The sequence below is a fragment of the Rhodococcus sp. MH15 genome (genome assembly GCF_019266045.1).
GTDB lineage: Bacteria > Actinomycetota > Actinomycetes > Mycobacteriales > Mycobacteriaceae > Rhodococcus_F > Rhodococcus_F qingshengii.
On sequence record NZ_LPNP01000081.1, the window covers coordinates 1 to 96,064 of the forward strand.

Here is a 96,064-nt window from a genome sequence, read left to right on the forward strand (position 1 = left end):
AGGTCAATGCCGATGTGGTCGGTGGGGTTTTCGTGAACAACTTCGTTGTTCCGGGGACGACTCCGCCGGTTGATCCTCCGGAGGTGTGTGATCCGGTGACGCAGCTGTGCACGACGCATCCGGTGAAGGTTCCGGGGTTCACGGTCGCGAAGGCTGCGGATCCGGTGTCGGGTACCAATGTTGCTGCGGGTCAGACGATCACGTATACGGTGACGGGTGCGAATACGGGTAACACGACTCTTGATCCGGTGGTGTTGACCGATGATCTGTCGAAGGTTCTCGACAACGCGACGTTGGTGGACGGTTCGCTGAAGGCGACTGTTGACGGTGTCGACGGTGCTGCTCCGACCCTGTCGGGCACCACGCTCACCTGGACCGGTGCATTGGAAGCCGGTAAGTCGGTTGTCCTGACCTACCAGGTGAAGATCAACGATGGTGTCGCCGGCGGGGTTCTGATCAACAACAAGGTCACCGGTACTGCGAAGCCGCCGACGGGTCCGGAGATCACTCCTCCGCCGGTGACGACCGAGCATCCGGTGGATGGCACACCCGCGATCGAGGTACTGAAGTCCTCTGTTCCGTCCACCACGAACCGTGTGGTTGGCGGCCAGGAGATCACGTACACGCTCACGTTCAAGAATGTGGGCACCGCGGATGGTGAGATCAGTTTCTACGACGATCTGACCGATGTTCTCGACGATGCAGTAATGACGAAGGATCCGGCTACCACTTCCACGCTGGTTGTTTCGGGTGTCGTCGACAACGTCTTCACGGTCACCGGCAAGCTGGCCAAGGGTGAGAGCGCGACCGTGACGTACACCGTCAAGGTCAATCCTGAGATCGGAACGTTGTCAGGTCCCGGATTCACTCCGGGTGTCCTGAACAACTACCTGGTGGTTGGTGGCGAGAACCCGCCAGTGGACTGTGTCCCGGGCGACGCTCTCTGCACCGAACACCCGATAGACCCGCCGGAGACCACCACTACGGTGCCGCCGACGACCACCACGACGCCGCCGGTCACGACGGAGCCCTGTGTTCCTCCGACGACGACCACGCGGATGGTTCCGACGACAACGGTTGCGACGACGACGGCTAGCGCGATCACTGCCGGTGACGCTGATGTGACCGGTACGGAGGAATCCACCACCACGGAGGAGACCACCACAGAGGAGACCACGACAGAAGAAGTTGTCGCGGAGGAGATTGTGGATCCGTGTGGCGTGACGACAACGACGCCGCCGACGACAACGCTGCCGGTCACGACAGTTCCGCCGACCACGACGGTTCCGAACACGACGGTGCCGGTTACACCGACGATCATCATTCCCCCGATCGTCGTTGTGCCTCCGATCGTCGTACCGCCGACGGTTCCGGGTCAGCCGGTTCCGAGCACGGTTCCGGGACAGCCGAAGCCGCCGACAGCAAACCCGGGTCAGCCGGGTCAGCCGAAGCCGTCTGCTCCTCAGGGCGGGACGATCAACTCGGGTGGTGGCGCTGGTGAGAGTGGCGTGAACACCGGGTTGCTCGCAGCAGGTGGATTGGTTCTGCTGCTGGCGCTGGGAACGGGTGTTGTTCTCCTGACGCGTAAGCGTCGCGAGGACGGTGACAACTGATTCTCTTGAGAATCTGAGGTAAACGACGTGGGGCAGATCGCAGAGTATGCGATCTGCCCCACGTCGTTTTCATGTGTGTTACGAGCCGAGCCGAGATCCGTCCTTCTTCCAGGCTGCAACTACCGACGGGCGAGGCTGGGAAGAACCACCGTCTGGCCAATGGGATGCGGGGCTTTCGATGCTGGCGTCGTCGGTCTCGCCGGGGTGCTGGACGCAGACGATGACGCGCTTCTCGTCCACGATGGGGCCGCAGGTTTCGGCGCCGACGGGAACGGTGAGGAACTGCTTTGTCTCACCGCGGTTTTCGCCTTCGAGGACAACGCTGAACAGCCCGTCGTTGGACTTGAGTGCGTTGCCGTCGGTGGAGATCCACAGATTGCCGTGCGGGTCGAAGGCAAGGTTGTCCGGGCATGAGATGGGGCTGACCTTGCCCTTGTCGAACCCGCCGAAGTAAGTATCGGCTGTGGCCGGATCTCCGCAGACGAGAAGAAGATTCCAGCCGAAGGTGGTGCCGGCGTGGTCGTCGGTGATTTCGAGGACCTGGCCGTTCTTGTTGTTGTTCCTCGGGTTCGCCTCGTCGGCCGCGGCGCCGCCGTCGACTCCGCGCTTGGTGTTGTTGGTCAGCGCGACGTAAACCTTGCCGCTCTTCGGGTTTGCCTCGAAGTCCTCGGGGCGGTCCATCTTCGTTGCCCCGACCTTGTCGCCGGCCTGGCGGGTGAAGACAGCTACCTCTTCGGCACTCATGCCGTCGACCAGCGATTCGCCCTTGCCGTCTTCGCCGGTGCGCAGGATGGCTACCCACTCGCCGGTTCCGTCGAACTTGCCGTCCGACGGAAGTTTGCCGCTGCCGTCGATCTCGCCGGCGGAGTTTCCGCTGAGCTTTGCGACGTACAGTGTTCCGGCGTCGAGCAGAGTCATGTTGTGGCGCATGGCTGCTTGACTCTTGCCGTCCTGCATCTTTCGGCTGGAGACGAACTTGTACATGTAGTCGAAGCGCTCGTCGTCGCCGCTGTAGGCGACGACGGTGCCGTCCGACGTGATGTAAATGGTGGCGGCTTCGTGCTTGAAACGTCCGAGCGCTGTGTGCTTGATCGGAGTCGACGACGGATCCCAGGGATCGATCTCGACGACGTATCCGAATCGGTTGACCTCGTTGGGTTCTGCGACCAGATCGAACCGCTTGTCGAAGCGTTCCCACTTGCGCTCGGAAGCGGCACCGGCAAGACCGTAGCGCTTCAGCCGTGCTGCCACCGTGGGATCGGTGACACCCTCGGCGTTCGCGAAGTACTGGTTGAAGTTCTCTTCGCCGGAAAGCACTGTGCCCCAGGGGGTGACGCCGCCGGCGCAATTGTTGAGGGTGCCGAGCACTTTGGTTCCCGTGGGATCGGCACTCGTCTTGAGGAAGTCGCTACCTGCAGCGGGGCCGGTCACGACAAATTCCGTGGTTCCGGTGATGCGGCGGTTGTTCGATCCGATCTCCGGTACGAGCTTGCCGTTGTCGGATTCGCCCTTGACCTGGACGACCGACAGTCCGTGGCTGGCGAGGCCGATCTTGAACTGCTCCTCGGTCGGGTTCTCCGCATCGTAGCCGCGGAACATCGCCGGCTCGGTGGAGTATTCGTGATTGACCACGAGTAGGTAGGTGTTGGGCTGCCCGTCGACCGGGAGCAATCCGGCGAAGTCGTTGTTGAATCCGAACTGCAGTTCCTGCGCTGCCGCAGTCTGCTTGTCGAAGTCGAAAGCCGGGGCGCCGGCGAGAACGGCGTCACCCCAGCGAATCACGACGGCTTGATCGTATCCGTCAGGGACGGTGACCTTGTCTTCCTTGTTGGGCGCGACAGCGCTGAAGTTCGTCCCCGTTGGTGTCGATCCGCCGCTGCTGCCGCTCGTCGAACCGGTTCCCGGTTCCGCACTTGCGGATTCGTCCGAACACGCGACGAGGGCGCTGCCCGCTCCCACCGCGAGGACTGCCATGCCGCTGCCCCGGAGCAAGCCGCGACGACTCAGCGCTGTGCGTGCGATGTCGCGGAAGTACTCGCCGCCCGAGGTGTTGGGGACCTCGTGAGAGCACGCGTTTCCGCACTTGTACTGGCAGGTGATCGACGCGCGTGCAGACACGCCGTCGTGTTTGACGAACAAGGCCAAAGGCTTGATAGCCACCGTGAACTCCCGAGATTCGATGTACGGACTTCGGGAACCGTAGAAGCTCTAAGCAAGGGTAAAGGAACGTAAAAATGAACGGCAAAACAACGAGGTGACCCTTACCCGCGGTTTACGACGCGTCCCCGCGGGGACGTCGCATGACATTTGTCATCGCCGATCCGTGACGGTGTCACCGCAGGTGATGACGCTGTGCACTGTTTTCGGCTCTGACTTCCCGCGAAGCTTGGATGCATGAGAGAACCACATGAGGGAAGCCTCCTGACGGACCTGATGGACATCGGACCCGCACCCACGATGGGCCGCGAACTTGTTGTGATCGTCGTGAATATCGCGATCATCGGAGTGCTGTTCGTGATCATCGGCTCCAATCCCGTGTTCTGGATTCTTGTTGCCGCTCTCGCTGTCTATGCGGGTATCCGATTCGTGATCGGACTGCGCGGCTGGAACCGAGCGGAGGCGCAGCGATGAAGGGCGATCCCGTGATCGACGTAGTCGGAATGTCGCGGCGTTACGGCTCCGGTAAGGAGGCGTTCGATGCTGTTCGCAATCTGGATCTGAGTGTTCAGGAAGGCGAGCTGTTCGGCCTCCTCGGAACCAATGGTGCCGGCAAGACATCCACCCTCGAAGTGATTCAGGGTCTTTCACGAGCCAGTGCCGGAACGGTGCGCGTTCTGGGCATGGATCCGGTGCGCAACCGCAAGCAGATTCGCCCGTCGCTTGGCATCATGCTTCAGAAGGGTGGCTTGCCCCAAGACCTGACTGCTCGTGAGAGTTTGGCGATGTGGGCCGGAACCTGCTCGAATCCGCTGCCCGTGGACGAGGTGCTCAAGCGCGTGGACATGCGTGACCGTGGTGATACCCGCGTGAAGTTCCTCTCGGGAGGTGAGGCGCGGCGACTGGATCTGGCGTGCGCGATCATCGGCCGGCCACTCGTCCTGTTTCTCGACGAGCCGACTACTGGTTTGGATCCCGAAAGTCGACGTAACACTTGGCAATTGATCGCTGACTTGAAAGCGTCGGGCGTCACCATCATGTTGACGACGCATTACCTGGACGAAGCCGAGTCCCTGTGCGACCAGTTGGCGATCATGCACCGAGGATCGGTGGTGCGCAGCGGAACCGTGGCGGACGTCGTCGCGGATCATCCTGCCCAGATCAAACTGCACCGTCCCGGTCTTCCGCTCCCGGCCCTGGCCGGCGCGGAGGTACGCGTCGAAAACGATCTGGTGGTGATCACCACTCGCACAGTGCAGGAGACGCTGACGGAACTGCTGCTGTGGGCACAGCACAACAACATCCTGCTGACCGGCCTGGATGCCCGCGCGGCATCCCTGGAGACCGTATTCCTCTCCATTGCAGACCAATTCGATCATCACGCAACTCTCGAAGGAGCGTCAGCATGAACCGCATAGCAACCCTGTCTCGTTCGGAGTTCACGCTCCTGGGACGAAATCGACTGTTGCTCTTCAACGCAATCGTCCTCCCGTTGATCTTTCCCGTGGGGATGCTGTACCTGTCGCGCGATGGCGGGTTGTCCGACAAGTCGGTGTCGGCAGGCCTCGAGGTGTTTGCACTCTTCCTGCTCGTGTTCGTGGTCTTCTACAACCTCCTGTCGGTGTACGCGACGCGTCGTGACGAGTTGGTTCTCAAGCGACTACGGACAGGGGAATGCAGCGACGCCGAGATCCTCGCGGGCCCGGCAGTGCCGTCGTGGGTTCTCACCGGCCTGTTGACGGTGGTGATCGGAATCGCCGTGATGGTTCTGGGCGGTAGTGCTCCGGTCAATCCGGTCCTGGTGCTGGTCGCGGTGATCGGCGGCGCCGCGCTCTTCACGGCGCTGGCGTTGATCACTTCGGCTGTCACGCGAAATGCAGAGGCGGCGCAGATCACCTGCATGCCGATTCTGATTCTGGCGACGGCAGGTATGTCCTCGATCAGGAATGTCGTGCCGGACAACGTTGCTCGCATTCTCGATTTCACTCCGCTGGCCGCAGTAGTGGACCTTCTCAATCTCGGATGGCTGGGGCGGACCACTGGCGAACTGGCTGATCTGGGCGATGCGCCCGGTGCGGCAGCGGGATTTGTCGACACCTTCGGTTCGGCTGCGCAACCGCTGTTGGTCATGCTGGCGTGGATCGTCGGTTCGGTTCTGATCGCGAACGTCCACTTCCGCTGGGAACCGCGTTCGTAGAACTCTGAGAAGGTAGTGGGCATGATCGCGCAGAACTTCGGACGCTGGAATCCGAGACGGACGTGGCGAACCGCGTCGAACGTCGACAAGGTTCGCCTCTACACGCGGCAATCGTTCATCATGGTCGCAGTGGTTTTCGGGGGCTTCGGTGCGGTCACCGAGATAGTTGCGGATCGGTACCTGTCGGGTGTCTTCCTCGGAATCAGTGCCGTTGCGTGCGTCATCGCCGTGTCTCGGATGCCTGATCTGGGCGGAGTCGTGGCCAAGCCCGTCCAGATTCCTCTTGCCGTGATGACGTTGTCGGCGTTCTGCTCGGCGGGAATTGCCTTGGGAAGCAATGGCGAGAACGGCCCGTACTTCTGGCTGGCGGCAATCCTTGTCGTGCCACTTGCGGGGTTGACGTCGTTGCGCTGGCTGATCGTGGGCTCGGTGGCCGCCGGGGTTGTACTGGGACTGCTTGCGGGTCCGGAAAGCGGCGTGTCCGTCGGAATCGTCGCCGCCTTCATGGGGCTGACCGTCTACATGTCGGTGTGGCTGCTGCGGATGGTCACCGAATTGGACGAGGCACGCGGAGCCGCTGCCGCTCTGTCCGTCGCCGAGGAACGGTTGCGATTTTCACGCGACCTCCATGACGTCGTCGGGCGGGCACTGTCTGCAATTGCGGTGAAAAGTGAACTTGCAGCTACTCTTTCACGACGCGGCGACGATCGTGCCGCCGCGCAGATGGACGAAGTACGCGAACTTGCGCAAGATTCACTCGACGAAGCGCGCGAGTTGGTTCGGGGATACCGGTCCATCGCCTTGGCATCGGAGCTGGCCGGTGCGCAGTCTCTGCTCGAGGCCGCCGGAATCTCCACTGCGATACGTGGATCGGCAGATCAGCTGCCGGTGGAACTGGCCGAAGCTGCCGCCTGGGTCGTCCGTGAAGGCGTCACCAACATTCTCCGGCACTCCAGTGCCGAGAATTGCAGCATCGAAGTGTTCGCGGACGGCGTCGTGATCGCCAACGACGGCGCACGGATCGCAGAGCCGAACAACGGAACCGGCCTGAACGGATTGCGCGAGCGCGTCGGCGCCGTCGGAGGAACTGTCGAAACCGTGCAGGACGAAGATCGCTTCACCCTCACCGCCCACTTTCCGTCCCGAACGAAGGAGTCTCGGTGACCGAGCCGATCAAGGTACTGCTGGCCGACGACGAGAACCTGATCCGCTCGGCTCTGGCCATGATGTTGTCGCTCGAGGACGACATCGTTGTCGTCGCGGAAGCCGAATCCGGCGAGGATGCCGTGGTCGCTGCTGCAAAACATCAACCTGACGTAGCCGTGCTCGACCTTCAAATGGCAGGTATCGACGGCATCGAGACGGCGCAACAGATTGCGCAGACGGTCTCGGGGTGCGTCTCGATCATCGTGACGAGCCACGGGCGTCCCGGGTATCTGAAGAAGGCACTGTCAGCAGGCGTCCGAGGATTTCTGCCGAAGACGACGCCTGCGGCGACGCTCGCCGAGGTGGTCCGCAGCGTCCATGCCGGCGGGAGGTACGTCGACCCGTCGTTGGCTGCCGAGGCAATCGGCGCCGGCGACTCACCGCTTACTCCGCGCGAAGCGGACGTACTCGAGTACGCGGCCGACGGAGCATCCATCGAGCAGATCGCTTCCCGGGCACACCTCTCGGCAGGAACCACCCGGAACTATCTGTCGTCAGCTGTCACCAAACTCGGTGCTGCCAACCGGCACGAAGCTGCGGTGATCGCCCGCCGGCAGGGGTGGATTTAGGGCCTCCGGCCCCCGTGCGCCTTTCTGGTTGCGGGCACTACCAAAAAGGCGCACAGGGCCGAAGGCCCCGCGATGTCGAGAATCCCCGACTTGCTTCGTCCCTGTAGTGAAGTGCGACCAGAATGGGTGGCACCGACACAGAGGAGATTCACGATGGCCAAGTACTTGCTGCTCAAGCACTACCGCGGCGCTCCGGCTGCAGTCAACGACGTGCCGATGGACCAGTGGACGCCGGACGAGATCACTGCCCACGTGAAGTACATGCAGGACTTCGCGGATCGGCTCGAGAAGGCGGGCGAGTTCGTCGACGGTCAGGCTCTCGCTCCTGAGGGCACCTTTGTCCGGTACGACGGTGAGGGTCGCCCGCCGGTCACCGACGGTCCGTTCGCGGAAACCAAGGACCTCATTGCCGGCTGGATGGTGATCGACGTCGACAACTACGACCGTGCCGTCCAATTGGCCGGCGAGCTCTCGGCCGCGCCCGGCGCAGGCGGGAAGCCGATTCACGAATGGCTCGAACTGCGCCCGTTCCTGACCGAGCCGCCGACCATCACGGACTGAACCTGTCATGGACGACGCCCTGCTTCGGAGTCTGACGCCGTGCAAGACGCTCTGCTCGAGGCGGTCAGGGTCTGGCCGGACAACCCGCCGCGGGACCCGAAGGGCTGGCTGGTCACGGTGGCCTGGCGGCGGTTCCTCGACGGGATCCGGTCGGATGCGGCTCGCCGTAAGCGGGAGTTTCTGGCTGACGAGCAGCCAGGCGAGCGGCCGGTCAGCGGGCGGTGCCGGGCGTGGACGACACACTCCAGCTCTACTTTCTGTGCGCGCACCCGTCGTTGACGCCGTCGTCCGCCGTCGCACTCACGCTGCGCGCTGTCGGCGGGCTGACCACCCGCCAGATTGCGCAGGCCTACCTGGTGCCCGAGGCGACTATGGCTCAGCGCATCAGCCGAGCCAAGCGCACGGTCTCCGGCGTCCGGTTCGAGCAACCCGGCGATGTCGCCACCGTCCTGCGTGTCCTCTACCTGGTCTTCAACGAGGGGTACTCCGGCGACGTCGACCTGGCTGCCGAGGCCATCCGGCTCACCCGGCAGTTGGCGGCCGCGATCGATCACCCCGAAGTCGCAGGGTTGCTCGCACTGATGCTGCTCCATCACGCTCGTCGAGCCGCGCGAACTGCCGCGGACGGCAGTCTGGTTCCGCTAGCCGAGCAGGATCGCAGCCGGTGGGACACCGATTCGATTGCCGAAGGAGTCGCAATCCTCCAGTCAGCTCTCGCCCGCGACCGGCTCGGTGAGTTCCAGGCCCAGGCCGCCATTGCCGCACTCCATGCCGACGCTTTCACAGCAGACGAGACCGATTGGGTGCAGATCGTGGAGTGGTACGACGAACTCGCAGCCTTGACCGACAGCCCGATCGTCCGGCTCAACCGAGCGGTGGCGGTCGGCGAGGCAGACGGACCACGCGCCGGATTGGCAGCTCTTGCAGCGCTGGACGATTCACTTCCACGCCATGCCGCAGTCGAGGCCTATCTGCGTGAACGCGACGGAGACCTGGAGTCGGCGGCGAGGTTGTATGCCGATGCAGCGCACAAGGCATCCAACCTCGCCGAACGCGACCATCTGATGCTTCAGGCGTCCAGGATCAACGCCCGTCGATCTCCTGCAAGCGCCCCTGAGTCAGAGAACCTGTGAGAGGAACGCTTGCAGTCGATCTGTTTCGGGATCGTCGAAAAGCTGTTCCGGAGTACCGGTTTCGACAACGGCACCGCGATCCATGAACAGCACCTTGTCGGAAACGGAACGCGCGAAACCCATTTCGTGCGTCACGACGACCATGGTCATGCCGGACTTCGCGAGATCGGCCATCAATGCCAGAACACCCTTGACCAGTTCGGGGTCGAGAGCTGACGTCGCCTCGTCGAAGAACATGACCTCGGGCTTCATCGCCAGGGCGCGGGCAATGGCGACGCGCTGCTGCTGACCGCCGGAAAGGTTGCCGGGCCGCGAGTCGGCCTTCTCCCTGAGCCCCACCAGATCCAGCTGCTCGAGCGCGAGCGCCCGAGCTTGCTCCTTCGACAAACCCTTGAGCTTGTTCGGCCCGAGTGCGATGTTCTCGGCGACGGTCTTGTGTGGGAACAGGTTGAAGTGCTGGAACACCATGCCGATCCGCTGGCGTAGCTCGTCGGGGTTGTCCTTCAGGACGGACTTCCCGTCGAGCAGCACGTCACCCTGCTCGGGCTCGTGCAGACGGTTCAGCACGCGCAGGAGCGTCGACTTGCCCGAACCGGAGGGCCCGATGACGGTGACGGTGTTTCCGGCGTCGACGTGCAGGTTGACGCCGCGAAGCACCTTGTTGGTACCGAAGGACAGATGCAGGTCCTTGCCGGTGAGCGATACGGACTTCAGTTCAGAGCTGGTGGTCATGTCCTCAGCCCCTTTCCACGACGATGGCCTGCTCGAGCGGATCCAACGTGCCTGAAGTGTCGGCGCGTCCGGTCCGGAGTCGGTTGTCGATGTAGTTGACGAGGTGCGTCAGCGGGATGGTCAGAGCAAGGTAGAACAAGCCTGCCGCAACGAGCGGGGACAGGCTGCCGGTCTGGGCGTTGAGATCACGTCCGACGGCAAAGAGTTCCCGCTGGGTGACGAGCAGACCGAGGAAGTAGATCAGCGACGAGTCCTTGATCAGCGAGATGAACTGGTTCATCAACGCCGGCAGAACGCGTCGTACACCCTGCGGGATGACGACCAGCGACATGGACTTTCGGTAGCTGAAACCGAGGGCACGTGAAGCCTCGAGCTGCCCGGACTCGACGCTCTGGATTCCGGATCTGAAGATCTCACCGATGTATGCCGACGCGAGCAGTGACAGCGCCGCGACACCGAGCCAGTACGGATTGCTACCGGTGATTCCCTTGACGATCGGTCCGACGCCGAGCCCGATGATCAAGATGATGACGACTGCGGGTAGGCCACGGAAGATGTCGGTGTAGACGCGGGCCGGCCAGCGCAGCCAACGGGTGCGCGAGATACCGGCGACAGCGAGCAGCATGCCGAGGATCGTGCCGATGATGCCGGACGCGAGCGCAAGGATCAGGGTGTTGGGAAGACCGGTCTTGAGGAGATCGGGGAATGCCTTCTTGTACAGATCCCAGTCGAAGAACGTGTCCTTGAGCTGTTCGAGCGTCGACTTCGGTTGGTACGACGCGGTATCGCCACCGTCGCCGTTCGCTGCGTTTTCCGCGGCAATGGCTGCGAAGTCGGGCAGTTCCGGAGTGGCCGCGGCCTTGGATCCGGGCTTCCAGCCTTCAGGGAGTTGGCGCGGTACCCAGTCGGCGTACAGCTGAGACCAGGTTCCGTCGTCGATGACTGCGTCGAGGCCGGAGTTGAGGGCGTCGATCAGCGGCTGGTTTTCCTTGTTCACCGCCCAGCCGACGAAGTTGTTGACCGAGAAGGTGTTCTGGATGATCGAGGTCGGATCACCGGGAGCGATTGCACCTTCGGCCTGCTGAGACGGAGCTACCCAGGCGTCGATCTGTCCGGACTTGAGGTTCGCGTACGCCGTGGCGTAGTCGGGAAACTTCACGGGATCGAGCTTGAGCGTGTTCACGACGTAGTCGTCCTGCACGGTTCCCTGTACGACGCCGATGCGCTTTGATGCGTCCAGGTCTCCGAAGCCGGTGATCGGGCTGCCGTTAGGCACGACGAGGGAGAAGTATCCGAAGTCGTAACCGTTGGTGAAGCCGACGGTGTTGCGACGGTCGTCCGTGGTGGTGATGGACGACGAGCCGACGTCGAAGCGTCGACCGGCAACCTGGGCGAGAAGCCCGGCGAACTCGGTGCCGACGAACTCGACCTTCAGGCCCAGCTTGTCCGCGACGGCCTTCAGCAGCTCGTTGTCGTATCCGGTGTACTGATTCTCGGAGTTGACGCAGATGCTCGGGGGCGCGTCACCGAGCGTGCCGACCGTGATGACCCCGGGTTTGATCAGATTCAGCTTCGAGGTGTCGATCTGATCGACAGGGGTGACGGTGGCCGTGGTGTAGCGGTCTTCGGCGCCCGCACCCGCTGCCGCGTCCAGATTGGTGGGCGCCGCGGTTGCAGCTCCCACTCCTGGAGGTGCACACAGGTCTGTGGGGGCTGCCGACGAATCCGAGCCACTCGAGCACGATGACAGAGTCAGCGCCAGGAGGGCAGTGAGGAGCAGTGCCACCACCAGGCGGATCTTCGCTGCGACGGAAGAAAACATGCGTGCAGCGTAAGCCTAAGGGTAGCCATTTCTCCGTGTAGAACTGTTGACAGTTTTCGGACAAGGGGCCGTTGCGCTGCGGGCATGCCTTCAAATCAGCGTGATTTTAAGTATCGCCAGGTCGGGGAATCTCGTGCCGTAGAGATCGGCGTCAGCGGACGGGTGCGAGTTCGACGCCCGACGGAGGTACCAGGCGACGCAGCGTTCCGTCGAAGCCGGTGACGTAGAGCGCCCAGCCGTCGCCGTCCTGTCCTATACGCACTGAACTCGGCCCGTTCCACCCATTCGACAGACCCGAAGCGACGACGCAGGAAGTGCCGGTTTCAGGGTGTACGCGATAGATCGAGCCTTCGACGTGAGCAGCGGCGTAGAGCATTCCATCCTGCGACATGGTCAGATCGTCGAGTCCGGGTATCAGGCTCGGGACCGTCGCTACAACTGTCCACGCGTCAGGGGTATCCAAGGGCACTCGAATGATCTGACCGGTGAACAGGTCATCGGTGTACACGGCTCGATGATCCGGACTGAGCGCGAGTCCCTCCGAACGCGGCACTGTCGACCAATTGGGAACGACGGCTCCGGAGTCGTGCAGATAGCGCGAGACGCCCTTTGGCGGACCTCCTTCTGTTCCGACCCACGTGGTCAGCAGATCGCCGTCGGGAAGCCGGAGCAGGCCGTTGCCCGCGAAGTCGACGGGTGCGGACAGCTGATCCGTCGAGGTGTCCAGGTGCCACAGCTTGCCGTCCTGTCTGGTGAGGAAGGACAGCCTCGAACCGTCGAGTTGCAAACCGCCAGGGGCAGCCATGTCGTCGAGGACAGTTCGTACCTGTCCTGCGGCGTCGACGTGATAGATCTTCGACTCGCCGGAGAGGTAGAACCCGCCGTTGTCATCGGGCTCGAGGTTTTCGAGCTGTTCCAACCCTTGCGCTACGGTTTCGACCCGCCACTCGCCGCACATCGGCGCGACTGTCCAGGTGGCCCCCGCCGGCGTAGCTGCGGCCACGGTCCCGGCTGCGATCGCCGCGACGATCAACAACGCCCGAGTTCGGTTGCGTGATACCCCCATTGCGCACAACTTACGGCAAACCGGACCAATATCAAACGGTCTGGTCGGTATAGCCGACGCCCAGGGGGTCGCTCCAGGTGGTCCACACGTCTGGCCCGAGTTCGATCTCGGCTGTGGTGAGTAGACACGCGTCGAGTTCTCGGTGCAGTCGAGACGGGTCGATGGATTGGCCGATGAAGACGAGTTCTTGTCGGCAGTCTCCGACGGGTTCTTCCCACTTGTCGAGGATTCCGTCACGACGGTAATCGTCGGCCGGCCACTCGTCACGGGGTAGAAACTTCCACCAACGGCCGACGTATCCGTGGCGAATGAGATGACCGGCCTGAGAAATACTCCCGATCTCGGTGAACCGACCGGCATTCCAGTAGTAGCCCTTGGCTCGAAGCAACTTTCCGTTGGTCCACTCGCTGCTGAGGAAATCATGCAGGCGTTGGGGGTGGAAGGGCGCGCGCTCGCGGTACACCACCGAACCGATTCCGTACTCTTCGGTTTCGGGGGTGTGTTCACCTTGGAGTTCTTGTAACCATCCGGGGGCCTGTGCAGCCTTTTCGAGCGAGAACAAACCGGTGTCGAGAATCGTGTCGAGTGGGATGCGACCGAGCGTCATCGGAACTATCGCAGCGGATGCGTTCAAAGAGCGCAGGACTGCGGTCAATTCGACCAGGTGCTGGTGCGAGACGAGATCGGCCTTGCTCACCAGGATGACGTCGGCAAATTCGATCTGATCGACAAGCAGATCCGCGATGTCTCGTTCGTCTTCCGGGGCATCGGCTTCGACGCGGCCCCCAGCCGTGTAGTCGCGCAGAAAACTGTGGCCGTCGACGACGGTGACCATGGTGTCGAGTCGGGCGACGTCGGCGAGGGCGTGGCCGTCGGTATCGATGAATGTGAACGTCTCTGCGACGGGAAGCGGTTCGGAGATGCCGGAAGATTCGATGAGTAGGTAGTCGAATCGGCCATCGGCGGCCAAGGCACTGATCTCGGAGAGAAGATCCTCTCGCAGAGTGCAGCAGATGCAGCCGTTCGTCATCTCGACCAGTTTCTCCTCGGAGCGACTGAGCGAGATCTCACGCTCGACTTCTGCACTGTCGATGTTGATTTCGCTCATGTCGTTGACGATCACCGCGACCCGCCGACCCTCTCGATTTCGCAGGATCTCGTTGAGTAGTGTCGTCTTCCCGGCGCCCAGGAAACCTGACAGCACCGTGACCGGAAGTCGTGTGTCGACCATGATTTCCAGTGTCCTTCCGAATGAGAGAATTGCTGTGATCAGGCGGCGGTCACGCGAAACGCTGTGATCGCGTGACCGCCGCCCGGAATGTTGGACGATCAGGCCGCAGGCTCGAGGTAACCCTCGAAAAGGTCGACTACGACGCTGCCGCCGTCGGTGTCGCTACCGAACAATTCCTCGGCGGCGAACTTCACGTGGTACGTCGGTTCTTCGCCGGCGTCGTTGCGCCCGTGGCCGATTGCGTCGGGAAACGGCCACTTCTCGCTAGTCCGATGAGAGATGGTTCCCACTCGTCCGCGGCAGTACGCAGGCATTCGAATATGCCCCGGAACGTACTCGTCGCGCACGCGTACTCGCTGACCGATTTCGAAGGTGGTCGTCTCGGCGGGTGCCGGCCGCCCTTCGGATTCGCTGGGCCGCGACAGTGGGAACGGTCCCCCTGCAAGGCTTTCGAGTTCTTCCTGCGTCAGGATTCCCTTTTCGACCATCAGTGTCGCGACGCCGATGACGTACCTCTCGTAGTACGGGGTCATCATGTAGTGGCGTGGTTCCATCCGCTCGACGACGTATCGAACTTCGTCGACGCTGAATGCCCCGAGTTCGGCGACACCGGCGAACATCAGGCTGTACGGCAGGTGTTCCCACTCGGCGTGGAAGGTGGGGCCGATGTCGGCGTTGACGGTATGCGGGACTTTGCCGAAGCCTTGAACTCCGGCAAGATCGTGTACTCCATCCATGGTGTGCTTCTTTCTTGTCGGGGTGATCAGACGGTGGGGACCTGCGGGACTGCGACGCCGATCAGGCAGTCCTTGGTGACGATCTCTTGAAGCTGTTCCTGGCTCCAGCCTTCGGTGCCTGCGGGACGTTGCGGGAGAACCATGTAGCGAGTTTCGGCGGTGGTGTCGTAGACGCGGATCTCGACGTCCGACGCGATCTCGGTTCCCATCTCGGAGAGAACCTTCCGTGGCTCACGTACCACTCGCGCACGGTATTCGAAACTCTTGTACCAGGTAGGGGGCAGGCCGAGAATGGGCCACGCGGTGCATGAACACAGCGAGCACACGATCACGTTCTTGAGGGTCGGGGTGTCTTCGACTGCCACGATGTATTCGCCCTGGGGGCCCAGATATCCGTACTGGGCAACCGCGGCGGTACCGTCGGTGAGAAGCAACTGCCGGAACTCGGGGTCGGTCCACGCCCGCGCGACCAATTCCGCTCCGCGCCTTGGACTGAAGTCCTCCTCGAAGGTTTTCTTCCATCCTTCGACGTAACCGTCGGGTACCAATCCCTTACCGTCGAGTGCGCGGAACAGTGCCCACGCCCGGTCGGAGACCGGCGCCTGGGCCGGTGCGGCGTTCTCCGTTGTGTGGTCGATCGTTACTGACATCTGGTTCACCTTTTCTATGCGGGCTGATCATGTGTGAATCGGTGGAATTTGTTGTGCAAGTGCGGATACAGAACTAGGTGAGGCTGAGTTGTGGTGCAGAGTCGGAGATGTGGTCGGCAGGCGTCGGAAACGCGCCGCGAAGCTTTTCGAATGCGCGCCCGACCCGGAGGACCGTCGCATCGTCGAAGGTCTTGCCGGTGATCATCATTCCGACCGGAAGCCCGTTCACCAGGCCGGCGGGAACGGACAGGGACGGATGTCCGGTCACGTCGAACGGTGCTGTGTTGGCGATCATCCCGAGAGCCTTCGTGATGAAGGTTGCACGATCCACGTCCTTCGCCGGTAGTTCGGATGCGACGTAGGGCAGTGTGGGCATCACCAGGACGTCGAATTGTCTCAAGGCAGTGTCGTAGGCGGCGCGGGCGAGCGGTACGAGGTTCCGGGCTTTGCCGTAGCTCGCGCCGCCGAGGGTGGTGATGCCGTGGTGGCCGGTCAGAGCCACCAGTTTGACGGTTTCGGACAGAGCGTCGGCGTGCTGAAGGCGTCGAGAAGCAAAGTGTGCCATCAGTTCCGGATCGTACAAACCTTCGGCGTTCATGCCGTATCCGTTGCCGTCCAACATCTGGTAGGCACCACCGTCCGTGGCGATCACGTTCCAGATGTGGAAAGCATGTAGGTGCCACGGGATGTTTACTTCCTCTACCGTGCAACCGATTTCGGCCAGACTGTGTGCCGCTGCGCGGACTGCGTCGTCGACCTCGGGCTGTGAGACCGCGTGCCCGAAACCTTCTCGAACGATCCCGATTCGCAGACCATCCACATCGGAGTCGAGGGTGGACAGATAGTCACCTGCTTCGACGCTGTCGGCTTGGCGTGGGTCGTTACCGTCGCGACCGGCGATGACCGAGAGCATCAGTGCGGCATCGTGGACCGTGCGTGTGATCGGGCCGAGATGGTCGATTGTTCGCTCGATGGGAAATGCACCGGTATACGGGACGAGCCCGAACGTCGGCTTGTGTCCGACGACGCCGCAGAATGCCGCCGGGATCCGGATCGATCCACCCTGATCCCCGCCGATGGCAAAATCGACGTCACCGTTTGCGACGAGAGCCGCACTGCCACCGGATGATCCACCTGCTTCACGCTGTGGGGCCCATGGATTGCGGACCGGTCCGCTTGCCGGTGTGAAGCTCGAACCGGAGAAACACAGGTCCTCACACACAGCTTTGCCCGCGACGGTTGCACCGGCCGCCAGTAGTCGAGTGACCACAGTCGCGTCGCGAGACGGAGTGAACCCCTCTACTGTCCGAGACCCGTTCATCATCGGAATTCCGGCCACGGTCACGTTGTCCTTGATCGCCACGCGTCGGCCGGTCAGGACGCCGTCCGACGTCGGCGGGATGCTTGTGGTCACATACCAAGCGCTCAAAGGATTTTCGCTCGCTGTTGGCACCGTGTGCTCACGTGACGTGGTCGGCGGGGTTGCCTCGTCGGCGTACAACTGGTCGACGACGTCGTAGGAGCCCAGTGCTCCGTCGATCAGTGCCGGCCACTCGAGCCGGGCTGATTGGTCGAGAGTGATGCCGTAATGCTTTGCGGCGGTGTCTATTGCATTGTCGTCAGGTCGGATTGTCGCCATGAGAAGTGTGCTCCTGATGTGATCGGCTTCACTTGTCTTTCAGACTAGGGCCGGATCCATAATTGCGTCAATAGGTATCGACATATCGACTCGTTAAGTTCGGGTTACGCGCGCTCAGAGAGAACGGGGGTACAGGCGCCCACGGCGTGATTCAGCGAGCAGAATCGGTCGATGCAGTGGAACGCCGTTGTTCGTAGAGCTTTTCGACGTCGTGACAAGCTGCCGAAGTACTGTTTCCGGATCGCCTGCGGACGTTCGTTCGACGGCGCGTGCGTAAGCGACGATCGCTTCGTACGTTGTCTCCGACAGGGAACTGAGCGGAGGCAGGAGTTCGTTCGAGCTCGCGCTGTATCGCTTTTCGAGGTCGTGATCGCCGGCTGCGGATTGAAAGTAGCCGAATGCCGCCCAGACTCCGTCAGCATCGGAATTGCCGATGAGCTGCTGAGTGGCCTCGTCGAGGACCAATGCAAACGTCCGCGTGGTGGCCCGCAGTCCGTGCTGGGCGCATTGTCGTTCGAAGAAGACCTCGTCATGGCCCACCAGGGTGGAAAGAATCAGTTCGGCCCCGGAGTCGGCTATCGACTCGATGATGCGTGAGAAGTCGGTTGTCCCCAACGGTACGTAGACTTCGCCGGCCACCGAACCTGTGGATTCGGCGATCACACGCCGGGCCGCCCAATGCGCTCCGAACGACCACGAATACTGCTGGCCGACCAGGAACCAAGTGCGAGAACCGGTCTCGGACATCATTGCGGGTATACCTGCTCGCGTCTGGTCGAGTGGTCGCTCACCCAATCGAAGGACTCCCGGACGCGATCGACCTCCCTCGTTGAGAACTGTGTGCACCAACAGCACACCGGTGTTCTGCAATGCAGATGCAGCGGCATTGAAGGTCGACGATGTCACGCACGCGAAAACGGCGCGACATCCGCTTTTCACCAATCGCAGTGCGGTCGCCGCTCCGGCCGCCGAGTCGGAAGCGTCATCGCCGATCACCAAGTCGACGAGAACGCCGCCGATGCCGCCGTCGGCATTGATTTCTTCCACGGCCAGGGCTGCGAGTGTTTCTGTCGCCTGGGCGAATACAGCTGCCGGGCCGGATTTGCTGACCAGCAGCCCGATCCGATGTCGGTCGGAACGCGGAGGTTCGGGTGGAGCGAATCCGCGCTTGTTGGCAAGCCAGGAAATGCCGTCCTGATCGAGGCTGGACTCGAGAACGATCCGGGTCCCGGCGCCGTCGGGAAAGAACCGGATCGTCAGGCGGCCGCGCCACGGTTGGTGGTGCACGATCACGACCGATCGGCCCCGCTTCACGCCGGCGACGTATCCCAACAGCGTGATCGGCATTCCGACTGGATCTGCGCGTGCGCCGTCGCCGACGGGAAGAGAGATGGCGGCAGCGGCCCCGACCGTCAGTTGCTCACATTCGAGTTCGAGCAGTTGCCCCGTTTCGAGGCGCTCGAAGGCTGACCCTGGTGGGTCGGTCGTTACGATCTGTGCCGTTACGGAGAGACCTGGCACGTTCTACTTCCTGCCTGAAATAGGTGCTGGGGCTCAACAAGGCCTCACGCTCGGCGACGCACCGATGCGACGTCTGAATCCTCAGTCGCAGTGGCCGGCAACTCGGAGGCGTTCGAACCTGCTTCCAGCGCTCGCCCGAGGACGTCGCGCAGGAACTGGAGTGCATCGTTGGCGGGCCCCGATGGATCTATCGAGAACAGGCGATGACGTCCTTGACGCCGTTCGACGATCACGCCGGACAACCGCAGCGCCTTGAGATGTGTGGATACCGTGGTGCGACCGACCGTCGAAATTTGATCGCTGATGAAGCCCGCGTTGCACTCGCCGTGTGTAGCCAGCGTGTCGAGAATCTGTCGACGCACTTGGTCGGCCAGCACAGCAAACGCCAACTCTTCGTTTCGTTGAGTAGTCACTGTCTGCTGTCCGCGCTTCCTCGATGGTCTCTACTGAGATATGTCGACACCCGTCAACATATCTCGAGTTGCCTCCGAGGGAAAGAATGTGGCCGAAGATTGCCGGCGACTTCGGTCAGTGCTCGGCGGTGATCACCGCGTCGCGCAGCATTCCGGTCCCGGGATGGCAATTGATGTACTCGTAGAGCTGATCGGCGGCATCGAATACCGAGACCTCATGGTAGAGACGCAATTTCGACAGGCCCTCGGCCACCCGGAAGAACGTCGTGAAGATCCGTAGATGGGTCGGGTGGGATTCCGACCACCGTTCGAGTTGGTCGAGGGAGGCCCAGTGGCCGATGTTGTAGCTCAAGTCGAGGAAGTTTCCGTCGATGTCGATATTGCGTACGAATCGGTTGCTGTAGCACCCGACGGCCGAGCCGTTGTCGCGGAGGAAGTCCATGCCCGATTGAAGAGTGGGCAGGATTTCGTCCAGGTAGAGGCTGCGCTCGTCTGCTTCCGCGTCGGCCCAGTCCTGCCCGGACCTGATCAGTGCGATGTTGTCGTGTCCCCGCACTACTACGCGTCCACCTACGGCGGGGTCACCGGCGACGACCCGCAGTTCGCCCGAGGCCTGCATCCAGTCGGTTTGGGAGATCGGAAACCGCTCGCGCATCGAACCCCAGTAGCCGTGCTCGTTGATTTCGCCGCTGACACCGTCCATGACAGCTCCCACCCCGGGGAGGTCGTCTTGGAACGCGTAGAGCGTTTCGAATTGTTCGGCTCTCGGTGCCACGATCTCGCGGAAGAACCCCAATCCGTCCGACAGGCGGTCTTCGGACTCCCACCAGGAGGACACTGGAGGTGATGTGCTCCAACGATGTTGGGAAGAAACATCTTTCCAGTAACCGACCACGATCAGGTTCTCGTAGCCCTGGTTGTCGATGTGATGGGTGAGATCGTGGTGTGCCGGTCCGTCCGGCAAGTCGAAGCCGGCGACGATATCCCGCATCGCCCGCAGTGCTGCCGGGCGCTGATCCTCGCCGCGGAACTGCACGCCGAGATAGCCCATCACGACCTGGTGCAATGTGTCGTCTGCGCGCCCGACCCACATGGGAAACGGTGGCGTATAGGTATCCGGGACCCGCCTGGTCAGAGTGCGCGGGCATTGAAGGTGTTCGCCGATTGCAGATTCCATGAGTGCTCCCTGTGATGTAGGTGGTCGAATCGGGTGCCTGGCACTTGGCAACGCCGTGCCGAAAATCTACGCCCGCTCAGCCGAGCAAACTTGGCCGTCAGCGCCCGATGCTTGGCCTACCGTGCCAAGAATTGTGGATACGCTTCGGCGACAGAAAATTTTGAACACCATGTTCAATGGGTAAGTGTCCGAAGATGTTACAGATCAGCGGGTAGTACTTGTGGGGGCCGCTGCTTGCGACCGGTACCGCCGCGGGCTGATCCCGAATTCCGCCTTGAAGGCTCGACTGAAGGCGGCCAGGTCGGTGAATCCCCAGCGGTGAGAAATCTGGGTCAGCGACCGCTCTACTCCGTGTCGTTGCACGATCTCACGACGGCAACCGTCGAGTCGACGGCTGCGAATCGACCGTGACACCGTCGTGCCGTGTTCGGCGAAGGCTCGGTGCAACTGCCGAATGGAGACTTTGACCGATCCCGCGATGTCCACCGGAGACAGGGCCGGGTCTGCGATGCGGGCGTCTATGACCGACAGGGCGGATTCGTAGAGGCTGGTTCGCCGCGAGGTGATCGGTCGCGCAGTTGTGTGAAGAACGGACTTGACCAGGTTGCCGATCTCGTTGACGACTTCCTCTTCGTCTCCGCTTGCGTCGGACGTCATGCGGACGGAGGCAAGATCGTGAAGAAAGCGACCGAGCAGGCCACTCAGGCCCGCGTGTCCGTCGAAGGCGATGGCGGTCAGGCTCGTGACCTCCGCGTCGCTGAGCGACAGGTACGACCGTGGCCAGGTGAACACCTCGAGTCCCCAGATGCCGTCGTGTGCGTGTCCCTCGATCTGCCAATCGAAGGGGCGCGTGGTGTCGTACAGGACGTAGTCGCCACGTCGCAGGACGCATTCGCGGTCGTCTTGGCGCACTACCGCGCTACCGCGGCGGATCATCCCGATCTGCAGATAGTCCGCGCCGTCGCTTTTGATGAGGCTGTTGCTACGGACTATTCGTTGTTCCATCGATTGAACTGCGGATACCCGAACGTGTGCGAGTTGGGCCGAGTGGACGGCCCCGCTGAATCGATCGCCGTCTCCGATATCGGATACGTCGAGCGCGACAAAATGCTCGCGCAACAAATCTGCCCAGTCGCCCGTGAGAGTCGTGCGTGTGGGCAGGGAGAAGCCGGATCGCGCGAGCATTGCAGGGCGCCTCCTCGCAGAAAAGCCGAAGTTCTCGGGTGCTCGATGTTCAGAGAGTAATCCCGCACATCAGACATGTCGATAGAAGTCGACATGTCATCGCGTCGGGAAGAAATTGTTTGCCATACAAACAACGCCGAGTTATTGTTTGTCGTACAAACAAGTAGGAGTTCGTGATGGCCACCGAGGCAGTTCCCGCAGCGCGCGCGACGCGTGAGTCGGGCAAGCAGACGCGCATGGCGCTGTTCAACGCCGCAACCGAGCTGTTCCTCGAGCACGGCGACAGCGTCTCCATCGCGCAGATCTGCACGGCCGCCGGCGCCCATCCCAACCAGGTGACCTACTACTACGGCTCCAAAGAAAAGCTCTTCGTCGAGGTGGCGTGCGCGGCCGTTCTGCGCGCAGGCAAGCGTGCCGAGGTCGATGCCGCCGACGCCGACACGGTCGGCGATTACACCGAGAAGCTGGTCGGATCCCTCCTGGGCTCGGGCGCTCCCAGCGTCGAACTCTTCGTGGAAGCGATGATGATGACGGGTCGTCGTGGTGAACTCCGCGACCTGATCTCCGAAACGCTTCGCACTCTGCACTCCTCGGGCGAAACCGCCCTCCTCCGTACCTTGATCCGCACCGGCTGGCAGCTGCGCGCGGGCATCGACGTCGAGTCCAAGGCCTTCTGGTCTGCGATCTTCGGCCTCGTCATCCAGAAGACTGCCACCGGCGAGAGCTTCGGCTACTCCCTCGAGGAGGCGGTTGCCGTCATCTTCGCCACCCTCCAGATACCCGACGCCGTACTCAACAGCTCGATGGAATGAACTCTCTTCGAGCGTGATTCTCCGACAAGGACTTCGATGAATATCGTTCGCGTATTCGACAGCAACGTCACCAAGACCCCGGACAAACCCTTCCTGATATTCGACGGTCACGATCACACGTACTCCCAGGTTCAGGACGGAAGTCGACGCGCCGCAGGCTATTTGCAGTCGCTGGGCGTGCAGCCGGGCGACCGCGTCGCGCTGATGTGTTACAACACTCCGGGATTCGTGTACGCGATGCTCGGTGCCTGGCGCTTGGGCGCCGTCGTGGTCCCCATCAACCACAAGATGCAGACTCCGGAAGTTGCCTACGTGCTGGGACACGCGAAGGTGTCGGTGTGCGTCTTCGACGGTGAGTTGGCGCCGGTTGTCGGTCGACTGGAGACAACGGCCAAGCTGATCAGCACGGACTCTGTCGCAGACGGTTTCGACTTCTTCGACGACGCCATCACCCGCCAGGACGGCGTTGACGGTATCGACATCGACGAGAACGATCCGGCCGAAATCCTCTACACCTCGGGGACTACCGGCTCGCCCAAGGGCTGCGTCCACAGCCACCGCAACGTCGTCGGTGTTGCCGTCACCGCGGCCCTCGCCGTGTCGACGACTCGGGACGAGCGACTGCTCATGGCCGTCCCGATCTGGCACGCTTCCCCGCTCAACAACTGGTTCATGTCCATGCTCTACATGGGCGGAACCGTCGTGCTGCTGCGCGAGTACCATCCCGTCAAATTCCTGGAAACAGTTCAGGAACAACGCATTACCCTCTGCTTCGGCCCGCCGGTCATCTACACCACTGCACTCAACCTCGTGCCGAACTTTGCCGACTACAACCTCGGAAGCGTTCGTGCGTGGTTGTACGGCGGGGGACCGATCGGCGCGGATGTCGCTCGGCGACTGGTGGAGTCGTACGGCACCACCGAATTCCGGCAGGTCTACGGCATGACCGAGACCGGGCCAGTGGGCACCGTGCTGTACCCCGAAGAGCAGTTGAGCAAGGCGGGCTCGATCGGCCGCGTCGCGCTGGCCGGCGTCGACCTGCGCCTGGTTGCCGATGACGGCACCGACGCGGAGCCCGATCAGATCGGTGAGATCTGGCTGCGCGCCGACACCGTCATGCAGGGGTACCTCGACGACCCCGCTGCCACGAAGGCTGCTTTTGCCGACGGCGGTTGGTATCGCACCGGCGATCTGGCGCGCAAGGATGCGGACGGTTACCTCTTCATCGTCGACCGCGCGAAGGACATGATCATCACGGGCGGCGAGAACGTCTACTCCAAGGAGGTCGAGGACGTGATCTCCGGCCACCCGGACGTCGTCGACGTCGCCGTTGTCGGAAAACCCAACGAAGAATGGGGCGAGACCGTCGTCGCGCACGTCGTCTGGCGTGAACCGGATGTCATCAGCGCCGACGACATCAAGGACTACCTCTCGGACAAGTTGGCGCGCTACAAGATTCCGCGTGAAGTGTTGTTCGCGACGATTCTTCCGCGTACACCGACCGGCAAGATCCAGAAGCACCTCATCCGCGCAGCGAGCTGAAAGGCCTGTCATGACTGATATTTCCGAGAAGACCGTCACCCACCCGGCTCCGCATCGCACCCATGCAGTGCTCAACCAGTCGGTACCGCGCACGGACGTCAACGAGTTCCTGCTCGATACGGTCCTAGCCGAAGGCGTCGCGCGTCACGACGCCGATTGGGCCACCAGTGAACTCACCGATATCGGTGAACTGGTCGGCAGTGCCGGGTTCCAGCACGACGCCGAGCTGGCCAACACGGTGATCCCCGAATTGAAGACCTTCGATCGCTGGGGAAACCGCATCGACGAGGTCGAATACCATCCGTCGTATCACCGGATCATCTCTGCCGCCGTTGCGCACGGTGCTCACACCTCTGCCTGGGCTGACCCGAAGCCGGGTGCCAACGTGGCTCGGGCCGCGGCATTCATGCTCTTCTCCCAGGTCGAACCGGGCCACGCGTGCCCGATCTCCATGACGCACGCTGTGATCCCCTCGCTCGAGCTGCAACCCGATGTAGCCGCCATCTGGACCCCGCGTGCCCTTTCTCGGAGTTACACCCCCGAGTTGGATGCTCCCGGAAAGGCATCCGCGATCTTCGGAATGTCGATGACGGAAAAGCAGGGTGGCTCCGACGTGCGAGCCAACACGACCATCGCCAAGCCGGCCGGACGTGGCGGCCCGGGTGCGGACTACCTCCTCACCGGACACAAGTGGTTCTGCTCCGCGCCGATGTCCGACGCCTTCCTGGTTCTCGCTCAGGCCGAAGGTGCTGCCGGCGAGGGACTTTCCTGCTTCCTTCTCCCCCGCATCCTGCCCGACGGCACACGCAACGTCTTCCGCATCCAGCGTCTGAAGAACAAGCTGGGCAACAAGTCCAACGCGTCGTCCGAGATCGAGCTCGACGGCACCGTCGGCACCATGATCGGCGAACCGGGACGTGGCGTGCGGACCATCATCGAAATGGTGTCCCAGACGCGACTCGACTGCATCCTCGGCAGCACGGCAGGTATGCGTCAGTCGGTCGCCGAAGCGGTGTGGCACGCACGGCACCGCAGCGCTTTCGGTGCCGTCCTGGCAGATCAGCCGGCGATGACCTCGGTGCTTGCCGATCTGGCTCTCGAATCCGAAGCCGCGACCATCACCGCACTGCGATTGGCCCGTGCGCAGGACGAGGACGCGAATGAGCAGGAAAAGGCGTTCCGCCGACTCGCGACGGCTGTTGCGAAGTACTGGATCTGCAAGCGCGGCCCGCACCACTCCTACGAAGCCCTCGAGTGCCTGGGCGGCAACGGTTACACCGAGGACTTCCCGCTTGCCCGTCGCTACCGTGAGCAGCCCGTCATGGCCGTGTGGGAGGGGTCGGGCAACGTCATCGCGCTCGACGTCCTGCGCGCGATGACCCATGAACCCGACTCCGTTGCCGCCTTCGACCACGAGATCAACCTCGCCCGCGGCAACAACCCGGTCCTCGATCAGCACCTCGATCGGGTACGACGCCAACTCGGTGAGCTCGCCACGATGGCACCTGCCGACGCTCAACTCCGCGCTCGGACCGTCGTCGAGGCTATGGCGTTGGCACTGCAGGCTTCGCTCATGGTGCGCCACTCCCCGGCCGCCTCGTCCGATGCGTTCATTGCCGCTCGCCTCAGCGCCGACCGTGGTCACGAGTACGGAACTCTGCCTGTGGGAACAGATTTCGCCGGAATTCTCGCGAGAGCCTAAGGCTGCTCCCTCAGTACCCTGGTGACGGTGTGTACTGCCGGCGTCGGATTGTTGGGTCGCCATGCCATCGCGATTTTCAGCGTGGGCGTGGCCCCGGCGATCGGCAGGTACACGACCCCGTCCATGGACAGATGCGCCGTCGACTCCACGACGACGGCGATCCCGACCCCCGCTCCGACCATGGCCAACAGGCTGTACGGATCGGGGGCTTCGTGTGCGATGGTGGGCGTGAAACCTGCTGTGGCGCAAACGGACAACGTTGCATCGCGCACCACCGAGCCGTGCTCGGCGGGATACATCACGAATCGTTCGGTTGCCAGGTCTTCCGGTGACACCGAGTCATGCGTACCGAGGTGATGCCTGGCCGGAACCGCGACCATCAAGGTTTCCTCCCGCACAGTGTGAGTCTCGAATCCGCGCGGAATGGGCAGGCCGACTATGCCCATGTCCAGTGCTCCGCGTCGGAGAGCGTCGAGCACCTCACCCGAGTACATCTGCGGCCGTAGTTCCAGTTCGATTCCCGGATGGGAGTCGGCCAAGGACCGTGTGAGGGCCGATAGGACGGTGTAGCCGCCTGTTCCGCCGAAACCCACTGTGACACGGCCCGTCTCGCCAGTCGACGCGGCCGATGCGATTTCTCGTACCACGGCGATCTGCGCTTCGATGATTCGTGCGGGCGTGACCAAGGCTTCGCCGGCTGCGGTCAGTTGCACTGATCTGGTGGTCCGGACGAACAGGTCGGTGCCGAGTTCGCGCTCGAGCGCCCGAATGGTCTGGCTGAGCGGGGACTGCCCGATGTGGAGTCGCTCGGCGGCCCGGCCGAAATGAAGTTCGTCGGCGACTGCGAGAAACGCGCGCAGCTGACGCAATTCCATGTCGCTCCTCCCGGTCTTCATTATGTGGTTCTCCCACATAAATGAGTCGAACTAAGTCTTGGACTCTACATGGATTTCGGACGATAGTGATTCACGCCTCACATTGCATCCCTTGGTGATGCCCGACGCGAGAATCAGGGAGAACCGTGGATCAAAACCCAGGTCAAGACACCAATCCGCCTGAATACAACACCAAACAGGCACGCAAGGCCGGAATCACGGCGTTTGTCGGAACGACCATCGAATGGTTCGACTTCTACATCTACGGAACCGCATCCGCCTTGGTGCTCGGCCCGCTGTTCTTCCCGGATGCGTCGCCGGCGGTGGGGACACTCGCAGCCTTCGCGACTTTTGCCGTGGGATTCGTGGCTCGTCCGGTCGGCGGAGTGGTGTTCGGTCATTTCGGAGACAAGTTCGGTCGCAAGAACGCCGTGATCATCACCCTCGCGCTCATGGGGTTGGGAACCGTCGGTGTCGGCCTCCTCCCTACGTACTCCCAGATCGGGATCTGGGCACCGATACTGCTTGTGGCACTGCGTGTTCTCCAGGGCATTGCCATGGGCGGCGAATGGGGTGGCGCCGTATTGATCGCCACAGAGTTCGCTCCCCCGAAGAGAAAGGTGCTCTACGGTGCGTTTGCGCAGCAGGGTTCACCGGTCGGCAACCTGCTCGCGACGCTGGCCTTCCTCGGCCTGACGTTGATGTCGGATTCCGTGTTCGAGTCGTGGGGTTGGCGTCTGCCGTTCCTCGGATCCGCAGCTTTGGTGATCGTCGCTCTCTACATCCGACTGCACATCTCCGAGACACCCGAGATGAAGAAGGCTGTTGCGGCACAGGAACGTACACGGATGCCGCTGGTCGAAGTGTTGCGTTCGCATCCCGTCGAACTTGCTCTCGGCGTCGGCGCTGTGGTTGCCGGTGTTGCCATCACGTACGTCAAGACAACCTTTGCGCTCTCCTGGGCGACAACGGATCTCGGCTTCGAGCGCAGTGACTTCCTCCTCGTGATCACCGTGGCACTGGTAGCCCAGGCGCTCGTACAGCCTTTCGGCGCTGTGCTGGCCACGCGGATCGATCCGTCGAAAGCGGTCCGTTGGATGCTGCTTCCGGAGATCGTGCTCCTACCACTGATGTTCGTGCTGGTTCAGACGGGCTCCGTGCCCTTGGCGATTCTGGGGATGGTCCTCGCGACGGCGCCTCACGCAATGTATTACGCCGCGTTGGCCGGCATCCTGGCGCAGGTTTTCCCCACCAATGTTCGGTATACCGGCATCTCTCTGTCGTACCAATTGTCGACCGCCGTATTTGCCGGAACGGCCCCGATGGTCAGCCAGTATCTGCTGACGCGAACCAACTCGATCTGGCCGGTCGTAGCTCTAGGGCTCGTGTATGTCGTTCTCTCCCTTGTCTGTATGACGGCTTTGTTGCGCAGGAGTGCGCTGCACGCGCAAGGGCCGGATTCGACGAGCTCCTCGAACATGACCGATGCTTCCACCCTGAAAGGCGTTGACCACTGATGAACTTTGCACACATCGACCCCGCTCTGGCAGCGGTAGTGGACAGATGGACCGCCGGGGCGGACCGAGAGACGTTGAACGGATTGCTCGACCGACTGGGCCGAGATGCCGCCGGCCGTTTGTCCGAGCTTGCCGACATTGCAGACAAGAACCCGCCGGTGCTGCAGCAATTCGACAAGGCCGGTGACCGCGTCGACCGGATTTCCTATCACCCGGCCTACCTGGAACTGTGCCGGGCGGCGTACAACGAGTACGGCCTGTCCGCCATGTCGCACCGAAAAGGGTTGCACGGATGGGACTCCGTGCATCCGCCACTCGCGAAGTACCTCGCGTCGTACATCTTCGTGCAGGCCGAGTTCGGGCTGGCCTGCCCGGTGTCGATGACAGATGCTGCTGCGCGGACCCTGCGTATGTTCGGTGATCCGGCCGTGTTCTCGCCCTGGATCGACGCGTTGACGTCGACGGACCCCGATCAGGCGAAGACGGGTGCGATGTTCATGACCGAGATTCAGGCAGGCACCGACATCGCCTGCACCGAAACACGCGCCGAGCGCGACGGTGACGGATGGGTTCTGACGGGCAAGAAGTGGTTCGCCTCCAACCCGGATGCCGATGTGATCATCACCCTCGCAAGATTCCCGGGCGGACAGGATGGTTCGACGCGTGGAGTCGGAATGTTCATGGTGCCCAAGACCTTGCGATCCGGCGAGCGCAACAACCTCACGATCGATCGTCTCAAGGACAAGCTGGGTACGCGTTCCATGCCGAGCGGCGAGGTGACGCTGAACCGCGCGCACGCACTCCAGGTCGGTGAACTCGATCGAGGGTTCCGCCAGATGGCGGAGATGGTCAACACGTCTCGCCTCTCCAATGCGATGCGTTCGAGCGCTCTCATGCGCCGAGCAGTCCGTGAAGCCGTCGAACATTCGAAGAGCCGAGTCGTGTTCGGTAAGAGGCTCTTCGACCAGCCGCTGATGCGGGCGACACTTCTTCCCCTTGCACTCGATGCCGAGGCTTCGCTGGCCCTGGTCGCGTACAGCGCACAGTGTCTTCAGGCTGCAGACGGAGGGGACGAACAGGCGCGCGCGCTGATCAGGGTACTGACGCCGATCGCCAAACACTTTGTCTGCAAACGCGCGCGGGTGGTCACCGGCGAGGCCATGGAGGTCCGCGGAGGAAACGGGTACATCGAGGAATGGGTCAACGCGCGGCTCGTCCGGGACGCTCACCTCGGATCGATCTGGGAAGGGTCGAGCAATGTCATTGCGCTGGACGTACTTCGGTGCCTACGCAAGTTCAACTCGCACCGCACCGTCGCGGGAGCGATGACGGACATCCTGTCCACCGTCGGACCGGATTGCGAAGCCGGTGCCGGAGTTCTGTTGCGGCGCTGGGAGGAACTGGTAGAGGAAGGAGATCGTCTGATCTCCGGATCTGACGATGCCGCCCAGGCCGCCAGCGCAAAGTATGCCGACGAGTTGGCTCGTGCCGTCATGGCGACCCTGCTTTTCGATCTTGCGGATCACGGCATCCGACACGGTAATGGGTACCGGTCACTGCTGGTGGCTAATTCCTACCTGGCCGGTCTTGCCGGGAAGGTGCCGTCGGCTGCACTCGGCAATCTCGACGTGATCACCGACGGCGGTGAGGTCGAGCTGGATGATGCACGTGACGTCATAGCCGAGTTCCTCTCCGTAGCAGGAGGTCATCGGTGAATTCTCCAACAGGACCCGCACCCTTGGCCGGTGTCCGCGTGCTCGATCTGTCGAAGATCCTTGCCGGGCCGTACGCAACCATGTCGCTTGCCGATCTCGGAGCCGACGTCACCAAGATCGAACACCCTGAAGGCGGCGACCCCACGCGTTCGTGGGGGCCTCCCTTCGTCGGGGTAGATGCCGCCTACTACCTCGCGATCAACCGCGGTAAGAAGTCGGTCACGATCGACCTCAAGTCCACCGAAGGACAGGAGATCATCCACCGCATGCTCGAAGAGACCGACGTAGTCGTGGAGAACTTCAAGCCGGGCAGCGGATTACAGAAGATCTTCGACTACCAGGCACTGTCCGAGCGATATCCGCATCTGATCACCCTGCACATCTCTGCCTTCGGTGAGGAAGGACCGCTGCGCGACGAACCGGGGTACGACATGATCGCGCAGGCCGCGGGTGGGCTCATGTCGCTCACCGGTGAACAGGGTGGTGCTCCGATGAAATCGGGGTTTGCGTTGGGAGACTTGGGCGCAGCGCTGTTCGGACTGGTCGGTGTCCTGGCCGCGTTGGTCGAACGAGGCCGGACCGGACGCGGACAGTACGTGACCACGTCGCTGTACGAGTGCCAACTCGCGATGCACGTGAACTGGGCGACCAGTTACTTCGCCACCGGTGAGCGCCCGACTGCGTTGGGCTCCGGTCATCCGAATCTTGCTCCGTATCAAGCATTTCCTGCCAGCGACGGGTACTTCGTCGTCGCTGTCGGCAACGACGCGATGTGGGCGTCGCTGTGCGAGGCCATCGGAAGGAGTGAACTGGTCACCGATCCGCGTTTTGCCCACAACCGCGACAGGGTGGAGAACCGCGAGAGTCTGGAACGAGAACTCACCAGCGCCTTCGCATCGGAGACCGTCGAACACTGGTGCGCTCTTCTCGCCGAACGCGCCGTACCGGTCTCACCGATCCGGCATCTCGACGAGATCTACTCCGATCCCCACACTGCCGCGCTCGGCATGGTCGGAACCGTCGACCATCCGACGCTCGGACCGTTGAAGCAAGTGGCCTTCCCGGTCAACTTCTCCGGCCAGAGGCCACGTCTGACGTCGGCGCCGCCCGTTCTCGGCGCCGACAACGACGAAGTCCTTGGTACCGCTCAGGCCAGCCCGCTCAACGCAGGCGGTGTGTTGTCGTCGCGCCAACCGATGGCCTCGGCAAGCGTCGTGAGGTCGTAGTCCGGTCCGCTGACGCCGACGGTGAAGAGCGAGACACCGTCGGCGACCAGGTCGGCTGCATTTTCGAGCCCAGGCCACGGAACCGAGTGCTCTACTTCCAGCGGGTTCCGGCCCACGTCGGCGCAGTGGTCGGAGAGGATGTCTGACTTGCGCAGGTGTGTCTCACGGTCGCCGAAGCTGTGCCAGACGTCGGCGTACTCGGCGACCAAGCGCAGGGTCTTCTTCTCGCCGCCACCGCCGATGAGGACCGGGATGTTGCGCGTCGGCGGCGGGTTGCCCTTCGCCAGGCGGCCCGTGATGCGGGGGAGGTATTCGCCAAGCAGTTTCAGCCGTGAACCGGGAGTGCCGAAGTCGTATCCGAACTGGTCGTAGTCCTTCTCGAACCAGCCGGCACCGATACCGAGGATCAGGCGCCCACCGCTGATGTGGTCGACGGTTCGCGCCATGTCGGCCAGCAGATCCGGATTGCGGTAGCCACCACCGGTGACCAGGGCGCCGATCTCGACGCGTTCGGTCTGCTCGGCCCAGGCGCCGAGCATGGTCCAGCATTCGAAGTGTGCGCCGTCGGGATCGCCGGTCAACGGGTAGAAGTGGTCCCAGTTGAAGACGATGTCCACCCCGGCGTCCTCGGACCGCAAGACGGCGTCGCGTATCAACCCGTAATCGGGTGCGTGCTGGGGTTGGAGTTGAACACCGATGCGTACCGGACGAGTCATGCCACGCTCCTGACGAGAGGAATGGTTGTCTTCTCCCATCATGGCCGGGTGTGCGCGGTACCGCTACCGCCGCCGTCGGTGACGGGTTTGCCCGATCTTGTGCCCACCCCTTTTCGAGCGAACGGTACTTTCGGCGCCTTAGATCGACTGAACGTGCCGTTCGCTCAGAAAGGGGGGGCAGGCAAAAAAGGCGGCAGTCAAACAGGGGGGCGGGTAAAAACAGGGGTGGTCTGCCCACAGCAGACAGGCGGGGCCGCGGCACTGCCGCGCCGGTAGGAATGGATTCATGACTACTGAAGCGCCCACCGATACCGGCTACCGTGACCTGTTGACAGACAGGCTCTTCCGACAGCGAACCATTCTGCTCACCGGCGAGGTCAACGACGCCATGGCCGAACGTGTGTGTTCGGAACTGGTGCTCCTCGCCACCACCGACCCCAAGCGCGACGTCGTGCTTTACATCAATTCACCTGGCGGATCGGTGTTTGCCGGCCTGGCCATCTACGACACGATGAAGCTCATCCCCAATGACGTCGTGACGGTCGCGATGGGCTTCGCGGCCAGCATGGGCCAGGTGCTCCTCTGCTCCGGCACCCACGGCAAGCGAATCAGCCTGGCGCACAGCCGCATCATGATGCACCAACCTTCGGCAGGTATCGGTGGCACTGCGGTGGACATTGCGATCCAGGCCGAGAGCCTCGAGCTGATGAAGCGTCAATCGCAGGAAATCCTCGCCGCCGAAACGGGCCGGACCGTCGAAGAGATCGAGACCGACAGCGATCGGGATCGCTGGTTCACCGCCGAGCAGGCGCGTGAGTACGGAATCGTCGACCGCGTCGTGACGTCCTTCGCCGAGATAGCACCGCAAGCTACCTTCCCCAAGATCGGATTGTGACGTCATGTCCCAGTACACGATTCCCAGTGTCATCGAGCGAACACCAACGGGTGAGCGATCTTTCGACATCTTCAGCAGGCTGCTCAACGAGCGCATCGTGTTTCTCGGCACAGAGATCGACGACGGCGTCGCCAACGTCGTGATGGCTCAGATGCTGCATCTGCAAGCCGACAACCCGGATCGTGAAATCGGTTTGTACATAAACTCTCCCGGCGGTTCCACCACGGCGATGCTCGCGATCTACGACACCATGCAGTTCTTGAAACCGACGATTTCCACGTACTGCATGGGTCAAGCGGCTTCGGCTGCTGCAGTGATTCTGGCTGCCGGCACTCCAGGCCATCGGCATGTTCTTGCCCATTCGCGGGTGCTGCTGCACCAACCGTCGACGCAAGGTAGCGGCACCATCTCGGACCTCGCGCTTCAAGCAGCCGAGATCCTGAGAATCCGGGAGCAGACCGAGGCGATTCTGAGTAAGCACACCGGTCAGAGCGTCGAGCGGCTCCGTAAGGACACCGATCGCGACAGGATCTTCACCGCCGACGACGCTATCTCCTACGGACTGGCTGACACCCTCATCGAAGGGAACTGACTAGGCCGCCATCAGGACGGGACCCGAGATCGGTGCGGGAGAGTGCCCGAAGGTGAGGGAGTTGAGCGCAACGATCCGGTTGCCCGCTCGGAACAGTAGATGCTCGAGCGGCATCCCGAGCGCTTCGCAGATTGCGCGCAGAATTTCCGACGACGGTTCCTTCTTGCCCCGTTCGATCTCGGAGAGGTATTGCTTCGACATCCCGACCTTTGCGGCTACGTCGTCGAGAGTTCGGTCCTGATCGCGTCGAACCTCCCGCAGCACTCGTCCGTAGGCTTCACGAATCAGTGGGGGTTTGCGCACGGCAACAGCCGGATCGGGGAGTTCCGACTCACCCTTGACCAGGACCAGTCTGCGCGGCGCATCCATAGGCCGAGTATTCCAGCCGACCGGTACGGACACCACCGGGTTCGCCGAGGGCTGACATCTAGTCCGTTCGAACACCACCGGCAAGGAACATCGCTCGAAGAACGAAGGCTGCCTCGGGTCCGATGATCTCGCCGACAAGGCTCGTGTAGCGGTCGACGAACTCGGGCCCGTGGGAAGCCTCGTCGGAGGCGGGGTCGCCGAGGTGGTGCGCAAGTTCGTGCAAGACAACGAATTCGCGTAGCGCCCACCGGCCGTCACGGTCGTCCGGGACGGCGATGACGTCGTTCGAGTAGTGAGCGGCGGCATTGCCGCCGCGGGAGCGTACGGACACCGGAATGGTTGCGCGAGTCCAGGTCTCCCGTACCCAATTCAGCCCGAGTAGCTGATCGCAGTACGCCTGGACCGACTCCACGGAACCGAATTTGCGCTCGACCGGCAACGTGATGGTGGAACCCATGACCTCGACGCTCCGAAGTCCACGCTGGTCGGCGCGATCGAACATGGTGCGCACCATCGTCTCTGCCTCGTAGACGGCGCTCCGCTGCGTATCCCTCACGAGTCCAGCTGCCCGCGCACCCCGCCGATCTCCGGAAGGTTCCCCAGACGTGCGGAGCGCGCCGCCCGATCACCCGCTCGTCGAGCATGTGAGGAATGCCCGGCGCTTGCGCGGCCGCCGCCCCGCCACGTCCCACGCGCTTTGGAGTTGGACGAGTAGTAGTCCTTCAGCTCGATTTCCTTGTTACGCAGCACGAGTGCGGCTTCGGAAGACGACGTGGCAGATTCTGCGATCGCGGTCTTCTCCGTCTCCTGCTTCGTCTCGGCCAACCGAGCGCCGATGCGGGACGCGTACGCCATCTGGAAGTTCAGGCGCGCCGTCACTCCGGCCACCGGCTTGCGGACCTGCGTGCTGACGCGTCGTCGTCCACGAGTTTCGACGACGGTCCGCACGGACGTTTCGCCGCGGTACGCCCCGGAACGCACGTAGGCATCGGAGTCACGCACCATCTGGAAGAGCAGGCTCGAATACAGGGCCTCGCACACGTCGATGTCGCCGGCGAAGCCGTAGGCGTAGATGACGGCCGACGTCTGCGCGATGTCGCATTGCACGTCGTTGGCAGCGGCGATCGCGATGAACAACTGGGCGTACGTTCGCAGTCCGCGCTTGCCCGGTTCGCCGATGGTGATGAGCCGTTGAGTGGGCGTCGCACGCTTTTCCGAAGACGCGGTATGCGCACGCGCGACCGCCAGGTCGATCGCGGAACTGGTGGCCAACCGCTGAGCGGCAGCCATGAAGGCTTCACCTTCGTGTGGATTGTCGGTGGACTCCGCTTGGCGAAGCAGCGCACCGATGCGGGTCAGCATCTTCTCCGAACTCACCGTGAAAGACTACGCTCGCGCGCCGACACGGACGTTTATGCTGCTAGCGCACACGCTCACCCTCAACTTGGATCGTCCGGCACGTTCCTGCCGGTAGAAGGGATCAACCCCGTCATGGCTTCAGTGACTTTCGAGAGCACCACCTGCCTGTTCCCCGGATCGAACACTCCGGCAGTGGACAAGCTCGACCTCGAGATCGAGGACGGCGAGTTCCTCGTCCTCGTCGGACCCTCCGGCTGCGGAAAGTCGACCACCCTGCGCATGCTCGCCGGGCTCGAAGACGTCCACAGCGGACGCATCCTCATCGGCGACCGCGACGTCACCGGTCAGGAGCCGAAAGAGCGCGACATCGCGATGGTCTTCCAGAACTACGCGCTGTACCCGCACATGTCGGTGGCCGAGAACATGGGTTTTGCGCTCAAGCTCGCCGGAACCAACAAGACGGAGATCCGCGCCCGCGTCGAAGAGGTCGCGAAGATGCTCGATCTCGAGCCGTACCTCGATCGCAAGCCCAAGGCGCTGTCCGGTGGCCAGCGTCAGCGAGTGGCGATGGGCCGCGCCATCGTTCGCCAGCCGCAGGTCTTCCTGATGGACGAGCCGCTCTCGAACCTCGACGCGAAACTCCGTGTGCAGACACGTACGCAGATCGCTCAGCTGCAACGACGCCTCGCGACGACGATGGTTTACGTGACCCACGACCAGGTCGAGGCCATGACGATGGGTGACCGCGTGGCCGTCCTCGAAAAGGGAATCCTGCAGCAGTGCGCCTCGCCGCGCGAGCTGTACAACAAGCCGAAGAACGTCTTCGTCGCCGGCTTCATGGGTTCACCCGCGATGAACCTCTTCACCCTCCCCGTCGTCGACGGCGGCGTCGCATTCGGTGACGGGATCGTTCCGGTTCCGCGCGAGACGATGAACGGCGTCGTCGAAACCGAGGTTGTTCTGGGTATTCGCCCCGAGCACCTCGAGATCGCAGCCGAAGGCCTGCCGATGGAGGTCGACGTCGTCGAGGAACTGGGCTCGGACGCCTACGTCTACGGCCGGACCACGATCGGCGGACGGTTGCAGCAGATCGTCTCGCGTGGTGACTGGCGCAATCCGCCGCAGAAGGGCGAGCGCGTCAACCTGCGCGTCGACCCCGAGAAGGTGCACATTTTTGCCACCACCGACGGGCGTCGCCTGGGTTAGGTCGACCTGTCAAACGACACATGACCGATTCAGGTTCGGCGTAATACCCACAAGTAGGGGTGTCTCGTGCCACAGTAGGGGCCGATGCCGGGAGCCGGCACTCATGGCGCATGCCGTGAGCAGGCTCTCGGTGACCGTCTATTTGTCATACACATACGGGGAGCGAATCCATGGTTCTGAACTCGAAGGCGATGCGCCGCGCTGCAATTGCAGCCACGGCAGCGTCCATGCTGGTACTGGCAGGCTGTTCGTCCGATTCGGACAAGGACAGCGGAACCAGCACCACGGCCGCATCCGGGGGATCGTCCTCGAGCGAAGGCCGCGGACCCATCACGATCGTCGAGGGGCAGGATGCCCTGAACGAGGCGCTCGAAAACATCATCTCCGACTGGAATGCCGAGCATCCGGACGAGAAGGTCACGCTCAAGCCGCTGGCGAAGGAAGCCAACGCGCAGGTCGACGACATCACCCAGCGCATGCAGGCCAAGAGCGACGAGTACGACCTCATCGGCGTCGACGTCGTCAACACCGCTCAGTTCGCCGCAAACGGTTGGCTGCTGCCGCTCGAGGGTGACCTCGCGATCGACGAGTCCGGCCTCCTGCCGTCGACCGTCGCTTCGGGCACCTACAACGGCAAGCTCTACGCAGCGCCGAAGAACACCAACGCCGCATTCCTGTACTACCGCAAGGACCTCGTCGAGAAGGCCCCCACCACGTGGGCCGAGCTCAAGGAAAACTGCCCGAAGGCTGTCGAAGCCGGCATCTCCTGCTACATCGGTCAGTTCAAGAACTACGAGGGCCTGACGGTCAACACCACCGAGATCACCAACGCCTTCGACGGCCCGTGGGTCGGCCCGGACGGACTCACCCCGGCCATCGACGACAAGACGAAGGCAGGCGTTCAGTCGATCGTCGACAACTTCGCCGACAACACGATCCCGCAGGAAGCGCTGACCTACTCCGAGGGCGAGTCGCAGACCGCGTTCGGCGACGGCAAGGCACTCTTCATGCGCACGTGGTCCGGCTTCTCGGTCGACGGTGAGAAGACCTCGGTTGCCGGTAAGTACGGCTACACCGTTCTTCCGGGTGTCGACGGACCGGGCGCTTCGACCGTCGGCGGCTACAACGTCGGCATCAGCGCGTACTCGGACGCACCCGCCACGGCTCGTGACTTCCTCGAGTTCATGCAGACCAAGAAGTCGCAGACGTACTTCACCGAGGTCGGCGGCGCACCCGTCCTCTCGGCTGTCTACGACGATCCGGCAGTGCTCGCTCAGTTCCCGTACTTCGCGACCCTGAAGGAAGCACTCGCCACCGCTCAGCCGCGCCCCGTCACGCCGTACTACACGCAGGTGTCGAAGTCGATCTCCGACAACACCTACGCTGCTATTCGCGGCGAGAAGACCGTCGAGCAGGCTTTGGCGGACACCAAGGCCGGCATCGAAACCGCCGGTAACTGATCTACCAGGAGCAATAAGCAATGGCAGAACCGCAGGATCCTTCCGCGGCTGTGCCTACCAACCCCACGGTCGGGGCCGGTTCAACCGGTCCCGACCGTTCGGGCGTTGGTGGGAGACACCGTGCACCGGAACCGCTAGAAGAGCCGTCGGCATCCGAGGCAGCAGGGACATCCCTGACCAAGGTTCTGCCTGACCTTGCAGCTACTCCACCCCCGCCGACCTCGCCCCCGCCTGCGTCGGCCGACAAGCCGAAGAAGCGTCGACGAGTTCCGGTGTGGGCGTTCGTCGCACCGTCGCTGATCGTTCTCGCCGTCATCATTCTGTATCCGCTCGGACGAGCGATCTGGATGTCGATGCACAGCGACGGCAAGAAGCTCGATCCCGAGACCGGCATGTTCGTCACCGGTCAGTTCACGCGGTTCGACAACTACAAGAACTGGATCACCCAGTCCTGCAACACCGCCAACGGCTCGATTCCCTGCCCGCCCGGCACACTCGGATCGCAGTTCTGGCAGTCGATCGGAAATACGTTCGGCTTCACCGTCGTCACCGTCCTGCTCGAGACGGTGATCGGTCTGTCGATGGCGTTGATCATGGCCAAGACGTTCCGCGGACGCGGTTTGCTCCGCGCTTCCGTGCTGATTCCCTGGGCCATCCCCACCGCCGTCACCGCGAAGCTCTGGTTCTTCATCTTCGCCAACGACGGCATTGCCAACAAGATCCTCGGCACCAACATCCTGTGGACGGCGGACCCCTGGCCGGCGCGATTCGCGATCGTCGTCGCCGACGTCTGGAAGACCGCGCCGTTCATGGCGTTGCTGATCCTCGCGGGTCTTCAGATGATTCCCGCCGACGTCTACGAGGCCGCCAAGGTCGACGGTGCGACGGCGTGGCAGCGGTTCCGCATGATCACGCTTCCGCTGGTCAAGCCCGCACTCATGGTGGCGGTGCTCTTCCGCACGATGGACGCGCTGCGCATGTACGACCTGCCCGCGATCATGATGGGATCCAATCCCGCCACCTCCACCATCTCGGTTCTGGTGGTCGATCAGATGCGCGTCGGCGCCAATTCGGCGTCGGCACTGTCCACCATCACGTTCCTCATCATCTTCGCTGTGGCCTTCATCCTGGTCCGATTCCTCGGAGCCAATGCGGTCAGCACGCAGGAAAAGCAGCGGAAGGGGGAGCCGGTATGAACAAGGCACTACGCGGCAAGATCGGCACCTACATCGGCGTCGTACTGATCATCGTGTGGGGACTCGCTCCCTGCTACTGGATGATCGTGACGGCGCTGCGCGACCCCGCGGACACGTTCTCGACGTCGCTGTGGCCCACCAATCTCACGCTCTCCAACTTCACCGCGGCGCTCGATCCCGACGCCAAGGTGAACTTCACCCGTGCACTGATGAACAGCCTCATCATCGCTGGCGCGACCACGCTGATCGCCTTGGTCATCGGCGTGTTCACGGCGTACGCGCTCTCGCGTTTCGATTTCCGTGGCAAATACTTCGTCACCGGAATCATCCTCGGCGCGTCCATGTTTCCGGTTGTCGCCCTCGTGACTCCGTTGTTCCAGTTGTTCACCGACATCGGCTGGATCGGCAGCTACAAAGCGCTGATCATCCCGAACATCTCGTTCGTGCTGCCGCTGACGGTCTACACGCTGACGTCGTTCTTCTCCGAGCTTCCGTGGGAGCTCGAGGAGGCGGCGCGTATCGACGGCGCCACCCGTGGCCAGGCCTTCCGTCTGATCATGCTTCCGCTCGCCGCGCCGGCACTGTTCACCACCGCGATTCTCGCCTTCATCGCAACGGTCAACGAGTACCTGCTCTCGCTCCAACTCTCGAGTGACAAGACCGCACCCGTCACCGTGGCGATGGCCAAGTTCTCCGGAACGGACCCATTCGTCACGCCGTACACCTCGATCATGGCCGGCGGAACCCTCGTGATGGTCCCGCTGGTCATCATGGTTCTCATCTTCCAGCGACGCATCATCGCCGGTCTGACCGCAGGCGGCGTCAAGTCGTGATGCGGGCTTCGGGCGCACGGTTTCGATGAGGCGGGCTTCGCGCGCCCAGCGCATGGAGCTGATTGCCGGCTTCATCTCGGTCTTCGCCCTCATGGCGTTGATCGGCGCTGTGGTCGCGATCGTCAAGGGCGACCCCGGCGTGATGCCGTCTTTGGTGCTGCTCGGTTGCGTCGTCGCTCTCGGGCTGGCGTTCCGCGGATATCGGAACGCGGTCCGAGCAGAACGTCGCGAGTAGCCAGCCCGGTAGGGTGACATTTCGGTATCGCAGTTGCCGGGAGTTATCTGATCGAGATATCACCCTGGTGGAATGGTGCCGGTAAGTCCGGATCCACGACCGGGAGTGTTGAGTGAGTCCATCTAACAGATCGAGTGCGACGGGTGGCGATCAGTCGTCGGCTCGATCGGGCAAGTCGGCTAATTCGCCCCGGTCGAACAAGTCGGCCAAGCCCGCGAAAAAGCAGCGCTCGAAGTGGCGGTACGTCCGGCGGACCATCTACGTGCTCGTGCTCCTGATGGTCATCGTGCCCGCGTCGGTTTTTGCTGTCGCGTACAGCCGGACCGACGTCCCGCGCCCCTCTGACATGCAGACCAATCAGGTGTCCACCATCTACATGGCCGACGGCACGACCGTGCTCGGCAAGGTAGTGCCGGCGGAGGGAAACCGCACCGAGGTCGCGTTGTCGGCCATCCCGATTCACGTCCGCGATTCGGTGCTCTCGGCGGAGGATCGTAACTTCTACACCAACCCCGGATTCTCGATCTCCGGATTTGCTCGCGCTGCCCGCGACAACGTGATGGGCAAGGAAAGCGCCGGCGGTGGTTCGACGATCACTCAGCAATACGTGAAGAACGTCTTGGTCGGTGACAAGCGCAGTATCGACAGGAAGCTGCGTGAGCTCGTCATCTCCGCCAAGATGGCGCGCGAATGGTCCAAGGACGACATTCTTGCCGCGTATCTCAACACCATCTACTTCGGTCGCGGTGCGTACGGCATCGCCGCCGCGTCGAACGCGTACTTCGACAAGCCGGTCAGTGAGCTGAGTGTCGAGGAAGGCGCAGTTCTCGCGTCCGTCATCCAGAGCCCGTCGTTCCTGGACCCCGAGACCAATCTGTCCGCGCTGCAAGCGCGCTGGGACTACGTTCTCAACGGCATGGTGGAACTGGGCAGCCTGACCAAGACGGATCGCGACGCGATGCAGTTCCCGGTCGTCGCCCCCGCCAATCGGCCGACCGATCTGAACCAGGCGCCAGGACCCGAAGGCCACATCAAGACCCAGGTACTCAAGGAACTGGCCGAGGCCGGTATCAGCGATCAGACGCTGAACACCGCTGGTCTGCAGATCACGACGACCATCGACCCGGTTGCGCAGGAAGCTGCGCTGAACGCCGTCAGGCGGAATCTCGAGGGCGAGCCGGAAGACCTGCGGACCGCAGTAGTGTCCATCGACCCCAAGACCGGTGGCGTCGACGCCTATTACGGCGGTGACGACGGAGCCGGCTTCGACTACGCCCAGGCGCCGCTGCAGACCGGTTCAGCGTTCAAGGTCTTCGGCCTGGTCGCAGCATTGATGGAAGACATTCCGCTGTCCGCACGGTTCGACAGTTCACCGCTCACGATCAATGGTGTGACCATCGGAAACGTCGGCGGCGAATCCTGTGGTCGATGCACCATCGCCGAGGCACTCAAGCGTTCGCTGAACACCAGCTTCTACCGGTTGATGCTCTCGATGGAGAACGGTCCCCAGAAGATCGCCGACGCCGCCCACCTGGCCGGCATCCCCGAGCACATTCCCGGACTCGACTACCCGACGCTCACACAGGAGGGTGGTCCGCCGGAGAACGGAATCGTGCTCGGCCAGTATCAGTCTCGCGTTATCGACATGGCGTCCGCTTACGCGACGCTCGCCAATTCCGGTGTGTACCAGCAGCCGCACTTCATCCAGAAGGTCGTGACGGCCGAAGGTGAAGTCCTGCTCGATCGCCCGGTTTCTCCCGGTGAGCGTCGTCTTGATGCTGCCGTTGCCGACAACGTCACGCAGGCGATGCTGCCGATCGCGTCGTACTCGAACGGTCACGCGCTTGCCGGTGGACGCCCGTCTGCAGCCAAGACCGGTACCGCGCAGTTGGGTGACACGGGCCAGAACAAGGATGCGTGGATGGTCGGTTACACGCCGTCGCTGTCCACCGCGGTGTGGATCGGAACTTCCGACGCTCAGGCCATCACCAACTCCTACGGTGGTTTGATCTACGGCTCCGGAGTGCCTGCGGACATCTGGAAGAGCACGATGGACGGCGCGCTGAAGGGATCCGACTGGGAGAGCTTTCCGTGGCCGGACCCCATCGGCGGGCAGGCCGGCGTTCCCGCGAACTCCGGCGTGACCTCGGGGGACGGGACGGGCACGCCCACGACGGGCGCGGTCGCTCCCCCGGCGCCCATCGAGGTGCCCGGCCTACCGCCGATCGAAGTACCGCCGCTCCCCCAGTTGCCGCGTCAGATCGAGATCCTGCCGGGCATCGTCATCCCACTACCGGGCTGACAAGCAGCGCCCGATTTCCGGTTCTCAGGCCTGATCGTCGAAGAGACCGAGTTGGGTGGGCGCTGCATCCTTGGCGGGCAGTACGACGACGCGCAGTCCGCGCCTGAGGTTGCGGATCGCGTGCGTCCACGCGCGCTTCTCGCCCGCACACAGGTCGGTGTCGTCGTCCTTGCGGCGGATGGACTCGGTCAACGCCTCGTGCCAGGCAGTCTCCTGCTCCTGGCTGATCCGCAGGTAGTCGAGAATGGTGTCGCGGTCGTGCTCACAGATCACGGCAACCTCTTCGGCGCTGAGCTCGCCCGTTCCGTCTGCGTCGAGTTCGAGGAGCGCCATGAGAGCCGGCGGAAATTCGTGGCACTCGTGTGACTCGTATTCGGCACCGGGATCTTCGTGCTCGGAGGCCATGCCGTCGTTGAAGGCGGTGTCTCCGGTTGCGCGGATGGGTTGCCCGCCCAGTTCTTCGGCGAGTTGGTCGGATGCTTCGGCCAGTTCGGCGAACGAGCGCAGAGCCCGCAGCAGGTGCTCGGCGACGAAGGGTGCGCCGTCCACGCGGACCACGCCCAGCACACTCTGCTCGACGAGAATGAGCTTGATGGTCGGCCATTGCCGATTGAGCTGAGCAAGAATTACAGCAGCGTTCTCGGGGTTCTCCACCGAATGCACGACCCGCGAGAACACCTCTACGTACTCGTCGTCCTCGAGGACACGAACATAGGTGACCTGCTCACCGCGGACCAGCGGGATGTCGCCGTCGTCGTCACGCTTGGGCGGATGACCGAGAAGGCGCTCGACGGCCCCGTCGACCAGGATCCGCAGCATGTCGCCCGAACCCGAGGGAGCGTGAGACGGCGTCGTGGCGAACGCCGGCGTCGACTCGCGCCCACTGGTGCTGGCACGCAGGAACGACGGGTGCGCAATGCTCCACATTTCGCGGAAGACGCGCAACACCTTTGTCACCAGCTCCTCGGGACGAGCGCGGTCGACGTCGATGTAGAAGGACATGGACCCATTGCCCTCGGGTTCGTGCTCGCACAGATCGGGAGCGTTGAACCCCATGTCGAGCAGCGCTGAATGGTCTTCCGGTTCGAGCATCCGCAGTGGATGCAGAAACCTGTTGGAAGGAACTTCACAGCGCACGGAGGTCTGGTTCCATGCGAAGAACTGGATGCACGCGGGTGCGTCGGCCAGTTCGTCCATGCTGTCGTAATGCGACTCCACCACGAGGGTGTCGTCGTCCTCCATCACGGAGATGTAGCGAGCGAGATGAGTCTCGAAAGTAGTCCAGGCACTCAGGATTTCCAGATCGAAAGTATTGTCCGACATCGTCGCTCCTCTGGTCCGGGGGCGCATGGGGCCCTACCGACGACTCGCCGAAACCCCTGCTTTTCAAACCCCGCCTACGACGTTAGTCGTGGGGTCCGACAGTGACAGTGTTCGTAGGATCCGGGTGACCGTGTTTCAGTCAGGGGATTATCTTCCGAGCTTGCAGATTGGCGAAGATGTCGAGGAACATCGCTTCGGTGTCGACGTGGCGGTGAAATCCGAACCGCCGAGCTTTCGATCCGTCAGCGAAAAAGTCGTAGTCCCATCCGAATACGAAGTCACCGAACCCCCAGGACGAGACATCGGAATACGGGGTCCGAGCAAGTTGGTGTTCCTCGACGAGTTCATCCCACACCGACTCCTTGTCCGCCATTGCGACGTCGAGGGACATCGGGAGCGGAGGCGCGACGTCCATGTCGAAGAAGGCTGCGATCTTCGGCCACATCTCCTGCCAGCGGAACAGGTCGCCGTTGTTGATGTTGAACGCCTGATTTGCGCACTCGGGGTTGGTCGCGGCCCAGACCGTCGCTTCGGCCAGGAGTCCGGCGTCGGTCATCTCGATCAAGCTGGTGTACGCGCCGGGTTTGCCGGGGAATCGGAGTGGGACACCCAGTTTCTTCGAGATGGTCGCGTAGACGGCGATGACCATCGCGAGGTTCATCGGGTTACCCAGTGCGAATCCGGAGACGACCGAGGGTCTGATCGCCGACCATGTCCACGACTTGCCGAGCTGCCTGCGTTCGAGGAACTGCTGTTGGTCGACGTTGAACTCGGGTGGCATGTGCGGTGGATCGCTCTCGCGGGCCGGAGTTTTGAACGGTCCGAGGTGTGCCCCGTAAACCTTGTAGCCCTGCATCAGGCTGACGTGCTCGAGTCCGCCCGCAACGGGCTCGATGGCGTCGAGAGTGTTGACCAGCATCGCCAAGTTGGGCGGAACCAGCTCGGCCCATGTCGGGCGGTCTTGATAGGCGGCGTAGAAGACGTGAGTGACGTCGCCCAGTCCGCTCAGTGCGGCTGCAGTCCGGTAAGGATCGAGCAGGTCGACTGCGATGTGTTCGACCCGGTCGGTGTCCGTACCGCCTCGCCGCGAGAGTCCGATGATCTTCCATTCTCCGGTCGACTCGAGGTGATCGATCAAGTTCCCACCGATCACGCCTCGGGCTCCGACCACGAGTGCCACTTTGTCGTGCTGCACCATTTCAGCCTCCCATTGGTATATCGCGATGTTGCGATATGGGGAGTGAACCACACATATCGGCATTTCGCGATCTAGCGGTATGCTCACGAACATGGAAGACGCAACAACCGAGTGGGAAACGGCGTTCAAGGCGCTGGCCAACCCGATGCGTGTGCAAATCCTGCAGTGGTTGAAAGACCCCGGGAGCTTTCCCCCTCAGCTCGAGCCTGCCGAGGAGGTCGGAGTGTGCCTCAAGCACATTCAAGCGAGGGCGAAGGTGTCGCAATCGACGGCGTCTCAGTACATGGCCGCACTCCAGGCCGCGGATCTGGTGACCACCACACGAATCGGTCAGTGGCGGCATTACAAACGAAACGAGCAACAGATCGAGAAGCTTGCTGCATTCATCAGGCAGGGTTTGTAGGTACCAGCACCTGACCGATCCCTCCGGGGCCGCCAACGTTGTGGCAAAACCTCACATCGCCGGCGCCGTCGGTATGTGCATTGTGGTCGTTTCTCGGGTTGCTCGTTGTCCTTACGCTCGGCAGAGGGTACTGGCAAGGAGAGGCGTGCGATGAGTCGTGAGAGCTGGGTGGGCCGTGATGCCCGATCCATCGCCGAGGCCGTGCGGTCGGGTCAGGTGTCGGCGCGGACCGTCGTCGAAGAACATCTCGCACGGGTCGGCGAATGCAATGTCGAACTCAACGCACTGGTCACCGTGTGCGCCGAGGAGGCTCGCACGGCCGCGGATGCCCTGGACGAACGACGCCTTCTCGGTGAGACACTCGGCCCCCTTGCCGGGGTTCCGTTCACGGTCAAGGACCTGATCGCCACTGCCGGCGTGCGCACCACTGCCGGTTCTCGCACTCTGGCGGACAACATCCCGACCGCCGACGCCCCGGCCGTCGCGGCATTCAAGGCTGCCGGTGCAATTCTGATCGGCAAGACCAACACCCCGGAATTCGGCGCGTGCGGCCTGACTCGAAACGAACTGTTCGGAACCACGGCCAGTCCGGTGCGACCGGACGGCGTCGTCCGGTCCCCCGGCGGATCGAGTGGCGGCGAGTCCGCGTCGGTTGCTGCCGGAATGAGCGTGCTCGGACTCGGTACGGATTTTGGTGGCTCGGTGCGTTGGCCCGCCCACTGCACCGGCCTCACTTCGGTTCGCCCGACGCTCGGACGTGTCGATCCGGAAGGTCAGTATCCAGGCGTGCTTTCGGATGGACGGGTACTCGCCAACCCTGCGACGATGCACGGCACGATCCAGACCATCGGCCCACTGGCCCGCAACCTCGGTGATGCGGCGCTTGCGTTGCGCGTCCTGTCGATGCCGCATTTCTCGTGGAGCGAGCCTGATTCGGTCGACGTCGACGACCTCGACATCCGCTGGGCACCCGGCGAGGGAACCATGCCTGTCGACGAAGAAATCCTGACGGCGGTTCGCTCGGTGGCGAACAGTCTGGATGCGAGCGAGTACGACGGTCTGGCCCTGTCGCGGGCCAACGCGCTTTTCGGCGCGTTGCGATCGGTCGAGACCCACGCGGACATCCACTCTCTCGCCGCAGGTTCAGCGCACTCTTTCGACGCGGACATCACCGCCATGCTTGCGGCAGGCCATGATCGCAGTTCCGCCGAGGTGGAAGCGCTGTGGGCGGATCGTGCGATGTTGATCGCCGACTTCCTCGACGAGATGGGCGACGTCCTGATTCTGCCGGTTGCGTCGGTGCTCGCTCCGCCGCTCGGTGTGGAGAGCTTCGAGGTGGACGGTCGCAAACTCACGTGGATGGATGCGCTCGCGAGTTGCCGGGCGATCAGTGTGCTCGGTCTTCCGTCGGTTGTGGTTCCGGTAGGACTCTCCCGCAACGGTTTACCGATCGGGGTGCAGGTGGTGGCGAGACCGTTCCGCGAGCACGTTGCGCTGTCCGTGGCGGCGCGAATCACGTCGAATTCGCAAGCTCTAGTCTGACTTCCTTTTTTCGGTTTCGGCTGCGAAACGTGTTGCGTACGAGTCGGCAAGGTCGTGAAGAGTGGTGACGCAATCGCCGTAGTACGTCGGTGCATGCATGGTCGCCAGAATCCGCGGCTCGAGGTCGGCCAGGGCACGGATCGTGGGTTCGAGATCCGGGGTGAGGCAGGTGGCGTGGCCCAAGTCTTCGGCTTCCAAAGCGGGACCGACGATTTCGTGCTCGGTGGTCGCGGGGTGGTGCCCGAACGCGGTGAAGAGATCTCCGCAGAACAGCGTCGACGTCGTCTCCTCGAACATCAGGCCCGCGTCCCAACCGTGTGGGACGTGTGGGGTGTCGATGTGCCGGACTCGGCGGCTGCCGGTTTCGAGTACGTCGCCGTCCTGCAAGGGAAGTGGCGCCCGATCGGCCAGATCGTTGACCTGGACGAAGCACCCCATCGCACCGTGTGCAACTTGCGCTTCGGGGGCCGCCGCAAGCCAGGAGTTCATGGACCCGCATTCGTCGGCCTCGACGTGACCGAACGTGATCCATTTCAGACGGTTGATGTCGATCAGCGTGGAGAGTGCGTCGGAAGCCGAGGTGAACAACGCTCGCTGCCCGGTGTGGAAGAGCAAGGGTTCCTCGCCGTCGACGAGAAACTGGTTCATCGTGAGGTTCGCTTCGTCCACGAAGGTCGACAGTCGGTAGATGTCCGGCGCGATTTCGGTGATCGTGGTGGTCATCGCTGTGCTCCGATCAGGGCTGTTGTACACGTCAATCTGTCCTCTTCAGCCTTCTCGCCGCCCCGCGCCTGCACAAGGTTCTGGACGTGCTTACGGCTCTGCAATAGTGGAGGACGTGTTCGTACTGCTGCTGACAGGCCCGCCGGGCGCGGGGAAGAGTTCCGTGCTGACCGCGCTTCACGATCGACTCGGTGAGGCCGGGGTGAGCAACGCGATGATCGAGGTGGACGAACTCGAGCGGTGCTACCCGCCGCTGGGAACCGAGCGGGCAATCGCACACGTCGGGATGTTGTGCGCGTCGTACCGGGAAGCGGGGTACGAACTCCTGTTCCTCACGGCTACCGTCGAAGACGACGACTACGGGCGCGCCCTGCTGGCCGCGACCGGCGCCGAGGGGCACCTGCTGGCGCGCCTCGAGGCCGATCCGGATACATTGCGTACCAGAATCATCGAGCGTGAACCGACCGGCTGGGCCGGGTTGGACGAGTTGGTGGAGGCGTCACAACTGCTGGCCGGTTCGATGCCGACGCTCAGTGGAGTCGACGTGGTTCTGAGCACCGAAGGCCGCGATCCCGAAAGTGTTGCCGACGATCTGGAAGCGGCTCTGCGAGAACACAGTCCGTCGCTTCTAGCCGTCGGTGTTCAGAGCGGTGACCACTGAAGCGAACATCGTCGACTTGATTGCCCCCAGTGTGCCCGCATTCTTCGGGCCGATCGGTGCAACCATTTCGATGGCCTTGGCGGTCAAAGCGTCGACGGATGCGGTGAAGTCCACCAAACCGGCTGCGAATGCGTCACTTCCGCCGTATCGCCGCCCCGTGGTCATGGCGACGATTGCCGACGCCGGGCTGAGTTTGGCCTGGATGAGAGCTGCCATTCCTTCGGTGAAGGGGATGTTGATGTCCACCTCCGGGAAGCAGTAGTAGCCGCGATCATCGCGCATGACGCGGTAATCGTGCGCGATGCCGAGCATGGCGCCGGCTCCGAAGGCGTGGCCGTTGATCGCCGCGACGGTGGGCATCGGGAACGTCAGCATCCGAGCGAACAGCGACTGCACCTGCTGCACATACCACTTCGCCTTGTCGCCGTTCGCGCCCAGCCAGTCGAGGTCGAGTCCGTTGGAGTAGAACTTGCCCGTCGCCGTGGTGACCAGGGCATGTGCGCTTTCGCTTAAAGCCTGGTCGAGTAGCTTGTCGACGGAATCGAGCCACTCCGGCGAGAATCGATTCTCGTCCTCGCCGAGATCGAGAACGGCGATCTTGTCTTCGAAGCGCAGAGTTGCGGTCATGATTGGCCTTTCCTGTTGCGTGGCTTGGGCAGTGGTGGGTCGAGATGCAGAACCGCTCGAACGGCGGCATCCAACCGCGCGCGTGCTGCGGCGTCGGGGACTCGCCAACCGTCGGCGCGTTTGGCGGGATGGATGAGCAGTCCGGTAGGCAGGCCGACAACACAGGCCTCGATTGCCTCGACGGCTCGGCCGTCCTTGCGGCCCCAGAGCGCGGTCGACAACCGGATGAACAACTCGACCAGAGACCGGTCGAGTTGTGTGAGTTGCTCGGCGATGTCGGCAGGGACGTCGGTGCCGAGCAGTTCGTCGCGCTGGATCGTCAACAGCAGCAACGCGGATTGTGGGTAGTCGAGCGCGAAGACGGCCGGAACTTCGGCGGCTGCGACGACGGCGGAAACCGCCGAAGTCGGCGACGGGTCCGCGAGAGCGTCGTCCACTCTCGATTGTTGAAGCGCGAGAAATCGTCGCGCAGCACGCAGCCACGCGCTACCGACCAGTCCACTGCGAGAGCCGAATGCGTGATAGATCGCCCCGTTGGATACACCGGTGGCGTCGGAGACTGCCCGGACCGTGACAGCGCTCGGTCCGGCAGTGGCGGCAAGTTTTTCGGCAGCGTCGAGCAGGGTGTCGAGGTCGTGGACGCGTGGCCGAGGCATGAACGCACAGTAACAGAGCGTCTGCTCTGTTACTAGTGTGCGGTCAGATCACCGAATTTGCGCGAAGATCCTCGATCTCCTCCGGGCGCAGGCCGAAGTCGGTGAGTACGTCGTCGGCGTCACCGCCGAGAGTCATGGGTGGCGCATTCCTGACGGGAAGGGTCTTGCCGTCCACCCAGAACGGTCCGCGGACAACGGGAATCGACGTTCCGTCGGCGCTCTGGGTCTGCTCGACCATCTGCAATGCCTCGACCTGCGGGTCGGAGAACACCTGATCGATCGAATGGATGGGGCCGCAGGGGATTCCGGCACCGCGGATCTCGGAGATCCATTGCGCCGCGCCCTTCGTGGTCAGTAGGTCCTCGAGTTCTTTGGTCAGTTGGTCTCGGTGCGCCAAACGTTCTTTACCCGTGGCATATTCGGTACGGAAGGCGAGCTCGGGGTCGCCGAGTACCGAGCACAGTGCGATCCAGTGCTTGTCCGAGCCGGTGGCAATGTTGATCGGAAAGTCGGCAGTGTCGAAAGCGCCGTACGGCGTGATCGTCGGGTGCGTATTGCCGTTCGGCGTGGAAACCCGCCCGGTGCTCAGGTAGTCCTGCGCCTGGAAGGTCATGATCGAGATCGCGGATTCCAGCAACGAGGTCTGCACGCGGTGCCCACGACCATCGCGACCGCGAGAGGCAAGCGCCGCCGTGATGCCCAGCGCTGCGTAGATGCCCGAGACCGTGTCGATGATGGGGATACCGACCCGCATCGGGGTCTGTTCCCCGGCACCGGTGACCGACATCAGCCCGGACATACCCTGGGCCACCTGATCGAGTCCGGGCGCGAACTGGTCCGGGCCCACCGGGCCGAAACCACTGATGCTCATCACGACGAGCCCTGGATTCTCCTGCTCGAGCGAGTCGGGATCGAGCCCCATGTCGGCCAGTACTCCCGGACGGAAGTTCTCGACCAGCACATCTGCGTCGAGGGCCAGGCTGCGAAGCAGTTTCCGCCCGCGGTCACTGCGCATGTCGATGGCGATCGACCGTTTGCCGCGGTTCACGGAAGCGAAGTAGAGGCTTCGATCGCCGTCGAACGGAGGCCACTGACGCGAACTGTCGCCGGAGCCACGGGTTTCGACCTTGACCACGTCGGCGCCGAAGTCCGAGAGCAGCGACGTGCACAGAGGCCCCGCGAGAGCACGGGTGAGGTCGAGAACTTTGATACCGCTGAGCAATTGGTCCATGGGAGAAACCTCGGTTCTGTGGTGTGCAACGTCGCCCACTCGATCCGTCGCACCATCTGCGTGAATTGCCGCTGCAGTGATCGTCGGAGAGGGGAAGAATGAAGGTCAGGCCTGCTTTCGGCTGGGCTCGGTGACAACACTGGTCGAGAGCGCAAGGTGATGCGACGGCGACATTGCACAACTGCAGGGCCCGGATTTAGGCGCATTGTGTGACAGGCAGGATTGCGGTGGGCCGATACCGTGAACTCTCTACGGACGGCGATGCAAGCGGGAGGCGAGGCGATGCGCGACATTTCCACTCAGCTGGCGCAGTGGCACGCCCGCGGCGAGGATTTTGCACTGGCGACGGTTGTCCGTACCTGGCGATCCTCACCGCGCATGCCCGGTGCTTCGATGGCCGTCTCACGCTCCGGCGAGGTGGTCGGCAGCGTCTCGGGCGGGTGTATCGAGAGTGCACTGTACGAGATCGCCCAGGAGGTTCTCGCCGACGGCACCAGTCGCGTCGAGGTCTTCAGCGTCTCCGACGACGACGCCATCGGGGTAGGGCTGACCTGCGGCGGAACCATCGAAGTGTTCGTCCAGGCCGTCGGAGCCGATTTCGTCGAGTTCGGTCAGGTTTGTGAACGGATCGAGGCCGATACGCCCGTCGTCGTGGTCACCGAAGTGCGTCCGGGAGCACCGGCACGGCACCTCGTCGTCGAGCACGGCCGACGCAGCGGAGATCTGGATGCCACGGAGGACGAGGTGTCCATCCTGCTGCGCACGATGGACACCGGTGAGTCCGTCGCTTTTGTCGCGCCGGCGGGAACTCTCATCGATTCGCAGCACGACCTGCTGGTCGAGATCTTCGCGCCACTACCGCGGATGTACGTGTTCGGGGCCATCGACTTCGCGGCATCGATGTGTACATTGGGCGCCTTTGCGGGTTACCGAGTGACCGTCGTGGACGCACGGCCGGTCTTCGCGACACGGGCGCGTTTCCCCGACGCCCACGATCTGGTCGTCATGTGGCCACACAAGTTCCTCGAAACCGCACCGATCGACAACAAAACCGTCCTGGCCGTGCTCACGCACGACGAGAAGTTCGACATCCCCCTGCTCGAGATCGCGCTGCGTTCGCCGGCTGCGTACGTCGGCGCGATGGGAAGTCGTGCGACGCATGAGCGTCGGGTGGCGCTGTTGAAGGAGCGAGGCGTCACCGACGCCGAGTTGGGGCGTCTGCACTCACCGATCGGGTTGGATCTCGGCGCGAGGACACCGGAGGAGACTGCAGTGTCGATCCTCGCCGAGATGACCAAGACCCTTCGCAATGCCTCCGGTTTGGAACTGCGGGATCTGCAGGGGCCGATCCACCCGCCACCTCAGGAGAATCCGACCGCCCTGCATCGAACGGCCTGAGTCGACTGCGCTGAATTCGGACATCTTGTGTTCGGTGGGGATAGGATCGTTTCTTTCGTGAACCATCTTCCGTGATCCGAATGAAATCGAGGTGCCTGCCAAGTGGCAAACCCGGCCGTACCGGCATCCGAGGTGAATGCTGTTCTCTCCGAACTTCTTCGAACCCAGCTCCTTCCTGGTGTTCGAAAGGTCGCCGGCGGCTGCGAAGACCCGACGGTAGCCCGGGTGGGATTCATGGCGGTTCCGGACATCGGACCGTGGCTGCGGCACGGACAGTTGCTGATCACCACGCCGGAAACCCTCGCCAGGGTCACCGAAACCTTCAAAGCATTTGTCGGACGGTTGTCGACGCGAGGTGTTGCGGCACTTGCCGTCCAATTCGGCGCAGACGGGGACACTCTCGCGCCGGAGCTGGTCGACGCGGCCGAAAGCGCCGGCTTCCCGCTCCTGGTTTTTCACGGTGCGTGTGATCACCCTGCGGCGAGAGACCGTGAGCAGACGGAGTCGGCCCAGATCGACGCCATGTTCGGGGCCGAGCGCTTGCGACGGCTGCTGGTCGACGTCGTGATGGGCGGCGGCGGCCTCCCGCAATTGACCGAAGTCATCGCTCGGGAGATGAAGGGCGCTGCCCTGATCACCACCTCGGACGGACGCGAGATCTGCCGCGCCGGGGACGCCGCGGAGCGCAAGCATCTGTCTGCCTGTCCCGCCGTCGATTCCACCGGTCGTCTGCGGACCGACACCGTCGAGGGCGGATTGGGTCTGCACGAGTTCGACGGTCAATTCATCGCGGTGTCCGCGATTTCCGCCAATCACATCGACCACGGGCGTCTCGCGTTGTTCACCGGTGAGCGCGTGATGACGAGTTACGACCAGTACCTGGTCGAGCGGGCCGCGTCGGTGTGTGCGTTGGTCATCACCCGCGAACAAGCCGTGGCGTCGGTGGAGGAACGCCATCGCGCCAACTTCGTTCACGACCTGCTCCTCGGCCGGGCCGGGGACCACGATCACGTTGTCTCCCATGCCAAGACATTCGGTTGGGACTTCGACCGCCCGCTGGTGATCGTCTCGATCGAGCCGGACCCGATCGACGAACCGGCCTCTGCGGCGCCCGCTCGGCTGCCCGTCGTCGATCGCCAGGCGATGGCGTTCTCCGGCGCGATCGCCCACCGCGATCCCGGTGCGGCGGTGACCGCGCTGACGGGCGAGACGGTGATCGTGATGGGCGTCGGCACCGACACGATGGCATTGGTGCGGGACCTCGTCACGGTCGTTCGCGGTGAAGGTGGCGGCGGGAGAAGGCCGTTCAGTGTCGGGGTGTCCCGGCCGACAGCGGCGATCGACGCAGTCCCCGCGCTCTACAGTCAGGCGCGCACCGCACTGACCGTCGGGCGACGGATCTCCGGTCCGTGGACGGTGACTCAGTTCGACGATCTGGGCGTGTACAGACTGCTCAGTCTGGTCGAGGACGAAAACGAGCTCGAGACGTTCGCCCGCGAGACACTGCGGGAACTGACGGAGGAAACTGCCGAAGCGCAGGACATGCGCAAGACATTGGAAGTCTTGCTCGCGACCAACATCAACATCGCCGAGACAGCGCGCAAGCTCCACTTCCATTACAACACACTGCGTTACAGGGTCGTTAAGCTGGAGAAAATGCTGGGACCCTTCACGGCGCAACCCGAGCTACGGCTGGATCTGTCTCTAGCACTGAAGATAACCGCGATGCGCGGCATCAATCACTAATATTGCCAATCCGAGTCCGTGGGTTCTGGCAGATTGTCATCACGTCGATACCCCCGCGCTGTAATAGCGTTTCACTCCAGTCACGGTGTTTTGTGAGCTGGAGCACACTCAGCGTTCGGACACCTTCCTCTGCACGAAAGGTCCCATCATGCCGATTTGGACGTTGCACGGAGATGGAAAGAACATCAAACCGGGTGAAGTGGTCGCTCCCGGCGAGCGGCTCAGCTGGGGAAGAACCATCGGGCTGGGCAGCCAGCACGTGGTGTCGATGTTCGGCGCGACGTTCGTATTCCCGATCATCATGGGACTCAATCCTCAACTTGCCGTGATGATGTCGGGCTTCTGTACGCTCTTCTTCCTGCTGGTGGTCAAGGGACGCATTCCCAGCTACCTCGGAACGTCGGCGGCCTTTGTCGGTGGTATCGCCGCCATTCGCGCCCAGGGCGGAACGTCCGCCGAGGTGACCGGCGCGATCCTGGTGTCCGGACTCGTCCTGGCGGCCATCGGTATCGCGATCCACTTCCTCGGTGGCCGGGTCGTATTCAAGGTTCTTCCCCCGGTGGTGACCGGCGCGGTGGTGATGTTGATCGGATTCAACCTGGCACCCGTCGTCGCGGGGCTGTACTGGCCGCAGGACCAGTGGGTGGCTCTGATCGTCATGGTGGCCCTGATCGTCATGAGTATCGCGCTACGAGGCTTCATGGCGCGCATCGCCATCTTCCTGGCGCTGATCTTCGGCTACGTCCTCTCCTGGATCCTCGACCGGGTCTCGGGGACGATCACCTCCTACGACGCAGGCACCGGTCAGATCACCGAGCACTTCCGCGTCAACTGGGATTCGGTGCAGTCGGCGTCGTGGTTCGGCCTTCCCCCGTTCTCGGACGAGGCCAACGGAATCGTCGGCATCCACGCTCCGTCGTTCAGCCTCACGTTCATCATCCTGGTCCTTCCGGGTGTCATCGCGTTGATCGCGGAGAACGCGGGCCACGTCAAGGCCGTGGCCGAGATGACCGGGGACGACCTCGACCCGTACATGGGACGTGCGCTCGCCGGTGACGGTTTCGCCACCGCTATCGCCAGCAGCGTCGGCGGTTCGCCCACCACGACGTACGCCGAGAACATCGGTGTCATGGCAGCGACCCGTGTGTACTCCACCGCCGCCTACGCGGTTGCCGGCATCGTCGCCATGATGCTCGGCTTCTCCCCCAAGTTCGGTGCCGTCATCTCGGCGACGCCCGGCGGTGTTCTCGGCGGAATCACCGTGGTGCTCTACGGCATGATCGGTCTGCTCGGCGCCAAGATATGGAAGGAGAACGGCGTCGACTTCGGGAATCCGCTCAACCTCATGCCGATCGCGGCCGGCCTCATCATCGGTATCGGCGACACGGCTCTGAAGTTCAGTGACACGTTCTCGCTCAGCGGCATCGCGCTCGGCACCATCGTCGTGATCGGGATGTACCACCTGTGCCAGTTCATCGGTTCGAAGAACCCGGAACTGAATGCGAAGAATCCGGAACCGAACAAGCCGGATTCGAAGACTCCCGGCGGCGATCGGGAGGAACCCGCCAAGCAACTCACGTGACGCTTGGCTGAGTGTGCTCGATCGACGAAGGCCGGACATCCTCCGCGGAGGATGTCCGGCCTTTCCGGTGTTCTGGGTACTGATCGATCAGACGGAGGTACTGGCTTCGACCAGGCCGATACGGTCGATGCGTTCGGTGCGGGTGTTGAGCCGTTCAGTCGCATCGGTAGCACTGAGCAGGCTCAGCTCGTAGTGCAGTACCGCTCCGACGCGAGTGCAGAAGGCGGCGGATTCGTCCGCGGCATCGGGAAATTCGGGGATGACCCGATCGACGATGCCGCCCGCGAGCAGATCGAAGGACCTGATCCCTTGACTGGCTGCCATGTCCGGCGCGTGCGTGACGTCGTGGAACATGATCGCGCTCGCACCTTCGGGAGGTAAGGGCGAGAGCCAACCGTGGCGGGCCGCCAGCACTCGATCGGCCGGAATCAGTGCCAGGGCGCCGCCGCCCGTGCCCTGCCCGAGCAGGAGGGAAATGGTGGGGACCTCGAGTGAAATCATGTCGGCTATGCACCGAGCGATCTCGCCCGCAAGTCCGCCTTCTTCGGCCTCCTTCGACAGTGCCGCGCCCGCTGTGTCGATGATCGTCACCAGCGGCAGGTCGAGTTCTGCGGCCAGCCGCATACCTCGCCGAGCCTCCCGCAGAGCGCCGGGGCCGAGTGGGGAGTGAGCAGTCTGTCCGCGCCGGTCCTGTCCGAGAAGGACGCAGGGCATGTCGCCGAAGCGAACCAGCGCGAGCATGATGCCGGGATCGTTCTCGCCTTGGCCGGTTCCGTTGAGCGGGAGCATGTCCGAGGCGGAATTGAGCAACACTTCCCGTATCCCCGGTCGGTCTTCGCGTCGGGATGCGACGACGGATTCCCACGCCGACGTATCGGGTGGGCAATCGTACGAGCACGGGTCACTGGGCAAAAAGTACCCACGATGCGCCCCGGTGATGATGCGCAATGCGCGTTCGACGATTTCGGCGAGCTGGTCTGGCGGCCTCACTGCATCGATGAGTCCGTGCTCGTGAAGGTTCTCCGCTGTCTGGACACCGGCGGGGAAAGGTGAGTTGTACAAGGCCTCGAACACTCGAGGGCCGAGGAATCCGACGAGGGCCCCCGGTTCCGCGATCGTCACGTGACCGAGTGATCCCCAGGACGCGAATACGCCTCCGGTGGTGGGGTTTCGGAGATAGACGATGTAGGGCAGGTGCGCTTCTTTGTGCTTGATGAGCGCCGCGGTGATCTTGACCATCTGCAAAAACGCCGTCGTCCCCTCCTGCATACGCGTTCCCCCGGACGTGGGAAGCGCAAGAAGGGGCAGCTGCTCTTGGGTGGCTCGACGGATGGCGACGACGAGGCGTTCTCCCGCCGCCACGCCGATCGAACCACCGAGAAAACCGAACTCGCAGACGATGATTGCCACACGGCGGCCTCGGACGGAGGCGCTTCCGGTCAGGACGGACTCGTCGAGCCCGGTCTTCTCCTGGGCCCGCAGAAGTGCTTCGGCGTAGTCGGAGTCGGTCGCGACGGGAATCGGAGGGGTATCCCACGATTCCCAGGTGCCGGCATCGATCACCAGGTCGAGCAAGTCGCGAGCCGTCAGGCGGTTCATCGGGTGAATCCTTGTAGCCACGACATGATTTCGTCAGTGTCTTCACCGAGAACCGGAGGTGCAGTGTGGCGGGTCTCCGTCACTTCGGTTCCGTCCGGATCGAAAAATCGTAGCGGTGGACCGGGCAGTGTGATGTTTCCGAGCGTGCTGTGGTCGACGTCGACGAGCAATCCCTGTGATCGGGTCTGCTCCCATTCGTACACTTCGGAGATCGTCCGAACCCGTCCTGCCGGTACTCCGATGCGGTCGAGTTCGGTCAGAAGCTCGTCACGCGAGTACGGCTTGAAGGTACGTTCGATCAATTCGACGACCTGGAAATGATTTTCGACGCGTTCGGCGTTTGTTGCCATACCCGGGGCGTCAGGGTCGAGGTCGAATCCTTCGCAGAATCTTCTCCACAGGCTTTCGCTGCCGACCGAGATCTGTACTGCGCCATCGCCGGTACGAAAGAGTCCGTACGGTGCGATGGAGGGATGGTGGTTGCCCTGCGCTGTGCCTACCTCACCGGCGACGGTCCACTTCGTTCCTTGAAACGCGTGAACACCGACCACGCTGGCCAAGAGCGACGTTCGGACAACGCGGCCTTTCCCCGTCTGTTCGCGTTCCTTCAAAGCCGCGACGACACCGAACGCCCCGTACATTCCGGCGAGAAGGTCGGCGATCGGAACTCCGACTCGTTGAACGTCGTCCGGACTCGAGCCGGTCAGCGACATGAGTCCGGCTTCCCCCTGGGCGATCTGGTCGTAGCCGGCGCGACCGCCTTCCGGGCCGTCGTGGCCGAAACCGCTGATGGACAGAACGATCAGTCGAGGATTGAGTTCGGCCAGCCGCTCGGTCGAGAATCCGAGTCGATCGAGAACTCCGGTGCGGAAGTTCTCCATGAGAACATCGGCGCGGCAGACGAGATCTTCGAGGGTCGCGCGCCCACTGTCGGATTTCAGATCGAGCGTGATCGACTTCTTGTTCCGGTTCGTGGACAGAAAATACGTCGATTCCCGTTGTGTGTTCGGTGGTTCCAACGTGGGCTCCACAAAAGGCGGCCCCCACCCACGGGTGTCGTCGCCGCCGTGAGGTGATTCGACCTTGATCACGTCGGCACCCAGATCGCCGAGCATCATTGCCGCGTGAGGACCCGCGAGTGCGCGCGTGAGGTCGACGACTATCACGTCGTGTAACGGACCACTACGAGCACTTGTGTTGTGAGGCTTCGAAGTCGAGTTCATGTCGCACCGCCGTGTTCTGGTGTAATTGGCTGAGCCAGTTGGTGGTTGAGGCCTCCGTAGTTCGGTCGACTCCGGTCCGCTGGACCGAGAAACCGGCCAGGGCCACTGAAGGAGGTATGTGCGGCCCGTCTTTCGAACCGTAAGCGGGCACCGGTGAACGGCACATGGGTAACCTTGCCGACGACGGGTGTCAGTGGTGGGTAAGAAGTGACGAACGCTCACCGGGCGGCGCGATTGCGGTTGTATCGAACCGTTATCGGGACGTTCTGTCAGCTCATATCGTGCGAAGTCATGACATTTCGTGCATCTTCATGACCTGCAGGGCGAGTGAGACGTTCAATCGAAGGACGGGGTCGTCGGTGAACGATCCGACGACGCTCTCCAGCTTTCCGATTCTGTAACGCAAAGTGTTGTAGTGCATGTGCAGCGCCCGGGAGGCCTCGGCGACATTGCAATTGCAGTCGAGCAGGGTCTGGAGTGTCAGACGCAGGTCAGCGGCTTCGGCGTTGTCCGCCGACAAGGACTTCAGAACGTCATCGGTGAACGAACGCAGTTCGCTCTTGTCCGTCTGGAGCGAGAGGAGTCGGTGTACACCGAGTTCGTCGAAGTGTGCGATCTGCCCCGGCCCGTTGATACGTCGGCCGACGACCACGGCTGTACAGGCTTGGTCGTAGGCCGCGGGTAGATCGGCCAGGGAGTAGATCACCCGGCTCACTCCCGTGCTGAAGGATCGGCGGCCGCTGGTGCGATCGCCGGCAACCTTGCGCACCAACCCTTCGATGTCCCGAACCGCACGGTCGGTGCTGGTCGGGAAAAGCGTGACCACCTCGTGTCGAAACCCGACGGACGGCGCCGTCCGCTCGTGTGTTCGGACCACTTGTTGCCAGCCGTCGCTGAGTCGATCTTGGTCCGTGCGAGTGGAATTCGCGTGCTGGGATTCCGGGTGATCGACGTCGAGTTCTGCAACCACAACGGCAAGTGGACGAGTGACATCCCACCCCAACTGGGTGAAGTGCGCGCTCACTTCCGCAGGCGAGCCGGCTTCGCCTATCAGTGCGTCACGGAGGAAGTCGCCGCGGAACTTGGATTCCACTGCCGCAACTGCCAGCTGTTTGGTGACGGCCAGCGCGGCAACGGTGGCCGCTCGCTCCAGCGCTTGAACGACAACTGCGCCGAGTTCGTGGGTGCCGGCGTACGCCACCATCCGGCCGTGGTCGGTGCCGCCGGCCACCACTCGGGTGAGCGCCAACTGGCCGGGAAATCCCTTGGGCGCGTTCTGTAAACCGACGGCGACCCGCTCGGTCAGGAACCGACCGGTGCTTTCGAACAACGGAAGCGCGTTCAGCGCGGCTGAATCCCCGGCCTCGGTCAATACCCTTCCGTCCGGCGAGCAGATCAGAACGCTGACGTCGAAGAGCGCGGCGAATTCTGCGGCAATCTGAGGTAGATCGCCACCTTCCAAGACGATCGACGTCAACGAGCGGTGAAGTCGATCGGCAATGTCGAGTGCCGCGGACTGCTTCGCCACCAACTTGGTGAAGACCTCCGAGATCACCTCGTCGAATCCCGCGGTGACGGGAAGAACCAACAGCGGAAGCCCTCGCTGCTCTGCCATGTGCAGCATCGCCTCGGGCAACTCGTCGAGATAACGGCCCGTTTTCACGGCAAGTGCCGCGACTCCTCGACGTGCAAGACCGTCGACGAGGTCACTGAGATCTGTGTCGTCGAGAAGCTCGCCGGTTCGCCCGTAGCGCAGCGGGAACCCGGTTGTCACCAACAACTCGTTCGGCTTCACCCAAGCGAGGATGTCCGGTACTTCCATCACGTTCACCGATTGAACGAGGTGGCGTAAGCCCCCGTGCCCGGCAAGGACTTCGGCTCCACGCAGACTGGGCAGCTCGAGGACATCCCGAACTGTGAGTCTGTAGTCGCCACCCTCTGGCAAATGTTGAAGCTCTTCGCTCGAATATTTGGCAGATCTATCCATGTCGCGAGACTACGCTCGATCACGCGACGAACATTGTCAACAGTTGACGAAAATAGCCTCTCGAAATGAGCGGTTCTCCGTATGTCTGTCAACTACCGCGGCCCGAATTGGCGATCGCCCGCGTCTCCGAGTCCAGGTATCAGGAAAGCATTTTCGTTCAGGCCGTCGTCGATGCTCGCTGTGAGGAGCCGGACCGGATGTCCGGAGTTCTTCAGTGCTTCGATCCCCTCCGGAGCCACGACGACACATATTGCAGTCACATCGGTGGCTCCGCGTGCAATGAGCAGATCGATTGTGCGGACGATGGATCCACCGGTCGCCAACATCGGATCGAGGACGTAGACGGGGGTGCTCGACAGATCAGCTGGCAGGGACTCGAGATACGGAACCGGCTGGTGTGTCTTCTCGTCTCGTGCCATTCCCACGAAACCGACGCCTGCCTGCGGAATAAGGGCACTCGCCTGTTCGACCATGCCGAGGCCCGCTCGCAAGACCGGGACCAGGAGCGGTGGATTCGCCAGCCGCACCCCCAGCGTCGGAGCAACTGGCGTCTCGATGTCGAACTGTTCCAGTTCTGCGCCGCGCATGGCCTCGTAGACCAACATATGGGTCAGTCTGCGCAAGGCGGACCGGAACGTTGCGTTGTCGCTGCGAGCGTCGCGCATGGTCGTGAGCAGCGATGCCGCCAGCGGATGGTCGACAACAGTGGTGTCCATGGTCGAATCGTAAGTGAGAACCGATGGGGCGGCGCACAACCGGTGATTCGGAGTCGAAATAACCAATCGCGGTTTTCGTTTGGGCAAGTATTGACGATGCCGATGGGTTCGAGTCGTCATAGCGTGGTCGACACGGCAGTTCCGAATCGCTCGGCTGGACTGGGCGCCCGGAGCTGTCAAGGCCCAATTTTGCCTCCACGATTCCCTATACAAGGAGATGCCAATGCCCGAAGCAATCGAGGTCCGTAAGGTTCCGCTACACAGCGTCTCCGACGCCAGTGAGCTCGCCAAGCTGATCGACGACGGTGTCCTCGAGGCCGACCGCGTCATTGCAGTCATCGGCAAAACCGAGGGTAACGGCGGCGTCAACGACTACACGCGCATCATCGCGGACCGAGCGTTCCGAGAGGTTCTCTCCGCCAAGGGTAATCGCAGCCCCGAAGAAGTGGCGGAGGTGCCGATCGTCTGGTCCGGCGGCACGGACGGCGTGATCAGCCCGCACGCGACGATCTTCGCGACCGTGCCGGCAGACAAGGTCACCAAGACCGACGAGCCGCGACTGACCGTGGGTGTCGCCATGAGTGAGCAACTGCTGCCCGAGGACATCGGCCGTACGGCCATGATCACCAAAGTTGCTGCGGCAGTGAAAGACGCGATGGCCAATGCCGGCATCACCGATCCCGCCGACGTGCACTACGTACAGACCAAGACTCCGTTGCTGACAATTCACACCATCCGTGACGCCAAGAGCCGCGGCAAGACTGTGTGGACCGAACAGACTCATGAGTCGATGGACCTGTCCAACGGCGGAACGGCTCTGGGGATCGCGGTTGCGCTCGGCGAAATCGACATGCCGACCGACGAGGATGTCATGCACAGCCGCGAACTCTTCTCCTCTGTCGCATCCTGCTCGTCCGGCGTCGAGTTGGACCGCGCGCAGATCGTCGTCGTCGGTAACGCACGCGGCGTCGGCGGACGCTACCGGATCGGCCACAGCGTGATGAAGGATCCGCTCGACCAGGACGGCATCTGGGCGGCGATCCGTGACGCCGGACTCGAACTTCCGGAGCGGCCGCACTCGAGCGACCTGGACGGTCAACTCGTCAACGTGTTCTTGAAGTGCGAGGCCAGTCAGGACGGAACGGTCCGTGGCCGTCGTAATGCGATGCTCGACGACTCCGACGTGCACTGGCACCGCCAGATCAAGTCGTGTGTCGGCGGAGTCACGGCAGCTGTCACCGGCGATCCGGCAGTGTTCGTCTCGGTATCGGCAGCGCACCAGGGTCCCGAGGGCGGCGGCCCAGTCGCTGCCATCGTCGATCTCGGTCAGTAGTAGGCAAGAACCTCGCTGGAAACCTCGACAGTCGCGCCGCCACCGGCAATTCGTCCTCGAATCAGTTGCCGGTGTCGGCGAGTCCGCCGCGGCGTACCCCACTTCACTGCTTGAAAGGATTCACGATGGTTCATGCTGCTGACCCTGTCGACGAGAGCGTTTCCGGTGCGCCCGAGAATCGCGAACTCGTCATGGCCGATGCGGTCACGCTCAGTGGTCTGATACGCAGGCGTGAAGTGTCGTGTGTCGAGGTGATGGACAGCTTCCTCGATCAGATCGAATTACATAACCCGGCGGTGAACGCGATCGTCGCATTGCGGGATCGGGAAGCGTTGACGGCGGAGGCGCGCGAGCGTGATTCGCAGTTGGCGAGTGGGGAGTATCTCGGTTGGATGCACGGGTTTCCGCATGCGGTGAAGGATCTTTCGGCAGCCAAGGGTCTGCCGTTCACGTCCGGGTCGCCGATGTTCGCGGATCGAATCGCCGAAGATGACGAACTGTTCGTCAAGCGGATCAGGTCTGCCGGTGCCATTGTGATCGGCAAGACGAACACACCGGAGTTCGGACTCGGATCCCAGACGTACAACCCGGTGTGGGGTACGACGGTGTCGCCGTACGACAATTCGCGCACTGCCGGCGGTAGCAGCGGTGGCGCCGCAGCGTCGTTGGCGCTTCGCATGCTGCCGGTGGCTGATGGAAGCGATTACATGGGTTCGCTCCGAAACCCGTCGGCGTTCAACAACGTTGTTGGGTTTCGACCTTCCTGGGGTCGGATACCGGAGACGGGATTCATCGCTCAGGGCGCTGTTGTGGGTCCGATGGGCCGAACCGTCACCGACGTGGCTCACCTGCTTTCCACGATGGCGGGGCCGGATGCTTATGCACCGTTGGGGATTCGTGAGAATCCCGCTGTGTTCACCGAAAGCCTCGCACGGGATCTGAAGGGCTCTCGGATCGCATGGGTCGGTGACTGGAACGGTTACCTGGCAACCGAACCTGGAGTTCTCGAGTTGTGCGAATCCTCGTTCGAGGTCTTCGAACAGTTGGGGTGCCGCGTCGAGGCGGCGCTTCCCGACTTCAAACCCGAGGACATCTGGCAACTGTTCTTGCGGTGGCGTTGGTGGGCACAGCTCGGCTTGATCGATCAGTACAACGATCCGAGCTTGCGCGAGTTGATGAAGCCCGAACTGTTGTGGGAACTCGAGCACGCGGTCACACTGTCGGCTCTCGACGTGACCAAGGCCGCGGAGGCCCGCAACGGCTGGCTGTCGGCCATTACCAAGATGTTCGAAACCTACGACTACATTCTTGCGCCCAGTGCCCAGGTGTTTCCTTTCGACAAGAACACTCACTGGCCCGAGACCGTCGACGGCCGATCGATGGACACGTATCACCGGTGGATGGAGACGGTTGTTCCCTGGACGATGGCCGGGGTTCCGGTTGCGGGGATGCCGGTCGGCTTCGACGATCGTTCGCTTCCCATGGGTATCCAGATCATCGGTCGGCACGGAGCCGACTTGGACGTACTCCAACTCGCCTACGCATTCGAGCAGGCAACCCAGTGGGTCGAGCGGGTTCTTCCGCCCGCACTCCGCGTGAACTGACCGATCTATTTCGAACGTATCCAGTTGGGAGAGAAAGACGATGGCTTCGGCATTGTGGCACGGGTTCGCGGACATGGGCGCTGTGGAGAAGAACGGCGCGTTTGTCGTCTCTCGCGGTGAGGGCGCGTACATCTGGGACCGCGAGGGCACGCGGTATCTGGATGCGACGGCGGGCCTGTGGTTCACCAATGTCGGGCACGGGCGCACCGAGATCGCGGATGCGGTGGCGGCTCAGTTGTCGAAGATCGCTCATTTCTCGAATTTCGGTGATTTTGTTCCCGAGACCACGCAGGTGTTGGCGGAGCGGTTGGCGACGATCGCGCCGGTTGCCGGGAGCAAGATCTTCTTCACTTCGGGTGGTTCGGATTCGGTGGACACTGCGGCGAAGCTGGCTCGTCGGTACTGGCACGAGGTGGGGCAGCCGGAGAAGGCGATTATCGTCGGTCGTCAGAAGGCGTATCACGGAATGCACGTTGCGGGAACGGCTCTCGCTGGTATTCCGGTGAACCGTGAGGGGTACGGCGAGCTGATGGCGGATGCGGCGACCGTCGGCTGGGATGATGCGAAGAGCCTGCTCGAGTTGATCGAGAAGATCGGTGCGAACAAGATCGCGGCGTTCTTCGCGGAGCCGATCATCGGTGCGGGTGGGGTGTATCTTCCGCCGGAGGGGTACCTGGCCGAGGTGCGTGACATCTGCCGCGAGCACGACATCCTCTTTGTCGTCGACGAGGTCGTGACCGGTTTCGGCCGGATCGGTGGTGAGTGGTTCGCGTCCACTCGTTTCGATTTGCAGCCCGACATGATGACCACGGCAAAGGGTTTGACGTCGGGTTACGTGCCGATGGGTGCGGTGTTCATCGCGCCGCGGGTGGCGGAGCCGTTCTATGCCGGTTCGTGGTGGCGCCATGGGTACACCTACGGCGGGCATGCCGGTGCTGCTGCGGCGGCGATGGCGAACCTCGACATTCTCGAGCGTGAGAATTTGCTCGCGGAGTCGAAGCGTTTGGAGGCGTCGTTGCATACGCATCTGCAGCCGTTGGCGGAGCATCCGCGGGTGGCGGAGGTTCGTAGTGGGCTCGGTGCGGTTGCTGCGGTGCAGTTGGCTGATCCGGCGGAGGCGTTGCCGTTTGTGAAGACGCTTCGTGAGCATGGTATTTCGGGTCGCGCCGCGGGTCAGGGTGCGATGCAGATTTCGCCGACGTTTGTCATGACCGATGATCAGGTCGCGGAGATGGCAGCGGGAATCCTCGCAGCCCTCGGCTAGGTACCTCGTTTTCCGTTGACAGACATCGTGTTACGGAATCATTAAGCCGAAGAAAATGTTTGGGCCCTTTGTGGCGTGGTCCTCATCTCGGTCGAAACTGCCTCCAGCACTGACGATGACCCCTGCCCGCATCATCTGCCACCATTGTTGCCAATCTCGGTGAGTGGGTTCTGGCAGATTGTCATCACGTCCAAATCTCGGTCCTGCATTAGCGTTTCACTCCAGACACGGTGTTTGTGAGCTGGGGCACAAAGCATTTCGAACACCTTCCTCCTTTGCGAAAGGTCTCGTCATGCCGATCTGGACGTTGCACGGAGACGGAAAGAACATCGGAGCCGGTGAAGTGGTCGCTCCCGGCGAGCGACTCAGTTGGGCGAGAACCATCGGGTTGGGCGGCCAGCATGTCGTGTCGATGTTCGGCGCGACGTTCGTCTTCCCGATCATCATGGGCCTCAATCCTCAACTTGCCGTGATGATGTCAGGCTTTTGTACGCTCTTTTTCCTGCTGGTGGTCAAGGGGCACGTCCCCAGCTACCTCGGAACATCCGCAGCTTTTGTCGGTGGCGTTGCCGCCATTCGTGCCCAAGGTGGAACGACGGCCGAAGTGACCGGTGCGATTCTGGTGTCGGGGTTGGTTCTGGGATTCGTCGGCATCGCCATCCACTTTCTCGGCGGTGGCGTCATCAGTAAAGCGCTACCGCCGGTGGTCACCGGCGCTGTGGTGATGTTGATCGGCTTCAACCTGGCGCCTGTGGTCGCGGGGTTGTACTGGCCGCAGGATCAGTGGGTGGCACTGATCGTGATGGTTGCACTGATCGTGATGAGCGTTGCGCTACGCGGCTTCCTGGGGCGTATCGCCATTCTCGTCGCGCTGGTTTTCGGCTACATCTTCTCGTGGGTCCTCGACCGGCTCTCCGGTCCGATCACGTCCGCCAGTGGTAGTGGCGCACCCACCGAGCACTTTCGTGTCAACTGGGATTCGGTGCACTCGGCGTCCTGGTTCGGGTTGCCGCCGTTCTCGGACGAAGCCAACGGGATCGTCGGTATCCACGCTCCCTCGTTCAGCCTCACGTTCATCGTTCTGGTGCTTCCCGGTGTCATCGCACTGGTCGCGGAAAACGCCGGACACGTCAAGGCCGTCGCCGAGATCACGGGCGACGATCTCGACCCGTACATCGGACGCGCCATTGCCGGTGACGGTTTTGCCACCGCCATCGCCAGCGCAGTAGGCGGCTCCCCTACGACGACGCATGCCGAGAACATCGGTGTCATGGCTGCCACGCGGGTGTACTCGACCGCCGCGTACGTGATTGCGGGTTTCATCGCGATCCTGCTCGGCTTCTCGCCCAAGTTCGGAGCAGTCATGGCGGCGACGCCCGGCGGCGTCCTGGGCGGAATTCTTGTGGTTCTGTTCGGCATGATCGGTCTGCTCGGCGCCAAGATCTGGAAAGAGAACGGCGTCGACTTCGGGAACCCGCTGAATCTGATGCCGATTGCCGCCGGTCTGATCATCGGTATCGGCGACACGGCGCTGAAGTTCAGTGACACGTTCTCGCTCGGAGGTATCGCGCTCGGCACCATCGTCTTGATCGTGATGTACCACCTCTGCCGGCTCGTGGGGTCCTGGAACCCTGAACTGAACAGGCCGAAGTCCGGCAGGCGGCCGGGCGCAACGCCGGGGGCGAATGCGTCAGATGACGAACTTGAAGAGCCCGTGGCGCAGCTCACGTGATGCCAAGTTGAATGTATGCCAGGTATGACCCGTGACCGTTGTCACATCTGCACAAAACGTGAAGTGACTCATAGAGGCAGGATTGAGTAATGAAACCGTCGCCGCTGACTTATCACCGACCGTCCTCGGTCGAGGACGCGTGCCGAATCCTCTCCGAGGTCTCTCACGAGGGGAAGGTGCTCGCCGGTGGGCAATCGCTTGTGCCGCTGCTGTCCATGCGCCTCGCCGCGCCCGCCCACATCGTCGACATCGGATCGATCCCGAACCTCGCCTCGGTGACCTCGTCCGAAGACGAAGGAGTGCGGTTCCAGGCCCTGGCCACGCACTCGGTGCTGGCGGCCGACGAAGGTGCTCGTCGAGTCCAGCCTCTGCTGAACCGTGCTCTGCAGTTGGTAGCGCACCCCACGATCCGTAACCGCGGGACGAGCGTCGGCTCCATCGTCCATGCCGATCCGTCGGCGGAGATGCCGGCAGTCCTGACGCTGCTCGGGGGCAGCGTGACCGTCCAGTCGGTGCGTGGCACCCGCGAGATCGCGTCGACGGATCTCTTCGCCGGCCCTCTCGAGTCGAGCCTGGAATCAGACGAGATCGCGGTGTCGGTGTCGGTGCCCGCCGCCGAACCCGGCGTGGGAACCGCCATCGACGAGATCGCGCGTCGTCACGGTGACTATGCACTGGTCGGCGTCGTCGCCCGGATTCGTGTGGTCGACGGTCTGGTGGCCGAAGCGCACATGACGTACGTGTCCGCCGGAGAGCTGGGGCAGGTCGTGGACTACACGAACGTGTTGGCGGGGGCGTCCGCGACGGATCAGCGAGACCCGCGGTGGCGCACCCTCGGGGAATGCGCCCGCGCGCAGATAGATACCGAGGCAGACATTCACGGGACGGCGGCGTACCGCTCGCAGTTGGTGTCCGCGCTCACGGCGCGGGTCGGCTTCGCGGCGGCAACGGATGCTCTCAGTGAGAACGCAGTACTGGCAGGAAAGTGGTGACAATGTCCAAAAACGATCGCTCCATCGATGATCAACTTGCCGAGCTGGCAGCAGACACCGGTGAGCACCATGTAGCTGTCACGTTCACGCTCAACGAGGTGACGAACACCGTCGTTCTTCCCTCCCGCACTTTGGCTTCGGATGCCATTCGTCACCACCTCCGTAAGACGGGCACGCACGTGGGTTGTGAACACGGCGTGTGTGGTGCGTGCACCGTGCTGCTCGACGGAAAGCCGGTTCGGTCCTGTCTCGTCCTCGCGGCCAGCCTCGAAGGTCGATCGATCACCACCGTCGAAGGCCTCGTCGAGCCGGACGGCACTTTGCATCCGGTTCAGCAGGCGTTCAAGGATTGTCACGGTCTGCAGTGCGGATTCTGCACTCCGGGATTCGTGACGACCATCGCGGCATTTCTCGAGGAGAACCCCAACCCCACGCGGGAGGAAGCTACCGACGCGATAGCGGGAAACCTCTGCCGTTGTACGGGGTACCAGAACATCAGGGCGTCGGTTCTGCGCGCGGCCGAGATCAAGCGTGAACGGGCCGGGCAGTTCCCGCTCGGAATCGACGACGCGTCCACTCGGGAGGCGTTGGATCGCAAGGTGCGGGGAACGACGAATCCCGTCGGAGGACGGGCGGGTAAGGCATGAGTACTCCGGTCAAACCAGCAAAGCGCAACGGGGCGAAGCATCCCGCTTCCGATCATTCGACGGCCGATCATTCGGTTGCCGACGACGGCAAGTTCTTCGGTAAACCGATTCCGCGCGAGGAAGATACGCGTCTGCTCAGCGGTCAGGGGCGATACCTCGACGATCTGGGCCACAACGCGCTGATCGCGGCATTCGTCAGGTCGCCGCACGCTCATGCGCGAATCATCGACATCGACATCGATCAGGCGCTGGAAGTGCCTGGCGTACATGCCATCTACACCTACGAAGATCTCCTCGCGGACACGCCGGAAATGGCGGAGAACCTGCCACTGCTCATTCCGCATCCGGGAATCATCGCTCCGCGCAACGGGTATCCCCTCGCGAAGGACGAGGTGAAGCATGTCGGCGAAGCCATCGCCATGGTGGTCGCCGACAACCGGTACATCGCCGAGGACGCTTGCGCGAAGATCGACGTCACCTACGAGGCGCTGAAGCCTGTAGTGGGGATCGACGTCGCTCGCACCGCCGCCAACGCCGTCCACGCCGACGTTCCGGACAACGTCGCCGCTCACCTGCAGCACGGGTTCGGAGATCTGGATGCCGAACTGGCCGCCGCGCCGCACCGACTGACGCTGGATCTCGAAATCGAGCGTTCGGCTTCCATGCCGATGGAGGGCAAGGGCGTCTACGCACGTTGGGACGGTGACGAGAACACCCTCACGTTCTGGACCTCCACCCAGACGTCCACGTCCGCCCGCGCCGCAATCGCAGCGCGATTGGGGATGGCGCTGAACAAGGTTCACTGCATCGCTCCTGACGTCGGCGGCGGATTCGGCGTCAAGATCGTTCACCCGTGGCCCGAAGAAGTCATGATCACGTGGGCCGCTCGACGACTCGGCCAGGCCGGCATCTCCTGTGAGGTGAAGTGGGTCGAGGATCGCCGTGAGCACTTCATCTCGAGCGCACACGAGCGTGGTCAGATCCAGAAGGTCGACATCGGATTCGACGACGATGGTCGTCTGTTGGCGTTCGACTTCACGTTCTGGCACGACAACGGTGCTTACCTGCCGTACGGGATCATCGTCATGATCAACACCGCGACGCAGGTTCTCGGGCCGTACAAGCCGAAGTCGTTCCGGGTCAACGCCTATTCGCTGTACACCAACACCGTGATCGTGACCCCGTACCGCGGCGCCGGACGTCCGCAGGCCGTGTTCGCGATGGAGCGATCCATGGACGCCATCGCCAAGTACCTGAAAAAGGACAAGATCGCGGTGCGGGAGGCGAACTTCATTCGCCCCGAGGACATGCCGTACGACTTCGGCCTGATGTTCCAGGACGGACGCCCGTTGATCTACGACACGGGCGACTACCAGGCGGGCATCGACAAGCTCAAGAAGCTCATCGACTGGGACGGATTTCCCGAGTACCAGAGGAAGGCTCGCGCCGAAGGTCGGTCGGTCGGCATCGGTATCGGCGCGTACGTCGAGGGAACCGGACCCGGACCCTACGAGGGTGCACACGTCGTCGTCGAGACGTCCGGAAAGGTCAAGGCCGCAACAGGCTTGACGACGCAGGGTCAGGGCCACCAGACCGCGTTCGCCCAGATCGTTGCGGACGACCTCGGAGTCAAGGTCTCCGACGTCGAGATCGTCACGGGTGATACCCGCCGGTTCGGTTATGCCGTCGGCACTTTCGCCTCGCGTGGTGCGGTCATGTCAGGTTCGGCCTTCCACGTCGCAGCGCAGATGGTCGCGGAGAAGGCGAAGAAGATCGCGTCCGGAATCCTGGATCTGCCGGAAACCGAACTGGAACTCCGGGAAGGCCACGTGTGCAAGATCGGCACCGAAGCCGGAGTGGAGGGTACGTCCGTACCGCTGAGTGTTGTTGCCGTGCTGTCGAACCCGCTACGATATGCGTTCGACCGTGAGTCGAAGCTGGCCACCGGTTTCGCCAAGACCGACACGGACATGTCGAAGCCGCCGATTCCCGAGGGTGAGCAGCCCGGTCTGGAAGCAACCGGCTACTACTCGCCGCCCAGTTCCACCTTCGCTTCGGGAGTGCACGCGGCGATCGTCGAAACCGATCCCGTGACAGCCGAGATCACGGTCCGTCGTTACGTTGTCATCCACGACTGCGGAAACGTGATCAACCCCCGCATCGTCGAAGGTCAGGTCATGGGCGCCGTCGCGCAAGGTATCGGCGGCGCACTCTACGAGCGGATCGTCTACGACGAGCACGGGCAGATGCTCAACGCGTCGTACATGGACTTCTTGATGCCGTTCGTCACCGAGATGCCGGATTCGCTCGAGATGGATCACACCGTCACGCCGTCGGGACTCAACCCACTCGGAATGAAGGGTGCCGGTGAGGCCGGTGTGATCCCCACCAGCGCCGTCATCGCGGCTGCCATCGAGGACGCCGAAGGAATCTCGATCACGTCCATGCCCATTTCACCGTCCGAACTGTTCGAACTTCGACTCGCACACGCGGGTTCGTCATCAGAGGAGAATGCATGAGAATCGCCGGCACCGCGCAGCTGACGGCACCTCGCGAAGAGGTCTACGACAAGCTCCAGGACGGTCGTGTACTGGCCGCGACCATTCCCGGTGTGCAGTCGCTCGAGCAGCTCACGGACAATCACTACAAGCTCTCCATCATGGCGGGAGTTGCGTCGATCAAGGGCGTCTACGACGGCGAGGTTGTTCTGTCGCAACAGAATCGGCCCAATTCGTTTGTCATGACGGCTTCGGGGGCGGGTGCTCCCGGCACGGTGAAGGCGGACGTCACGGTCACCTTGACGGAGAACGAGGGTGGCACGCTGCTTTCGTATGACGCCGACGCCGTGGTCGGCGGGATGGTCGGCGGCGTCGGGCAGCGCATGATCACCGGTGTAGCCAAGAAGATGGCCGGGGTGTTCTTCAAGAGCATCGACGGCGTCATTGCCAACGGCATTCCCGAGAAGGTCACTGCCGCCGTGGCGGCGGCGGTACCGGCAGTGGCGGTCGAAGGCGCGCCGGTAGTTTCCGGAGCTGTCGCGGCACCGGCGGTTCTTCCGGCCGCTGCACCGACAGCGGGCGGCACAGATGCTCGCACGGTGATGGTCAGCGCCGTCGTCGGCGCAGCCATTGCTTTGTCAGGTGTTGCTATAGGCGGATTCCTGGCGCGTTCTGGTTGTCGCGAGTAGTTCACTCAGGTGTCAACAGCTGATTTGCGATGAGGGAAACGCCCCGAACCGACCAGGTTCGGGGCGTTTTTCACGTCCGCGTAACCCATGGAGGCGCCGGCGAAGATCCGCTCGTGATCGTGCGCCGAACCTTGGTCCCCCGATTCGGCGAATTGTGACAAAGAATCCGCTCTTCCGAACCTGTGGAATAGCTCTACACGTCAGGTACGAGCCACTTACCGGCTAGGCCGCAACCGTCGATCGGTACCAGACGAGACGAGCCAAAGATCTCAGGAGGAAGCGTGGAACCCAGGAAGATTCGGGTCGGTATCGATACCGGCGGAACGTTCACCGACATCGTGGCAGTGGACGACGAAACCGGCGCCATCGTCACCACCAAGACCCCGTCCACCCCGGCGGACCCCGCCGAGGGCTTTCTCGCCGGTATCGAGAAGGTACTCGCCAAGCTCGGTGAGAGTGGCGACTCCATCGGTGCGGTCAGCCACGGCACGACCGTAGCGACGAACAAGCTGCTCGAAGGCAAGGTCGAGAACCTCGGCTTCATCACCACCGAGGGCTACGAGCACGTTCTCGAGATCGCTCGTCAGTCGGTGCCGGACGGTTACGGCAACTCGTACTTCTGGGTCAAGCCCGAACGCATCGTCCCCGCCGATCGTGTACGCACCGTCGGTGGACGCCTTTCCTTCGACGGCAGCGAGATTCGTCCGCTCGACGAAGAGAGCGTTCGCAGCGCAGCGCAGTTCTTCAAGGACCGCGGGATCCGGACCATCGGCGTCTGCCTCATGCACTCGTACGCCGATCCGACGCACGAGGAGCGCGTACGCGACATCCTCTTCGAAGTTTTCCCCGATGCGACGGTGAGCATCTCGAGCCAGGTGCTGCGTGAGTACCGCGAATACGAGCGGTCCATCACCACACTCGTGGACGCCGCGGTCAAGCCGAACATCCGCAACTACGTGAACAACATCGCGAATCGTCTGCGTGAGTTCTCGACCACCGACGGTGAACCCCGCGACATCCCGTTCTACGTCATGAAGTCCAACGGCGGTGTCCTGTCGGCCAAAGAGGTTGTTCACCAGCCTATTACGACAGTCCTGTCGGGACCCGCCGCCGGAGCCCTCGGTGCTGCGCTGATCGCCGACGCCGCCGGCGTCGAGCAGGTGTTGACCTGTGACGGCGGCGGAACGTCGACGGACGTCACCGTCGTGGTTCGCGGCGAGCCCGCGCTGACCACCGAAGGGCGAGTGGGCAACTACCCGTCGAAGATCCCGATGATCGACGTCGTGACCGTCGGCGCCGGTGGTGGGTCGATCGCGTGGATGACGCCGGAGCACACCCTCCGAGTCGGCCCTCAGTCGGCCGGCGCCGATCCCGGACCGTTGTGCTACGGCAAGGGCGGCAGCGAACCGACCATCACCGACGCGCACGTCCTGCTCGGTCGCATCCCACCCCATCTGCTCGGTGGCGAGATTCCTCTCGACACGGAATTGGCACGCAAGGGCCTCGAAGAGCTTGCAACACAGCTCAGTCTGGGCTTCGAGGAGTGCGCGGTCGGCGTCCTCGAGGTCTCGGCGTGGAACCAGGCCAACGCCCTGCGTCAGATCACCGTCAAGCGTGGCCTCGACGTTCGCGACTTCACCCTCGTGACGTTCGGCGGCTCCGGCTCGCTGCTCGCCTGCCGTCTCGTCGACATCCTGGGTCTGAAAGACGTTCTCGTCCCGCTCAATCCGGGTAACGTCTCCGCGTTCGGTCTGCTGACGGTCGATGTCCGCAACGACTACGTCCAGACGCATGTCAGTCGTCACGACCGGTTGAAGGCTGAAGACCTGCAGAGCCAGTTCGACGCGCTGGCCGGCGAAGCCGAGATTGCGCTTGCCGAAGAGGGTTTCGACGAGACGCAGCGCAAGTACTCTCGTACTGCGGATCTGCGCTACCTCGGTCAGGCATTCGAGGTGCGCGTCCCGGTGGCGGAAGGTACCGTCACGGCGCAGACCATGGACGACGCGGCCGAGGCGTTCCACCAGGCGCACCGCGAACTGTACGGCTACGACTTCCGGGGAGACCCGTCGCAGCACGTGGAATGGGTCAACCTGCGCGTGAGTGGCATCGGCCCGATCAAGCGTCCGACGCTCAAGGAGATCCCGGCCGGCACCGGCGCCGACACCGCTCGAACCGGTTCGCGTCAATCGTATTTCGACAGCTGGGTCGAAACGGCCACCTACGATCGCACACTGCTCGGTGCGGGTGACGTCATCGAAGGACCGGCCGTGATCGAGGAGTTCAGCTCGACTGTCCCGATCCATCCCGGATTCTCGGCACGTATCGACACCTTCGGGAACATTCGTATCTCGAAGTCTTCCGACTCGAACGGAGTGAAGTGATGACCGCCATTCTCGATGCTGCTGCTGCCACCGCGGCCAAGCCGTACCGACTCACCGCTACCGACGGCGCGTCACCTGATCCGATTCTGGTCGAGATCGTCGCCGGTTACCTCGCCAGCGTGGAAATGGAAGTCGAGACCTCCATTTCGCGCACCTCGCGTTCGCCGATGATCCGTGACGCTCACGACTTCCGCGCGGGTATTCACGACCGGAACCTCCGCAAGCTCACGGGCCGTTCGTATTCCGCACTGGTTCATCCGATCGCCCGGGACTTCCCACTCGAGACGATGAAGCCGGGAGACGTGTACTTCCACAACGACGTCTACCTGTCCGAAGGTGGCATCGGCCATCTCCCCGACCTCTGCGTCACGGTGCCTGTCTTCGCCCGCGTCACTCCCGATGCCGAGCCGAAGGTTGTTGCGTTCGTTCAGGCATTCGGTCACCACGACGACATCGGCGGTTGCTGCCCCGGCTCCATGCCGTCCGGCGCCACCACGGTGTACGAAGAGGGACTGATGGTTCCGCCGATCAAACTGTGGGACCAGGGAGTTCCCAACGAGGCGGCGCTGCGCATCATGACGCGTAACTCCCGCATGCCCGACGCTCTCGCAGCCGATCTCGACGCCGAGTGCTCGGCGTGCCTGATGGGTGCGCGCCGACTCACCGAACTGTTCGAGCGCTACGGCGTCGACACCGTCGAGTCGTGCTTCGACGCGATGATGGACGCGACCACCGAGACGTACCGCCGCGAGATCCTCAGCAAGATCCCGGTCGGTGAGTACACGTGGGAGGACTACGCCGAGCACGACGGCGTCGACGAACCGATGCTCCACATCCAGCGGATCACGCTCACGAAGACGCGGCCGGAGGACGAGGGCGGCGAGCGACTCATCCTGGACTTCAACGGAACCGGACCGCAGGCAAAGGGCCCGATCAACCACTGTGGTGACTACGCGGACGGAAACTTCCTCATCAAGTGGTTGGCCCCGATTCTGCGTAACCTCGCGGACACCCCGGAGCGCATGGCCGAACTGGATGTCAACGAGGGCGTCGTACCGCTGATCGAGATGAAGTTCCCCGAAAAGGGAACACTGATCACCCCGATCTTCCCTGCCCCCACCAACGCTCGCACGTTTGTCATCCTCCGTCTGCTCGGAGTGCTGGCCGGCGTCGTGGCCAAGGCTGTGGACGGCAACATGCCCGCCGATCAGGAGACCATCAGGTACACCGGTGTGTACGGTGAGGACTTCGAGGGTCACTCGTATCTCATGCGTGAGGTGCTCGGCGGAGGTTCCGGCGGACGCTACTACGCCGACGGCGAGGACACGATTCACGTCGTTCCCGATTCACGGAACCTGCCGACCGAATTCACCGAGAGCCGTTTTCCCTTCATCGTCGAAAAGCTCGGTCTGGCCATGGATTCGGGCGGAGCCGGACGTTACCGCGGCGGCTTGGGATACGAGAAGCACATCCGCATGCTCAAGGATGCTCACTTCATGTCCATCGCGGACCGTTCGATTCTCGCCTGCTGGGGAGTCAAGGGCGGCAAGGCCGGTCGGCCGTTCTCCGTCGTCCTGGATCCGGGTGGACCGAACGAGCGTGAGTTCGACGCGCTGACCGATGCCGAGCCGATCAAGGCCGGCGAGGTCGTACGGATTCGCACCACCGGTGGTGGCGGTTGGGGAGATCCACTGGAGCGCCCGACCGAAGAGGTCTTGCGAGACATTCAGTGGCGCAAGGTTTCCGTAGAGGGTGCACGCGACGACTACGGCGTTGTCGTTGTGATCGAGGGTGACGAGCCGACCGTCGACGAGGCTGCTACCACCGAGCTACGGGATCAGTTGCGCTCGGAACGCGGTGAGAACGAGCCCTTCTTCGATCGGGGTCCGGGCTACGCGCAGCTTTCGGGTGGCGCCACCTCAGCGGTCTACGACTACGTCTAGGACGGAAAACTCTCATGGAGAACGGAATTGCTCGCGGCGCCGACATCGCGGTGATCGGCGCCGCGGGTAAGACCGGTGAGGCCGTCGTCGCAGCACTGCCGCCGAGCGTGACAGTTCGGCGACTGGTGCGAAAGGCGCGTGTCGACGGGGACTTCGAGGTAGAACTGGAAACCGGAAGCGGACTGCGCAAGGCGCTCGCCGGGTGCCGAGGCGTGTACTTCATTGCCCCGAACGTCCATCCCGACGAGCCCGCACTGCTTCGCAATGCGCTGACGGCAGCGGCTTCGGCGGGAGTGGAGCACTTTGTCTATCACTCCGTCGCGTGGCCGTTCAGCCCGTCCATGCCGCATCACCTGGACAAAGCCAGGTGTGAGGACGAACTGCATCGTTCACCCTTGAAATGGACTGTGCTGCAACCGTGTGCGTACGCGCAGAATTTCGAGGCGGTACTCACTGGTCGGTCTGACACCATCGTCCTGCCGTACAGCGCGGAAACGAAGTTCTCGTTCGTGAGTTTGGCGGACGTGGCGGCTGTTGCCGCGGTCGTACTGAGCGAGGGCTCGGGTGAACATCACGGAGCGACGTACGAGGTGGGCGGCCCGCAAGCTCTGAGCGTCATGGAGGTGGCACAGATGGTGGAAAAGCAGACGTCACGGACCGTCGCGATAGATCAGATCAGCGTGGATCAATGGCGCGAACAGATCGGCAGCAGCCTTGACGTCAACGCCAGCTCGCGTCTGGCGGCGATGTTCGAGTTCTACAACCACCATGATTTTCTTGCCGGCAGCGCGGCCGTCGAACTGCTTCTGGGTCGCCGACCGATGGGCGTCGAGAGCCTGATTCGCTGAATCCGGCTACGAAATGCCTCCTGCCGCCCAGACCACCAGTGGGGGCAGGGCGGCCAGGATCAGGCAGACAGTTCCGTTGAGCCACTTGTGCTCCACCGTGACGGCGGCGAACTCGCGCAGAATGGCGCTCGGCAGGTAGTAACGGGCGGTGTGGGAACCGATGACTTCCGCATCCAGATCGAGGCTTCGGGCAAACGTCGCGGTTCGGAGGATGTGGAAGTTGCTGGTGACCAGAATCATTCGAGGCTTCGTGGTGTTGGCACGGAGAAGGTCTCTGGTGTACTCGAGGTTCTCGAGCGTGGTGGCCGAGCGGTCCTCGAGAATCACGCTCTCGCTTGGTATCCCGTGATCGACGAGGTAGACGCACATTGCCTCCGCCTCGCTGACCACCTCGTCCGAACCCTTCCCGCCGCTCACGACCAACAGTGGTGAACGTCCTTCGCGGACCTCGGCGCGAAAGACGTCGGCCGCCTTGTCCAGACGGCTGGCAAGCAGGGGTGTCACGTCGGCGCCCGAAAGCCCGGCGCCGTGAACCACTATTGCGTCCATCCCGGGCTGGTACTTCTGGCGTCCGTAGACGTAGGAGTAGAGCAGAAAGCTCGTGAACAGAAACCCCAGGTACGACGCGACCAGGCTGAACGAACCGAGAACGACTGCGAGCCAATATCTCTGCGTCAGCAGCGCTGATGCGAGCAACACGTAGGGAACGAGCAGGCCGAGTCCGGCGACGAGTGAGAGCAGATTCGCGACGCTGAATCCCTCGCGCCGCAGCATCGTGACCCCGTTGACGATCAGGAATCCTGCAAGCATGAGCACCAGCAACGGCGAGAGCAGAGCGATCGTCGCGATGACGAACGACGGGACCTCGGTGCCTGGCGCACCCGACTGCAACATCCACAGACCGGTGAAGATCAGTCCGAGAAGTAGGTAGACGCCGTTGCTCAGCCTCCGTCGATCCTGCCTGAACCGGTAGCCGCAGAATCCGAGCAGCGCGAGGCCGATGAGGAGAAGGATCACGGAGCCAGCCTAGGCGAGGCGCTTACGACACGGGCGCCACCACCTTCGACTGCTGGATCGCGGACAGGACCCTGGTACGGCACTCGATGAACAGTGGGTCTGCCTTGGTGGTCAGTTGATCTCGAGTTCCGGTCAACGGGACGTCGACGATGTCCTGCATCAATGCCGGAGTTCCGCCGAGGACGACCACTCGATCGGACAGGTACACCGATTCGTCGACGTCGTGGGTGACGAGGAGGACGGTGATGCCAAGATCACGCTGAAGCGTCAGCAGCAGGTCTTCGAGTTCCGCGCGGGTCTGCGCATCGACCGACGCGAAGGGTTCGTCCATGAGGAGTACCTGCGGCCGATAGGCGAGAGCGCGAGCTATCGCCACTCTCTGCTGCATTCCGCCGGACAACTGCCAGGGGTAGGAACGCGCAGCACCGCCTAGACCGACAACGGCAAGTGCATCGCTAACCCTCTCGTTCTGAACCTTCCGCGCCAGACCGTTGCCCCGTAGCGGCAGGCGAACGTTCTCGCCCACTCGAAGCCACGGCATCAGTGTGCGTCCGTAGTCCTGTGACACGAGAGCCAGCGTGGCCGGCGGTGCATCGATCGCGATCCCGGCGATGCGGACCTCACCGGTGGTCGGCTTCTGCAGACCGGCGATGCAACGAATCAGCGTGCTCTTGCCGATGCCGGAATGGCCGACGATGCAGACGATTTCTCCGGGTGCAATGGACAGATCGATGCCGCGGAGCACTTCGCGGCCGGTGGGACCGCCGTAGGTCACCCCGAGGCCGCTCAGTTCGACTGCGGGTATCGATGCCGCAGATTCTGTGGATGACATCAGTTTCCTTTCACTGCGAGAGCGTCGTGGGTCCGCGGCTGCCATCTGAGCAACCATCGTTCGATCACGCCGTATCCGAGGTTGAGCACGTATCCGATGATTCCCAGCAGGAGAATTCCGGACCACATGTCGGCGATCGCGAAGGTCTGTTGCGCGACGATCACGAAGTGACCGATTCCTGCAGTGGAGACGTACATTTCGCTTCCGACCATGATGACGACACCGATCGCGAGACTGGTGCGGATACCGACTGTTATCTGCGGCATCGCTCCGGGGAGGAGTACCTGCGTGACCAGGAGGGGTGTACGGATCCGGTAGCTGCGCGCCACCAATCGGATACTCGGGTCGATGGAGCGAATGCCGTCGAGGGTGTTGAGGAGTATCGGCCAGACCGCGCCGAAGGCGATGGCGGCAACGTTACCCGTCGAACCGGTTCCGAAAACGATGAAAAGAGCGGGTAATACGGCCAGCGCCGGAATAGCGCGGAAGAACTGGAGAAACGGATCGGCAATGTCGGCAGCCAGCGGGAACAGTGCCAGCAGGAGACCGGCGCCGACGCCGACCACCAGTGCCACGGCGAGACCGAAGGCAAGGTTGGTCAAGCTCGGTACGACATCGTGGGCGAATCCCGGACCGAACCAGTTGTCCACAAACGCTTTCCAGATACGCGACAGCGGCGGGAAGTAAGGCGACTTGCTCGACTCCGAACCGAAGTACCATACGACGACGATCAAGATCGGCAGCCACAACTCCCACGCGAGGAGTCGAAGTCCTGACATCATCTTCACGTCGTCATCCTCCTCGGGATGTAATGCCAGGCAAGTAAACGATTCTCGATCGCCATCACGGCGAAGGCGAGCAGCATTCCGAGTAGTCCGGCGACGATGATCAGTGCGAACATTCGATCGGGGACGGATTGGCTCAGCAGGATCTCCTTACCGAGTCCCGGCACGCCGGCGATCAATTCTGCACCGATGGTCAGCAGCAAGCTCAGTGTTGCCGAAATGCGAATCCCGGTGAAGATGTAGGGCATCGACGCCGGTGCGACGACGAGAGCGAGCCTGCGCCACAGTGGAAGTCGGAAGGAGCGTGCGGTCGCCAGCAGTTCCGGTTCGACGTTGCGCACACCGTGAATCGTCTGGAGCAGAATCGGCCACACACTTACTGCCACGATCAGTGCCACCGCCATCCGTTGCGTCGGGCCCATGATCAGCAGAAAGAGCGGAATGATTGCGAGCGGCGGAACGGTTCGGCAGAAGTCGATGACGAAGCGGGAGGAGACCGTCAGGAACGGGTGCGCGGCGAGCAGCAGCCCTGCCGGGATTCCGATCACCAGGCACAGCGCCAATCCGATCGCCGTGGTGGTCACCGTTTGTCCCAGTGATGTCCACAACGAGGACGTGCCGAGTTCGTTCACAAAGGCCACTGCCACGTCGCTGAACTTCGGAATACCTTTGACGTCCTCGTCGCCGAGCATTCCGAAGATCTGCCAGACGGCTGCCAACGCGAAGAGCGTCAGCAGCCGACCGAGCAGAACCTGCCTGCGGCGAGTCTGCAGGGTTGTCAAGGCGGACAACTCAGTTGGCCGGGGTCAGCAGGGATTCGGCCTCGACCGAATCCGTCAGTACCCCGTACTTGACCAGCAGTTCGATCTCCGTGCCGAGAGCACCCGGTTCCACTACTGCGACGAACTGAGGATTCTTGCTGTTGGCCAGCATTTCGAGCGGAATCTTGGCTTGCGTCGAGAGTGCAGCCTTGACCGCGCCCGGATTCTGATTGGCGTAGTCAACTGATTCGGCAAGCGCGGTACGGAATTTCGCGAGTGAGTCCGGGTTCGCATTGACAAACGATTCCGAAGCGACCAGCGAGGTCCCCGGTACACCGGGTGCGGCCAAGGGGAAGGGGTGGCCGAGGATCTTCAGCCCCGAGTCGGTTGCTTTACTCAGGAACGGATCGATGAGGAACGCCGCGTCGGCCCCGCCGGTGGAAACCAGGTCGCCGAGGTTGGGCATGGGCGCCTGAATGAACGAGACCTTGTTCGCTGCTCCGCCGGATTTCTCCACCGCGGCAGAGATGACTGCTTCGCTGACGGACTTCAAACCGCTGATCGCGACGGTCTTGCCTTCGAGGTCACGGAAGCCGCTGATGGAACTGTCCTTGGCGACCACGAGACCGGACTGGTCGACGCTGTCATTTGCGGCAAAATTCGTGAGCCCGCCGACAATGGTGACGGGCATGTTCTGGCTCCGTGCCTGAATTGCGGCAGCGGCAGTCGTGGCTGCCATATCTGCATTTCCGCTGAGCAACAACGGAATTTGAGCCGAGGAACTAGCGCCGCCCTCCACGAGTTGGATGTCGAGTCCCTCATCGGTGAAGTACCCCTGCTCCATGCCGAGCCAAATCGGTGCGAAGTCCGCGATCGGCTGAGGTGCGATTCGAATCGTGGTGGTCTGGGTGCCCCCGTCGTCGGAGGCCGTGGCGTCGCTCGAACAGCCTGTCAGTGCCAATGCCGCGGTCGCGACCGCGGCTAGGGCAACAACTCTGAACCGTGGTGTCGACCGAAGGGTAAGTCCAACCGTCATGTCCGAAAACCTCTCGCTGGGAAAGATATGACTTCCTTGCCGGTAATCCGGTGGGAAGGTGAAGAAGCTCAAAGAATTCCGTACGCCGGAACGATTGTTGTGACTATAGTAATTTCCAAGACGAATGCCAAGGGTTTTCCAAGAACACGAGATTTCGGATCGCCGGGTACATCCACGGCACCGGGAGGGGATCGGATGACGAAGGGTTCTGCGTCCGCCGTCGACAAAGCGTTGGATCTACTCGAGGCCATCGCGCGCTCGACCACGCCGATGAAGCTCAGCGAACTGGCAGAAGAAGTCGGGATGCTCCGCCCGACTGCGCACCGAGTGCTCGGAGAACTCGCGAACCGTGGTTGGGTCTTCCGCTACGACGGTCGCTATCTCCCCGGCCCGGCTGCACTGCAGGTTTCCCACGAAGCGGCAGCGCATTCGTTGGCGGCCTTGTGCGATCCGACCATGCGGGTGCTGTCCGAGAGCACGGACATGATGGTGAATCTGCAGGTTCTCGAGAGCGGCGGGACGCGGATCATCGCGGCGCTGCGTCCCGAGAGACTCAAGATGATCACTCGGATGCTCGGGGATCTGCTTCCGCCGCACCGGTTCGCGGGTCCGCTCGCGTTGGTGGCGGCACTCGAGGACAACACCCGGGCGCCCTACCTGGCGATGGTGGAGAAGAGCGGCTATCCGCTGGAAGGACCCACCGGCTTTCTCGCCGACATCGCCGAGACGCAGAAAACCGGATTCGCCGTTGTCCACAAACGATCTCAGGACATCATCGGTTCGGTCTCGCGTGCAGTGTCTTCCCGCAAGGGGTCTCCGCTCTGTGCGTTGACGGTGATCGGTTTCGATACCGACTTCGATGCGAAGACGACGCGAATGGTCGAAGAACACCTGCTGCGGGCCACCGATGAAGTGCAGCAACTCCTCACTGACCACACTTCGGGCAAGCGCCCGTCCGACACAGGAGAATAAGGATGATTTCACGGACCGAGGGCTTCATCACCGTCGCAGACGGCGAACGGGTCTGGTACGAGACTGCCGGCGAGGGCCCGGATCTGATTCTCACGCACGGTCTCGGCGGAAATGCGGCCGTCTGGTACCAGCAGGTGCCCTACTTCGCTCAGCACTATCGGGTGATCAGCTGGGATCAGCGAGGATTCGGCCGCTCTACCAACGAGAACGGCAACCACGGCCCGGTAGCGGCAGTCTCTGATCTGATCGAAATCATGGACCTGTTGGCGGTTGATCGAGCGCACGTGGTCGGCCAGTCGATGGGCGGTTGGGCCGCATTGGGGACCGCGATCGCTGTTCCGGACCGGGTGGAGTCGGTAGTCCTGGCCTGCACGACCGGCGGCATTCCCGTCGGATTCGGTCCGGACAGCGCACCTCCCCTCACCGCAGCACCCGTCACCGCGCGGCCCCTGGGGGAGCATCCCGCTGTGGGCGGACGGTTGCCGAGCCTGGACATGGCGAGGGCATACCTGTACCAAGCTCTCGGCACCTTCGGTCATCGCCCACCTGACACCGAGTTCTTCCGAATTCTCAAGGCCCACAACTATTCGGTGGCCGAACTCGCGGCGGTGGCTGCACCGGTTCTGCTGATCGCGGGTGAGCTGGACGATTTGATGACACCCGAGCGGATTCGCAGCGCCGCCGAGTTCCTGCCCCACGCCGAAGTGGTCGAGCTTGCCGACCGCGGCCACTCCCCCTATTTCGAGGACCCACACGCGTGGAACGAGTTGGTGGCGCACTTCCTGGCCGATGTTCGTGCGCGCCCAGTGCGCTGAAACGCCAACTCGTCACGCATATTCAACTCCGAGGAGATCTAATGGATTCATCTCAGACCGTCGAGTTCATACCACCCGCTTTCGATACGCCGTTCTCCACCGGAGTGCGCGTCGGAGACGTTCTGTATCTGTCGGGTCAGATCGGCATGCTCCCGGACGGGACTTTGGCCGACGGCTTCGAAGCGCAGGCTCGTCAGACAATGGAGAACATCGTGGCTTCGCTGATCGCTTACGGTTCCGGCGTCGAAGCAATCTTCAAATGCACTGTCATGCTCGACGACATGTCTCGTTGGCAGGAGTTCAACAAGGTCTACCTCGAGTATTTCCCGGCGTCGAGACTGCCGGCCCGCAGTGCGTTCGGAACAGACGGACTGGCACTGGGTGCGCACATGGAGGTCGAATGCATGGCCTACACCCCGCGGGTCTGACTGCTCGCGGGCACTAACCGTCCCAATCCACACGTTCAGCCAGGCGCAGCAATGTGCGTCGGCGTGTAGTGCTGGTTTCGCCGATGTGCGCGATCCGGCCGTAGATGTGGGCGCGGAAGTTCTCCACGCCATCCCGATTCTGTTCCTGCGCAGAAGTACTGGCGGCATTGTGCAGCAGGGCGCGCAAGCGATCGTAGTCGTCGCGCGGATACGAGGGTTGGTCGTTGATCACCAGCCCGGTGAGGTGTTGGCGTCGATGAGGGCGCATCACCTTGGTCTTTCGTGGATGGATGGCAAACCCTTCGTCTCTGGCGATCTGCTCGACCGTCCAGAGGAGGGTGCCGACGTCGGCTACTTCGATTCCGGAGAACGCGAGGTCGTCGGCGTATCGGGTGTAGGTGAGCCAGTTCGCTTGTGCGAGTCCACTCAAGCGGATGTCGAGTTTGCGTGCGACGAGATTCGCCAGTGCAGGAGAAGTGGGTGCGCCTTGCGGAAGATGCGCGGTGCGTAGCTGTGATGCCTGTGCATACGGTAGGCCGCGCAGGGTATCGGCAGGCGTTGCAACAGTGCACAATCCGGTGAGAACGCCTGCCACTGCGGGTGGATAGCCGAGGGCGGCGAAGACGGCATGAACGCGGCTGCCGCTGATCGAAGGGAAGAACTGCGCGAGGTCCGCGCCGATCACGATTTCCGACTGTGCGTGCGGCGCTGCAAAAGTCAGAGGGCTTCGACCACGGACAAATCCGTGTGCCGCGTCGTGCGGGGGCACCAGGTCGAGGATGCGGCGCAGGATCTTCCGCTGAATTTCGCGCAATCGGGGTTTCGGTACCTCGAGGAGGCGAGCGCCGGCCTTCTTGCTGATCTGCATCGGCCGGTAGTGGCGTAGCGGTCGGGGTTTCGTGCGGAGCCATTCCCCTCGGTCGGCGAACCACTCGAGTTCGGAGATCGTCAGATCCAGTGAACGAGCCAGGTCCACACTGGTGTTGTAGCGGGGAACGTCGAACCGCCACACCGAGGTTTCATTGGTGTCCAGTGAGAGGGGAACAGGCCGCAGGCGAGGTAGTTCGCGAAGCAATCGGTACAGAGTCTGCGGTTCGAACGGTGGGGCGGGCATGAGGTCGAGAACGCGCACGGCCAGGAGCGTCGGGGAAACGCCGAAGACGGTTCCGAATGCCTCCTCGAGGCCGCTGAGGGTCCACGGAGCGTCAGCGGCCGCAACGGCCAGACGACGCGCCAACTCGGGATCGAGCTCGAAGTCACGCATGATCCGACTCCGGGATGCGACGGGGCGGGGTGACCAAATCCTTTGTCCGGTGCGGCGGCAAGCACGCGGAGCGTGCCGAACGCCGGTGGACGCAGTATCCAATTCTTCTGGCCGACCCAGGGGTTACCCCTGAGACTGGTCGCGTGGACCAACTCTCACCCACGCGCCGCCGCATTCCTTCACAATGGCAGACCGTTCGGTATCTGTCACGTGTGAAGCGGATCTGTCAGGAGTGGGTCCTCAGATCGACGAACGATCCGAACCGACGAACTCGCTGATCCACGGCACGACTGCTTCGCGGACGGTGACCGCTTTCGGCAGTAGTCCGTTGCTCAGCAGGAGATCGGCCGCGCGCTGCTGCTCGTCCAGGAACTCGTCGGTGACAGGGTTGACACCGAAAGGACGTCCGCGCAGTGCAGCTTCCCAGGCATCGAGGCTCGCGGACCCGCCACGCTTCTCGACGTCGTCGACGAAGACCTGGGCGGCTTCGCGGGGGTTGGCTTCGATCCAGGCGTCGGATTCCTGCAGGGCCTCGATGATCGCCTGGAGGGCCTCCGGGTTGGTATCCGCGAAATCGCGCCGGGTGAACCACAGTGAGGGGTGGCTGAAGAGTCCGTCGGTGGCGATCAGCGTGCGCAGTTCGTGGTTCGCTTCGATGTCCGTCAGCCCCGGGTACGCGCCAACCCAGGCATCGATGGTGCCGTCGACGAGGTCCGCTCCACCACCGCGTACGTCGGTGTCGACGGGGACGATGTCGGACCAGGTCAGCCCCGCCTGATCCAAGGCGAACAACAAAAGTGTGGTCTGCCACGATCCGTGCGCGATGCCGACGCGCTTGCCGCGCAGGTCCTCAACCGTGTTGATCTCGGACTCTGCCTTGACTACCAGGCGCCCGTTCTCCACACGTGGGCCGGAGATTCCGATGTAGACGAGATCGCGGCCCTGAGCCAATCCGGTGACGGGCGGCGTGAATCCGGTTCCGATCACGTCGTATCCGCCCTCCTCGAACAGCCAGTCCGAGTGCAGGGTCGGCAAGGCGTTTTCCGGGTTCACTGCAGGCTTGGCGGGAAGCTCACGCAGGTCCACCCACTCGACATCGGGGAGACGGCGTTCGAGGATTCCGGTGTGGCGCAGTACGAACAGCGAATTGTTGTGTGGGAAGTATCCGACGCGAACGGTCATGAGATCTACGGTTTCCTGTTCTGAATCAGTGATGGGGGTGGCTAGATGAGGCCGCGTCGACGCGCCTCGTCGGCGAGTCCGCTACGGCCCCACTGCACGGCGAGGTTGGACGGATCGAATTCGACCGAACCGCCGAGGGATTCGGCGATCGCCTGGAACTGGGCGCCCTCCTCGAGGAGGACGACGAACTTCGCGAGGTCGAGCAACCCGCTGCGGCCGATGACGTTGACCCCGCCGTTGGCTTCGAAGATCGCCACCAGATCGGGATCGTGTTCGAGACGCTCGAGAATGAAATCGCCTGCAGAACGGGACCGATCGATGTGCGGCGGAATCTCTCGGGAGAGCGTCAGCCTCTGCGAAGCCGCATAGCGGATGGGTAGCGTCCGATGTGTCTGTGCCCAACCGCCGAGCCACGGTGTGTGGATGTGGACAACGCTGGTGATTTCCGGATGCTGACGGAAGACCGATGCGTAGCCGGTGACAAATCCGGCCGATCCGTTGCCGGACAGCACCTCTCCATCGAAGGTGGCGACAACCGGTGACACCGACGGATCGTTCGCCCACGGTCCCGGATCGTTCAGGGCGACCGCGATTTCGGTGCCGGGTACTCGTTCGACGAAGTTGACGGTCCCGTTGGCTGCAACGGTTCCGGTCTTGCGGAAGACGTCGAATGCTTTGTCTGCTGCTTTGCGAGCTTCTTCGACGAATGCTGCGGTATCGGTATCGGTGTCGAGTCGAGTTTCGGTGGTGGTCATCGAGTCTCCAGTCCAGAAGGTGTGATCGGGGTGCGCTGCAGGAGGGGAAGAACTTCTTCGCCGACGCGGTATGCCTCTTCGAGATGCGGGTTACCGGCGAGGATGAAGGCGTCGACGCCCAGTTCGCGCAGCTCGTCGAGTCTTTCGGCGACCTGCTCGTAACTGCCGACCAGTCCGAACGCCGGTCCGCCGCGGATGAGGCTGAAGCCGCACCACACGTTGGGTTGCACTTCCAGATCTCGGTAGCCGGTGATGTGTTCGGGTACCCAGCCTTTGATGCGGGCGGCGCCCACCGAGTCACCCTGGGCTGCACGGTCGGCGGCCCCCTTGTCGACGAAGGCCCAGCCTTTCTCGATCTCGGCCCACGCGGCTTCTTCGGTGTGCCGGGCTACGACGTCGATGCGTACGGCGAATTTCGGCGTGCGTCCCAGTTTGGCCGAGTTCTCCCGCACTCCGTCGATCTTGGCTCTGAGATCGGCGTACGGCTCCAGCCAGGAAAGGTAGTAATCGGAGTGCAGTCCGGCGGCGGCGACGGCTGCGGCCGAAGATCCGGAGAAGTACACCTCGGGAAACGGTTGGCCGGCCAGTCCGGTTGGCAGTGCGGCGCCGTGGGTTTGGAAGAAGCGACCGTCGAAGTCGAAAGGTTCGCCGTCCCACACACCCTTGAGGACATCGAGGAACTCGGACGTTCTGGTGTAGCGATCGTCGTGGTCGACTTTGTCGCCCCACCACAGCTGAGGCGCTCCGCCTCCACCACTGATGATGTTGTAAACCAGACGTCCGCCGGTTGCTCGCTGCAGACTGGCCGACATCCGCGCTGCCTGTACCGGGTGAAGGAACCCCGGTTGGAACGCGACCATGAAACGGTAGGTGGTGGTCTCGGCGGCCAACGCTGCTGCGGTCGCCCACGGATCCTCGGTCATCGGGAAAGACGGCAGAAGTCCACCGAGGAACCCTGCGGACTCGGAAGCCTTTGCCACCGCTGCCATGTGGTCGATGTAGCTGTATCCGTCCAATTCGCCGCCGCGGATCGCGGGAGCAATGTTGCCCGGCCCGTATCCACCGGCATCGCCGCGGTTGTAGCGACGCGGAGTACGCAGCGACGCGTGGTCGCCTTCCATCCCGATCCGCCAATAGAAATCGATGCTCATGCGGTGGCCTTCTCTTCTGTGGTGGCCTTCTCTTCCTTGCGAATCCGACCCTCGGGATCGACCAGGTGCAGGAGATGCTCGCCCGCCCGGTGCAGCTCTTCGATGTGTGGCCGACCGGACAAGACGAAACCGTCCACGCCGATATCGCGATACGACGACAATCGCTGCGCCACCTCCTCGTAGCTTCCGACGAGGCCGATACTGTGCTCGTAGCCGATGCGGTCGAATCCGGACCACAGGATGCCGCCCCGATCGATCTCGAGTGCAGCGGAATCGGCTTCTCTCAGTTGCCGTTCGACGCGAGCCCAGGCTTCGTCCGCTGTTTCCCTCGCGATGATCGGGATGCGCAGGACCTTCTCGACGGTCCTGCCGAGTTCGGATGCTCGGTCGTCGAGGGTGGTGATCCGTGTCGACAACTCGCCGCCGGCAAGGGTGAACTGATGGACATCGGCATGGTGGGCCGAGAGTTCCAGAGCTTCCGGTGAGTCCCCGGTCAGATGCACTCGGGGAAAGCGGAGTCCCGACAAGATGCCTCGGAATCCGCCGCCGAGTACGTCGTAGTACTCGCCGTCGAAGTCGTAACCCGTGCCGCCGAATCCGCCAGGGAGAATCTGCTCCTCGTTCCATACGCCACGGGCGACGGTCAGGAACTCCGCGGCGCGCGCGTAGCGGTCGGCTCCTCGAACCACGTCGCCGCGAGCAGCGGCGTCTTCGGGGTCCGTCTCTACCTTCACTCGCCATTCGAGACGACCTGCCGACAGGCGCTGAAGTGTCGCCGACATTTTGGCGGCGTAGACGGGGGTGCCGAAAGTGGGGTGAAACTCCACGACCACTCGCGAATGACGCGTCTGACGTAGGGCGGCGGCAGCAACGATCCAGGATTCTTCGCCATTCGGATCGTACGGTGCGACAACGCCGTCGACGCCCGATAGTTCGGCTGCGAGAACGATCTGTGCCAATTCGTCGAAGGGCCCGAAGTTTCCGGGACGAACATCGGTCGCAACGGTAGTCGGTCGCTGCGGCCCGAAGCCGCCGCGACTGTTCAGTGCGGCCACCGCCCGGCGTCCGTCACCGCGAGAGGGCAGCTCCCAGTAGACGTCCGTCATTCTGCTGTGCCCTTCTGCGCAACAAGGTTGCGTGCCTGTTCCAGTGGTTCGTGCGCCACCCAGGACTGCAGGTCGAAGTCGGCGGCAAGGAAGCCGTGCGCATACAGGAATTGTTTCTGCACCCCGAGCAGGTCCACACGCTCGTCAGACAGGCTCAAATGCAGTCCGGTGTGGAAGTTCTCGCCGTACGCTGCCACCACACCTTCGGGCCCCGACTGTGTTTCGGTCTGCAGAACGGCTCGGACCTCGTCGATGTTGGCTGCGGCCCAGTCCGCCGCTCTCAGGCTCTCGGCGAGGAAACCCACGACGATGTCCGGGCGTTGTTCGAGTAGGTCGGCGTGAACTGTGATCGGTCGTGGGGTGCCGTTGTTGACGCGATCACGTAGCGATGCAGTGGAATCGAGATCGACGGCAACGGCGAGGCCATGTTCGCGGGCAACTTCCTGGGCGCGGGCACCCTTGACGTAGATGGCGTCGACGTCGCCGCGTAGCAGGGATTCGACGCCCCACGTCGTGTTGCGGGTGGACGAGGCGGTGCGGACCTCGGGGGCTGCCGTCGTCGCAACCTCGACGAGAGTGACGTCGGCAAAACTCAACTCGCCGAGTCGAAGTGCGGAGGCGAAGCCGTGCAGGGCCATGGCACGGGGAAAGCTCCTGGCCTGATCTGCCGCCCAGGCCGGGATGCCGATCCGAGCGCCTGCCAGAAGACCGGCTTCTCGGATGTCGGAGTCTCCGCGCACCAGGATTGCCTGGGCCTCGTCGATCCAGGTGAGCCCGATGAGCCTCGTCGGAGAACCACTGGCACGCGCGGCCAGTGCGGGGACGTTGCCGCCTTCGCGAATGAGTCCGGAGAGGTGGTGATCGAAATGGCGCACTGCCAATTCCGGTCCGGCATCTTGCAGTACGCCGAAACGCACTCCGGATTCGTTTGCCGTCCGGTCGAGCCAACCGAGACTGTTGGCGAGGCCGCTGGCGGTGGGAACGGGGCAGCGGGTGTACCAGAGTGTGTCGATTGCGGAATCAGCGATCAATGTCATAACTGTCCTGTCCGTCGGGGAAGGTGCGACCGACGCCGAGTTCCTTCAGGAAACTCGCTCGGTAGCGCAGAGATTCGGGATCGTTCCGATCGCGGGGGCGTGGCAGGTCGATGTCGACATCCACGGCAAACCCGCCCTTGTCGAGGATGAGCACACGGTCGGCAAGTCGTACGGCTTCGTCGACATCGTGCGTGACGAGCAGTACTGCCGGACGGTGGCGGGCGACCAGATCGCCTACCAAGTCTTGCATTTGGAGCCTGGTCAAAGCGTCGAGGGCTGCGAACGGTTCGTCGAGCAGTAATAGTTCAGGTTCGCGAACCAGAGCACGAGCCAATGCGACGCGTTGGGCCTCGCCGCCGGAGAGGGTGGCCGGCCAGGCGCGGTGCTTGTCCGCGAGGTTGACCTCGGCGAGTGCGTTGCGTGCATTGTCGGTCACCTGACGTGACCGTTTCTGTCCGACTGTGACATTGGCCAGAACTCGCTTCGACGGAATCAATCGCGGTTCCTGGTAGACGACCGTGCGGTCGCGTGGGACCAGCACATCACCGCTGTCCGGTGCTTCCAAACCGGAAAGCACTCGCAGCAGGGTTGTCTTGCCGGTACCGCTGGGGCCGAGGAGAACGACGAACTCGCCGCGCGTGATCTCGAGGTCGATACCACCTAGAACAGTCTTGTCACCGAACGACTTACGTACTCCGGTGAGCGAGACCGCTACCGGTGATCCGGCACGTCGCTCGGCCGCGGTGGTGCCGGTCCGCTCACGGGCTGCCAACGGCGGCAGAGGTGCTTCGGTGGATGGCAGCGAGCCGATGGTTGTATTCGTCATCGCGCCACCGACAATCTCCGCCACGGCATGGAGTACCGCTCGATCAGTCTGACGATTGCGTCGAAGATGAGTCCCAGTGCCGCGTACATGACGATGCACAGAACCATGTAGTCGGTGCGGTTGTATTCCTGCGCCAGGGTGACCAGATATCCGATGCCCTCACGTGTGCCGACCTGCTCGGCGGCGATCAATCCGGTGATGCTGAGCGACAGGCAGATTCGAAGCCCCATCAGAACACCGGGGAGGGCGGTCGGAAGAATCGCTCCGAACACCAGTCGCCAACCCGTCAGGCCGAAACCTTGTGCCGCTTCCACCATCTTGCGATCGACTCCGCGCACTCCCAGGTAGGTGTACGCGTACATGGGGGCGACGGTCGCGACGGCGATCAGGACTACCTTGAAGGTTTCGTCGATACCGAACCAGGCGATGAACAACGGAACGAGCGCGAGGAACGGAACCGCGCGGTTGATCTGCATGGTCGAGTCGATCAGTTCTTCGCCGAGCGAGGAGAGACCGGACAGAACCCCGAGCACCAATCCGACGATCACACCGACCGAAACACCGAGTGCAGCACGTTGAAGCGACGCGAGACCGAAGTCGACCAACTGACCCGACTGGTAGAGCTCGGCGAATGCCGTCCACACCGCCGGAGGTCCGGCCAGGATCTCTTCGCGGATCAGTCCGGTAGCGGATCCGATCCACCATCCGGCAACCAGCAGCGCGGGCACGAGGAAGCGGAGTGGGATCGAGACCCACTTGGGCCTGCTGCGATTGCGGCGGTAGCGGGGCGTTTCGAGTTGCGGATGCTCCACTGACGGCGACGCAGTTCGTGCGGGCCGGGTCAGCGTCACCATCGGGTCACTTCCCCTCGGTGGTGGGCGCTGCCGCTGCCGAACCTGCCACAGCACCCTGGAGGTCGAAGATCACGTCACTGCCCTTGATCGGCTGCTGGATCACCTTGTTGTCGGCGAACAACGTGGAGATCGATTCGAGGTCGGTAGCGTCGGCTGCAGTCGGGTAGCGGAAGTTGGTGATCTGGCCGCCCAGGGTGATCGCGTCGTCGAGTCGCTGTCCGGAGAGTGCGCGCGGACCGGTCTGTTCGAAGACGTTCTCGAATGCTGCCGGGTCGGCCTGCTGCTTCGCGGTGAGTTCCTGGGTGACCTCGAGGAACTTCTGGACCACTTCGGGATGCTCTTCGAGTACTACGGTGCGGCCGGCGATGATGGTGCTGTCCACGGAGTCGATGCTCGCCTCGGTTGCGATCTCGACCGCGCCCTTGGCCTTGGCCTCCTGATACGGAATCAGGAACGATGCCCACGCGTCGACCTGCCCGGTGGAGAACGCCGACGCCGCGTCAGCCTGTTGCAGCGGAACACGTTCGACGGAATCGATCGGCACTCCGGCCTGCGTCAGGGCCTTGAGCGTGATGTACTCGCCCTTGCCTGCAGGGTTGACGGCAATGCGCTTGCCGGCCAGATCTGCGACGGTCTTGATGCCGGACTCCGGAGTGGCGATGATGCCGGCCTGGTCCTTGTTGTACGGGTCGGACGTGGCGAAGATGCGGACACCCACGTCCTTGGACAGTGCGCCGACGACGGGACTGTATGCGCCGGTTTGGATGTCGAGTTCACCGCTGTTGAAGAGTTTGAGGTTGGAGCTGAATCCCGGTGTGGTCTTGACCCATTCGATCTTTGCGCCCAGCGGTGCCAGAGCCTCGTCGTAGGTTCCGTCACGCTTGCCGACGGCGATGGCACCGGAGTTTCCGGGATCGAAGACCTTGAGCGTGAAGTCTGCGCTGGAATTGCCTGCGGCGCTGTCGGAATCGGAAGACCCACACGCCACCGCCAACCCGGCCAGCGGGATCATGGCGAGCGCAGCGGCAGCTCGTGGCAGTCGGCGGAAGCGGGACATGTATGTGGCTCCTTCAGGCGTTGAATCGTCAGAACTGACGACGATGACGCTATTGGGTGCCTGTCCGTTTTACCCCCGTTTGTTTTCTGGAGATTGGAAATCTTGACAACATCGGAAGTCTGTTCATCTGGGCTTTTGCAGGTCCACGTTCGGTTCCTTTCCATCTGATGGAAAGGATGGCCGGACTGCTGGGTCCGTGTTAGCGTCCGATTCTCAGGTCGATCAGGCCACAGCGAAAGGATCGTTCGTGACGGACGCACGCGGCGCGGGAGTTCAGACGGTAACCCGTGCCCTGACCATGCTCACATGTTTTCGCAGTGGCGAAGAACTGGGAGTCTCGGAAGTTGCGCGGCGACAAGAGCTTGCGGTCAGCACCACGCATCGATTGCTGCAGTCGCTCGTCGACGCGGGATTTCTCGAGAAGGACGACGCAACCAGTCGGTATCGCATCGGCGCGGCGCTGGCGGCTTACGGACAGGTCTCCTACCGGCAGCATCGGATCTATCTGTCCGAGCCCTTTTTGGAGCAATTGGCCGCGACGACAGGAGCATCCGCTTCCCTGGCAGTGCGAAGCGGAAGTGAGGTGGTGTTGCTCGGATTCAGTCGGTGGCGCGAGGCCGACGGGCACGTGCTGCAGGGTGTCCGCCTTCCCTTGCATGCGAGCGCACTGGGGAAAGCCTTTCTGGCTTGGTCCGATGTCGACGATTCCGAGCTGGCTGCGCTGCCACGTGAAGCGACCACTCAGCGTGCGATCACCGATGTCGCCGGTATCCGCCGGGAACTGGAACTGACTCGTGAGCGAGGATACGGATTCAACGACGAAGAGTTGACCCCGGATTTCCGAACGATCGGAATTCCGATCATCGATGGATCCGGCACTGTGCGTTACGCTCTCGGGCTTCGTGGTCCGGTCGAGCTGATGATCGACGAACGGATTCCGTTTCTCGCCGACCTTGCCAAGGTGACTGCACGACAGATCGGTGAGGTCCTTCTCTGACGTGATGTGAAAGCGCTTGTGGCAGATCCGGCCGAACGTGATTACCGTTGAAGTCGAGGGCGCGATCGCACAATGGCTACGCGACGTGACCGCGTCCTCGCGAGCGTGGAGACGAGTGATGACGACGATCGGTGTCGTTGCCCTGTTGCTGGGCGTCCTGTTGATCGTGGTCGAGGCGCATGCCCCAACCGCGGGGGTGCTCGGTGCGCTTGGAGCACTCATGATCGGTGCCGGCGTGTGGATGCTCTTCACGTCCGACGGTATCGGGCAATTGATCGCGATTCCGGTGACGGCGGGGGTCGCGGTAGTCGGCCTGGGCGTGGTGGCGGTAGCGAGTCGAAAAGCGCTTACCGCGCGCCGCGCTCCCGTGCGTACGGGGACGGAATCTCTTGTCGGCTCGGACGCGACCGTTCGCAGTTGGATCGGTGCGCAGGGTCAGGTCGAGCTCGACGGCGGATTATGGCGTGCTCGAATGGAATTCGGGTACGACGATTCTGTGCCTGCCGTGGGCGAATCCGTCGTCGTAGAGCAGGTTCGAGGCCTGACTCTGAAAGTGCGCCGTCGTGAACCGTGGGAGCTGCCGCTATGACCACCGTGCTTGTCGTGTTGTCCGTGTTTGTCGTGCTGATTGCAGTCCTTGTGGGCATGTCGGTGAGAGTTCTGCGCGAGTACGAGCGCGCGGTGGTGTTCCGCCTCGGTCGACTGATCACCCTTGAAGGGTCCTGGTCTGGTGATTCTGGTGCCGGCGATCGATCGCATGGAGCGGGTCAGTCTGCGAACCGTCACGCTGAAGATACCGGTCCAAGAAGTGATCACTCGCGACAACGTCCCCGTGAAGGTCACCGCCGTCACGTACTTTCGGGTCGTCGACGCTGACCGTTCGATAGTCGAGGTCGAGGATTTTCTGGCCGCCACCTCACAGATCGCCCAGACCACACTGCGCTCCATTCTCGGTAAAGCTGAGTTGGACTCGCTGCTCTCCGAACGTGAACGCCTCAACGAGGACTTGCAGAAGGTAATCGATCAGCAGACCGAGCCGTGGGGAGTCAAGGTCACGACCGTCGAGATCAAGGACGTCGAGATTCCGGCCAACATGCAGCGCGCCATCGCCAGGCAAGCAGAGGCCGAACGAGAGCGGCGAGCCAAGATCATCAACGCCGACGCCGAGTGTCAGGCTTCGGCCAAGCTCGCCGAGGCGGCCGAGGTGATCAGCCGCAACCCGACCACCCTGCAGTTGCGTTATCTACAGACGCTTCACGAGATCGGTAGTGAGAACAACTCCACCGTTGTCTTCCCCTTGCCGCTGGATCTTGTCCGGCCCTTTATCGGTGGCGGAGTTGCGGCAACTCCCGCGACCCAAGAACCTGCCCGTTTCGCCTGGAATGCGAAAGTTGTTGATTAGCATCTAGTTTCGGTTCTTCATTCCTTGTATTCGAAACTATGTTCGATTAGACTTTCGGCATGGACAGTCGGGAAGCGTGGCAGCTGGATGGTGAGGGCCTCAAGGGTGAGGTTCTGGATCTGGTACGTGTCCGGCACGAGTTGCAGTCGCGGATGGTGTTGTTGATCGTGGAGATGTTTTCCCGGGAGGTTCTCGGAGGGAAGGGGTTTCGGGCGATCGCGCAGTGGTTGCATGGTTCGACGAATCTGGAGATTGGCGAGTGCAGTCTGCTGGTCGGGTTGGCGCGGTTGTTGATGCTCGAACCCGTGGTGGCGGATGCGTTTCACCGGGGTGATGTTCATGCGTTGAAGGCGCGGCAGGTGGCGTCGTTTTGTCAGCATCCGCCGAAGAACATGACCCTGGCGGATGTGGACAAGGCTCGCGGGATCCTGTTGGGGTTGGCGTCGCAGAACATTGCCGATTGTGATGCGGTGCGGGCGGCGATCCGGCGGATCGAGAAGCAGTACGGAAAACGCGAAGACGGCGTCCCGGTCGGCGAGGATTCGGAGCGTAACGAGTTCTACGCCTCGAAAGGCTTGTACGGGCGCGTGTCGGTGAAGGGTGATCTGGATGCGGTGAACGGGGCGCGTCTGATCACGTTGCTGTCGAGCCTGTCGGCGCCGACGCCGGAGAAGGACGGCGTGAAGGACGCGCGTACTCCGGCATTACGACGGGCGGACGGGTTCTGCGAACTACTGCGGCGGTACGAGCGGGCGGGGTTGGGTCCGATCGAAGGCGGAGTGAAACCACACATCACGGTGACCGCGTCCGCGAAAGACATGACAGATCTGCAGTCCTTGAAGGACTTGCTGCCGTCCACTCAGGAACTCGGGTTCGCGTGGACGGATTGGGTGGGCCCGATCAGCATCGACACCGCCCGGATGCTCGCCTGCGACTGCACCGTGACGCGGATTTTGTTGGACGAGAATGGTGTTCCGCTCGACTGCGGCAAGGAAGCGAGAACGGCGACAGTTCCGCAGCGGCGGGCGTTGGCGGTTCGCGATGGTGGGTGCGCGTTTCCGGGGTGCGGGACACCGTCGG

Annotated in this window: 86 protein-coding genes and 2 pseudogenes; 46 read left to right on the top strand and 42 right to left on the bottom strand. The window is 62.7% G+C overall.

Features of this window, described 5'->3' with window-relative positions; all coding sequences use genetic code 11:
- On the top strand, window positions 1–1,613 hold a 1,613-nt coding region (locus ATN37_RS29135), incomplete at its 5' end, for an isopeptide-forming domain-containing fimbrial protein (protein WP_218696002.1).
- A gap of 78 nt (window positions 1,614–1,691) precedes the next feature.
- Here the strand turns inward: ATN37_RS29135 and ATN37_RS29140 are convergent.
- Window positions 1,692–3,773 carry a PhoX family phosphatase gene (locus ATN37_RS29140; protein ID WP_218696003.1) on the bottom strand — a complete coding sequence of 694 codons (2,082 nt, stop codon included), beginning with the start codon at window positions 3,771–3,773 and terminating at the stop codon, window positions 1,692–1,694.
- Between the two features lie 234 nt (window positions 3,774–4,007).
- Between ATN37_RS29140 and ATN37_RS29145 the strand changes: the two genes are divergently transcribed.
- The 7 genes and pseudogenes from ATN37_RS29145 to ATN37_RS29175 form a co-directional block, all read left to right on the top strand.
- Window positions 4,008–4,244: a hypothetical protein gene (locus ATN37_RS29145; RefSeq protein ID WP_225320212.1), complete on the top strand. Its 237-nt coding sequence runs from the start codon at window positions 4,008–4,010 to the stop codon at window positions 4,242–4,244.
- Window positions 4,241–5,179 (top strand): ABC transporter ATP-binding protein, encoded by a 939-nt coding sequence (locus ATN37_RS29150; protein ID WP_218696004.1) that lies wholly within the window; start codon window positions 4,241–4,243, stop codon window positions 5,177–5,179. Before ATN37_RS29145 ends, ATN37_RS29150 begins: the two co-directional genes overlap by 4 nt.
- Window positions 5,176–5,967, top strand: a complete 792-nt coding sequence (locus ATN37_RS29155; RefSeq protein WP_003946064.1) for an ABC transporter permease — start codon at window positions 5,176–5,178, stop codon at window positions 5,965–5,967. The genes ATN37_RS29150 and ATN37_RS29155 overlap by 4 nt, the downstream gene beginning before the upstream one ends.
- 21 nt (window positions 5,968–5,988) lie before the next feature.
- A complete protein-coding gene (locus tag ATN37_RS29160) occupies window positions 5,989–7,131 on the top strand; it encodes a sensor histidine kinase (protein WP_037132536.1) in 1,143 nt (380 codons plus the stop codon).
- A complete protein-coding gene (locus ATN37_RS29165; protein ID WP_003946002.1) occupies window positions 7,128–7,742 on the top strand; it encodes a response regulator transcription factor in 615 nt (204 codons plus the stop codon). Before ATN37_RS29160 ends, ATN37_RS29165 begins: the two co-directional genes overlap by 4 nt.
- Window positions 7,743–7,895: 153 nt before the next feature.
- Entirely contained in the window at window positions 7,896–8,303 is a 408-nt protein-coding gene (locus ATN37_RS29170) for a YciI family protein (RefSeq protein ID WP_003945999.1), read from the top strand.
- Between the two features lie 21 nt (window positions 8,304–8,324).
- A pseudogene (locus tag ATN37_RS29175) lies at window positions 8,325–9,436 on the top strand (RNA polymerase sigma factor); the annotation flags it as partial.
- Here the strand turns inward: ATN37_RS29175 and ATN37_RS29180 are convergent.
- The 11 genes from ATN37_RS29180 to ATN37_RS29230 all read right to left on the bottom strand — a co-directional run bounded on the left by ATN37_RS29180 (window position 9,422) and on the right by ATN37_RS29230 (window position 21,609).
- Window positions 9,422–10,168, bottom strand: coding sequence for an amino acid ABC transporter ATP-binding protein (locus tag ATN37_RS29180; protein WP_003946070.1), 747 nt, complete (start codon window positions 10,166–10,168; stop codon window positions 9,422–9,424). The pseudogene ATN37_RS29175 and the gene ATN37_RS29180 sit on opposite strands and share 15 nt — an antisense overlap.
- 4 nt (window positions 10,169–10,172) lie before the next feature.
- A complete protein-coding gene (locus tag ATN37_RS29185; protein WP_003946057.1) occupies window positions 10,173–11,990 on the bottom strand; it encodes an ABC transporter substrate-binding protein/permease in 1,818 nt (605 codons plus the stop codon).
- Between the two features lie 151 nt (window positions 11,991–12,141).
- Window positions 12,142–13,056: an SMP-30/gluconolactonase/LRE family protein gene (locus tag ATN37_RS29190; RefSeq protein WP_054828106.1), complete on the bottom strand. Its 915-nt coding sequence runs from the start codon at window positions 13,054–13,056 to the stop codon at window positions 12,142–12,144.
- A gap of 31 nt (window positions 13,057–13,087) precedes the next feature.
- Window positions 13,088–14,287: a zinc metallochaperone GTPase ZigA gene (zigA, locus tag ATN37_RS29195; protein WP_218696005.1), complete on the bottom strand. Its 1,200-nt coding sequence runs from the start codon at window positions 14,285–14,287 to the stop codon at window positions 13,088–13,090.
- 98 nt (window positions 14,288–14,385) lie between these two features.
- Complete coding sequence (gene nthB, locus ATN37_RS29200; protein WP_058039326.1) at window positions 14,386–15,024, bottom strand: nitrile hydratase subunit beta; 639 nt, start codon at window positions 15,022–15,024, stop codon at window positions 14,386–14,388.
- A gap of 26 nt (window positions 15,025–15,050) precedes the next feature.
- Complete coding sequence (nthA, locus tag ATN37_RS29205) at window positions 15,051–15,674, bottom strand: nitrile hydratase subunit alpha (protein WP_042450854.1); 624 nt, start codon at window positions 15,672–15,674, stop codon at window positions 15,051–15,053.
- Window positions 15,675–15,747: 73 nt separating this feature from the next.
- Window positions 15,748–17,313: an amidase gene (locus ATN37_RS29210; protein WP_218696006.1), complete on the bottom strand. Its 1,566-nt coding sequence runs from the start codon at window positions 17,311–17,313 to the stop codon at window positions 15,748–15,750.
- A 114-nt stretch (window positions 17,314–17,427) separates the two neighbouring features.
- The gene (locus tag ATN37_RS29215; protein ID WP_054187255.1) at window positions 17,428–18,834 is read right to left on the bottom strand and encodes a substrate-binding protein; all 1,407 of its coding nucleotides are present in this window, start codon (window positions 18,832–18,834) and stop codon (window positions 17,428–17,430) included.
- A 44-nt stretch (window positions 18,835–18,878) separates the two neighbouring features.
- A complete protein-coding gene (locus ATN37_RS29220) occupies window positions 18,879–19,247 on the bottom strand; it encodes a helix-turn-helix transcriptional regulator (RefSeq protein WP_007735244.1) in 369 nt (122 codons plus the stop codon).
- A gap of 115 nt (window positions 19,248–19,362) precedes the next feature.
- On the bottom strand, window positions 19,363–20,424 hold the full coding sequence (locus ATN37_RS29225; RefSeq protein ID WP_050655939.1) for a phenylacetaldoxime dehydratase family protein: 1,062 nt from the start codon (window positions 20,422–20,424) through the stop codon (window positions 19,363–19,365).
- 204 nt (window positions 20,425–20,628) lie between these two features.
- Window positions 20,629–21,609, bottom strand: a complete 981-nt coding sequence (locus tag ATN37_RS29230) for a helix-turn-helix domain-containing protein (protein WP_047270147.1) — start codon at window positions 21,607–21,609, stop codon at window positions 20,629–20,631.
- A 176-nt stretch (window positions 21,610–21,785) separates the two neighbouring features.
- Between ATN37_RS29230 and ATN37_RS29235 the strand changes: the two genes are divergently transcribed.
- Genes ATN37_RS29235 through ATN37_RS29245 form a run of 3 tightly spaced genes read left to right on the top strand, consistent with a single transcriptional unit; the run spans window position 21,786 to window position 25,665 of the window.
- Entirely contained in the window at window positions 21,786–22,421 is a 636-nt protein-coding gene (locus tag ATN37_RS29235; protein WP_030537647.1) for a TetR/AcrR family transcriptional regulator C-terminal domain-containing protein, read from the top strand.
- A gap of 36 nt (window positions 22,422–22,457) precedes the next feature.
- Window positions 22,458–23,963: a class I adenylate-forming enzyme family protein gene (locus ATN37_RS29240; protein ID WP_218696007.1), complete on the top strand. Its 1,506-nt coding sequence runs from the start codon at window positions 22,458–22,460 to the stop codon at window positions 23,961–23,963.
- A 10-nt stretch (window positions 23,964–23,973) separates the two neighbouring features.
- Window positions 23,974–25,665, top strand: coding sequence for an acyl-CoA dehydrogenase family protein (locus ATN37_RS29245; RefSeq protein WP_218696008.1), 1,692 nt, complete (start codon window positions 23,974–23,976; stop codon window positions 25,663–25,665).
- Here ATN37_RS29245 and ATN37_RS29250 read toward each other — a convergent pair.
- On the bottom strand, window positions 25,662–26,540 hold the full coding sequence (locus ATN37_RS29250) for a LysR family transcriptional regulator (protein ID WP_030537644.1): 879 nt from the start codon (window positions 26,538–26,540) through the stop codon (window positions 25,662–25,664). The two genes, ATN37_RS29245 and ATN37_RS29250, sit on opposite strands and share 4 nt — an antisense overlap.
- Window positions 26,541–26,686: 146 nt before the next feature.
- Between ATN37_RS29250 and ATN37_RS29255 the strand changes: the two genes are divergently transcribed.
- From ATN37_RS29255 to ATN37_RS29265, 3 genes are read left to right on the top strand one after another with little or no spacing between them, the layout of a single operon-like run.
- Entirely contained in the window at window positions 26,687–28,057 is a 1,371-nt protein-coding gene (locus ATN37_RS29255; protein ID WP_218696009.1) for an MFS transporter, read from the top strand.
- Entirely contained in the window at window positions 28,057–29,772 is a 1,716-nt protein-coding gene (locus ATN37_RS29260) for an acyl-CoA dehydrogenase family protein (protein ID WP_218696010.1), read from the top strand. Before ATN37_RS29255 ends, ATN37_RS29260 begins: the two co-directional genes overlap by 1 nt.
- Window positions 29,769–30,998, top strand: coding sequence for a CaiB/BaiF CoA-transferase family protein (locus tag ATN37_RS29265; protein ID WP_218696011.1), 1,230 nt, complete (start codon window positions 29,769–29,771; stop codon window positions 30,996–30,998). The genes ATN37_RS29260 and ATN37_RS29265 overlap by 4 nt, the downstream gene beginning before the upstream one ends.
- Here the strand turns inward: ATN37_RS29265 and ATN37_RS29270 are convergent.
- The gene (locus ATN37_RS29270) at window positions 30,920–31,714 is read right to left on the bottom strand and encodes an LLM class F420-dependent oxidoreductase (RefSeq protein ID WP_030537640.1); all 795 of its coding nucleotides are present in this window, start codon (window positions 31,712–31,714) and stop codon (window positions 30,920–30,922) included. The genes ATN37_RS29265 and ATN37_RS29270 overlap by 79 nt on opposite strands.
- A gap of 286 nt (window positions 31,715–32,000) precedes the next feature.
- On the opposite strand from ATN37_RS29270, the gene ATN37_RS29275 reads away from it, so the two are divergent.
- Window positions 32,001–32,609 carry a ClpP family protease gene (locus ATN37_RS29275; protein WP_007735229.1) on the top strand — a complete coding sequence of 203 codons (609 nt, stop codon included), beginning with the start codon at window positions 32,001–32,003 and terminating at the stop codon, window positions 32,607–32,609.
- A 4-nt stretch (window positions 32,610–32,613) separates the two neighbouring features.
- A complete protein-coding gene (locus ATN37_RS29280; protein WP_218696012.1) occupies window positions 32,614–33,201 on the top strand; it encodes an ATP-dependent Clp protease proteolytic subunit in 588 nt (195 codons plus the stop codon).
- Here ATN37_RS29280 and ATN37_RS29285 read toward each other — a convergent pair whose 3' ends face one another.
- Genes ATN37_RS29285 through ATN37_RS29295 form a run of 3 tightly spaced genes read right to left on the bottom strand, consistent with a single transcriptional unit; the run spans window position 33,202 to window position 34,947 of the window.
- Complete coding sequence (locus ATN37_RS29285; RefSeq protein ID WP_003946041.1) at window positions 33,202–33,570, bottom strand: helix-turn-helix domain-containing protein; 369 nt, start codon at window positions 33,568–33,570, stop codon at window positions 33,202–33,204.
- Window positions 33,571–33,628: 58 nt separating this feature from the next.
- Entirely contained in the window at window positions 33,629–34,126 is a 498-nt protein-coding gene (locus ATN37_RS29290; RefSeq protein ID WP_083058478.1) for a TIGR04338 family metallohydrolase, read from the bottom strand.
- Entirely contained in the window at window positions 34,123–34,947 is an 825-nt protein-coding gene (locus ATN37_RS29295; protein ID WP_218696013.1) for a DUF2786 domain-containing protein, read from the bottom strand. Before ATN37_RS29295 ends, ATN37_RS29290 begins: the two co-directional genes overlap by 4 nt.
- 114 nt (window positions 34,948–35,061) lie before the next feature.
- Between ATN37_RS29295 and ATN37_RS29300 the strand changes: the two genes are divergently transcribed.
- The 6 genes from ATN37_RS29300 to ATN37_RS29325 all read left to right on the top strand — a co-directional run bounded on the left by ATN37_RS29300 (window position 35,062) and on the right by ATN37_RS29325 (window position 42,161).
- Window positions 35,062–36,135, top strand: coding sequence for an ABC transporter ATP-binding protein (locus ATN37_RS29300; RefSeq protein WP_003946073.1), 1,074 nt, complete (start codon window positions 35,062–35,064; stop codon window positions 36,133–36,135).
- A gap of 170 nt (window positions 36,136–36,305) precedes the next feature.
- Entirely contained in the window at window positions 36,306–37,595 is a 1,290-nt protein-coding gene (locus ATN37_RS29305; RefSeq protein ID WP_007735225.1) for an ABC transporter substrate-binding protein, read from the top strand.
- Window positions 37,596–37,615: 20 nt separating this feature from the next.
- On the top strand, window positions 37,616–38,791 hold the full coding sequence (locus ATN37_RS29310) for a carbohydrate ABC transporter permease (RefSeq protein ID WP_218696014.1): 1,176 nt from the start codon (window positions 37,616–37,618) through the stop codon (window positions 38,789–38,791).
- Window positions 38,788–39,624, top strand: a complete 837-nt coding sequence (locus ATN37_RS29315) for a carbohydrate ABC transporter permease (RefSeq protein ID WP_003946046.1) — start codon at window positions 38,788–38,790, stop codon at window positions 39,622–39,624. The genes ATN37_RS29310 and ATN37_RS29315 overlap by 4 nt, the downstream gene beginning before the upstream one ends.
- A 25-nt stretch (window positions 39,625–39,649) precedes the next feature.
- A complete protein-coding gene (locus ATN37_RS29320; RefSeq protein WP_019746112.1) occupies window positions 39,650–39,859 on the top strand; it encodes a hypothetical protein in 210 nt (69 codons plus the stop codon).
- Window positions 39,860–39,971: 112 nt separating this feature from the next.
- The gene (locus ATN37_RS29325) at window positions 39,972–42,161 is read left to right on the top strand and encodes a transglycosylase domain-containing protein (RefSeq protein ID WP_050655947.1); all 2,190 of its coding nucleotides are present in this window, start codon (window positions 39,972–39,974) and stop codon (window positions 42,159–42,161) included.
- A 24-nt stretch (window positions 42,162–42,185) separates the two neighbouring features.
- Here ATN37_RS29325 and ATN37_RS29330 read toward each other — a convergent pair whose 3' ends face one another.
- Both ATN37_RS29330 and ATN37_RS29335 read right to left on the bottom strand, forming a co-directional pair.
- Window positions 42,186–43,484 carry a hypothetical protein gene (locus ATN37_RS29330; RefSeq protein WP_063315383.1) on the bottom strand — a complete coding sequence of 433 codons (1,299 nt, stop codon included), beginning with the start codon at window positions 43,482–43,484 and terminating at the stop codon, window positions 42,186–42,188.
- Window positions 43,485–43,623: 139 nt separating this feature from the next.
- Window positions 43,624–44,682, bottom strand: a complete 1,059-nt coding sequence (locus ATN37_RS29335) for an SDR family oxidoreductase (RefSeq protein ID WP_042926153.1) — start codon at window positions 44,680–44,682, stop codon at window positions 43,624–43,626.
- 91 nt (window positions 44,683–44,773) lie between these two features.
- Here ATN37_RS29335 and ATN37_RS29340 point away from each other — a divergent pair, with 91 nt between their 5' ends.
- Complete coding sequence (locus ATN37_RS29340; protein ID WP_007735219.1) at window positions 44,774–45,085, top strand: helix-turn-helix transcriptional regulator; 312 nt, start codon at window positions 44,774–44,776, stop codon at window positions 45,083–45,085.
- A 150-nt stretch (window positions 45,086–45,235) separates the two neighbouring features.
- Window positions 45,236–46,627, top strand: a complete 1,392-nt coding sequence (locus tag ATN37_RS29345) for an amidase (protein ID WP_218696015.1) — start codon at window positions 45,236–45,238, stop codon at window positions 46,625–46,627.
- Here ATN37_RS29345 and ATN37_RS29350 read toward each other — a convergent pair.
- Window positions 46,619–47,350 carry an MBL fold metallo-hydrolase gene (locus ATN37_RS29350; RefSeq protein WP_218696016.1) on the bottom strand — a complete coding sequence of 244 codons (732 nt, stop codon included), beginning with the start codon at window positions 47,348–47,350 and terminating at the stop codon, window positions 46,619–46,621. The genes ATN37_RS29345 and ATN37_RS29350 overlap by 9 nt on opposite strands.
- Before the next feature lie 115 nt (window positions 47,351–47,465).
- Between ATN37_RS29350 and ATN37_RS29355 the strand changes: the two genes are divergently transcribed.
- Complete coding sequence (locus ATN37_RS29355) at window positions 47,466–48,011, top strand: hypothetical protein (protein ID WP_233405617.1); 546 nt, start codon at window positions 47,466–47,468, stop codon at window positions 48,009–48,011.
- Here ATN37_RS29355 and ATN37_RS29360 read toward each other — a convergent pair.
- Genes ATN37_RS29360 through ATN37_RS29370 form a run of 3 tightly spaced genes read right to left on the bottom strand, consistent with a single transcriptional unit; the run spans window position 47,979 to window position 50,525 of the window.
- The gene (locus ATN37_RS29360; protein ID WP_007735215.1) at window positions 47,979–48,638 is read right to left on the bottom strand and encodes an enoyl-CoA hydratase-related protein; all 660 of its coding nucleotides are present in this window, start codon (window positions 48,636–48,638) and stop codon (window positions 47,979–47,981) included. The genes ATN37_RS29355 and ATN37_RS29360 overlap by 33 nt on opposite strands.
- Window positions 48,635–49,294 carry a TetR/AcrR family transcriptional regulator gene (locus tag ATN37_RS29365; RefSeq protein ID WP_003946066.1) on the bottom strand — a complete coding sequence of 220 codons (660 nt, stop codon included), beginning with the start codon at window positions 49,292–49,294 and terminating at the stop codon, window positions 48,635–48,637. The genes ATN37_RS29360 and ATN37_RS29365 overlap by 4 nt, the downstream gene beginning before the upstream one ends.
- A 43-nt stretch (window positions 49,295–49,337) precedes the next feature.
- Window positions 49,338–50,525, bottom strand: coding sequence for a CaiB/BaiF CoA-transferase family protein (locus ATN37_RS29370; RefSeq protein ID WP_003946016.1), 1,188 nt, complete (start codon window positions 50,523–50,525; stop codon window positions 49,338–49,340).
- 282 nt (window positions 50,526–50,807) lie between these two features.
- Between ATN37_RS29370 and ATN37_RS29375 the strand changes: the two genes are divergently transcribed.
- From ATN37_RS29375 to ATN37_RS29385, 3 genes are all read left to right on the top strand, one after another.
- Window positions 50,808–51,923: an XdhC family protein gene (locus ATN37_RS29375; protein ID WP_007735213.1), complete on the top strand. Its 1,116-nt coding sequence runs from the start codon at window positions 50,808–50,810 to the stop codon at window positions 51,921–51,923.
- Window positions 51,924–52,025: 102 nt separating this feature from the next.
- Window positions 52,026–53,669, top strand: a complete 1,644-nt coding sequence (locus tag ATN37_RS29380) for a PucR family transcriptional regulator (protein WP_007735212.1) — start codon at window positions 52,026–52,028, stop codon at window positions 53,667–53,669.
- A 148-nt stretch (window positions 53,670–53,817) separates the two neighbouring features.
- Entirely contained in the window at window positions 53,818–55,251 is a 1,434-nt protein-coding gene (locus ATN37_RS29385) for a uracil-xanthine permease family protein (protein ID WP_003946008.1), read from the top strand.
- Between the two features lie 87 nt (window positions 55,252–55,338).
- On the opposite strand, the gene ATN37_RS29390 is transcribed toward ATN37_RS29385, so the two are convergent.
- The 4 genes from ATN37_RS29390 to upp all read right to left on the bottom strand — a co-directional run bounded on the left by ATN37_RS29390 (window position 55,339) and on the right by upp (window position 60,776).
- The gene (locus ATN37_RS29390; RefSeq protein ID WP_218696017.1) at window positions 55,339–56,850 is read right to left on the bottom strand and encodes a carboxyl transferase domain-containing protein; all 1,512 of its coding nucleotides are present in this window, start codon (window positions 56,848–56,850) and stop codon (window positions 55,339–55,341) included.
- Window positions 56,847–58,073: a CaiB/BaiF CoA-transferase family protein gene (locus tag ATN37_RS29395; protein WP_007735210.1), complete on the bottom strand. Its 1,227-nt coding sequence runs from the start codon at window positions 58,071–58,073 to the stop codon at window positions 56,847–56,849. Before ATN37_RS29395 ends, ATN37_RS29390 begins: the two co-directional genes overlap by 4 nt.
- Before the next feature lie 289 nt (window positions 58,074–58,362).
- Entirely contained in the window at window positions 58,363–60,060 is a 1,698-nt protein-coding gene (locus ATN37_RS29400) for a PucR family transcriptional regulator (protein ID WP_003946020.1), read from the bottom strand.
- A 92-nt stretch (window positions 60,061–60,152) separates the two neighbouring features.
- Complete coding sequence (upp, locus tag ATN37_RS29405) at window positions 60,153–60,776, bottom strand: uracil phosphoribosyltransferase (RefSeq protein WP_007735207.1); 624 nt, start codon at window positions 60,774–60,776, stop codon at window positions 60,153–60,155.
- Between the two features lie 223 nt (window positions 60,777–60,999).
- Between upp and ATN37_RS29410 the strand changes: the two genes are divergently transcribed.
- The gene (locus ATN37_RS29410) at window positions 61,000–62,109 is read left to right on the top strand and encodes a ring-opening amidohydrolase (protein ID WP_007735206.1); all 1,110 of its coding nucleotides are present in this window, start codon (window positions 61,000–61,002) and stop codon (window positions 62,107–62,109) included.
- Here the strand turns inward: ATN37_RS29410 and ATN37_RS29415 are convergent.
- Window positions 62,103–62,243, bottom strand: a complete 141-nt coding sequence (locus tag ATN37_RS29415) for a hypothetical protein (protein ID WP_155277953.1) — start codon at window positions 62,241–62,243, stop codon at window positions 62,103–62,105. The two genes, ATN37_RS29410 and ATN37_RS29415, sit on opposite strands and share 7 nt — an antisense overlap.
- Between ATN37_RS29415 and ATN37_RS29420 the strand changes: the two genes are divergently transcribed.
- The 10 genes from ATN37_RS29420 to ATN37_RS29465 all read left to right on the top strand — a co-directional run bounded on the left by ATN37_RS29420 (window position 62,235) and on the right by ATN37_RS29465 (window position 76,707).
- On the top strand, window positions 62,235–63,713 hold the full coding sequence (locus tag ATN37_RS29420) for an amidase (RefSeq protein ID WP_047270153.1): 1,479 nt from the start codon (window positions 62,235–62,237) through the stop codon (window positions 63,711–63,713). The genes ATN37_RS29415 and ATN37_RS29420 overlap by 9 nt on opposite strands.
- Before the next feature lie 40 nt (window positions 63,714–63,753).
- Window positions 63,754–64,977, top strand: a complete 1,224-nt coding sequence (locus ATN37_RS29425) for an aspartate aminotransferase family protein (RefSeq protein ID WP_172827079.1) — start codon at window positions 63,754–63,756, stop codon at window positions 64,975–64,977.
- A gap of 292 nt (window positions 64,978–65,269) precedes the next feature.
- Entirely contained in the window at window positions 65,270–66,709 is a 1,440-nt protein-coding gene (locus tag ATN37_RS29430; RefSeq protein ID WP_217018125.1) for a uracil-xanthine permease family protein, read from the top strand.
- 89 nt (window positions 66,710–66,798) lie between these two features.
- The gene (locus ATN37_RS29435) at window positions 66,799–67,701 is read left to right on the top strand and encodes a xanthine dehydrogenase family protein subunit M (protein ID WP_047271858.1); all 903 of its coding nucleotides are present in this window, start codon (window positions 66,799–66,801) and stop codon (window positions 67,699–67,701) included.
- A 2-nt stretch (window positions 67,702–67,703) separates the two neighbouring features.
- Window positions 67,704–68,348 carry a (2Fe-2S)-binding protein gene (locus tag ATN37_RS29440; RefSeq protein WP_003946048.1) on the top strand — a complete coding sequence of 215 codons (645 nt, stop codon included), beginning with the start codon at window positions 67,704–67,706 and terminating at the stop codon, window positions 68,346–68,348.
- Window positions 68,345–70,867: an aerobic carbon-monoxide dehydrogenase large subunit gene (gene cutA / locus ATN37_RS29445; RefSeq protein WP_218696018.1), complete on the top strand. Its 2,523-nt coding sequence runs from the start codon at window positions 68,345–68,347 to the stop codon at window positions 70,865–70,867. The genes ATN37_RS29440 and cutA overlap by 4 nt, the downstream gene beginning before the upstream one ends.
- Window positions 70,864–71,535, top strand: coding sequence for a carbon monoxide dehydrogenase subunit G (locus ATN37_RS29450; RefSeq protein WP_007735490.1), 672 nt, complete (start codon window positions 70,864–70,866; stop codon window positions 71,533–71,535). Before cutA ends, ATN37_RS29450 begins: the two co-directional genes overlap by 4 nt.
- 281 nt (window positions 71,536–71,816) lie before the next feature.
- Complete coding sequence (locus tag ATN37_RS29455) at window positions 71,817–73,916, top strand: hydantoinase/oxoprolinase family protein (RefSeq protein WP_081558687.1); 2,100 nt, start codon at window positions 71,817–71,819, stop codon at window positions 73,914–73,916.
- The gene (locus tag ATN37_RS29460; RefSeq protein ID WP_007735492.1) at window positions 73,916–75,859 is read left to right on the top strand and encodes a hydantoinase B/oxoprolinase family protein; all 1,944 of its coding nucleotides are present in this window, start codon (window positions 73,916–73,918) and stop codon (window positions 75,857–75,859) included. The genes ATN37_RS29455 and ATN37_RS29460 overlap by 1 nt, the downstream gene beginning before the upstream one ends.
- A 14-nt stretch (window positions 75,860–75,873) precedes the next feature.
- Window positions 75,874–76,707 carry an NmrA family NAD(P)-binding protein gene (locus ATN37_RS29465; RefSeq protein ID WP_030537953.1) on the top strand — a complete coding sequence of 278 codons (834 nt, stop codon included), beginning with the start codon at window positions 75,874–75,876 and terminating at the stop codon, window positions 76,705–76,707.
- 6 nt (window positions 76,708–76,713) lie between these two features.
- Here ATN37_RS29465 and ATN37_RS29470 read toward each other — a convergent pair whose 3' ends face one another.
- From ATN37_RS29470 to ATN37_RS29490, 5 genes are read right to left on the bottom strand one after another with little or no spacing between them, the layout of a single operon-like run.
- Window positions 76,714–77,724, bottom strand: coding sequence for a YdcF family protein (locus tag ATN37_RS29470; protein WP_218696019.1), 1,011 nt, complete (start codon window positions 77,722–77,724; stop codon window positions 76,714–76,716).
- 22 nt (window positions 77,725–77,746) lie between these two features.
- The gene (locus ATN37_RS29475; RefSeq protein ID WP_081558685.1) at window positions 77,747–78,556 is read right to left on the bottom strand and encodes an ABC transporter ATP-binding protein; all 810 of its coding nucleotides are present in this window, start codon (window positions 78,554–78,556) and stop codon (window positions 77,747–77,749) included.
- Entirely contained in the window at window positions 78,556–79,338 is a 783-nt protein-coding gene (locus ATN37_RS29480; protein WP_218959922.1) for an ABC transporter permease, read from the bottom strand. Before ATN37_RS29480 ends, ATN37_RS29475 begins: the two co-directional genes overlap by 1 nt.
- Window positions 79,339–79,340: 2 nt before the next feature.
- Window positions 79,341–80,123, bottom strand: coding sequence for an ABC transporter permease (locus ATN37_RS29485; RefSeq protein ID WP_218696020.1), 783 nt, complete (start codon window positions 80,121–80,123; stop codon window positions 79,341–79,343).
- 10 nt (window positions 80,124–80,133) lie between these two features.
- The gene (locus ATN37_RS29490; protein ID WP_218696021.1) at window positions 80,134–81,138 is read right to left on the bottom strand and encodes an ABC transporter substrate-binding protein; all 1,005 of its coding nucleotides are present in this window, start codon (window positions 81,136–81,138) and stop codon (window positions 80,134–80,136) included.
- 195 nt (window positions 81,139–81,333) lie between these two features.
- Here ATN37_RS29490 and ATN37_RS29495 point away from each other — a divergent pair, with 195 nt between their 5' ends.
- Genes ATN37_RS29495 through ATN37_RS29505 form a run of 3 tightly spaced genes read left to right on the top strand, consistent with a single transcriptional unit; the run spans window position 81,334 to window position 83,353 of the window.
- Complete coding sequence (locus ATN37_RS29495; protein ID WP_007735498.1) at window positions 81,334–82,110, top strand: IclR family transcriptional regulator; 777 nt, start codon at window positions 81,334–81,336, stop codon at window positions 82,108–82,110.
- A gap of 2 nt (window positions 82,111–82,112) precedes the next feature.
- Window positions 82,113–82,925, top strand: coding sequence for an alpha/beta fold hydrolase (locus tag ATN37_RS29500; protein WP_081558684.1), 813 nt, complete (start codon window positions 82,113–82,115; stop codon window positions 82,923–82,925).
- A gap of 41 nt (window positions 82,926–82,966) precedes the next feature.
- Window positions 82,967–83,353, top strand: coding sequence for a RidA family protein (locus ATN37_RS29505; RefSeq protein WP_003946047.1), 387 nt, complete (start codon window positions 82,967–82,969; stop codon window positions 83,351–83,353).
- Between the two features lie 13 nt (window positions 83,354–83,366).
- On the opposite strand, the gene ATN37_RS29510 is transcribed toward ATN37_RS29505, so the two are convergent.
- The 9 genes from ATN37_RS29510 to ATN37_RS29550 all read right to left on the bottom strand — a co-directional run bounded on the left by ATN37_RS29510 (window position 83,367) and on the right by ATN37_RS29550 (window position 92,585).
- Window positions 83,367–84,617, bottom strand: coding sequence for a reverse transcriptase family protein (locus ATN37_RS29510; RefSeq protein ID WP_080726578.1), 1,251 nt, complete (start codon window positions 84,615–84,617; stop codon window positions 83,367–83,369).
- A gap of 240 nt (window positions 84,618–84,857) precedes the next feature.
- A complete protein-coding gene (locus ATN37_RS29515; RefSeq protein ID WP_003946000.1) occupies window positions 84,858–85,799 on the bottom strand; it encodes an ABC transporter substrate-binding protein in 942 nt (313 codons plus the stop codon).
- Between the two features lie 41 nt (window positions 85,800–85,840).
- Complete coding sequence (locus ATN37_RS29520; RefSeq protein WP_030537945.1) at window positions 85,841–86,554, bottom strand: class II aldolase/adducin family protein; 714 nt, start codon at window positions 86,552–86,554, stop codon at window positions 85,841–85,843.
- A complete protein-coding gene (locus ATN37_RS29525; RefSeq protein WP_007735501.1) occupies window positions 86,551–87,705 on the bottom strand; it encodes an LLM class flavin-dependent oxidoreductase in 1,155 nt (384 codons plus the stop codon). The genes ATN37_RS29520 and ATN37_RS29525 overlap by 4 nt, the downstream gene beginning before the upstream one ends.
- Window positions 87,702–88,811, bottom strand: a complete 1,110-nt coding sequence (locus ATN37_RS29530) for an LLM class flavin-dependent oxidoreductase (RefSeq protein WP_030537944.1) — start codon at window positions 88,809–88,811, stop codon at window positions 87,702–87,704. The genes ATN37_RS29525 and ATN37_RS29530 overlap by 4 nt, the downstream gene beginning before the upstream one ends.
- Complete coding sequence (locus ATN37_RS29535; RefSeq protein WP_007735503.1) at window positions 88,808–89,848, bottom strand: ABC transporter substrate-binding protein; 1,041 nt, start codon at window positions 89,846–89,848, stop codon at window positions 88,808–88,810. Before ATN37_RS29535 ends, ATN37_RS29530 begins: the two co-directional genes overlap by 4 nt.
- Window positions 89,832–90,674, bottom strand: a complete 843-nt coding sequence (locus tag ATN37_RS29540) for an ABC transporter ATP-binding protein (RefSeq protein WP_081558895.1) — start codon at window positions 90,672–90,674, stop codon at window positions 89,832–89,834. Before ATN37_RS29540 ends, ATN37_RS29535 begins: the two co-directional genes overlap by 17 nt.
- Entirely contained in the window at window positions 90,671–91,528 is an 858-nt protein-coding gene (locus tag ATN37_RS29545; RefSeq protein ID WP_003946011.1) for an ABC transporter permease, read from the bottom strand. The genes ATN37_RS29540 and ATN37_RS29545 overlap by 4 nt, the downstream gene beginning before the upstream one ends.
- Window positions 91,529–91,532: 4 nt before the next feature.
- Window positions 91,533–92,585 (bottom strand): NrtA/SsuA/CpmA family ABC transporter substrate-binding protein, encoded by a 1,053-nt coding sequence (locus ATN37_RS29550; RefSeq protein WP_050656908.1) that lies wholly within the window; start codon window positions 92,583–92,585, stop codon window positions 91,533–91,535.
- 247 nt (window positions 92,586–92,832) lie between these two features.
- Between ATN37_RS29550 and ATN37_RS29555 the strand changes: the two genes are divergently transcribed.
- From ATN37_RS29555 to ATN37_RS29570, 4 genes and pseudogenes are all read left to right on the top strand, one after another.
- The gene (locus ATN37_RS29555) at window positions 92,833–93,582 is read left to right on the top strand and encodes an IclR family transcriptional regulator (protein WP_042448211.1); all 750 of its coding nucleotides are present in this window, start codon (window positions 92,833–92,835) and stop codon (window positions 93,580–93,582) included.
- A gap of 118 nt (window positions 93,583–93,700) precedes the next feature.
- The gene (locus tag ATN37_RS29560; RefSeq protein WP_081558894.1) at window positions 93,701–94,171 is read left to right on the top strand and encodes an NfeD family protein; all 471 of its coding nucleotides are present in this window, start codon (window positions 93,701–93,703) and stop codon (window positions 94,169–94,171) included.
- Window positions 94,168–94,984 (top strand): annotated as a pseudogene (locus tag ATN37_RS29565) (slipin family protein). The gene ATN37_RS29560 and the pseudogene ATN37_RS29565 overlap by 4 nt, the downstream one beginning before the upstream one ends.
- A 59-nt stretch (window positions 94,985–95,043) precedes the next feature.
- Window positions 95,044–96,064: DUF222 domain-containing protein (locus ATN37_RS29570; RefSeq protein ID WP_256933556.1), on the top strand; the 1,021-nt coding region annotated here is incomplete at its 3' end.

Coding starts and splice junctions, on each gene's coding strand:
- ATN37_RS29305 (WP_007735225.1), top strand. CDS start 36,306: ATGGTTCTGAACTCGAAGGCGATGCGCCGCGCTGCAATTGCAGCCACG.
- ATN37_RS29500 (WP_081558684.1), top strand. CDS start 82,113: ATGATTTCACGGACCGAGGGCTTCATCACCGTCGCAGACGGCGAACGG.
- ATN37_RS29150 (WP_218696004.1), top strand. CDS start 4,241: ATGAAGGGCGATCCCGTGATCGACGTAGTCGGAATGTCGCGGCGTTAC.
- nthB (WP_058039326.1), bottom strand. CDS start 15,024: ATGGATGGAGTACACGATCTTGCCGGAGTTCAAGGCTTCGGCAAAGTC.
- ATN37_RS29320 (WP_019746112.1), top strand. CDS start 39,650: ATGAGGCGGGCTTCGCGCGCCCAGCGCATGGAGCTGATTGCCGGCTTC.
- ATN37_RS29430 (WP_217018125.1), top strand. CDS start 65,270: ATGCCGATCTGGACGTTGCACGGAGACGGAAAGAACATCGGAGCCGGT.
- ATN37_RS29480 (WP_218959922.1), bottom strand. CDS start 79,338: ATGATGTCAGGACTTCGACTCCTCGCGTGGGAGTTGTGGCTGCCGATC.
- cutA (WP_218696018.1), top strand. CDS start 68,345: ATGAGTACTCCGGTCAAACCAGCAAAGCGCAACGGGGCGAAGCATCCC.
- ATN37_RS29440 (WP_003946048.1), top strand. CDS start 67,704: ATGTCCAAAAACGATCGCTCCATCGATGATCAACTTGCCGAGCTGGCA.
- ATN37_RS29230 (WP_047270147.1), bottom strand. CDS start 21,609: ATGCTCGCGCGATCCGGCTTCTCCCTGCCCACACGCACGACTCTCACG.
- ATN37_RS29350 (WP_218696016.1), bottom strand. CDS start 47,350: ATGACCACCACGATCACCGAAATCGCGCCGGACATCTACCGACTGTCG.
- ATN37_RS29155 (WP_003946064.1), top strand. CDS start 5,176: ATGAACCGCATAGCAACCCTGTCTCGTTCGGAGTTCACGCTCCTGGGA.
- ATN37_RS29235 (WP_030537647.1), top strand. CDS start 21,786: ATGGCCACCGAGGCAGTTCCCGCAGCGCGCGCGACGCGTGAGTCGGGC.
- ATN37_RS29260 (WP_218696010.1), top strand. CDS start 28,057: ATGAACTTTGCACACATCGACCCCGCTCTGGCAGCGGTAGTGGACAGA.
- ATN37_RS29335 (WP_042926153.1), bottom strand. CDS start 44,682: ATGGTGCAGCACGACAAAGTGGCACTCGTGGTCGGAGCCCGAGGCGTG.
- ATN37_RS29475 (WP_081558685.1), bottom strand. CDS start 78,556: ATGTCATCCACAGAATCTGCGGCATCGATACCCGCAGTCGAACTGAGC.
- ATN37_RS29450 (WP_007735490.1), top strand. CDS start 70,864: ATGAGAATCGCCGGCACCGCGCAGCTGACGGCACCTCGCGAAGAGGTC.
- ATN37_RS29340 (WP_007735219.1), top strand. CDS start 44,774: ATGGAAGACGCAACAACCGAGTGGGAAACGGCGTTCAAGGCGCTGGCC.
- ATN37_RS29270 (WP_030537640.1), bottom strand. CDS start 31,714: ATGACTCGTCCGGTACGCATCGGTGTTCAACTCCAACCCCAGCACGCA.
- ATN37_RS29315 (WP_003946046.1), top strand. CDS start 38,788: ATGAACAAGGCACTACGCGGCAAGATCGGCACCTACATCGGCGTCGTA.
- ATN37_RS29160 (WP_037132536.1), top strand. CDS start 5,989: ATGATCGCGCAGAACTTCGGACGCTGGAATCCGAGACGGACGTGGCGA.
- ATN37_RS29245 (WP_218696008.1), top strand. CDS start 23,974: ATGACTGATATTTCCGAGAAGACCGTCACCCACCCGGCTCCGCATCGC.
- ATN37_RS29530 (WP_030537944.1), bottom strand. CDS start 88,811: ATGACGGACGTCTACTGGGAGCTGCCCTCTCGCGGTGACGGACGCCGG.
- ATN37_RS29375 (WP_007735213.1), top strand. CDS start 50,808: ATGCGCGACATTTCCACTCAGCTGGCGCAGTGGCACGCCCGCGGCGAG.
- ATN37_RS29210 (WP_218696006.1), bottom strand. CDS start 17,313: ATGGCGACAATCCGACCTGACGACAATGCAATAGACACCGCCGCAAAG.
- ATN37_RS29385 (WP_003946008.1), top strand. CDS start 53,818: ATGCCGATTTGGACGTTGCACGGAGATGGAAAGAACATCAAACCGGGT.
- ATN37_RS29250 (WP_030537644.1), bottom strand. CDS start 26,540: ATGGAATTGCGTCAGCTGCGCGCGTTTCTCGCAGTCGCCGACGAACTT.
- nthA (WP_042450854.1), bottom strand. CDS start 15,674: ATGTCAGTAACGATCGACCACACAACGGAGAACGCCGCACCGGCCCAG.
- ATN37_RS29545 (WP_003946011.1), bottom strand. CDS start 91,528: ATGGTGACGCTGACCCGGCCCGCACGAACTGCGTCGCCGTCAGTGGAG.
- ATN37_RS29460 (WP_007735492.1), top strand. CDS start 73,916: ATGACCGCCATTCTCGATGCTGCTGCTGCCACCGCGGCCAAGCCGTAC.
- upp (WP_007735207.1), bottom strand. CDS start 60,776: ATGGACACCACTGTTGTCGACCATCCGCTGGCGGCATCGCTGCTCACG.
- ATN37_RS29520 (WP_030537945.1), bottom strand. CDS start 86,554: ATGACCACCACCGAAACTCGACTCGACACCGATACCGATACCGCAGCA.
- ATN37_RS29515 (WP_003946000.1), bottom strand. CDS start 85,799: ATGACCGTTCGCGTCGGATACTTCCCACACAACAATTCGCTGTTCGTA.
- ATN37_RS29415 (WP_155277953.1), bottom strand. CDS start 62,243: ATGAACCATCGTGAATCCTTTCAAGCAGTGAAGTGGGGTACGCCGCGG.
- ATN37_RS29435 (WP_047271858.1), top strand. CDS start 66,799: ATGAAACCGTCGCCGCTGACTTATCACCGACCGTCCTCGGTCGAGGAC.
- ATN37_RS29280 (WP_218696012.1), top strand. CDS start 32,614: ATGTCCCAGTACACGATTCCCAGTGTCATCGAGCGAACACCAACGGGT.
- ATN37_RS29330 (WP_063315383.1), bottom strand. CDS start 43,484: ATGTCGGACAATACTTTCGATCTGGAAATCCTGAGTGCCTGGACTACT.
- ATN37_RS29300 (WP_003946073.1), top strand. CDS start 35,062: ATGGCTTCAGTGACTTTCGAGAGCACCACCTGCCTGTTCCCCGGATCG.
- ATN37_RS29240 (WP_218696007.1), top strand. CDS start 22,458: ATGAATATCGTTCGCGTATTCGACAGCAACGTCACCAAGACCCCGGAC.
- zigA (WP_218696005.1), bottom strand. CDS start 14,287: ATGGTCGACACACGACTTCCGGTCACGGTGCTGTCAGGTTTCCTGGGC.
- ATN37_RS29285 (WP_003946041.1), bottom strand. CDS start 33,570: ATGGATGCGCCGCGCAGACTGGTCCTGGTCAAGGGTGAGTCGGAACTC.
- ATN37_RS29495 (WP_007735498.1), top strand. CDS start 81,334: ATGACGAAGGGTTCTGCGTCCGCCGTCGACAAAGCGTTGGATCTACTC.
- ATN37_RS29510 (WP_080726578.1), bottom strand. CDS start 84,617: ATGCGTGACTTCGAGCTCGATCCCGAGTTGGCGCGTCGTCTGGCCGTT.
- ATN37_RS29310 (WP_218696014.1), top strand. CDS start 37,616: ATGGCAGAACCGCAGGATCCTTCCGCGGCTGTGCCTACCAACCCCACG.
- ATN37_RS29180 (WP_003946070.1), bottom strand. CDS start 10,168: ATGACCACCAGCTCTGAACTGAAGTCCGTATCGCTCACCGGCAAGGAC.
- ATN37_RS29400 (WP_003946020.1), bottom strand. CDS start 60,060: ATGGATAGATCTGCCAAATATTCGAGCGAAGAGCTTCAACATTTGCCA.
- ATN37_RS29560 (WP_081558894.1), top strand. CDS start 93,701: ATGACGACGATCGGTGTCGTTGCCCTGTTGCTGGGCGTCCTGTTGATC.
- ATN37_RS29170 (WP_003945999.1), top strand. CDS start 7,896: ATGGCCAAGTACTTGCTGCTCAAGCACTACCGCGGCGCTCCGGCTGCA.
- ATN37_RS29425 (WP_172827079.1), top strand. CDS start 63,754: ATGGCTTCGGCATTGTGGCACGGGTTCGCGGACATGGGCGCTGTGGAG.
- ATN37_RS29465 (WP_030537953.1), top strand. CDS start 75,874: ATGGAGAACGGAATTGCTCGCGGCGCCGACATCGCGGTGATCGGCGCC.
- ATN37_RS29185 (WP_003946057.1), bottom strand. CDS start 11,990: ATGTTTTCTTCCGTCGCAGCGAAGATCCGCCTGGTGGTGGCACTGCTC.
- ATN37_RS29365 (WP_003946066.1), bottom strand. CDS start 49,294: ATGCCTCGGCCACGCGTCCACGACCTCGACACCCTGCTCGACGCTGCC.
- ATN37_RS29410 (WP_007735206.1), top strand. CDS start 61,000: ATGCCCGAAGCAATCGAGGTCCGTAAGGTTCCGCTACACAGCGTCTCC.
- ATN37_RS29505 (WP_003946047.1), top strand. CDS start 82,967: ATGGATTCATCTCAGACCGTCGAGTTCATACCACCCGCTTTCGATACG.
- ATN37_RS29535 (WP_007735503.1), bottom strand. CDS start 89,848: ATGACATTGATCGCTGATTCCGCAATCGACACACTCTGGTACACCCGC.
- ATN37_RS29395 (WP_007735210.1), bottom strand. CDS start 58,073: ATGAACTCGACTTCGAAGCCTCACAACACAAGTGCTCGTAGTGGTCCG.
- ATN37_RS29490 (WP_218696021.1), bottom strand. CDS start 81,138: ATGACGGTTGGACTTACCCTTCGGTCGACACCACGGTTCAGAGTTGTT.
- ATN37_RS29275 (WP_007735229.1), top strand. CDS start 32,001: ATGACTACTGAAGCGCCCACCGATACCGGCTACCGTGACCTGTTGACA.
- ATN37_RS29390 (WP_218696017.1), bottom strand. CDS start 56,850: ATGAACCGCCTGACGGCTCGCGACTTGCTCGACCTGGTGATCGATGCC.
- ATN37_RS29540 (WP_081558895.1), bottom strand. CDS start 90,674: ATGACGAATACAACCATCGGCTCGCTGCCATCCACCGAAGCACCTCTG.
- ATN37_RS29420 (WP_047270153.1), top strand. CDS start 62,235: ATGGTTCATGCTGCTGACCCTGTCGACGAGAGCGTTTCCGGTGCGCCC.
- ATN37_RS29550 (WP_050656908.1), bottom strand. CDS start 92,585: ATGTCCCGCTTCCGCCGACTGCCACGAGCTGCCGCTGCGCTCGCCATG.
- ATN37_RS29525 (WP_007735501.1), bottom strand. CDS start 87,705: ATGAGCATCGATTTCTATTGGCGGATCGGGATGGAAGGCGACCACGCG.
- ATN37_RS29360 (WP_007735215.1), bottom strand. CDS start 48,638: ATGACCGCAACTCTGCGCTTCGAAGACAAGATCGCCGTTCTCGATCTC.
- ATN37_RS29370 (WP_003946016.1), bottom strand. CDS start 50,525: ATGGACCAATTGCTCAGCGGTATCAAAGTTCTCGACCTCACCCGTGCT.
- ATN37_RS29345 (WP_218696015.1), top strand. CDS start 45,236: ATGAGTCGTGAGAGCTGGGTGGGCCGTGATGCCCGATCCATCGCCGAG.
- ATN37_RS29190 (WP_054828106.1), bottom strand. CDS start 13,056: ATGGGGGTATCACGCAACCGAACTCGGGCGTTGTTGATCGTCGCGGCG.
- ATN37_RS29225 (WP_050655939.1), bottom strand. CDS start 20,424: ATGGAATCTGCAATCGGCGAACACCTTCAATGCCCGCGCACTCTGACC.
- ATN37_RS29145 (WP_225320212.1), top strand. CDS start 4,008: ATGAGAGAACCACATGAGGGAAGCCTCCTGACGGACCTGATGGACATC.